This is a genomic window from Cohnella yongneupensis (assembly GCF_042655785.1).
GTDB lineage: Bacteria > Bacillota > Bacilli > Paenibacillales > Paenibacillaceae > Cohnella > Cohnella yongneupensis.
Window position 1 is genome coordinate 228,976 of sequence record NZ_JBHSNC010000056.1, and the last position, 107,709, is coordinate 336,684.

Consider the following 107,709-nt stretch of genomic DNA (forward strand, 5'->3'; position numbering starts at 1 on the left):
CGTTAACCGCGTCGCGCGAGCTTGAAATTACGCTCACGGGCCGAGGCGCCGGGCAAGAGGAACGGATTCCGATGTGCGGCGTTCCTTACCATGCGGCCGAAGGCTATATCGCCAAGCTGATCGACAAAGGCTATAAAGTCGCGATCGCCGAGCAAGTGGAAGATCCCGCCACGGCGAAAGGCGTCGTGCGCCGCGAAATCGTGCGCATCGTTACGCCGGGCACGGTGATGGATTCGCGTACGCTAGGCGACGGATCCAACAATTTTATAGTTGGCGCGGCGATAGCCGAAGGACGTTACGGCGTCGCGGCATGCGACTTGACGACCGGCGAGCTGTACGTCACTTCGTTCCCGGCAACGGGCGAAGCCGTCAAAAACGTGCTAAACGTCTATCGCCCCGCGGAAGCGGTCGGCGACGACCGGGCAATCACGCTTATTATCGATGCGTTAAAACCGATCAACCGCGCGATCGTAACGACGGTTCGCGAATCGTCCGATTCCGCGCCGCTCGCCGAGCAATTCCCGGACGAGCAATGGAGCCGCCACGAGACCGTAAGGCGGCAAGCCGTCGCCCATCTCATCGCTTATCTTAACGAGACGCAAAAACGTTCGTTAACGCATATTCGCGCCATCAAAGCTTACGATTCGGAAGCGTTCATGTCGCTCGACGCGTTCACTAGGCGCAACCTCGAGCTCACAGAGACGGTGCGGGACCGCACGCGCAAAGGCACGCTGATTTCGCTGCTCGATCGTACGCGCACGGCAATGGGCGCGCGTCTTCTTAAGCGCTGGATCGACCAACCTCTGCTCGATAAGCAGCAATTAGATCGCCGATTGGACGCCGTCGAGGCGCTCCACCAAGATTGGCTGCAACGCAAGGAGCTAAGGGACGAGCTAGGCGAAGTGTACGACCTGGAGCGGCTGACGGGCAGAATCGCCTACGGCACCGCGAACGGCCGTGATTTGAACGCGCTCAAGACGTCTCTTCAACGCGTGCCGTCCATCCAGTCTCTTTGCCATAATCTTAACGCGGGACCGCTTACGAATCTTGCCGACCAGATGGATGCTTGCCAAGACTTGGCGAACGCGATAGAGCTTGCGATCGCGGACGAACCGCCCGCGAACATTCGCGACGGCGGCCTCATTCGCCCCGGGTACGACGCGAAGCTTGACGCGCTGCGCGACGCGAGCCAGAACGGCAAGCAGTGGATCGCCGAGCTCGAGCGCCAAGAGCGCGAAGCGACCGGCATCAAATCGTTGAAGATCGGCTTCAACAAAGTGTTCGGCTACTATTTGGAAGTGACGCGATCGAATCTAGGTTCCCTACCGGAAGGTCGTTACGAGCGCAAGCAGACGCTGGCGAACGCCGAACGGTACGTCACGCCCGAGCTGAAGGAGAAAGAAGCGCTTATCCTCGAAGCGGAAGAGCGGATGGTCGACCTGGAATACGACATCTTCTTGAAGCTGCGCGAACAAATCGGCGGTCAGATGGCGCGTCTTCAGCGTCTAGCCGAAAGTCTCGCGGCGCTCGACGTGCTGCAATCGTTCGCCGAAGCGAGCGCGGAGCGTAGATACACGCGCCCTAGCTGGACAGATGGAGACAACTACGATTTAACGATAGAGGACGGGCGTCATCCCGTCGTGGAGTCGGTTAACGAGAACGGCGTATTCATCGCCAACGACTCGCAGCTTACCCGCGCGGAAGGCTCTATCCTGCTTATTACCGGTCCGAACATGGCCGGCAAAAGCACGTATATGCGCCAAGTCGCGATGATTTGCCTCATGGCGCAAATCGGCTGTTTCGTGCCGGCTCGCCGTGCGGTACTGCCGTTCATCGACCGCATTTTCACGCGGATCGGCGCGGCCGACGACCTCGTCGGAGGACAGAGCACGTTCATGGTCGAGATGAAAGACATACAAGTGATGACGGAGCAGGCGACCGAGCGAAGCCTTATTATTATCGACGAATTGGGACGCGGCACGTCTACGGACGAAGGCATGGCGATCGCCCAGTCGGTTATCGAATACGTGCACGATCACATCCGCTGCAAGGCGCTCGTATCGACCCATTTTCACGAGCTGGCCCACTTGGAAAACTCGCTTCCCGGCTTGCGCAACGGCTGCATGGCGGTCAAAGAAAGCGCGGAGGGCGTCACGTTTCTGCGCAAGCTCGTCCCAGGAGCGGCGGACTCCAGCTACGGCATCTATTGCGCGCAGCTTGCGGGCTTGCCGGAGACGATCGTATCGAGAGCTTACGGGTTGTTGCAGGAAAGCGGATCTTTGACCGCGCGCGAAGCCGCCGTGACGAGAGAGCAAGGAGCATCCTATGCTCCGACGCCATCCTCGGTACTTTCGCCAACATCAACGCCAGTGCTGCCACCTGCCATCGAACCGCCAGCATCTTCGCCTAACGGCGTTTTCCAGCTGTCGATGTTCGCGGAACCGGCAACGCCGGCTAAATCCGCCAAAGCAACCACTCCGGTGCAAGAGAAGCTGCTGGACAAGCTGCGCAAAATCGACGTCATGCGGATGACCCCGCTTCAGGCGCTGGAATGGCTGAACGACGCGCGCAACCAACTAACCGAGAGCGGTGAAGCTTAATAATGATTCGCATGCGTAAATGGAAATCGCCGTTGGCCGTCGTACTTAGCCTTGCACTAACGCTCGGATGGACTTCAGCCGCTTTAGCCGATACGCCCGAGCAAGTGAAGGAAGTACGGCAGCTGCTGCTCGACTACCATTACGGAAAACCGACGGAACAATCGCTGAGCAGCGACAACATCGACGAGATGATCGCAACGCTCAAAGACCCCTATACCCAATATTACGACAACAAAGAGTGGAAAGCTTTCAATTCCGTACTGGAAAAGACGTTCGTCGGCATCGGCATCGTCATGAGGGAAGAGAAAGGCGCCGTCTACGTCGATGAAGTGATCGCGGGCAGCCCGGCCGAATCCGTCGGCATCGTTGCGGGAGACAAGCTAACCTCTTCAGGGGGCAAGTCGCTAAGCGGCAAGACGACCGCGGAAATCCAGCAGCTGCTGCTCGGCGAGGAAGGAACGAAGCTTAGCCTTAGCGTTACGCGCGCAGGAATGAAGCTCGACTTCATTATCGTGCGGCAGCAATTGCATTTGCCGACCGTAACCTCCAACATGCTCGGCGACGGCGTAGGGTATTTGTCCTTATCCGGCTTTACTTCGGACGCAGCGGAGGAAGTGAAGAAACAGCTGTCCGCGCTCGAAGCGAAAGGGTTAAAATCGCTCGTGTTCGACTTGCGCGACAACGGCGGCGGTTACGTGGATACGGCGCAAAAAATCGCGGGATTGTTTTTGGAGAGCGGCGTGCTCGCCTATATGCGCGACCGCGACGATAACGACAGTCCGCTGGACGTGCGCGGATCGAGAAAGCGATATCCGATCGCCGTCCTCGTGAACGGCAATTCCGCGAGCGCATCGGAGCTTCTCGCCGGCGCTTTGCAAGACTATGGCGTCGCGAGCCTAGTCGGTACGCAGACTTATGGCAAAGGCGTCGTGCAATCGATCGTGTCGCTGAAGAGCGGCGGCGTGCTCAAGCTGACGATCCGGCAATATTTTACGCCTAGCGAGCATAAGGTCGACAAAGTCGGCTTGACGCCTGACGTGGTCGTCCAAGACCCGGCCAGCCAGCTGGTCGAAGCGTATCGGATGATGGGCGGACGCAAGGTCGTGCTCACGGCCAACAAAGACGTCGTCACGATGGACGGGATTCGCACGGCCGAGCCGTCCGCGGCGCTCAAGAACGGCAAAGGCGACTGGTACGTTAATATCCGAATGGGCGCTTCCGTCGCGGGAGCGAAGCTGAAATACGATGCGGACAAGCACGTATTCACGTTGACCAAAGGTAAAACCGTGCATACGATCCCAACGAACGACGCGCATCTCGTCGTCAAGAACGGCAGAACGTTAATCGATATCAAAATGCTGCAAAGATGGTACCCGGGCTTCAGCTATTCCGTCTCGGGCGAGACGCTTAAGCTGACCGCGGCGGGTTAACGGATAGATAAAGGAGTGAGTCGGCATGGGCATTATCCGCCCCCTCGATGAACATTTGGCGAATCAGATCGCGGCTGGCGAGGTCGTAGAGCGTCCGGCTTCCGTCTTAAAAGAATTAATAGAGAACGCGGTGGATGCCGGAGCTTCCCGCATCGACGTGTCGGCCGAAGAAGGCGGGCTCGCCTTGCTCCGCATCGCCGACGACGGCACGGGGATCGAAGCGGACGACATGCTCGTCGCGTTCCAAAGGCATGCGACGAGCAAAATCGCCACCGGCAAAGATTTGTTCCAGATCGCTACCCTCGGCTTCCGCGGAGAGGCACTGCCGAGTATCGCGGCCGTCGCCAAAATCAAATGCGTCAGCTCGACCGACAACAGCGGACTTGGCCGTTGCGTCGAAATCGAAGGCGGCGCGTTAGTCGCCAACAAAGAAATAAACGCGCCCAAAGGGACGGAGATGGTCGTTCGCGACTTGTTCTTCAACACCCCGGCGCGTCTTAAGTATATGAAAACGATACAGACCGAGTTAGGTCATCTGTCGGACGTCGTCTACCGGCAGGCGCTGGCAAGACCGGACATCGCGTTCACGTTCACCCATAACGGCAATTTGCTGCTCAGGACGCCCGGTAACGGCGATCTTCGGCAAGTCGTTGCCGCCATCTACGGTACGTCTTCCGCCAAGGCTACGATCGCGCTCCAAGCCGAGCATCCGGATTACTCGCTGACGGGCGTTACCGCGTTGCCGTCCGAGACGCGCGCCAACCGCGGCGCGGTGACGGTGCTCGTCAACGGTCGTTACGTGCGCAGCCAAGCGGTCATGCAACCGTTGCTGCAGGCGTATCATACGCTGTTGCCGCTTCACCGTTACCCGCTGGCCGTATTGCGGCTGACGATGCATCCGACGCTCGTCGATGTGAACGTTCATCCGGCGAAGCTCGAAGTGCGGTTCAGCAAAGAAAACGAGCTGCGTTCGTTCGTCGAGCAAGCGGTGAAGGAGGCGCTCGGCGGCCGGGCGCATATTCCTTCCGGCGCGGCTACTCGCGCCCCGAAGCAAAGCAGTTGGGTACAAGAGCAAATTCGGTTCCAAGTTCCTCCCTCCGAGACGAACGCGGCCGATCAACAGATCGCGGCGTCGCCGACCATCGAGCTGGAAACCGCCGCGACTGCCGAGACCGTCGCGCCGGTCAGCGAGCCTAACGTTTCCGAGTCGAAGCCCAGCTACGGCAATAGTTTTAATAGCGGTAATTTCGGCAACAGCGGGTCTGTGAGCCATTACAGCAACAGTCGCCCGGCAGGCCAATATAACGAAAGCAAATATTCCGGCAACAACAGCAATAACAGCAACAACAGCAACTACGCCAAGCCAACGACACCAAGCTCTTCGTACTCGCCGAAACCGATGCAGCAATCCCAACAACCGCCCGTGCAAATTCCGGAAAGCGTCTGGGAAGCCGCGTTCGCGGCGCCGGCAGCGAAACCGCAAGCTCCGTCTTTTCCCGAGCTCAGTTGGATCGGGCAGTTGCACGGCACCTATATCGTCGCCCAGAACGAGAACGGTTTGTATTTGATCGATCAACACGCCGCTCACGAACGCATTCATTACGAGTTTTATTTCGATAAGTTCGGACGTCCGGAAGAGGCAAGCCAAGAACTGCTGCTTCCGGTTACGCTGGAGTTTTCGCCGGACGAATGCATCCTGCTGCGCGGGCGGCTCGCCGCTTTCGAGAGCGCGGGCGTTTATTTGGAAGACTTCGGCGGCAATACGTTCATGATCCGCGCCGTACCGCATTGGTTCCCCGACGGGGACGAAGCGGCCGTCGTTCGCGAAATGGCGGAATGGGTCATGAAAGAGAAGAGCATAGATTTGAAGAAGCTAAGAGAGCAAGCGGCTATCATGTGCTCCTGCAAGGCGTCAATCAAAGCCAACCAAGCGCAGACGAGGGAAGCCGGAGAGAAGCTGCTCGAGCGACTCGCCGCATGCAGGCAGCCTTATACGTGTCCGCACGGCCGTCCGATCGTCGTCAGCTTCAGCACGTACGAGCTGGAGAAAATGTTCAAACGGGTGACGTCGTGATCGTTACGACTTCGGAGCGTCCGGACGAAAGCACGGTGGAACGCGCGAATTCGCTAGCGGAAGAGTGGCAAGCCGCCTACGTTCCGCGGCTGCAGCAATCGATCAGCAGAATGAGCCGGTCGAACGGGAACGTTGACGTAGCTATCGTCGGGCCTAAGGAAGTGAAGCTCGTTCCCGCGGACGGACCGCCGCTCTTCTTCCATCCGAGCATGGCGCTCGTTCGCTTGAAGCGGCTCATCGGTGGCGGTAGGGATACGCTGGTCAGCGTTAGCGATGCCGCTCCAGGCGATGTCGTGCTCGACTGCACGGCCGGCTTGTGCGCGGACGCGCTCGTCTATAGCTACGCGGTCGGACGCCAAGGCAAAGTCATTGCGCTAGAGGCTTCGCCCGTATTGCATGCGATCGTTCGCGAAGGTTTGAAGACGTACGAGTCCGGCATTCCCGAGGTGGATAACGCTATGCGGGCGATTACAGCCATCCAATCGGACTACGAAAGTTATTTAGCGCAGTTAAAAGATAAAAGCGTCGACATCGTCTACTTCGATCCGATGTTCGAGCGTCCGGTCAACTCGTCCAGCGCGCTCGCGCCGCTACGATCCCAAGCCCGCATGGAACCGCTACAGATCGGTTCGGTCCGTGAGGCGATACGGGTCGCTCGGAAGAAGATCGTGCTCAAAGACAACCGGGGTAGCGGACATTTCGCGGAGCTTGGCTTCAGCCTGGCTCGCAAGTCGGGTTCCTCGGTGGCATACGGAGTGATTAATAGTGAGGATTGAACCGGATCGTCGGCCGCCGCTGCTCGTGCTCGTCGGCCCTACGGCCATCGGCAAGACGGCGCTTAGCCTACAGCTGGCGAAGAAATACAACGCGGAGATCATTAGCGGCGATTCGATGCAAGTGTATCGACGGATGGATATCGGCACCGCCAAGCTGATGCCGGAACAACGCGAAGGCGTCCCGCACCATTTGATCGATATTTGCGAGCCCGAGCATCCGTTCTCCGTATCGGAGTTTCAACGCCGTTGCACGGATGCGATCGAAGAGATTACCGCGCGCGGCCGGTTGCCGATGATCGTCGGAGGCACCGGGCTATATGTGGAATCCGTCTGTTACGGCTTCGAGTTTCGGGAGCAGGGCGCAGACGAAGCCTACCGCGAGGAACAACGGGAATATGCGGCGACGCATGGCAACGAAGCGCTCCACGCGAAGCTGGCGGCCGTCGATCCGGCGAGCGCGGCGAAACTGCATGCCAACGACGTAGGACGCGTCGTGCGCGCGCTCGAAGTTCACCGTGTGACGGGCAAGCCGTTGTCCGAGCAACAATCCCAAGCGCGCGGAGACGATAAGCAATCGCCTTATCGATTATGCCTTATCGGACTGACGATGGATCGCGCGGTTCTCTATGAGCGGATCGAGCAGCGGATCGACGAGATGCTGTCCGCCGGCCTGGTCGAAGAAGTGAGGGGATTGCTCGAATCCGGCGTTCCGAGAGACGCCGTTTCGATGCGCGGATTAGGCTACAAGGAGATCGCCGCCTACTTGGCCGGCGAGATGCCGTACGAGACGGCAGTCGACGTGCTTAAGCGGGATACGAGACATTTTGCGAAGCGGCAACTGTCGTGGTTTCGACATATGAAGTCGCTGGAATGGGTCGATCTGGACGTCGCCGCAAAAAACAACGGACTTTTCGCGGCAACCTGTGATATAATAGCAGGAAAGTTTCCGATGGACATTGAATATATTTCTTCATAAATATTTGTGGCGATGGGGGTTTTCGGCTAATGAACAAGTCCATTAACATCCAGGATACGTTTCTCAATCAACTTCGCAAAGACAGCATTCCGGTAACGGTCTACTTGACGAACGGATTTCAAATTCGCGGCATCGTCCGCGCATTTGACAATTTCACCATCGTAATTGACAGCGAGGGTCGCCAGCAAATGGTTTATAAGCATGCGATCAGCACGTTTATGCCGCAGCGCAACGTGTCTCTCATGCAGCAAGACAACGCATCGGACTAAGCGATTCGCGCCCCCGGGATCGGTCATCAGTGAAACTTTTGCATGACGATCAGCGTCTAACTAAATAGACCGGCACACGAGCAACCCGCTAGCGGGTTGTTCTTTATTTAGGATCGAATCGCGAAGACCATACTTTAGAGAGAGATCAAGATACGGATAGAGGGGGAGAACATCATGAACCTACATGAAGCGAACGACAACGCCATAGAACCGAACAAAGCGAGAGGCAAAGGCAAAGGCAGCGGCAAAGGGAAAAGCAAAGGACCTCGCAAACGCAAAAAGAGAGGACTCATCTGGTTATTTTTCGTCCTATTGTTCGCGGTCGTGTGCGCCGTCGTCGGTTATTTGCTCGTTATTTTGAACGGCGAGCGATTGCTGACGGCCAACATCAACAAACTTAACCTCGATACGGCGTCCATCGTCGTGGACCGCAACGGGAACCAGGTCGCGAACCTGTACGTGTCCGAAGGCAACCGAGAGTTCGTGCCGTTCAACCAGATTCCGAAGCTGCTGTCGGACGCGTTCGTCGCGACGGAAGACAAGCGTTTTTACGAGCATAGCGGCATCGACCTGCTCGGCATCGGGCGCGCGCTCGTCAAAGACGTTATCGCGCGAAGCGCGGTCGAAGGGGCTAGCACGATTACGCAGCAACTCGCCAAAAACTTGTTCCTGAACGCCGACAAAACGATTTTCCGTAAGGGTACGGAAGCTTCGCTCGCGCTCGCGCTCGAGAATCATAAGAGCAAGGAAGAAATTTTGGAGCTGTACTTGAACCGCATTTACTTCGGCCGAGGCCAATACGGCATCAAGACGGCCGCTAAATATTATTTCAACGTTAGCAACCTGGAAGATTTGAAGATCTGGCAGATCGCGACGCTAGCCGGCATACCGAAAGCTCCTAACGTATACAACCCGCGCAGCAATCCGGAGAAGTCGATGGAACGCCGAGCGGTCGTGCTGAGCCTGATGGAGGATCAAGGGCTTATTACCGCGGCGGAGAAGGAAGCGGCGGCCAAAGTCGTCTACGATCCGGATTCCGTTCCGGAAAAGAAAGGCAAATATTTGACGTATCTCGACTACGTAGTCGAAGAAGCGAAAGACAAGACCGGTTTGACCGAGGAGGAGCTGCTTAGCTCGGGCTACACGATCAAGACGACGATCGACATGAAAGCCCAGTCCGCGATGGAGACGGCGTTCGCGAACGACGCCTTGTTCGAGGAAAACAACAAGGACGGCACGATGCCGCAAGCCGCCATGATCATCATGGACCAGCACGACGGCTCGCTCATCGCCATGGTCGGCGGACGGGATTATAGCAAGAAGGGCTACAACCGCGTGACGAAGCCTCGCCAGCCGGGTTCTTCGTTCAAGCCGATCGCGGTGTACGGCCCGGCGATAGAGACGGGGGACTTCTTCCCTTGGTCTACGGTGCAGGACGTTAAGCAGTGCTTCAACAACTACTGTCCGACGAACTCCAACTCGAAAAATAAATACCGCGGCGAAATTCCGATGAGCGAAGCGATCAAGGAATCGCGCAACGTGTCGGCGGTATGGTTGTTGAATCAGATCGGCGTAAAGACGGGCATGGATTTCGCGAAACGTCTGGGGATCACGCTTGATCCGCAAGATCGCAACCTGGCGATGGGGCTCGGAGGCTTGACCTATGGGGCGACGCCGCTGGAGATGGTAAATGCGTACGCCGCTTTCGCGAACGGCGGGACGCTCCAGGATCCGCATAGCATCCTGTCGATAACGGATCGCAACGGCGATTCGATCTATACGTACAAGGAGCCGAAGGCGAAACAAGTCATGTCCGAGACGACGGCGTATTACGTGACGCAGCTCATGCAAGGCGTCGTTCAGAAGGGCGGCACGGGCGTTAACGCGGCGATTAGCGGACGCACGGTCGCCGGGAAGACCGGTACGACGCAGAACGCGAACGGCGCGGGTAACCGCGACATTTGGTTCGTCGGCTATACGCCGGAATGGACGGCGGCCGTCTGGTACGGCTACGACAAGACGGACGAGACGCATCATCTGTCATCTAACAGCGGCGAAGCCGCGAAGATGTTCTCGTCGGTTATGTCCAAGGCGCTGTCCGGCAAGAAGAAGCAGTCGTTCCCGGTCCCGGAAGGCTTGAAGCCGCAGGAGAAGCTGCCGGGCATCGATGGACTAAGAGCTTCGTACGACAGTGCGGCCCACATCGTTCAGCTAGAATGGACGACGGTGGAAGGCGAAGGCATCACCTACAAAGTGTATCGCAAGGAAGCTTCCGAGGCCGATTTCAAACAGATGGCCGAAATCTCGGATTCGACTTTAGAGGATATGACGATCGAGGCCGGTAAGACGTATACGTACTACGTAACGTCGGTTCAGTCTTCGAAGAAGCTCGAGAGCGAACCTTCCGAACAGGCGACGCTTGAGATTCCGGCCGGCGAACCTGTCGTGACTCCATCGCCCGGCGAAGAAGGCGGAGAAGTCGTTCCGCCGTCGGAGGCGCCTAGCGAACAGCCTCCGGAAGGCGGAAACGGCGGCGAGGTAATCCCGCCGGTCGAATCGCCTTCGCCGAGTCCCGGAGAGGGCGAAAGCCCGACGCCGAGCGAGAGCATACCGGTCATTGAGCAGCCGAATCCTTAAACCGGAGCGACTGTTCCGAGCCTGACGAATATCGATAGCCAATGAAGTCCCGAACAGCCGAACAAGACCGGCGGTTCGGGGCTTTTTTTATTTTCGCAATGTTCGGCAGCTGCCGTTTTTGCTTGGTTCGAGGAGGTAAGTTGTGTTAGACTCGTTATATGTAGGATTGAAAAGGTAGGCTTTGCTTATGAAACGTAAATTTTCGGATCGGGCCAATTGGCGGCGAATATTGAAGAAGAGCTATGCTTGTATTCCGATGGATGAACCTCATTTCAAAGGATTCGTTACGCTGTATCGCATACACGATCTTAGGGATCCGTTGTGGAAGGAATACAATGGACGCAAAATGTGCCTCGCAGACCGCGGGTACTTATGGATGCAGCATTTTCCGCGCGGGGAGCATTTCGTCGTGACGACGATGTTCGATGACCGCGGTCAAGTGGTGCAATGGTACATCGACATTTGCAAGACGCAAGGACTAACCGATCAGCAGGTGCCGTGGTTCGACGATCTGTTCTTGGACATCGTCGTGCTGCCGAGCGGGGAGAAGCTGCTGTTGGACGAAGACGAGCTGGAAGAAGCGCTCGACGAAGGCCAAATTACGCCGCGCGATTCCGCGATGGCGCAAAAGACGGCCGCGCGGCTGCTCGAGCTGATCAATCAGAACAAATTCCCTTACTTCGACATGAGCCTGAATCACAGACGCGTTTATTTGGAGAAACTGGGCTGGGAGAAAGGAAACGGTTAAATGCGTAGGGAAACCGGGGAGAGGCCATTGGCCTCTCGTTCTGCGAAAACGAGAAAATTGCGTTCGGGATTCACCCGTCGGTTGTTGTGGGTTACTGCTGCGGGAACGTTAGCTGTAGCGGTCTGGTGTGGCGTATTGTACGCGAAAATCGTGACGTTCGGAGGCGTGCCTAGCGATGCCGAATCCGTTCGCGCGGACGTAGGTATCGTCCTAGGAGCGAGCTTGTGGGACGAAGTGCCAAGCCCGGCGCTCAAAGAACGGCTCGATTACGCGATCAAGCTGTACGATCAAGGGATGTTCTCGCATCTGATCGTTACCGGCGGCAAAGATAAGCCGACAGCCCGGTTGTCGGAAGCGGAAGGAAGCCGCGAATATTTGATCGCTCACGGAGTTCCGGACGAAGCGATCGCGATGGATAAGCTGTCCCGGGACACGTACGAGAATTTGTTGTACGCGAAGGACATTATGTCCGAGCAAGGCTGGCATTCGGCGGTCATCGTCACGCACAGTTATCATGGTTCCAGAGCCGCGGATATGGCGCGGACGCTCGACTATTCTCCCGTGCAGGTTCAAGTGACGGACTCCGAAGTGCTCAAGATCCATTATCACGAGGCTCGCGAAGTGCTTGCTTACACGAAGTGGCTCGTCCGCAAAATGTTCCTATGACTAGGGTTTGACCTGCGCGAATACATTGGTACTGCGGAATTTTCGTCCGACTAAGGCCAAGGTAGGGTGAGCGCGATGAACGCAAAAGTAGGCACATCGGGAACGATAGGATCCTCGTCATCGGCGAAGCGGCCTTCCCGGCAAATTAACGTCGTTCTGCGCAACGCGGAATCGTCGGGCGGTTACGGCGCTTTCGAAGCGCCTGCGGCGAACAAAGCGCCGCTTCCGCAGACGGGCCCGTGGATCGAGTGGCAGAAAGAGCTGGACCGCATGATCGGTCTGGATAACGTGAAGGAACTCGTTTACGAAATATACGCTTTGCTTCAGGTGTCGCAATATCGCTCCGAATCGGGGCTTCAGGCGCAACCGCAAGTGTATCATATGATTTTCAAAGGGAACCCGGGTACGGGCAAGACGACGGTTGCGCGGCTGCTCGCCAAGCTGTTCCAAGGGATGGGATTGCTCGCCAAAGGTCATCTCGTGGAAGTGGAGCGCGCGGACCTCGTAGGCGAATACATCGGACATACGGCGCTCAAGACGCGCGATCTCGTTAAGAAAGCGATCGGCGGCGTGCTGTTCATCGACGAGGCTTACAGCTTGGCGCGCGGCGGAGAGAAAGACTTCGGCAAAGAAGCGATCGATACGCTCGTCAAAGCGATGGAAGATTACAAAAATCAATTCGTTCTTATTCTTGCTGGCTACACGATGGAAATCGAAGCGTTCATGATGACGAATCCGGGTCTTCCTTCGCGATTTCCGATTCAAATCGAATTTCCGGATTACTCGATCGATCAGTTAACGCTGATCGCGGAGGGCATGATGAAGGAAAGAGAATACACGCTGCTGCCGCAGGCGTTGTTCAAGCTTCGTCAATTGCTCGCCTACGAAAAGAACGAATCGTTCTATCATTTCAGCAACGCCAGATACGTACGCAACGTGCTCGAGAGGGCGATCCGCAATCAGGCCGTGCGCCTGCTTACGACGTATCCGTCCAGCTCGCCGGGACGGCATGAGCTGATGGCGCTCAAACCCGAGGACTTGCGGGGCTTATGATCAAGCGTAATTAAGAAAGGTTGGCTCCGGATGAAAATGAGCACATACGATACGAGCGCGGAACAGCTGGAAAAAGCGATTCTCGTCAGCCTCGTCACCGACAAAGTGAAACGCTCCGGCTCGGACCCGGAGCATTCGCTCGCTGAGCTCGTATCGCTAGCCGAGACCGCAGGGGTCGAAGTGATCGGTACGCTGATGCAAAATAAAGACGTGCCGGACTCCAAGTGGTTCGTCGGAAAAGGCAAAGCGCAGGAAATCAAGGAAATGGCCGAGGAGACGGGCGCTACGACGGCGATCTTCGACCAAGAGCTGTCGGGGGCGCAAGTTCGTAACCTCGAAGTAGCGCTCGATTTGAAAATTATCGACCGCACGCAGCTTATTCTCGATATTTTCGCCGGACGGGCGAAGACGCGCGAAGGGATTTTGCAAGTCGAGCTTGCTCAATTAACGTACTTGTTGCCTCGTCTGTCCGGCCATGGCGTCAATTTGTCGCGCCTGGGCGGTGGCATCGGGACGAGAGGTCCCGGCGAGACGAAGCTCGAGATGGATCGACGCCATATTCGCGACCGGATCACCGAGCTGAAGCGTCAGCTCGAGACGGTCGTCCAACACCGCGTCCTGCATCGCGAGCGCCGGCGCAAGTCGGGCGTCGTGCAGGTCGCGTTAGTCGGCTATACGAACGCGGGCAAGTCGACGCTGCTCCGTCAGCTGACGGCTGCCGACGTCCTCGCCGAAGACAAGCTGTTCGCGACGTTGGATCCGACCTCGCGCAGCTTGACGCTGCCAAGCGGCAAAGAAGTGCTGCTCACCGACACGGTAGGCTTCATTCAAAATTTGCCGCATGATCTCGTGGCGGCTTTCCGGGCGACGCTCGAGGAAGCGAACGAAGCGGAGTTGCTGCTGCACGTCGTCGATAGCGCGTCGCAGATGCGCGAGCGTCAGCAACATGTCGTCGAAGAAGTGCTGCAAGAACTCGGAGCCGGCGGTAAAGCTACGCTTACCGTCTATAACAAAATCGATCAATGCGGTGAGGACGTGCTGGCTTTGTTGCCCGGCGGTCCGGACGTCATTCGGGTTAACGCGTTCTCGGAACAGGATTTGGCGCAATTGCGGGAAGCGATAGAAGATCGGATACTCGGCGACGTGGCGCAATTCCGCATTCCGGCTTCGCGCGGCGATTTGGCGGCGCTCGCGTATCGCGTCGGTGAAGTGACGGAGCAAGACACCGACGACGACGATCTGATCCTCACGATTCGCTTGAACCCTGCCGATATGGAAAAACGCGGCCGCGCGCTCGAAGAGTACCGGGTTTAAAACGACCTTGGCAAGCGCGTTGCTTGTGTATTTGGGCACGGTAACCGTCTTAAGGCGCGATTTTTGTTAATGACGCTACATTTTCGGGTTATCACTTGTAAACAAATGTAAGTTGATCTAACGTAAATATCGGAACCGTCTCTCGAATGGATATCGTACGGATTCGGAGACCGGTTTGTTCGTTGCGCTGCAACGGATACATAAGAAGGGAAGACAGGTTATGCAGGACGGCAACAAGCAACGATTTGACGAGGCGTGGGAGCAATGGGCCGATGCGGCGGAGGAACAAGTCGCCGGGCGGTTTCGGCAACTGGATCGCATTGTCGAGCGCAATCAGTGGAAAGTTATACGGGCGTTTCAGAATCATAAGGTGAGCGATTACCATTTTGCCGGTTCGACGGGTTACGGCTACAACGATCGCGGACGCGAAGTGCTTGATCTCGTGTACGCGGACGTGTTCGGCGCGGAATCCGCGATCGTCCGGCCGCATCTCGTGTCGGGAACGCACACGATATCGGCTGCGTTATTCGGTATATTGCGGCCGGGAGACGAGCTCGTATTCGTTACCGGCAAGCCTTACGACACGTTGCATAAAGTAATCGGCAAACCGGGCGACGGTACCGGATCGCTCGCCGACTGGGGCATTCGCTCGACGTTCGTGCCGCTGTTAAGCGACGGGGGAGTCGATTGGGAAGGCGTTGCCGCGGCGACAACGGAGCGCACGAAAGTGTTCGCCATCCAGCGCTCGAGAGGCTATGATTGGCGGCCTTCGTTCTCGGTCGGACAGATCGGGGACATGGTCAGCCGCTTGAAAGACTTGCGTCCGCAGGCTTCCGTGTTCGTCGATAACTGTTACGGCGAATTTACGGAAGAGCGCGAACCGACCGAAGTCGGCGTCGACCTCATTGCCGGCTCGCTGATCAAAAATCCCGGAGGCGGGCTTGCTTCGAGCGGAGGATACATCGCGGGTCGCGCCGATCTGGTCGAGCTTGCGGCATTCCGCTTGACCGCACCGGGCATCGGCGGCGAAGTCGGAGCGATGCTAGGCACGACGCGCGCGATCTACCAAGGCTTGTTCCTAGCGCCGCTGTTAGTCGGGCAAGCGGTAAAGGGCAGTATTTTCGCGGCGGCGGTATTCGGCAATCTCGGCTTCGAGACGCATCCGAAGTGGGACGATCCAAGGACCGATTTGATCCAAGCGATCCGCTTCGGCAAGCCAGATCCGCTTATTCACTTCGTGCAGGCGATCCAGCAAGCGGCAGCCGTCGACTCGCACGTCGTACCGGAACCATGGGACATGCCGGGCTATGAGCATCCCGTAATCATGGCGGCGGGAACGTTCATCCAAGGCGGCAGTCTGGAGCTGTCGGCGGATGCTCCGATCAGGGAACCCTACATTGCTTACATGCAAGGCGGACTTACTTATGCGCATGTGAAGTTAGCTGTACAGCGGGTTTTGTCGGTTTTCAGCGAACGCGGATATTTGAAAGATCTCGCCCAATAAAACCTTACATGCCTTGACATGTTTTTGCTACGAGGATACAATGTAAGTGATTTCAAAAACAACAGTCAACTGGAAGGTTGGTATGACATGGGCGACGAGATTCGCAGGAATATGGCGTTGTTTCCGATCGGCATCGTAATGAAGCTGACCGACCTGACCGCCCGCCAAATCCGATACTACGAACAACATGAGTTAATCCAGCCCGCTCGCACGGACGGCAATCAGCGGCTGTTTTCTTTCAATGACGTAGAACGTCTTATGGAGATTAAATCGCTGATCGAGAAGGGCGTCAATATCGCGGGAATCAAGCAAGTCATGAATCCTGTCGGGCAGGGCGAGAGCGATGCGACGATTATTAACGAGCAGTCGGAAGTTAAGCGTCGCGAGATGTCCGATTCTCAGCTGCATCGCATGCTGAAGCAACAGCTCATGCAAGGCAAACGTCCAGGTCAAGTTTCTTTGATCCAAGGCGAACTATCGCGCTTTTTCAAAAACAAATAAAACGGCTGATGCCCAATCTAGGAGGCTGTCATGAGCTACACTCGCGAAGATATTAAGCGGATCGCCAAGGAACAGAACGTACGGTTCATCAGACTTCAATTCACGGACCTTCTCGGCACGATCAAGAACGTCGAGATTCCGGTAAGCCAGCTGGACAAAGCGCTCGATAACAAAATGATGTTCGACGGCTCCTCGATCGAAGGATACGTTCGGATCGAAGAATCCGATATGTATTTGTACCCGGATTTGAGCACGTGGGTCGTATTCCCTTGGGTAACGCAAGATCGCGTCGCTCGCCTCATTTGCGACATCTATATGCCGGACGGCACTCCGTTCGCGGGCGACCCTCGCGGCATTCTGAAGCGTGCGCTGCAAGAAGCTGAAGATATGGGCTTCTCGACGATGAACGTAGGACCTGAACCTGAGTTTTTCTTGTTCCAGACGGACGAGAAGGGTAACCCGACTATGGAACTGAACGACCAAGGCGGATATTTCGACCTTGCGCCGACCGACCTAGGCGAGAACTGCCGACGCGATATCGTGCTCATGCTCGAGGAAATGGGCTTCGAGATCGAAGCATCCCACCATGAAGTTGCGCCAGGTCAGCATGAGATCGACTTTAAATACGCAGATGCGATCAAAGCGGCTGACCAAATTCAGACGTTCAAGCTCGTCGTTAAGACGATCGCGCGTCAACATGGCTTACACGCAACATTCATGCCGAAGCCGCTGTTCGGAGTGAACGGTTCCGGTATGCATTGTCACCAATCGCTGTTCCGTGGCAACGAGAACGCGTTCTACGACGCGGACGACAAGCTCGGATTGAGCGCGATTGCTAGACAATACATGGCGGGTATTTTGAGACATGCGCGCGGATTCGCGGCTATCACTAACCCTACGGTCAACTCGTACAAACGACTTGTTCCTGGTTATGAAGCGCCTTGCTATGTGGCATGGTCCGCAAGCAACCGTAGCCCGATGATTCGGATTCCGGCATCCCGCGGCCTTAGCACGCGCATCGAAGCGCGTAACCCGGATCCTGCGGCTAACCCTTACTTGGCGCTTGCCGTCATGCTGAAAGCCGGCTTGGACGGAATCGCGAACAAAATGACTTCCCCGCCGCCGGTCGATCGCAACATCTACGTGATGAGCGAAGAAGAGCGCATCGACGCCGGCATTCCTAGCTTGCCGATCAACTTGAAGGAAGCGCTCAACGAGATGCTTCGCGACGACGTCGTCTGCGAGACGCTCGGCGATCACGCGCTTAGCCACTTCTACGAGCTCAAGGAAATCGAGTGGGACATGTACCGCACGCAAGTCCACCAATGGGAACGCGATCAATATTTGACGATGTTCTAAATCTAGATCGTATTGCTGACCGGCACCGCGATGTCTTCGGACCTTCGCGGGCCGGTTTTTTAGTTGGTGTTCGGGAAACCAAAAACAGGATGGAACAGCGATCCGATCGCTGACCCATCCTGTTTGGTTTTCTTCACGGACATTAGCTATGCGCGGGACTAAGACCTGAGTGTCTTTAACGCGCCGCTCCAAGCGACCACCTGGTCAAGCATACCGTTCAAGTTAGTCAGGTGTAGCTCGGCTGGTTTGAACACGCTGCCGTTCTCGAAATCCGTGAACAACGATAACGCTACATGGACGCGCACGTCCGCTATCGATACTTCCCCTAATATGCCCCGAAGATGCTCGGCAGCGCGGGCGCCACCTACGGAGCCATAGCTGACGATTCCCGCGGCTTTGTTGTTCCACGCTTCGCGCGCGAAATCGATCGCGTTCTTCAACGCTCCCGTGATACTGTGGTTATATTCCGCGACGACGAATACGAAGCCGTCCAAGCTTGCCAGCTTCGTATTCCATGCGGTAGCTTGTTCCGTGGCATCCGCTTCGCCAAGCAGAGGAAGCTTGTATTCAGCGATATCTACGATCTCGTAATTGGCGTCGTTGCGTCCATCGGCAATTTTCTTTACCCACTCGCCGACCTGAGGGCTGACGCGGCCTTGCCGCGTGCTTCCAAGAATGATTCCGATTTTTAACGTTGGCATATAATTCTCCTGTCGAGTGTATTTGTCGTATGTTCAGACAACTCCTATAATGTCCATGAACCGACGTTTTATGCTCGAATGCCATTTTGTCGCACAAAAAAAGAGGTTCCCCAGCCCCGGTGTACGTGGGCAATGGAGAAACCTCTAATTAGTTAAAGCATGTTTACATAAAGGAGCGAATCAGGCCGATGACTTTACCTAGGATGCTGACGTTCGGGTAACGAAGAGGCGACATGCTGGCATTCTCGGGTTGGAGACGGATATGGTCGCGTTCCTTGTAAAACGTCTTGACCGTAGCTTCATTGTCTTCCGTCATCGCGACGACGATATCGCCGTTCGTTGCGTTCGGTTGCTGGCGGACGATAACGTAGTCGCCGTCGTGGATACCGGCTTCGATCATGCTATCGCCTTGTACGGAAAGCATGAATACCGGTTGATCGCCGACCATCGTCGTCGGCAGCGGGAAGTATTCTTCGATGTTCTCCGTAGCGGTAATCGGCACGCCGGCCGTTACTTTCCCGACTAGCGGGATTTGGCGAACGGATGAGGCTAGTCCGTACATGGATTCGTCATCGCCTAGAATCTCGATCGCGCGAGGCTTCGTCGGGTCGCGGCGGATTAAGCCTTTCTTTTCTAGGCGATCCAGGTGACCGTGGACCGTGGAGCTGGAAGCGAGGCCTACAGCTTCGCCGATTTCGCGAACGGACGGGGGATAACCCTTTTCCCTAACTTCAGTCTTAATGAATTCTAAAATGGCATTTTGGCGATTGGACATCTTGGACACGCCAAGCCCTCCCTATGTATCAGTTCATGATGACAAATTATAACACAGAACTCGAGTTCGCACAAACATTCGTTCCGCCGAACAAATGTTCCAAAATTTGTTGACACGATCATGTGTTCGTGTTAATCTGATACCAGAACAAATGTTTGGGGTGAGCGTAAATGGTACATACATGGGTATCCGGATCTTCTGCTCCTGCTTCTACTATTCATAAGATGGTGGCTCCTTTGAAGCCTAGATACGCTGTTAGAACGGCTTCAGCAACGACGCGTTCGCATCGCGGTCTAGGCGTTGCACGCTCCTTGTTTATCGTGATCGCCTTTGTTATCCTGTTCAGCGGCTTTGCGTTCGCACATACGTTCGCATCGAGCGAAGCGGGCACTCCGGCATCTGCGAACGAGATTGTTATCTCCGTTGATAGCGGCGACACCCTGTGGGAATTAGCGGGTACTTATAAGAAGGACAATATGGATACACGCGAAGCCGTTCACGTGCTTATGAAGCGTAATGGACTTGCGTCCTCTTCTTTGCACACCGGACAGACGCTCGTATTGCCGGCAAAGATGCTTCCTTAACAGCATGAGAACAAAATCCGAACACATATTTATAGTTAGTAACTAGATGAACTAAGTCACCTCACAAGTAGCTAGCTTGTATGACTTTACATAAGAACACGTCATGAGAACGCATGTTCTACAGACCGGGAAACCGGTCTGTTTTTGCGTCCGCCGTTTTCTTGACAAGGCAACTGCGTTAATGTCAAAGTAGAGTAGGTATATTGAAGGGAGTGACATCGACATGGAGAAGCATATCCAACGTATTAATGAATTAGCGCGCAAAAGCAAAGCCGAAGGCTTAACGGAAGCGGAAGTCGTCGAGCGCGATCGGCTGCGGAAGGAATACTTGATCAATTTCAAGAAAAACTTCAAGCAACAGCTGGATCAAATCGAAGTCACGGATGAGAAACCAACGATTATTCACTAAATAGATCGATGGCAAACCGCAGCAGTTATTGACGAGGAGGAGCTTTATGTCCCGTTCATGGGAACGCATGGTTCAGAAAAACGCAAAGCAAGTTAACAAACGCCGTAAAAAAAACGGCAAAAAATCGATCAGCGAATCATCGTCACCGCAAGTCGACAAGTTCAAAGGCCGCAATTACGTCGTGCCGATCCTGCTTGTCATGTTGATCGCGCTCTACGTTACGTTAGCTAAACCTTGGTCGGAAGATTTCTTGACCGATCCGACTTTGTTCTGGGTGACGATCGGGTGTTATATGCTGCTCGCGCTGTTCTATTTTATGCGCCGTCCTTATTTGTCCGTTACGCGCGACATGCTGGAGACGCGTAAGTTTACCGGTTACAAGCAATTACGTCCAACGGACGTCCGCAAAATATCGATTCAACCGGGCTATGTCGTCATCGAGACGATCAAAGGCGGTAACTGGGTATTTTCTAAGCTGATGAACCGTTTCCCGATCGAACGGATGACCGAGAGACTAAAAATATACGCAGACCTGCACCATGTGGAGTGGGAACAGAAGACGAAGTGAGGAGAACTTGGGGATGTCGATTAAGGCCGTATTATTCGATCTAGACGATACGTTATTGTGGGATGAGAGAAGCGTTACGGAAGCGTTTCGTAACACGTGCAAACTAGCCGCGGAGTCGACCGGGCTTGACGAGCATGCATTGGAAGCATCCGTGCGCAAAGAAGCGCGCGCCTTATACGAAACCTACGAGACGTTCACTTTTACGCAAATGATCGGAATCAACCCGTTCGAAGCGTTATGGGGCCATTTCAAAAAAGGCGAGCATGAGATGTTCCGAAAGCTGGAGCAGCTCGCGCCGACGTACCGGACGAACGCTTGGACAGCTGGACTGGCAGCGCTTGGCGTCGATAATCCTAGTCTGGGCCAGCAACTTGCCGAGCACTTTCCGGCGCAGCGTCGCAGTCTGCCGTACGTTTATGACGAGACGTTCGCCGTGCTGGACGAGCTTCGGAAAGACTACAAGCTATTGTTACTAACGAACGGCTCGCCTGATTTGCAACAAGAGAAGCTGGACGGAATGCCGACGCTTATTCCGTACTTCGACGCGATCGTCATTTCCGGCGATTTTGGCGAAGGCAAGCCGTCGCCGCGACTGTTCGCCCATGCGACGGAACGTATCGGCATTACGGCGGAAGAAGGCGTAATGGTCGGCGACAAGCTGACGACCGACATTCTCGGGGCGAACCGAGTCGGCATGACATCGATTTGGATCAACCGGCACGAGGCGACTCGCAACGACGAGATCGTACCGAAGCATGAGATCCGCAGCTTAAACGAGCTTCCGGCGCTCTTGAAGACGCTATAACCCGCACTGACAAGGATGAAATAGCAACTCACACTAAAAGACGTATGAACCGATATCGGCTCATACGTCTTTTTGTTATGGATTCAACTATTATTTCACGAACGTCGGATCGTCGTAGCTATGCGCGATCCAGCCTTCCGTCTCGATGAAGAGGCGAACGGCTACGATCTGACGATTGTCCATCAGGGTGAAGAAGTGGGCATAACCTTCAGGTACGGAGATTACGTCGCCGGCTTCGAGCTCGACGTCGAAATAACCGATTTCTTCGTTGCCTTTAATGATGAAGATACCGCGTCCCGCCGTAATCGCGCGAACTTCGTCTTCCGTATGCGTATGCACGTTCTCGAACTTTTTAAGCAGCTCGTCGAGGTTCGGCGTTGCGTCGGACAGAGAAATAATATCCCACGTTTTGTAACCGCGTCTGTCGGCAAGGTCGCGAATTTCCGTATCGAAGGTGGATAGAATTTCGCTCTTGTCCTCGTCGGTCAGCGCGAACTTCTCTTGCAGGTGCGCAGGCAGCTTGGAAGGGTCCCAGTGCTCGTAAAGCACGTCTTGTTTGCTCAGAAACTCGCGTACTTCTTGTTCGCCGCTAATACGCTCGTTCGTATTGCGGATCCGAATTTCAGCCATCGTTAATTCCTCTTTTCCCAATGTGAATTAGTGCCTTAATTATAAACGATATTCCGATGCATGTCGATTGTGCACCTTTTCGTCCCATCCTGATTCTGTTACTATAGAATTTAATGATTTGACAGACGGGAGAAGCGATTCTAATTATGACTTTAACGCATATCAAACCTTCTCTGCAAGAGGAGCTAACCAAACGCATCCTTATTCTTGACGGCGCTATGGGCACGATGATCCAGCAAGCGGATTTGACCGCGAACGACTTCGGAAGCGAGGATTTGGACGGCTGCAACGAGATTCTCGTATTGACTAGACCGGACGTCATCCAAAGCATTCACGAAGCGTATTTGGCCGCGGGTTCCGATATTATCGAGACGAATACGTTCGGCGCGACCAGCATCGTGCTGCAGGAATACGATATTCCTGAAAAAGCGAGAGAGATCAATCTTGCGGCTGCGAAGCTAGCACGCGCGGCTTGCGATAAATATTCGACGCCGGATAAGCCGCGGTTCGTGGCCGGCGCGCTCGGACCGACGACGAAGACGCTGTCCGTCACCGGCGGCGTCACGTTCGACGAGCTTGTCGTAAGTTATCGCGAGCAAGTCGTGGCGCTCATCGAGGGTGATGTAGACGTCATCTTGATCGAGACTTCCCAGGATACGTTAAACGTTAAGGCGGCGAGCATCGCCGTTCGCCAAGCGTACGAAGAGACGGGCGTGACGCTACCGATCATGATCAGCGGCACGATCGAGCCGATGGGCACGACGCTCGCGGGCCAGAACATCGAGTCTTTCTACGTGTCGCTCGAGCATCTGAAGCCGATCTCGATCGGTCTTAACTGCGCGACGGGACCGGAATTCATGCGCGATCATCTGCGGACGCTGTCCGGCATCGCAAGAGCAGCCGTCAGCTGCTATCCGAACGCGGGGTTGCCGGACGAGAACGGGCATTATCATGAATCGCCGGAATCGCTAGCGAAGAAGCTGCTGGCGTTCGCGGAGCAGGGCTGGATTAACATCGCCGGCGGTTGCTGCGGAACGACTCCCGCGCATATGGCCGCTTTGGCGAAAGTAATGGAAGGCGTCACTCCTCGTGCAATGGTCGGGCAACATCCGCCTGCCGTATCCGGCATCGAGACCGTCTATATCGAGGATGACAATCGACCGATCATGATCGGCGAGCGGACGAACATTTCCGGCTCGCGGAAGTTCAAGCGGCTCATCAAGGAAGAGAAATTCGACGAAGCTTCCGATATCGCGCGTGCCCAGGTGAAGGGCGGCGCGCAAATTATCGATATTAACTTGCAGGATACCGATATCGACGAGGAATACGCGGTCAATCAATTTTTGCCGATGGTCACGAAGAAGATCAAAGCGCCGCTTATGCTCGATTCGACCTACGATCATATTATCGAACTAGGTCTTAAATATTCGCAAGGCAAGGCAATCATCAACTCGATTAACTTGGAAGACGGCGAATCGAAGTTCGAGAAAATTTTGCCGCTCATCCATCAGTACGGAGCGGCTGTCGTCTGCATTCTGATCGACGAGCGGGGACAAGCGGTATCTCGCGAAGCGAAAATGGAAGTGGCTACGCGCTCTTATGAGCTCCTAACGGGTAAATATGGGATGCAGCCGGACGATATTATTTTCGACCCGAATATGTTCCCGATCGGCTCGGGTGACCCGCAATATATCGGATCCGCCGTCGAGACGATCGAAGGCATCCGGATGATCAAAGAGAAGTACCCGCGCGCGAAAACGATTCTCGGCCTAAGCAACATCTCGTTCGGTTTGCCGGACGCAGGCCGCGAAGTGCTGAACTCCGTCTATCTCTACCATTGCACGAAAGCCGGTCTCGACTACGCGATCGTGAATACCGAGAAACTCGAGCGTTACGCGTCCATTCCGGAACACGAGCGCAAGCTGGCGGAAGCGCTCATCTACGACACGAACGACGAGACGCTCGCCGCGTTCGTCGCGGCTTTCCGCGACAAGAAAGTCGAGAAGAAGGTCAAAGCATCAAACCTGACGCTAGAAGAACGGTTATCCGGTTATGTGGTCGAAGGAAGCAAGGACGGACTCCCGGCCGATATCGACGCGGCTCTGCAGAAGTATGCTCCGCTCGAAATCATCAACGGTCCGCTTATGGCGGGGATGGAAGAAGTCGGCCGTCTATTTAACAACAATGAGCTAATCGTAGCCGAAGTGCTGCAGAGCGCGGAAGTAATGAAAGCGTCCGTTGCGCAGCTCGAGCCGCACATGGAGAAAGACGAGTCGGCCGTCAAAGGCAAAATCCTGCTCGCGACCGTTAAAGGCGACGTGCACGATATTGGCAAAAACCTCGTCGAGATCATTTTGTCCAACAACGGCTACAAGATCGTGAACCTCGGCATCAAAGTGCCGCCGGAGCAAATTATCGAAGCGGCTCGCGCGGAGAAACCGGATGCGATCGGCCTCTCCGGCTTGCTCGTCAAGTCGGCTCAGCAGATGGTCATAACGGCGCAAGATTTGCGCACGGCGGGCATCGATGCTCCGATATTGGTAGGCGGGGCGGCGCTGACCCGCAAGTTCACCAAAAACCGTATCGCGCCAGAGTACGACGGAATCGTCATGTACGCGAAAGACGCGATGGACGGACTCGATATCGCGAATAAGCTGGGCGATCCCGCGCATCGGAAACGCATTACCGAAGAGCATTGGGCAGAGCAGAAAGCGCTGGCCGAGCAAGCGGAGCAACCGAAGGTGCTGCCGGAGCTCACGCGGGCCCGCCGTTCGGAAATTTCGCAGGACGCGCCGATCTTCAAGGCGCCGGACTTCGAGCGTCACGTAATCCGCGATTATCCGCTTAATCACGTTATACCGTACGTCAACTTGCAAATGCTGCTCGGTCATCACCTCGGCTTGAAAGGCAACGTCGAAGAATTGCTCGCCGCGGGCGACGAGCGGACGGTCAACTTGAAAGCGACGGTCGACGAGATCATGTCCCTGTCGCAACAACATGGTTGGCTGAAGCCGCAAGCGATGTACCGCTTCTTCCCGGCGCAGTCGGAAGGCAACGATATTCTCGTCTACGATCCGGAGGACACGACCCGCGTGCTGAAGCGGTTCTCGTTCCCGCGCCAGCAAGTCGCGCCGTTCTTGTGCTTGGCGGACTTCCTGAAATCCGTGGAAAGCGGCATTATGGATACGGTCGGCTTCCTCGTCGTTACGGCGGGCCAAGGCGCCCGCGAGCAGGGCGAGAAGTGGAAGGAGAGCGGCGATTACCTGCGCTCCCACGCGCTGCTGGCGACCGCGCTCGAAGTCGCGGAAGGCTTGGCGGAGCGCGTGCATCAGATCATGCGCGACAGCTGGGGTTTCCCGGATCCGGTAGAGATGACGATGAAGCAACGGTTCGGCGCAAGATACCAGGGCATTCGCGTATCGTTCGGTTACCCGGCGTGCCCGGATCTCGAGGATCAAGGTCCGCTGTTCGAACTGATGAAGCCCGAAGATATCGGCGTTCATCTGACGGAAGGCTTCATGATGGAGCCTGAAGCTTCCGTATCGGCGATGGTGTTCGCGCATCCCGAGGCGCAATATTTTAACGTGGAAAAGGTTTAAGAGATACGAAACCCCGAAGTCGACCCGCATGGACAAGGCGGACGGCTTCGGGGTTTTATCGCGTTTATTGGTTTTGTTCGTCTTGTATTTCGCTTTCCATGCCTTCAACCGCTTGGCGGCGTCTGGCGTTTTTGCTCGCTAGCTGCTCTTGTTCCTGGTCGCCGAGCTCCGCCGCGTGCTCATCCAAGTAGTGCTCCGTCTCGCTGATGTTGTCGAGCGTGTTTGCCTTTGCGTTTTGAAGCTTGCTTACGTTGTCGGACCGATCGTCCGGCTTAGCCATTTTCAACTCTCCTTTAGATCATATCGGGTTGTTGGCCCGTCGAATAGGATGCCGTGAATTCGTGCGGTCTATACGGCGCATTATGCCCGAAGAAAAATAATATGCCGTTAACGTCCCCGAGCAACGTTGCTGACAGTGATCGCTTACGCTGGAAGCGGGAGCAGGAAATGCTCTCGGGAAGGACGGATGAAGCATGGATACATGTTCTCATTTGTTGTTCGGGGCGACGCTGGCGGCCATGGCGCTCAAACGCAATATAGACGATGGCGATCGTTGCACGCGTTGCCGGGATTATGGTGGTTTCGCTGGCAAATCGTCGCGCAAACCGACGAAGGGTTCGAGTTCGGGTGGATCGTCGGAAATCGGCTCGTTCCGGCTCGGGCATTGCCTCCGTGTTCGCAGCACCCTTGCATAGAAGCTTCGCGCGACGTGCCGTCTGTTCGTACGCTTATCGATTTCGCGAAGCGCAAATACGTCGTTTGGACGGTCGGATCGGACGGAAAATATGCGGTCACGTGGACCGACTTGCGTTTTTGGCGGGAGCTGGAGTGGCCGTATCGCGCGGAAGTCGTGCTGGATCCGCAGTTCAACGTGCTTGAGCATCATATCGGTTGGCATAAACGGGCGTGGCAATATCCTTACGTTTAAGGGCGAGTGAATGAAGCGAATTTTCAAAAAAGTTTCCCGGGAAAGCGCAGGAGACGACAAGTTTGTCGAAAACGGGCCGCAAGGCTCGTTTTCCATTGCTGGGCGAACATATATTCTGTACAATAGAGGAAAACGATCCGGTAGGAGAAATGCCATGAATCCGTGGACGGAAAAAGCGGAATCGGTGGACGAATGGCTCGGTTTGCTTAAATCCAAGCCCGAGTTAATGGATAACGTAACGTACTGGCATACGCAGCCGGCGAGACCGGCGCGTTCGGTGCCGTTGCCTGCTTATATACATCCGAAGCTGTCCGAAGCGCTTAGGAGCAAAGGAATAACGGAGCTGTATACGCATCAATCGGCGTCCTTTCAAGCGGTGACCGAGGGCCGGCACGTCGTGACCGTCACGCCGACGGCGTCGGGGAAGACGCTCTGCTACAACTTGCCCGTTCTGCAGACGCTGCTCTCGGACGATAGCGCGCGGGCGCTCTATCTATTCCCCACGAAGGCGCTGGCGCAAGACCAGGTCGCCGAGCTTCAGCAGCTTGCCGATCTGATGGAAGTAGACATCAAGACGCATACGTACGACGGCGATACGCCGCCGACCGTGCGCACGGCGATCCGCAACGCGGGACATATCGTCGTTACGAATCCAGACATGCTGCATTCGGCGATTTTGCCGCATCATACGAAGTGGGTCAAGCTGTTCGAAAATATTAAATATATAATTATCGACGAGCTGCACTCTTACCGCGGCGTATTCGGCAGTCACGTCGCGAATGTCATTCGGCGGTTGAAGCGGATTTGCAAGTTTTACGGCAGCAACCCGCAATTTCTGTGCGCGTCGGCGACGATCCGTAATCCGCTCGAGCACGCGGAGCGCTTAATCGGTGAACCGGTCGCACTAGTCGACGACAACGGCGCCCCGACCGGGGAGAAGCACATGGTGTTCTACAACCCGCCCGTCGTCAACCAACAGCTTGGCATCCGTCGCAGCAGCGTGCTCGAATCGCAGAAGCTGGCGGCGCTGTTGCTCAAGAGCGGCATCCAGACGATCGTGTTCGCGCGCAGCCGAGTTAGGGTCGAGATTTTGCTCACTTACTTGCAGGAGCTCGTCAAGGGCGAGCTCGGCAAGAAATCGATACGCGGCTATCGCGGCGGATATTTGCCGAAGCTGCGCCGCGAGATCGAACGCGGATTGCGCAGCGGAGAGATTCGCGGCGTCGTCAGTACGAACGCGCTCGAGCTCGGCATCGATATCGGTCAGCTGCAAGCGTGCGTGCTCAACGGCTATCCGGGCTCGATCGCGAGCACGTGGCAGCAGTCCGGCCGCGCGGGTCGCCGTCAGAGCAGCTCGGTTACGTTCCTCGTGGCGAGCAGTAATCCGCTCGATCAATATTTGATTCAAAATCCGGATTACTTCCTCGGCCGTCCGCCGGAAGAGGCGCGCATTCATCCCGATAACCTGCTCATCCTTCTCGATCATATCAAGTGCGCGGCGTACGAGCTGCCATTTGAAGAAGGAGACGTCTTCGGGGGCGAGAAGCTCACGGATCTGCTCGAATTTCTCGTAGAGGAGAAAGTGCTCCACCACGTAGGCACGCGCTGGTATTGGATGGAGCAAGCGTTCCCGGCGCATAACATTTCTCTTCGTTCGGCGGCCCAGGAGAATATCGTCATCATCGATATGACCGAGGGTCATAAAGTCATCGGCGAAGTCGACCGGTTCAGCGCCCCGACGCTCGTCCACGAGGAAGCGATCTATTTGCACGAGGGCGTGCAATATCAAGTAGAGAAGCTCGATTATCCGGAGAAGAAGGCGTACGTCCGGCAAGTGAACGTCGACTACTTCACCGACGCGAGCTTGGCGGTGGAGCTGAAAGTATTGCACGTGGACCTGGAGGAGCGCACGGGCCCGCTGGACCGGCATTACGGCGAAGTGACCGTTATGGCGAAGCCGACGATATTCAAAAAAATCCGGCTGCGTACGCACGAGAATATCGGGTCGGGACCGATTCATTTGCCGGAAGAAATTTTGCATACGAGCGGCTACTGGTTCTCGTTCTCGGAGGAAGAGACGGCGAAGCGCAGCGCGAACGACATGCAGATGGCATTGCTCGGACTCGCGAACGTGCTTATCCATCTAGCGCCGCTGCATCTCATGTGCGATCCGTTCGACATTCGCGTCGTGCCGCAAGTGAAGGCGACGCATACGAAGCGGCCAACGATCTATTTCTACGATCGCTATCCGGGCGGCATCGGACTAAGCCAGCGCCTGTACGAGATGCACGGCGATCTGCTTGAAGAAGCGGAACGGCTCATTACCGGCTGCGGATGTCTAAGCGGTTGTCCCGCGTGCGTCGGTCCGATCGAGGAGGTCGGCCTGCTAGGGAAGACGCAGGCGTTATCGTTGCTTCGTTCGGCGAGGGCCGAATAATGAGCGGGCTGAAGGAAAGACTGGAGCGGCTTCGCGCCGCCGCGCAAGCATCGGAAGCCGCGGAGGCTGCGACGGAATCAGCTATGCCCGCTAGTGTAGCCGAGGAACCCGATTCCTCGCGGCTGCATCCGGCGTTTCGCGCGCTGGGCATAGAGGAGATCGAGAACGAAAGCGGCAGCTTCCTGCTGCGCCGGATCGCGTATCCGTTGCCGTACAATCACGGCCGGTACGGGCTGGAGGAGCTTCAACGCTCCGCGACATGGCTCGGCTGCGTCGCCGCAAGGCAAAATCAAGATCGTCCGGTTGCGGGCGTCGATGTAAGCAGGCTATTGTTCCTTGATACCGAGACGACGGGACTTGGCGTCGGAGCGGGCAACGTGCCGTTCATGGTCGGTTTCGGCTATTATGACGGGCAAACGTTCATCGTCGAACAGACGCTCATCCGCCACCCGGGCGAGGAGCGGGCGATGTTGCACTATTTGCTCTCGCATTTGAAGGACAAGGACCATCTGGTTACGTATAACGGAAGAACGTTCGACTGGCCGGTGCTCGTGAACCGTTACATTATGAACGGCTGGCGTAGCAACGGCGCCGAGCCGGGCCATCTCGACTTTCTTCATCCGTCGCGCGCGCTATGGCGCAAGACGCTCGCCTCCTGCAGGCTGGCCGTCGTCGAAGAAGCGCGATTAGGGTACATCCGGGGAGAAGACGTTCCCGGTTCGATGGCTCCCGCGCTTTATGTTCAGTATTTGAACGACGGCAATCCCGAGCATCTTCATGGCGTCTATGCACACAACGAGAAAGACGTGCTCACGCTTGCCGCGCTGGCCGTGCATTTCGCGCAGCTGCTCGAGGATCGCCCCGAGTCGGAGGCGCTGGACGACGAAGACGGGGAGGAGCTGTATTGCACCGCGAGTTGGCTGGAGAAGCACGGGCAATCGGCTCATGCGGAGCGACTGTTCGATCGGCTCGCCAATCGGCCGGATGCCGGAGACCGCGCATGGTGCTTGCCGCTGGCGGCAAGGTTCAAGAAGCTGTGCCAACACGAGCGCGCGGTATCGCTCTGGCAGGCAATCGTAGCAAGCACGGAGTATGCGTTGCTCCCAAGACCGGATGCGCTGATCGAATTGGCGATGCATTACGAGCACCGCGCGAAGGACTTGTTAACGGCGTTAAATTATGCGCAGCGAGCGCTCGGCATGCTGCAACGCCGCGCCCGCATGAACAGGGCGAGCGCGTCGCTAAGCGACGAGAGAGAGAAGCTGCAACGAAGGGTGGAGCGACTGCAGGCGAAGATCGCCCGCGAAGCCCAGCGTTAAGCAGCCGGAAGGGGAAGCATCAACTTGGATACTTGGATCAACGGATTAAAGGTTACGGCAACGCCTGAAGCGCTATTATTCGATCTGGACGGGACGCTCTACCGCGGAAGTGAGCGCATTCCCGGCGCCGATCGGTTAATTGCCAAGCTGTCGACAAGCGGGATGCCTTGTTGGTTCGTCACGAACAATTCGACTCGGACGCCCGCCGAAGTCGCGGAGCATTTGCGGCATCTAAATATCGCGACGGAGGAGCGCTTCGTCGTCACGTCCGCCATGGCCGCAGCCTATTATGTAAAGAATAATTATCCGGATGCCGATACTTTCGTCATCGGGGAACGAGGCTTGCATGAAGCGCTGCGAGAAGCGGGCATGCGAATCGTCGGCGAGCATGACGATAAAGCCGTCGCATCGATCGTCGTGCAAGGGTTGGACCGACAATTAACGTACGATACGCTTCGGGCCGGCATCAACCATTTGCTCGCCGGTGCGAAGTTCGTGCAGACGAATCCGGATCGCCTGCTACCGATGGAAGGAAGCTTCCTTCCAGGGGCGGGGACGATCGGCGCCGCTCTGGAAGCGGCGACAGGCATAAAGCCCGTCGTGATCGGGAAGCCTTCTTCCATCTTAATGGATTACGCGTTGCGATTGGCGGGCACCGCGCCCGAGCGCACTTGGGTCATAGGCGATAATCCGTACACGGATATCGCGGCGGGCAACAGCGCCGGATGTCCGTCGATTCTCGTGCTTACGGGATATTGCGATACGGACAGCTGGCAACGCGAATGCAAGGCTGCAGGCGTTATCCCGCAAGCCGTATGCCCTACGCTAGACGATTTAGAGAAGCTGATCGATGGAATCAGCGCAGGCTAGCTAAGGAGAAACTCCTTATGCGGCACTGACACAGGGGGGAAGAAGCATCATGCCGGAATGGCCGGAAATGGAGCATTACCGTTCGCAGCTATCAACGCTTCTGGGCGGGATTAAAATATCGACCGCGGTCGTCAATCGCGAAGGCTCGATCAACGAGCCTCCGGATACGTTCGCTAACGCGCTGGCGAACCGTACGATTTTGTTCGTGGAACGTAGAGGCAAGCATTTGCTCTTCCATCTGGACGACGGCAATCGCCTGTTGCTGCACCTGATGCTGGGCGGATGGATTTATTACGGGGAGCAAGCGCCCATGGAAGACAGCCATTATCAAGTGATCATCCGGCTTGCGGATGGGAACAGCTTGTACTTCGGGGGCTTGCGCCTTGGCTACTTGCACCGGATTACGGCCAAATTGGCGCACGATCAGATGAAGCAGCTCGGTCCCGAGCCGTTTGATTCGCGGTTGACGCTTGAAGCCTTCACTAAGCGGCTGAAGAGCAAAAGAGGCAAGCTGAAGACGACGCTGACGGACCAAAGATTCATCGCCGGCATCGGCAACTGCTACAGCGACGAAATTTGCTTCGAAGCGAAGCTGCACCCGGCGATCGCGGTGTCCGAGCTGGATGCGGAGGCTACCGAGCGCTTGTACGGCGCGATTAAGAAAGTGCTGCTCGATGCGAAGGAAGCCGGCGGGTACATGGAATATCCACTGACCGCCGCCGACCACTTAACGGGCGGCTACAATTCCCGTTGCCTAGTCTATGACCGGGAAGGCGAAACGTGCGGCGTCTGCGGGAATGCGATTAAACACGAGACGTTATCCGGACGCAAAATGTTCTATTGCCCGCATTGCCAAGGCTCGGAATAAGCGATGCATATCGGCAGTCACGTTAGTACGAGGGGCAGTTATCGTCAAGCGGCGGAGCATGCGGTCTCGATCGGCGCGAATGCTTTTCAATATTTTCCGAAAAACCCTCGCACCCTTGAACCCAAGACGTTCTCCGAGCAAGATGCGTCGCGTTGCCGAGCTTGGTGCCTAGATCGCGGAATCGCTTCGATTGCCCACGGACCCTACCTCGTCAATCCGGCGGCAACCGGGGAGGCGAGCGACCGGATGGCGGCCTGCACTCTTAACGATCTGGCCATCGCGGAAGCGTGCGGCTCGATCGGCGTCGTCGTACATTTTGGCGTTCACAAAGGGAAGGATCCGCTTGAGGGCTATCGAAATATAATACAGTGGATTAATAAAGTCGCTTCCGACTGGCATGGCGATGCGTTGATTTTATTGGAAAATCAAGCTGGGGATCACGGTCCCATGGGAACGGCGCCGGAGGAATGGGTTCAAATCCGGTCTTTGTGCGACGAACCTGACAAGATCGGGTTCTGTCTCGACACGTGCCACCTATTCGCCAGCGGCGTATGGGAGCCCGGCGGTTGGCAAGCGTTCGCGGAGCGGGCGCGGAAGCTTCGCATGTGGGACAGTCTGCGCGCCGTTCACTTGAACGACTCCTTGTTTCAGCAAGGCTCGCGCAAAGACCGGCATGCGCCGATCGGGGCGGGTTATATCGGAGAAGACGGGTTTCGCGAAGTGCTCGCCACTCCCGAAATCAGGAAAGTCCCTCTATTCTTGGAAACGCCTACAAGCGAAGGCAGATCGCATCGCGAGCAGATCGTGCTGGCTAGGCGACTGTCGGAGGAGGATTAGACGAATGATTAACGTGTATTTGGACGACGTAAGGCCCTGTCCGCGCGGGTTCGTCGTCGCCCGCTCTGCGGAGGAATGCTTATTGCTCCTTTCTTCAAGCGAAGTGGATTTGCTCTCGCTTGACTTCGAGCTTGGATACAACCAGCCGAACGGATTGTCGGTCGTTCACGGCATTATCGCCGGCGGGTTTTATCCCCGGGAAGTGTACGTTCATTCCTCCAGCTTGATGGGCAGGGCGCATATGGTGCGGGACTTGCGCGCGGCCAACCCTTCGGGCGTTACGATTCATGACGGACCGATGCCTCAAGCCGTGCTCGATCGGGTTGCCGTGTCAGGAGCGAAGCTGGATGCTTGAATGGGAAGGCAGTGACTGGGAGCGGGCTTGGGCGGACGAGCCGGGCCCGCTCGCGGTGTTCGTGCATACGCCGCTCTGCGGCACGTGCGGACTTGCTAAGCGGATGCTGGAAGTCGTAGAGAAGATAAGGCCGGATTTTCGGATTTATATGGCGAATTTGAATCTATTGCCGGGCATCGCGCAAGCGTTCCGAATCGAAAGCGTTCCTTGCTTGCTCATGAAGAACAGGAACGGGGAATGGACGAAGCAGTATCGATTTGCGTCCGTCACGGACATCGTGGAACGGATAGATCAAGGTTAAGCGGCCGATGCCGTTGCCCTTTGCAGGAGAGTGGAAAGCTGCATGATCGAATTGCACAATTTAACTTTACGCCGGGGAGAACGCGAGATTTTGCGGGGCGTGGACCTAAGCGTGAAACCAGGCGAACATTGGACTTTGCTAGGCCGCAACGGCTGCGGGAAGACGACCGTGCTGGAGATGATTACGGGCTATATGTTCCCGACGACCGGGACGGTAGACGTGCTCGGAAACCGTTACGGTCAAGTCGACGTGCGCGAGGTGCGCAAAAAGATCGGCTACATAGGCGCGTCGCTCATCGAGAAATTTACGCTGAGAGACCCGGTATGGGAAATCGTCGCGGGAGGCGCTTTTGCTTTTTTGCGGATGTACGAGGAAGTGCCGGTTGAAGTGCGAGAGAAAGCCTACGATGAGTTGGCTAAAGTCGGATTGAGAGCGTTCGCGGAGCAACCATTCGGAACGTTGTCTCAAGGCGAACGCAAAAAAGTGCTGTTGGCCCGCACGATCATGGCATCGCCGGAATTGCTCATTTTGGACGAGCCATGCGCGGGATTGGATTTGTACGAACGCGAACGGTTTTTGGATTCGCTCGCAGGGTTATCCGTTAACAATATGTCGATGCTGTATGTAACGCATCATATCGAAGAAATCATTCCGTTGTTTACTCACGTAGCGCTCATGTCGCAAGGGCGTATCGTCGCCTCGGGCATGAAACGGGAAGTACTTACGTCCGAGTGGCTCGAAGCCGCCTACGACGTGCCGATCACCGTCGAATGGCGCCGCGATCGGCCATGGATACAAGTCGGGAAGGAAGAGGAATAAACGTTGATTACATACATCGGAACGGCAAACCCAGGGTTTGCGCCTTACGCGATGGAGGAGCTTCGCCGCCGGGTGCGCGGAACGAAGGTGTCCGGCGTAGCGGCCGGCGAGACGTTCAGCTTTACGACGGGGGACGGAGAACCTGAACAAGTATTAAAGGACTTGCGGCGCAACGAGCCCGTGTTCCTACGTCATATATTCCCCGTTGAAGCGGAAATTCCTGTTTCGTCCGACGAGGCGCTTACGGCTTCGGCTTTGCGGGATTACGCCGCGCAATTGGCGGACCGGGTACATGGCAAGAAGGTCGCGATTCAAGTCCGGAAGGCTCAGGATAGTCCTTTTCCTTACGGGTCGGCGGAAGGCCGGGATATTATGGCGGAAGTCGTTCGCGAGCTCGGCGGGGAAGTCGTAGCCCGGGATTCCGATTGGATCGTCTCCGTCTACTCGTCGCGCAAACTGCTCTATATGGGGTGTTCGGCGCCGAAAGACAACTTGTCCGACTGGCCGGGCGGCGCGGTGCGGTTCCGCCGCGACGAAGCTTTGATTTCGCGCGCGGCGTTTAAGCTGCTTGAAGCGGAGAAGGCGTTCGGACTGCCGCTCGATAAGTTCACGAACGCGCTCGACTTGGGCGCCGCGCCGGGAGGCTGGACGTCGGTGCTGCTGGAGCGGGGGATGAAAGTAACCGCGGTCGATCCGGCCGAGATGGACGAATCGCTCGCATTGCACCCGAGGCTGAGACATTTGCGGAAAAACGCGGCGGAATTGTCGTTTGCCCCGGGTTCGTTCGACTTGCTCGTCTGCGACATGAGCTGGGACCCTTACCATACGTGCCGCATCGTCTCCGGTCTTTCTTCGGCATTGTCAGCCGGCGGTTCCGGGATCATTACGCTGAAGCTGATGTACCGCAAGCCGTTCCAGAGCATTCAAGATTTAACCGAGGCTTACTCGGAGCACTTCGATATTCGCAAAGTAAAACAGTTGTTCCACAATCGCGAAGAAGTTACAATGTGGGTAAGAAGGAAGCCGTAACCTAATAGACCGTACGGGAAAGCATCCCGCACAGAAGCGTTGCCTAGCCATAGGCTGACGCTTCGCGTGCGGGATTTTTTGTTGCTTGGATAAACCTTGATCACGAAATGGAGGCATTCGAATGGAAGAGATAGGGTTACTGAAGGCAGGAGATATATACGCCGGACGGTATCGCGTATTGATGCAGATCGGCAAAGGAGGCATGGGGCGCGTGTACCTTGCCGAAGATATGCGATTGAACGGGAAAACGGTGGCGTTGAAGCTAACGAAGCCGCTGCCGGAGGAACGGGATTCGTTTCTGTCGGAAGCGAAGCTAATGTGCGGCCTGGCGCATTCGAATTTGCCCGCGATCGTCGATTATTACCCGCCGGGCGCGAACGGACTCGCTTGTATCGTTATGGATTACATCGCCGGAGATACGCTGGCCGAGCGGTTCGAACGATTCGGCTTACGGCTCCCGTTCCGAATGCTGTTGCGCTACTTGCTGCAGCTATGCGAAGTGCTTGCTTACTTGCATCAACAATGTCCGCCGATCGTCTTTCGCGATCTGAAGCCTTCGAACGTGTTGATCGACCGACGCGACCAGGCGGTGCTCGTCGACTTCGGCATCGCGAGGCGTTATCGAGAAGGGGAGTCGTCCGATACGCTGCAGCTCGGCACGCCGGGATTCGCCGCTCCGGAGCAACTGCGCAACGAGCAATCCGACGCGCGCACCGATCTGTACGCGCTCGGCGCGTTAGCTTACTTTCTATTAACGGGTGGCCGATTCGCCATGCGGCATAAAGGCGCCTTAAAGTCTGCGCTTCAAGGCGACGTGCCTAGCGCGTTCGCGGCTTTGCTGGAACGAATGCTAGACGCGGATCCGGAAGCGCGTCCGCAATCGGCCGTGCAGCTGAGAGAAGAGCTGCTACGGACGATGGCGGATGAAGGGGTACGCGTTCAGCAATACACGTCGCTAGATAAGGGGATTAACGATTACAAAGACGAAGATGCCGGAGTTACCGTAGTCGCGATCGCATCAGCTTATCCCGGCGCAGGTGCTACGTTCGCCGCGCTTGCCGCCTCTGCCTCGCTTAATCGCGCCGGCATCGCGCATGCGCTCGTCGAATGTCCGAGCGCGGCCGATGCGGAGATGTACGCGTTACTGGACGGGAACAAAAACATGCCCAAAAAGGCGGTTTTCGCGGATGCGACGGGTTTACGTCCGACAACTCCGGCATGGCGAGAAGGTTCGGCGCACTATTACCCATGCGATCCCGATAGGCCTGCTAACCCAGAGCCGATAGGCGATGCGTTCGCTCTATGGCTTAGAAGATTGGGCGTTCCGATCGTGTTGCTCGACGTGTCCAGCCGTTGGACAGCCAATGACCAACAACAATGGTTAAACCATGCGGTCGATCGCATATGGATGGTAGTGGATTGTTTTCCGGGGAAGTGGTCGAAGAGCAAACAGGAAGCATGCGTGTCGCTTCAGTTGAATCGACGTCCGGACGGTATACGAGTCTCGTTGGACTGGGTCGCTAACCGCGATCAACCTTTTTCGGGCCGCAAAGCTTGGTTGGAGCTGTTTCCAACTCGCCCCTCGGCGTCGTTGCCGCAAGTAGCGAGTCAGGCGATGCTAGCATCGCTGTGGCAAGGAAGGGGGCTGCCGGACGACAAGCTAACGGCTCATTCCATCGATGCTGCGCTGGAGAACTTGCTTGTCTCGCTAATAGAGAATAAACCTTCGCGATAAAGCCGTGAAGCTGACAAGCGTAAATGCCTTCATGCATGTAACTGGACAGTATGACGGAATAATCGTCGTCCGCTTTGACGAACTGTCTAATGAACCGGCGGCGATGGGCGTGTAACATGTAAGGAAATCAGACACCCGGTAGGCATCGCAGCTTGTAGGAGGTCGATAACATGCGACAGCAATTGGAAGACGCTCGGACGGATGTACCGGAAATCGCGCTCGAAGACGTCGTCATGAAATACCGCACCGGATCGACCGAGGTACTCGCGATCTCGCGCGTATCGATGACGATCGCCAAAGGCGAGTTCGTCACCTTGCTCGAGCCTTCGGGCTGCGGGAAGACGACGTTGCTTCGGCTGATGGCCGATCTGCTGCAGCCGTCTGAGGGAGCGATCCGTGTTGCGGGCAAGACGGCGAACGAAGCGCGGCTAGCGCAAAAATACGGTATCGTGTTCCAAAATCCGGTGCTCTACGATTGGCGTAAAGTGAAAGCCAACATCGCTCTTCCGCTAGAAATGATGGGAATTAACAGAGCGGAACGCGATCGACGGACGGAGGAGCTATTATCGCTCGTAGGCCTCGAGAAATTCGCGGACAAATATCCGTGACAGCTAAGCGGAGGCATGCAGCAACGCGTCGCGATCGCAAGAGCGCTGTCGATGGAGCCGGAAATTTTGTTAATGGATGAACCGTTTTCCGCTTTGGACGAATTCAACCGCGAACGCTTAAACGAAGAATTGCTCTCGATTTGGTCGCACACGGGCAATACGGTCGTCTTCGTCACGCACAGCATCTCGGAGGCTATCTTCCTATCCGATCGCGTATTCGTCTTATCCCCGCACCCTGGCCGCCTATCGGCCGTCGTCGAAATTCCGCTCCCCCGCCCGCGTACGCAAGCTATCCGGAACAGTCCCGCGTTTTACGAGTTGATTACGGACATCCGCAATCGGTTCGAAGGGGTGTAGCGATGAACGGAACGCGCGCTACGCTGAAAGGTCGTCTATTGCCTGCAAGTATATGGACGATCTTGCTTATCGCGGCATGGGAGACCGTCTCGTGGGTTCTGCTTGACGTACGTCACGTGCCGTTAGCCCAATCTAAGCTCCCTTATTTACATAAAGTAGCCGAAACGTTCGGCCAATACGGTCATACGTTATTGCACGAAGGGCGGGTAACGCTCGGCAACGCGGCGCTCGGGTTCGCGATCGGAGCGGCAGCAGGCGTCTTGATCGCCGTGCTCATGAGCGGATCAAAGCTGCTCGAGCACTTGATCTTTCCGTACGCCGTCGCCTCGCAAATGATTCCGATCCTCGGACTCGCGCCGATTATATACGGCATCGTCCACGACGAGCAATCCGCGCGCATTATTATTTCCGGCTATATTACTTTTTTTCCCGTCGCTATCAATATGTTAAGAGGCTTACGCAGCGTCAGTCCGGACGCCTTGGACCTTATGCGCGCCTGCGCGGCGAACCCGTTGCAAGTGTACGGCAAGCTTAGGCTGCCCGCATCGCTTCCCGGACTGTTCGCGGGGCTCAAGATAGCCGCGCCGCTGGCCGTCACCGGAGCGATTCTCGTCGAGCTGATGGGCGCGCAGCGGGGCATCGGCGTTCTTATGCTGCGCAACTTGTATTATGGTCCGTCCCACGTCTATATGTTCTGGTCGACGGTGTTCGTCGGAGCCGCATTAGGCATGATCGGCTTCGTCGTCATGAGCGCGGCAGAGCGACTGATCGCTCCTTGGCAACCCGAGTATCGGGCTAAAGGAGGGAAGAGCTGATGGATGCGGAACCCGCGGCACCAATGCCGAACGAACTATCAACGACCATCTCCAGCAAGCCGGATAAGCGAAAATCGCGTGCGCGGGCAGTCTCCATCGTTCTCGCGTCGGACTTCCGTTGCTCGCAGGAGTCGCTTTTATACTACTATGGCAGCGCCAAGCGTTCCATCATCTGCTTCATCTGCGAACCTATCAGCTACCTTTGCCATCGGCAATTGTCGATGCGATTCGGGAAAACGCCGAGCTGCTCGCCTCTTATGCTCGATATACGTTAACCGAAGCCGTGTTCGGCATGCTGCTAGGGTCCGCCCTCGGATTCGCGCTCGCGCTGATCGCGACGGCTTGGCCGAAGTGGGGCTCGGGCGGCATTATACTCGTCGCGGCGTTTAACGCGGTGCCGATCGTCGCGCTGGCCCCGATCATGAACTTATGGTTCGGCGACGGCATGGGCTCGCGGATCGCTATCGTCGCGGCGACGACGATGGCGGCTATGGCGATTAACGCGCACAAAGGCATGACCTCGATCGATCCGCTGGCGCTTGACCTGATGCGAGCCTATGCGGCAAGCAAGCTGCAAGTTTTCCGCTACCTACGAATCGCGGGCAGTTTGCCTTACGTATTTACCGCGCTCAAGATCAACGCCACGGCGGGAATGATCGGCGCGATCGTAGGCGAATTTTTCTTCTCTTCGCGCGGTCTCGGCTATTTGATGTCCAACTCGATCAAGGTGGCGAAAATGCCGCTCGGCTGGGCATGCATCGTCGTAGCCGCCGTCCTCGGCGTCATCTTCTACCTCTTGATCGAGCTCCTCGAACGGCTGTTCATACGCTGGCACCCGTCCGGACGCGTCTAGCCGGAAAGCGTGCATGCTCCCCCTTCTCCGTAACACCCGGCGGATAGCGGCGACCTACAGACGCCGCGGCGCCGATCGCATACACTCGCAAGCTCTAACCATGCTGCGCACGGCCAATCGATTTCAAAGGGAGAGAAGAGAGCTATGAGAGTCAGAAGTAGAACCACCCGCAGTTTGCTGTTAACGCTCGTTCTGTTGCTAGTCGCCATCGTCGCCTCCGCGTGCGGAAACAACTATAACGTCAACGAACCCGCCGCTTCGAGCGACACCCCGAAAGCTTCCGAAAGCGCGAGTCCAAGCGAAAGTCCGAGCGCTAGTCCAAGCGAGACCCATCCGCGGAGCCCGTAAAGGTGAAGCTGCAGTTGAAATGGGTACCGCAAGCGCAATTCGCCGGCTACTTCGTTGCTTTGGAGAAGGGCTACTACACGGACGAAGGGCTGGACGTCGAAATCGTGCCCGGCGGCCCGGATATCGTGCCGGAGCAGCAGGTCGCGAACGTGCGGCCGACATCGGCATCGATTGGGTAGCGAGCTTGCTCGCGCATCAGGAGCAAGGATTGCCGCTCGTAGAAATATCGCAAATTTATCAGAAGAGCTGACTCGTTCTCGTCTCGAAGAAGACGGCGGGCATTAACGGCCCGGCGGATCTCAAAGACAAAAAAGTCGGCAACTGGATGGGCGGCAACGAATTCGAAATTTTGGCGTTGTTCGATAAATACAAGCTGGATCCGAATAAAGATTTGAATTTCGCCAAGCAAGGCTTTACGATGGATCAATTTCTCGGCGGAGAGCTGGACGCCGCTTCGGCGATGACGTACAACGAGTACCAAGTCGTGCTCGAATCGGGCATCCCGGCGACAGACTTGAATGTCATCGACATGAACGCCGAAGGCGTGGCGATGCTCGAAGACAATTTGTTCGCGAACAAAGACTGGCTGCAAGACAACAAGGAAACGGCGGCGAAATTCGTCAAAGCGTCACTCAAAGGCTGGAAGGACGCGATCGATAACAAAGAAGCTGCCGTCGATATCGTTATGAAGCAGACGGAGGAAGGCAGCACTTCGCGGGATCACCAGCTGAAAATGATGGGGGAAGTAGCGAAGCTCGTCTTCCCGGAAGAGTTTGACGCAGCCAAGCTCGGATATATCGACGATGCGCTGTTCAAGCAGACGGCCGATATCGCCCTTAAATTCGGCGTTATCAAGAAGGCAGCCGATCTAAAGGCCGCGTATACGAACGAGATCGTCGACATAGCGATGAAATAGGACGGATAGTAGGCGCAAGGAGTTGAAAGGATGGCATCCGTCGAGCGGAGCGCCATCCTTTCGATCCCAAGGGAGGCAGGCTATGGACAGCGTTACGATCGGACTTATCCAGGCAAGGCATGAAGTCGACGGAACGGCGCCCGTCGCGGAGCATAAGAAGGCGGCCATCGAGAAGCACGTCGGACTCGTGCGCGAGGCCAAACGGCGAGGCGCGCAAATCGTTTCGCTGCAAGAAATCTTTTACGGACCGTACTTTTGCGCCGAACAAACGCCCAAATGGTACGAGGCTGCCGAGGAGATACCGGGCGGCGCTACTACGCGCTTGTTCCGGGATTTGGCGAAGAAGCTTGGCATCGTCATCGTCTTGCCGGTATACGAGCGGGAAGGGATCGCCACGTATTGCAACGCGGCGGCGGTCATTGACGCGGACGGCACCTACTTGGGCAAATACCGCAAGCACCACATCCCTCACGTGCAAGCGGGCGGCGGCGGATGCGGCTACTGGGAAAAATATTATTTTAAGCCCGGCAATCTCGGCTACCCGGTGTTCGATACTGCTTACGCCAAAGTAGGCGTATACATTTGTTATGATCGTCATTTTCCGGAGGGGGCGCGGCTGCTCGGTTTGAACGGCGCGGAAATCGTATTCAATCCATCGGCGACCGTAGCGGGCACTTCGGAATATTTATGGAAGCTGGAGCAACCCGCGCATGCGGTAGCTAACGGTTACTACGTAGGGGCGATCAACCGCGTCGGCGTGGAGGCTCCTTGGAACATGGGGGAATTTTACGGACAGTCGTATTTGGTCGATCCGCGGGGCAGCATCGTTGCGATCGGGAGCCGTGATCAGGACGAGATCGTCATCGGCGTCATGAACAAGTCGCTCATTCGGGAAGTACGGGAAAGCTGGCAATTTTACCGCGATCGCAGACCGGAGACGTATCAGGAGCTGACAAAGCTGTAACGCAACGAGCCTGCGTAGCAAAAAGGAGGGGGCGGAAACTTAAATGGTCGTCAAACTGCGCAACTATATCGGCGGCAAATGGGAGGAGTCGACCGCGACGGCGTACGAAGCGGTTCCGAATCCGGCTACAGGGGAGACGATCGCTTACGTGCCGTTATCGGCGCAAGCGGACGTGGATCGCGCGGTAGCCGTCGCAAACGAAGCGTTCCGCGAGTGGCGCAACGTTCCCGTGCCGCGGCGGGCGCGCGTCCTGTTCCGGTATCAGCAGCTACTCTCGGAGCATCGCGACGAGCTTGCGGCGCTAATTACACGCGAAAACGGTAAAAACGCCGAGGAGGCGTCGGGCGAAGTGCAGCGCGGCATCGAATGCGTCGAATTCGCGGCCGGTACGCCGACGCTTATGATGGGAGCCCAGCTTCCCGACATCGCAACGGACATCGAGTCGGGCATGTACCGTTATCCGCTTGGCGTCGTCGGGGGTATAACGCCGTTCAACTTTCCGATGATGGTGCCCTGCTGGATGTTCCCGCTCGCTATCGCGTGCGGCAACACGTTCGTGCTGAAGCCGTCGGAGCGGACGCCGATGCTCGCGAACAAACTCGCGGAATTGACCGAGGAAGCGGGACTTCCGCCCGGCGTGCTTAATATCGTGCACGGAGCGCGGGACGTCGTGAACGGCTTGCTCGTCCATCCGGACGTTAAAGCGGTATCTTTCGTCGGTTCCCAGCCGGTCGCGGAATACGTCTACCGAACGGGAGCCGCGAACGGCAAACGCGTGCAGGCGCTCGCCGGCGCCAAAAACCATTCAATCGTTATGCCCGACGCCGATCTCGCGTATGCGGCGAAGAATATTACGGCGGCAGCGTTCGGATCTGCGGGAGAGCGGTGCATGGCTTGCGCGGTCGTCGTCGCGGTTGGCGATATTGCCGACGAGCTGGTCGAACGCCTATCGCAAGCCGCGGATGCGATACGTATTGGCAATGGCGCCGATGAAGGCGTGTTTCTAGGTCCGATTATCCGACCCGAGAACAAAGCGCGCGCGATCGGCTATATCGCGCAAGGAATCGCCGAACATGCGACGCTCGTACGCGATGGCAGGCAGGATCCGGCTGCCAGCGAATCCGGAGGGACGTTCCTCGGGCCTACGCTCTTCGATCATGTGTCGCCGGAGATGGCGATCTGGCGGGACGAGATTTTCGCGCCGGTGTTATCGATCGTCCGGGCGGCGGATTTGACGGAAGCGATTGCGATCGCCAACCGGTCCGAATTCGCGAACGGCGCATGCCTGTACACGGACAGCGCCAAAGCGATCCGGCAGTTCCGCGAGGAGATCGACGCGGGCATGCTCGGCATAAATCTCGGCGTTCCAGCGCCAATGGCTTTTTTCCCGTTCTCGGGATACAAGCGTTCGTTTTACGGCGATTTGCACGCCAACGGCAGAGACGGAGTCGCCTTTTATACCCGCATTAAAATGGTCACCGCACGTTACGGCTGATCGGGAAGGAGCATTCCGGATGCTGGATTTGGAAAGCGCGACGCGCGAATGGCTCGACAAAGACGACCGATATTTGTGGCACAGCATGGCTTCCTATGGAGCAGGGAAGGAGCCGCTCGTCATTACCGGCGCCGAAGGCTCTTGGGTAACCGACGCCAGAGGCAATCGCTACTTGGACGCGATGTCCGGGCTATGGTGCGTGAACGTCGGCTACGGGCGCGAGGAGCTGGCGAAAGCGGCTTACGAGCAGATGAAGTCGCTTGCCTATTACCCGCTGACGCAAAGTCACGTTCCCGCGATCAAGTTAGCCGAGAAGCTGTGCGAATGGTTGGAGGGGGATTACGTCATCTTCTTCTCCAATAGCGGTTCGGAAGCGAACGAAGCGGCGTTTAAGATCGCCAGACAATACCAGGAACAGATCGGGGAACGGAACCGTTACAAATTCGTCTCTCGTTACCGAGCGTACCACGGAAGCTCGATGGGCGCGCTCGCAGCGACCGGCCAGGCGCAGCGCAAATACAAATACGAGCCGCTTGCCTCCGGCTTCCTGCACGTTCGTCCGCCGGACGGTTATCGCAAACCTGACGGACAGTCGGAGGAAGATTTCAACTTGGCGTGCGCGCAAGCGATAGAGGACGTCATCGTATGGGAAGGCGTCGAGACGGTCGCGGGCGTCATCATGGAGCCGGCCATTACGGGCGGAGGAGTGATCGTCCCGCATCCAAGCTACATGAAGCGGGTCGAGGACATTTGCCGAAAGCATGGCGTTCTGCTCATTATCGACGAAGTCATTTGCGGCTTCGGCCGGTCGGGGCGCAAATTCGGGCATCACAACTTCGGCGTTAAGCCGGACATCGTTACGATGGCGAAAGGACTTACAAGCGGCTATTTGCCGTTATCCGCTACCGCGGTGCGCAAAGACATTTACGAGAAATTTCGTGACCAGCAGTCCTATAGCCACTTCCGTCACGTGAACACGTTCGGCGGCAATCCGGCGGCATGCGCGGTCGCTCTCGCGAATTTAGAAGTGATGGAGAAGGAACAACTCGTGGATCGAAGCCGGCTGCTCGGAGAGCGTCTCGCGGACGAGATGGCGGAATGGGTCTCGCATCCGTACATCGGGGACATTCGCAGCTTCGGATTTCTGATGGGCATCGAGCTAGTGTCCGATAAGGCGACGAAGGATCCGGCGCCGCTCGCGCTAGTGAACCGTATAATTTCATCGTGCAAGGCGCAAGGGCTCATAATCGGCAAAAACGGGGATACGGTAGCGGGCTTCAATAACGTGCTGACGTTAAGCCCGCCGTTAGCTTCGACGGACGAAGACGTCGCCTTCCTCGTCCGGACGCTTAAGTCCGTCCTGCAGGACGTCGTCGCCGATGCCAGATTGGGCGATTCCGCGAGTGTCTGAAGCCGCGAAGGCGTCGGGCTGCAGCAACTGGTGCGCGCGGAGCGCTACTTGGATGGCGATCCGGTTTTCCGGCAACATGAAGTGCTCGCCGAGCAGCTCGGAAATTTTCTCCAGCCGGTAGTAGAGAGATTGGCGCACGATGAACAGCCGCTGGGCGGCCAACTGCTTGGAGCCGTCGCAATCGAGAAACGTCCGTAAAGTCAGCAGCAGCTCGCTGCCTTTGTTGCGATCATGGTCGATCAGCGGTCCCAAATAGTTGCGCACGAAAGCTTGAAGCGTACGTCCGTCGTTCAGATTAAGCAGCAGCTGGAAGACGCCCAACTCCTCGTAAAACAATACGCATTTGCGAAACGTCGTTTGCAGCGAAAGCGCGTGTACGACTTCCTGGTAACTGCCGTACGCATGCTTCAATGGCACGCGGGAGTTGCCTACTCCGATGACCAAACGAATCGGCTGCAGTCGGTCGTCCGTCGGCAACTCGCGCAACGCGTCCAACGCAAGCCGAAGACGATTGCGCGCTTGGAACTTCGCTCTCAAATCTAGGGCGATGACCGCGAACCGGTTGTTTTTGATCGTAATGTACGGACGAAAGTCATGCTTCTCGAACGAGGAGCGGACGATCAGCGAGAGATGGTAACGAATCGATTCCCATTCGTTGTCCGAGCTGTCTTGACCGCTCGAGCCGGCGCCGTAGGCGTACAAATTTTCGATTTCGATCAAACAAACCCGGTAGCCGAGCTCGTTCAACGATTTGAAGTCCGTGCCGAGAAACGACTTGATCTGGTTATCGTCGTCGATGCGGCCGTTCAGCAGTTCGTCGACCCACAAATTTTCGGAGTGCAGCTTGCGTTCCTCTAGAAACCGGGTCCGAAGCAGCTCCTGCGCGATGGCGAGGGAAGCCGAGTCGAGCAATAAGTATTCGTATTCCCGCGGCTCCGACGAGCTTACCATAATGAGATAAGCCCACGTTTGATCCAACGCGCCGACCGGTTTGAGCACGAAGTGGCGATCGCCGAACCGCTTGACGACAGGCGCGGCGTTCGGACCGATGCCGTTCAGCTCGTCCAGCCAATCGTTTAACGTTAGTTGAATCGCATCTTGTTCTGGATAAGGAAGGACCGGCGCGAATATCGTTTTGCCGCGAACCGGTCTCAGGATCGTAAGAGCTTGCGCGCTCTTATGCAACAGCTTAAGGACGTTGTGCGTGCCCTGCGACGTGAGCGTCAGTCGGTAAAACTCGCGAGTCAAGCTTTCCAGCTCTTCAAGCATCCGGTGATGGCGATTAATGATGAGGGAATGCAAGTCTTGCGTAATGTCGACGAAACGAACGGCGCGAGGGAACACGATCAGCGGAAAATGGTGCCGCTCGGCTAACTAGAGCAACTCTGGCGTCGCGGTAGCCATTTCGAAATAGGGTCCGATCTCGATGCAAAGACAGGCCGCGTTGTGCCGAATGAGATTGTCCACGAAAGATAGGGAAGAAGCGGCATCCAGATTCAGGCTCATCCCGGTCGTCAAGATCATCTCTTGCCCGTGGATCAACGTCTCGAAATGCGGCGTCTCGAGGATGTGAACCCATCGGATCCGACGCTCAAGGCCGCGGGAGCCGGCTAAGAGGCGGGCGTCTTGGAATAAGGGCCGCGTTAACGCTTCTCCGACGGTCAACACCAGCTCGGCATTCATACGCAACCCTCCATTTTCGGCGCAATGCAGGTTATTAAGCTTGGCATCATTTTAGCGCACTGACGATGTCGCAATCTCGCGAAACGATTGATCTTTGTGAAATAGTCTGAATGTTTGGGCATAAAGTTAGCATAACTGACGTGATTGCAGGCATGGGAGGTGAAAGCATGAACCTAACGACGATTAACGCGAGCCGGGTTATGGCACGGATCGACCGGCTGGCGCAAATCGGTAAAATAAGCGATACGGGCGTATGCCGGTTGGCGTTAACCGTGGAAGACCGACTGGCCGTCGAGTTAGCGAAGGCATGGATGGAAGAAGCGGGCATGTCCGCGCGCATCGATGCGTTCGGCAATTTGATCGGACGTCTGGAAGGACGCGATCCATCGTTGCCCGTCCTTATGTTAGGCTCGCATATCGATACACAGCCTTATGCGGGAAGATTCGACGGGATCGTCGGCGTGATCGGCGCGCTCGAGACGGTTCAGACGATCGCGGATAACGGCTGGGTGCCGGAAGCTCCGATCGAAGTCGTATCGTTCTGCGACGAAGAAGGCTGCCGCTTCAACAAAGGCTTGTTTGGCGTGCGAGGCATGCTAGGCAAGCTTGAGGACGGAGAACTGGACCGGACGGATAAGAACGGAACGACCCGGCGAGAAGCGTTGCTCGCTTTCGGCGGCAATCCGGATAAGTTCGCGGAAGACGTGAGAAAGCCGGGGGGAATCGCCGCTTTCCTGGAGCTTCATATCGAACAAGGTCCCGTACTGGAATCGCTCGGAAAGCCGGTCGGTATCGTCACCGGCATATCGGGGCCGCTATGGTGGACGGTCGATTTGCGCGGTTTCGCGGGACATGCCGGATCGGTGCCGATGCCGATGCGGCGGGACGCGCTTGTCGGCGCGGCGAAAGTCGTCGTGGGCTTGCAGGCGCTAGCTTCCTCCGCTAAGGGAGCGCCGACGGTCGGGACGGTCGGATCGCTTAAGGTGTTTCCGGATTCGCGGAACATCATTCCGGAGCACGTGCAGTTTACGGTAGATTTGCGCGATATCGATATCGCCAGACGCGATCTGCTGGAAAAGCAGCTTCGCGGGTTGCTTGAGGCAGTATGTCGGGAGCATGGACTGACGTACGCCATTCGCGAGGATACGAACAGCGAGCCCCGCTATTGCGCGGATTGGATTATGCGGACGATTCGGGAAGCCGCAGGCGATCTCGGAGTGGAAAGCCCTCCCGAGCTCATGAGCGGACCTTTCCACGATTCGCTGTCGATGTCGTATGCCTGCGATTACGGAATGATCTTCGTGCGGTGCCGCGATGGCATAAGCCACAATCCGCAAGAATACGCGAGCGCGGAAGATATCGCGGCAGGCACGGAGTTGCTATACCGGACCGTGCTTCGCATGAGCGGACTAGCGGGACGAGGACGAGGGGGCGGATAACGATGGGCGAGCGCAATCGAATCGATGTCATTTCACAGGGGCAATTCGCGCGAAATTTCTCGGAGACGGTGCCCGGACTGACGCGCAAGGCGGCAGCCGAGGAAGCGAACCGCTGTTTGTACTGCTACGATGCGCCTTGCATCAAGGCATGTCCGACGAGCATCAATATTCCGTCGTTCATCAAGCGGATCGCGACCGGCAATTTGAAAGGCGCGGCTATGACCATTATGGATTCGAATCCCGTTGGCGCCAGTTGCGCACGGGTTTGCCCGACGGAAGAGCTATGCGAAGGCGCCTGCGTGCTAAACGATGCATCCGAGCCGATCCATATCGGACTGCTGCAGCGGTACGCAACGGATTGGGCGATGGAAAGCGACGTCGCGCTGTTCCGCGCGGGGCCGTCCAACGGCAAGAAAGTCGCCGTGATCGGCGGCGGTCCTGCGGGATTGTCCGCGGCGAGGGAGCTGGCCAGGGATGGCTTTTCGGTTGTCGTATACGAGGCGAAGGATACGGCCGGCGGTTTGGACACGTACGGCATCGTTTCGTTCCGATTGCCGCAAGCGGTATCGCTATGGGAAGTGGAACAGGTCGCGAAGCTCGGCGTCGAGATCCGAACCGGCGTCAAGGTCGGTGAAGACGTGCCGGTATCCGAACTGCTCGAGCAATACGACGCTATCGTGCTAGCGGCCGGGATGGGATACGTGCCGAAGCTCGGCATCGCTGGCGAGCAGTTGTCCGGCGTGCACGACGCGATCCAATTCGTCGAGCTCACGAAATCCGGCGGGAACGCGTTGCCGGCCATCGCCGGAGCCCATGTCGCGGTCATCGGCGCCGGCAATACGGCGATCGACGCGGCGACCTGCTCGGTAAGACTCGGTGCGGCCAACGTTAAGATGATCTATCGCCGCACGCAGGAAGAGATGACCGCGTACGCGTTCGAATACGAATTCGCGAAGCAAGACGGCGTAGCATTCGAATGGCTGACGGCGCCGAGCCGTATTATCGGCGACGCAGACGGCAAAGTGACGCATCTCGAATGCGTGAAGATGGAATTGTCCGATCGCTTGGGCAAAGACGGTCGCCGGCTTCCGGTGCCGATCGAAGGTTCGGAGTATATGCTTCCCGTCGATGCCGTGATACTGGCGATCGGACAGTCGCGGCATCAAGCGTTAATAGAGAAGCTGGGGATCGCGCACGACCGGGGCATCGTTTTGATCGACGAGCAGACGCGACGGACTTCGCACCCTAACATTTATGCGGCAGGCGATATTATATTCGGATCGGGTCGAGGGGAAGCGATGGTCGTCTCCGCCGCGGAGCAAGGGAAGCGGGCGGCGCGATCGATCGCGCTGGCGTTCGCGGAACACGATTCGATCGCGATGTAACGAAGGGGAGGAGAAGCTTATGGCGGATTTACGGATCGATTTCGCGGGAATTAAGTCGCCGAACCCGTTCTGGCTCGCATCGGCGCCGCCGACGAATTCGGGCTATCAAGTGCAGCGGGCGTTCGATGCGGGCTGGGGAGGCGCGGTATGGAAAACGCTCGGCGATCCGATCATCAACACGTCGTCGCGTTTCGCCGCCGTTAACTTCAACGGCCAGCGCGTCGCGGGTTTTAACAATATCGAGCTCATTACCGATCGGCCGATCGAAGTGAATTTGAAGGAAATCTACGAGACGAAGAAGCTGTTCCCGAACCATGCGATCGTTGTTTCCCTAATGGTGGAGCCGAAGCGCGAGAAGTGGCATGAAATCGTTAAACGCGTGGAGAGCGTAGGCGTCGACGGATTGGAGCTTAACTTCGGTTGTCCGCACGGCATGGCGGAGCGGGGAATGGGCTCTGCGTCCGGACAGCAGCCCGATCTCGTCGAGATGCAGACGTATTGGGCGAAGGAAGTCGCCCGCACGCCGGTCATCGTCAAGCTGACCCCGAACATAACGGATATTACGGTCGTCGCGCGCCATGCGGTACAAGGCGGGGCGGACGCGATCAGTTTAATTAACACTATTAACAGTCTAGCCGGCGTCGACTTGGACACGTGGAATACGATTCCGCATGTCGGCGGCAAAGGCGCGCACGGCGGCTATTGCGGTCCGGCCGTCAAGCCGATCGCCCTGAGCATGGTGGCGGAATGTGCCAAAGACCCGAGGGTAGGCGTTCCCATATCCGGCATCGGCGGCATCTCTACGTGGCAGGACGCCGCGGAATTCATGCTGATGGGCGCGACCGGCGTACAGGTGTGTACGGCCGCCATGCATCATGGCTTTCGGATCGTCGAAGAGATGATCGACGGCTTAAACAACTATTTGGACGACAAAGGCATCTCATCCGTCTCTGAGCTTACCGGCAAAGTCGTCCCGAAATACTCGACATGGGGAGATCTCGACCTTAACTATCAAGTCGTGGCTAGAATCAATAACGACACGTGCATCAGCTGCAACAAGTGCTACATCGCTTGCGAGGACACTTCGCACCAGTGCATCGATCGCATTACGGACGAGACGGGACGCGCGAAGCTTCGCGTTCGGGAGGAGGATTGCGTCGGCTGCAACTTATGCGCGATCGTCTGCCCGGTGGACGGCGCGATCGATATGATCGAAGTGGCCGCGGTATCTGCGCCGATGACTTGGAACGATCGGCAGAGGGCGCTAACCCGAATGAACGAATCCGAATCGAATAGGGAGGTAGTCTAATGACGCGCAAATGCATTAAGAACGGAACGATCGTAACCGCATCCGACACGTTCTTCGGCGACATTCTCGTCGATGACGGCATCATCGTCATGATCGGCGTGGATTTGGACGCGGAGGGCGCGGAAATCGTGGATGCTTCGGGTTGCTACGTTTTCCCCGGGGGAATCGACCCGCATACCCATCTCGACATGCCGTTCGGCGGAACGGTGACGATCGACGACTTCGAGAGCGGAACGATCGCGGCTGCCTATGGCGGTACGACGACGATCGTCGATTTCTGCTTGACGACGAAGGGAAAGCCGCTGGCTTCCGCCGTTAATGCGTGGCATGCCAAGTCCAAAGAGAAAGCCGTAATCGACTACGGCTTCCACCTGATGGTGTCCGAGGTGACGGACGACGTCTTATACGAGCTTCCGAAAATGATCGAGGAAGAAGGCATCACGTCGCTCAAAGTGTTCATGGCTTACAAAAACGTGCTTCAAGCGGATGACGGCACGTTGTACCGGACGCTGCTGCTCGCCAAAGAGCATGGCGCGCTCGTCATGGTGCATGCCGAGAACGGAGATGTCATCGATTATTTAGTGAAACAGGCGCTATCGCTCGGACAGACCGACCCGATCTACCATGCGCTGACGAGGCCGCCGGAGCTGGAAGGAGAAGCAACCGGACGCGCCGCCGGACTTACGGGCTTGGCCGACTCCCAGCTGTACGTCGTGCATGTCACGTGCGCACAAGCGGTTAACGCCATCGCCGAGGCGCGCATGAAAGGCTTGCGCGTATTTGGCGAGACGTGCCCGCAATATTTGACGCTCGACCGCACCTACCTCGAACGGCTGGATTTTGAAGGCGCCAAATACGTCTGGTCCCCGCCGCTTCGCGAACCGGAGCATCAGCAAGCGCTTTGGGACGCGTTATGGAACGGTCAATTGCAGACGGTCGGCTCCGACCAATGTTCCTTCAACTTCAAAGGACAAAAGGAGCTAGGGCGCGGCGATTTCTCCAAAATTCCTAACGGCGGACCGACGATAGAAGATCGGTTTAGCCTATTGTACTCGGAAGGCGTGCGCAAAGGGAGGTTGACGCTCCATAAGTTCGTCGATGTCGTCTCGACGACTAGCGCGAAGCTGTTCGGGTTATTCCCGCAAAAAGGAACGATCGCGATCGGCAGCGACGCGGACATCGTTATTTTCGACCCGATGATCGAACGGACGCTTTCCGCGGCAACTCACCACATGAAGGTAGACTATAACGCTTTCGAAGGGATGCAGGTCGTCGGCGAGCCGGTTTCGGTACTCGTGCGCGGCGAATTCGTCATCCGAAACAAGACGTTCGTAGGCAAACCGGGAAGCGGTCAGTATTTGCACCGCAAGCGGTTCGGCGAACAGCATAAGCTGCCGGCGGTTCCTTCTAACGGCTACGCGATCACCTAAATCGAATATTCCGGGGGGATTACATTGTCCGCATACGCCGAATATGTATCGGAGAGACGCCAAGTGGACGCCTTGATCGCCGACGGTTATGCCATTACCGGCGCGGGCGAGGATTTGGATGGCATGCATCTGTATTTTACGAAAGTAACGGAAGAAACGGTCGAAGAAAACGAGTTGCTTCAAGTTCCCGCCGAATCCCGAGCGACCGTCCATACCGCGAAGCTGCTACTTTTAAATCCCGACGCTCGCAAATACGTCTCCATGCTCGTGTTCGACGCTCAGCGCAAAGCAGAAGGATCGTAGACTTCCCGCTATCAAAGTAACGATCGACATCAAAATAGACTATCCCCGATCGATCATTACGATCGATCGTCGGGATAGTCTTTTTCGCGTCGTATATACGTGCAAGCTTCGACGGATTTTCCACGGCTTTGACAATCATGTTACAATATAGGAGCATAACCGCTAGTTGGACAAGGGAGAGTTAGAGATGGCCGGCAGCCTATACAGACCGCTGGAAGCAGGGTTAGTCGCGCTTAAGCTCGGGCTAACGTCGTTCGGCGGACCGATCGCGCACATCGGCTATTTCCGGCGCGAATACGTCGAGCGCAAAGGTTGGCTCACGGACGAGGCGTTCGGAGAGCTGACGGCGCTATGCCAGTTTTTACCCGGACCGGCGAGCAGCCAGCTCGGTATCGCGATCGGTATTCGACGCGCCGGCATGCTGGGCGGAATAGCCGCTTGGTTAGGCTTCACCCTACCTTCCGCGCTATTGCTCGTCTTCTTCGCAATCGCCATGAACGGCCACGATTATACCGACGCCGGATGGCTTCACGGGCTGAAACTCGCCGCGGTCGCCGTCGTCGCGCAGGCGGTGTGGAGCATGGGACGAACGCTCGCGCCCGACCGTCCTCGCATCGCGATGGCCGTCGCTACGGCTAGTATCGCCTTGTTATGGCCCGGAGCGCTAGGTCAAATCGTACCGCTTCTTCTATGCGGAATAGTCGGAGCCTATCTCCTCCAACCCGGAGCGGCTAGCAAGACCGAATCCTTCCATTCGGGAATGAAAAGTTGGACCGCAACTTTATGCCTCATCTTATTCGTACTTTTATTAATCGCGTTACCTTTGCTTGCCGCATGGCATGATAACGTTAGGCTTCAATTGGCAGACATCGGCTATCGCGCCGGATCTCTCGTATTCGGAGGCGGCCATGTTGTATTGCCGATGCTTCACGAGGAGACCACCGGACTCGGGCTCGTGTCCGATCAGCAATTTTTGGCCGGTTATGGCGCGACGCAAGCCGTACCGGGCCCGCTGTTCACGTTTTCCGCTTACATCGGCGCCGTATCCGCTTCCGGAACGGAAGGCCTATTGCGCGCCGCGATCATGCTTGTATCCATCTTTTTGCCGTCATACCTGATTGTTGCCGGCGTGTTGCCCTACTGGACGCGGCTAAGCGCCCATCGCCGTACGCGAGCGTTCGTCGGCGGCGTCAATGCTGCCGTCGTCGGCTTATTGCTGGCGGCGCTATATTCGCCCGTATTCTCGAGTACGGTCGCAACGGCAACGGATTTCGTCATCGTCCTAATTGGATTCGTCCTGCTTGCTAACTGGCGTTGTCCGCCCTGGCTAATCGTCCTACTCGCCGCCGTAATCGGCTGGATCGTATATTCGTGAGGTGAACCGATATGAACAACGAGAAAATATTAATCATTGAAGACGAGGATTCCATCGCGAGAATATTGCAATTGGAGCTCGAGCACGAGAGCTATGTCGTCGGCCGCGCGGCAGATGGCCGTACCGGTCTGGAGATGGCCGTGACCGGCGAATGGAATCTCATCTTGCTGGACGTCATGCTGCCCGAGCTAAACGGGATCGAGGTGCTACGCCGCCTGCGGCAAAACGACCGCGCCGTTCCCGTCATTTTGCTGACGGCCAGAGATACCGTGCCGGATAAAGTGAGCGGCTTCGAGCATGGCGCCAACGATTACATTACGAAGCCGTTCGCGATGGAGGAGCTGCTCGCGCGGGTTAGAAACCTGTTGCGTATTTTCCAAGCGTCGCGCGAAGGGGAGAACGAGGACGTGCTGCGCATCGGCGACTTGTCCATCGAGCTGCTGACCCGCAAAGTATACCGCAAAGACCATTCGATCGATTTGACGCCGCGCGAGTTCGAGTTGCTGCTTTACTTGGCGCGCCACAAAAACGCGGAGAAGACGAGGGACGAAATTTTGTCCGACGTCTGGGGCTACGAATATATCGGGGATACGAACGTCGTCGACGTGTACATTCGGTATTTGCGTCAAAAGATGGACAAGGGCTACCGCCATAAGCTTCTGCATACGGTTCGTGGCGTAGGTTACATGCTGAAGGAGCCGGATGCATGACCCTTCGTTCGCGGTTTACGTTATTTACCGTATTCTGGTTAATATTCATATTGATCTTGTATAACGTATTCGTCTATTTCTTCGTCATCCGCGTTACGACGCGGGGCGAACTGGCGATCATGACGAACAAGACGAATTTAGTGCTCGATACGCTCAAACAGCAGAGCATGCGGGGCTACGAGGATCCGAAGCTGCTGTACGACTTGTACAACCCCAACGAGATGATGCGTATCGTTACAGTCGATCAACGCGTCGTTAACCAAGTCGGCGACAAGGAGCTGCTCTCTTTGCCGCCGATTCCTAGAACGTCCACGCTGTCGGAGACGCGGCAAATTAACGGTCAGCGCTTCATTTACTTAGCCGTGCCGTTGTTCGACAAAGGCCAGTTTCTCGGAACGCTCGAAGCGGCTCGCCGGCTCACGGTACTCGACGGTTACTTGCAAATCTTAGTCGGCGCGCTAAGCGTCACGAGCATCGGCGCCATCGTATTCGCGATATTCGGTACGTTCTGGTTCACCTCGAGGCTTACTGGACCGATCGGCCAAATGGTTCAGACGATGCGCGAGATCGACCGAAGCGGCAAGCTGCAAGTCGTTAAGCTCGGCGGACGTGAGGAGTCAGTCGAACTCCAGCAGCTCGTCCGAGCGTTCAATCAGATGATCGAAAAGCTCGACCGCACGATCGAGCACCAGAAGCATTTCGTGGCGGACGCTTCTCACGAGTTGAAGACGCCGCTTACCGTTATTTCCAGCTATGCGGACATGTTGAAGCGGTGGGGAAGGGACAACGCGGAAGTCCGGGACGAAGCGATCGAAGCGATCTCCAAGGAGACGCAGCGGCTGCAAAATCTGATCCATTCGATGCTTACGCTCGCCGAAGCGGAACAAGACGCTTGGCTTAACGTGTCCAGATTCGACGTGTTCGGAGTCATTCGGGAGCTGTCGGAGACGCTCGGCATAACGTTCCAGCGGGAAATTCGGGTTCATTCCGACGGCAACGCGACCAAGGTGACGATGCGCGGGGATAAAGACAAGCTTCGGCAGTTGCTTATGATCTTGATCGACAACGCGATCAAGTACAGCAAGGAACCGATCGACGTGCGCGTTCGCGCCAACAAAAACATCATTAAGTTCGAAGTGACGGACTACGGGATCGGCGTGCCGGAGAACGAGATCCCGTATTTGTTCGAGCGGTTTTACCGCGTGGATGATGCCCGCAGGCGCACGACCGGCGGCAGCGGGCTAGGGCTATCGATCGCGAAGAAGATCATCGATTTGCACGAGGGTAAAGTCGAAGTGTACAGCAAGCCCGGCAACGGTACGACGATATCGATCCAATTGCCGCGAAACTTATAACGAACGCAAAAAACCGGCATCATCGGATTTCCCGATTTTTCCGGTTTTTGCATGCAACCTTATGGTAATGCTAATGTTAATTACAGTACACGACGAGCGGTAATGTAATGGGACTTCCAATAGCTGTTGTTCATGTTCGAGTAAGTTACGCCCGGTGCGCCGTAAGTGTGGAGCACTTTGCCGCTTCCGGCATACACGCCGACATGGCTGACTTTACCCGGCGTTCTGACGCTGAAGAAGACGAGATCGCCTTTTTTCAAGTTAGCTTTGGCTACTTTATAGCCTCTCTTAGCTTGGGAGCTGGATACGCGAGGCAGCTTGATGCCGTATTTGCCGTAAATATATTGCGTGAAGCTCGAGCAGTCGAAGGAAGAAGTCGAACCCGACGGAGCTCCGAAACGGTATTTCACGCCGAGATATCTTTTGCCGAGTTTGACGATGTTGTCTGCTTTAGTAGCCGCCGACGCGGGCTGAGCTTGTACAAGGGCGAGGCCTGTGAAACCGATGACTGCGCTAAGGCTGACCGTAAGCACTTTGCGGACGAGTGTATGTTTGAAGTTCATGTTGTTATTCCCCCGTTTTGTGTAGTGTTCGTGTCGCATGAACCGAGTATAGCAGAATGCCGATTACCTAACGTTTCCCAAAGAGAGAAAAAAGAGTGTTATCATTGCGTTTGGAGCGCTTTCTTAGAATCGAATGAGAAATCTCTCATTTCCGGTAACGGGATTGAAAAGCCGTGTTTCCGGCATTTTTGCGTTGTCGTGCGCCATACGCTTGCTCGCAAACGTCTATGTAGATAAGATAAAGAAGAGACAAGCAAGAGCGAAGGAGGGGCGCAAGTCCCATGAAAATGAGAGTGTCCGCCGTACAGTTTCAGTTGCAGGATTGCGAGAGCTTCTCGGAATTCGCGGATCAAGTTACGCATTACGTGCGCAACGCCTCGGAATACGGCGCTGAATTCGTGTTGTTCCCCGAGTTCGTTACTACGCCTTTGCTAGCGATCGGCGACGGTTCCGGTCACGGACAATCGATAGAGAAGCTGGCCGAATATACGGAGTCTTACCTAGCTTTATTTAGCGAATTAGCAACAGAATACGGCATGTACATTATCGGGGGCACCCACGTTACGAAACGGGGCGACCGGTTGCGCAACTCCGCTTTCCTGTTTAAGCCGGACGGGACATACGAGACGCAAGACAAGCTTCATATTACGCCGACGGAGAAAGAAGCATGGAACGTTGAACCCGGAGACGGGGTGCAAGTATTCGATACGCCGTTCGGGACGATCGGATTGCTGACCTGCTACGACATTGAGTTCCCCGAAATCGTACGTATGGTAAGAGCGAAAGGGGCGGACGTTATTTTCTGTCCTTCTTGCACGGACGATCGTCACGGTTTCTATAGAGTTCGTTATTGTTGTCATGCGCGCGCGGTTGAAAATCAAGTGTATATCGTCACGACCGGCACCGTCGGCTCGTTGCGCAAAGTCGATTTCATGAGAGCGAATTACGGCCAAGCCGCCGTCATAACACCCAACGACATTCCTTTCCCGCCTCGCGGCATCATGTGTGAAGGCGAGATTAACGCGGATATGCTCATTACCGCGGACTTGGATTTGACTTTGCTCGAGGACGTGCGCAAGGCCGGTTCCGTGACGACGTGGCGGGATCGCCGCACCGATCTGTATACCGATTGGACGTAGGATTTTGGGACGAGCATAATGGAAGGGTTGTGACGTTCACGTGTGGAAAACGTTCAGGGTGACGGACGGCGAGCGAACGCTCCCGGTCACGATTCGCAACTATACCGGCGAGGATTTCGCGAGCTTGATCGCCTTGCAGGCGGAATGTTTCCCTCCGCCGTTTCCCTCGGAGCTATGGTGGAACGAGGAGCAGTTGAACGAGCACGTGACGCGATTCCCCGAAGGCGCGTTGTGCGCGGAAATCGAAGGGCGAATCGTTGGTTCGATGACCGGATTACGAATACATAGCGAGCAGGTAGTCAAGCACGATTGGGCTTCGATAACCGACGACGGTTACATTCGAAATCATCAATCCGACGGCGAGACATTGTACGTGGTCGATATTTGCGTGGCGCCCGCGTATCGCCAATTCGGCTTGGGCAAATGGCTTATGCAATCGATGTACGAGACGGTCGTCCATCTCGGTTGCGACAGATTGCTCGGGGGCGGTCGCATGCCCGGTTACCGGGCCGTATCGGATCGATTATCGCCGGAACAATACGTGGCGCAAGTCGTCCAAGGCACTTTGCGGGACCCGGTGCTTACGTTTTTGCTCCGATGCGGCCGCATGCCGGTCGGCATTGTCGCGGATTATTTGGAGGACGAGCAGTCCGCCAATTACGCGGCGTTAATGGAATGGCGCAATCCCTTTAAGCACATTTGAACAAATCAGCATATAGAGGAGACCTGTTGAGATGGACTACATTCGCGTAACTTCGATCGAAGATCCGTATTTTACGGCCATGCATGCAATGATGAGGAAAATTTTCCCGCCGGAGGAAGTGCTGGCGTTCGAATTATGGAAGGAGCCGATCGCGGATCCGTCGATTCACGTGTACGTAGCCGTATTGGACGGGGAAGTCGTAGGAGCGACGGAATACCGGTATTACCCGGAGCTGCGCGTCGCCATGACCGATTTCACGATCATCAGCGCGCTAAGCAAAGGGATCGGCAGGTTTTTGTTCGTGGAAAGGCAAAAAGATATCGTGCGTTTGCAGACCGCATCGGGAACGGTCGCGATCGGTATGTTCGCGGAAATTTACAACCCTCACGCAACGTCGAGCTTCTCGTTCGGCGACGTTCTGGCGATGCATCCGGCGGTTCGCCGCGAGGTGCTCTCGCACTTGGGTTATCGTAAGCTCGATTTGGAGTACGTGCATCCTTCATGGGATCACGAAGGCAAAGCGGTTACCGAGCTGGACTTGAGCTTCCTCCCGGCGGACAACAAGCTAACGCATATTCCGGCCGCTCTCGTATCCGAGTTCCTTCGTCAATATTACGAAGCGCTTCCTAATAAGCCGAAGGAATGGCTTAAGATGATTGCGGAGCTCGACGCGCGGGAAACCATTGACCTGATGCCCCTGTAAGCTTGACCTTGCTGTATAATCGGAAATGACGCGAAGGAGAAAGCGATGCGCATCACGATAATAGGAAACGGCGATTCGATGGGAACGCCGAGAATATATTGCGAGTGCGAGGTATGCACGGAAGCGAGAACGTCGGGAATCAATCGGCGTTATCGCTCTTCCGCATGGCTCGAGATAGAGGGACAAGCCCCGTTGCTGCTTGATTGCGGTCCGGATTGGCGGGCGCAAATGGAAGGGCTTGGGGTGCGGCGCGTAGAGCAAGCGTTAATCACGCACGCGCATATCGATCATATCGCCGGTTTGACCGACTGGGCGGATAACTGCAGATGGCTGGGCGAGACGTCGCGGATGTACGCGCCGCAAGAGGTACTGGATCAGATCGGGGTCAGGTACCCGTGGGTAGGCCATCAATTAGAGATGATCGCGAACGACGAGGGTTTGGACTTTGGTCCATGGACGATTCGGGCCTGGAAAGTGAATCACGGCAAGAACGGTCATGCCTACGCTTACCGGTTCGACAACCGTTCGACCGGACAAGCATGGGCTTACTGTTCGGACGCGATTAACTTAACCCCGGAGCAGTTGGAGCCGTTGCATGGACTCGAGCTGCTTGTTCTGGGAACTAGCTTCGTGGAGGAGCCGTATCCGATGGAGACGCGTTCCGTATATGACATGCGAGAGGGAGTATCGTTGGCGGAGAAGGTGCGAGCCAAGTCGGTCGTATTCACGCACTTGTCTCATGACGTGGACGTGCGGAAGGCGTACGGACTGCCGGCTAACGTGAAGCTCGCAGCTGCAGGCATGACGATAGTGCTATAAGCCGAAGCCGCTCAGTCGCGGCTTCGGATGACGAGCAGCAAACCGCTGGCGATCGTAACCGTACCAGATGGCTGATCCAGCACGTTGCTAATGCCGATCGACTGGCCGATCCGGATCGTCGCGTCGTTAAGCGGATACAAGAAGCCTTGCAGCGTAATGCCGGTAACGGCTTCGGTCAATGGAAGCAACGATACATAAGGATACCGGGAATCGACGGTTAACCGTACGGTATGCTCGCAAAGACTAATTTCATTGTGGTCGTCGATCAAGCGCAGGCTGCAACCCAGCTCCTGCGCTTGTTTAAGTAGATGAACATTGGCTAAGCTATGGTCGAAGCGCGTGCCGAGCGCGCCGATCATATCGATGTCGCGCAAGCCGCGGTTTACGGCTTCGCGGAATGCAAGCTCCGTGTCGGACCAATCTTTGTCGATCGCATCGAAAGATATGACCTCGTCGGCCGCGTCGCGAATGGCTTGGAGCTGCCCGTCCGCAATAGAGTCGAAATCGCCGACGGCGACCCGCATGCGGTATCCGTGCCGCGCTATAAATTCGGCGCCGCGGTCAGCGCCTATCAAGGTTGTATAGTCGGACAAGCGATCGAGCGCCCAAGCGCCTAGGTTTCCGCCGGTTACGATCAAAGTACGAGAATGTGCGGGGACGGACACAAATTACACCCTTTTCTGCGGAATTTATCGTGAGCTTCGTTGATGCCTTCCCTTAATCACTTTAGTATAACGGGAAAAAGAGCGTTGCGGAACATCCGGACATGCCGCTACAATGAGAAAGGATTGGCATTATTCGACATCGATCGGGAAACTCGGGGGTTGTAGCGTTGGAATGGGACGTCTTTCATATTTTTAGCTTGATCGGAACGATCGCATTCGCCGTCAGCGGCGCGATCGTGGCTATGGAAGAGGAATATGATATTTTAGGCGTATTCGTGCTAGGTCTTGTCACCGCGTTCGGCGGAGGCGTCATACGGAATTTGCTCATCGGCGTTCCGGTCACGACGCTATGGAGCCAGGGGCTGTTTTTAAAGACGGCGGGTATATCCATTCTTATCGTGTTCTTGTTGCCGATTGATTGGATTCATCACTGGAAAAAGGGAGAGGCGTTCTTCGACGCGATCGGACTAGCCGCTTTCGCCATCCAAGGCGCGTTGTACGCGGTTCAGGTGCACTTGCCGATCAGTGCGGTCATGGTAGCGGCCATGCTGACCGGTATCGGCGGAGGGATGGTTCGAGACGTCATGGCGGGCCGCAAACCGCTCGTGCTCCGGGACGAGATTTATGCCGTATGGGCGATCATGGCTGGTTTGGCCATCGGGATAGGCACTTTGCAAAAGCCGTGGGAGCTATTCACTTTATTCATCCTCGTCGTACTATTCCGGATGTTGTCGGTTTATTATAAATGGAAGCTTCCGCGCAGGTCGTTGCATTCGGCCAAGCGAAACGAGGCAGGAGGGGAATCATGAGTTATTCCGTACTGTTTGTGTGCTTAGGCAACATATGCCGTTCTCCGATGGCGGAAGCGGTATTCCGCGACGTTGTCCGCCGCGAAGGACTCGAAGACCGGATTACGGTCGATTCGGCCGGCACCGGCGATTGGCATATCGGTCATCCGCCGCACGAAGGAACCCGTAAGCTGCTGGATCGTTTCGGCATCTCGTACACGGGCATGAAAGCCAGGCAGATCGCCAAGGCGGACGGCGAACGGTTCGATTTGATCGTGGCGATGGATACGCGCAACGAACGCGACATAAGGGAGATGCTGGGCGTCTCCGCGCAGTCGCAAGTTATCCGGTTTCTGTCGCTGATGCCGGAGCAAGGACTCGCGGACGTACCGGATCCGTACTACTCCGGTAACTTCGACGAAGTATACGAGCTCGTGAAGGCGGGCTGCGAGAAGCTGCTCGCTTATGTGAAGGAGCGGTTGGCGAATGGGTGACGCGCAGGCTAACGGTCAACCGAACGCGCCGTTGCCGTTAAGCTTCGCGCGCATGCAAATCGTTCCCGAGGCCGAGCTGACGCGCCGCGTCGAGACGGTGAAGGTGTTGAAGGAGCAAGACGGGGAGTTGTATCGTCTAGCGAAAGATTCGGAAACGGGAGAGCATTACTTGCACTACGCGGTATACCACTTGAACATAGCCGGCGGTGGTGCGGAGGAGCACTATCATCATCTTATGCCGCTTGCGCACGACGAGGTTATCGCTATGGCGCTTGGCGCCCCCTGGCCTTCGTACCCTTCCGAATGGCAGAATGCGTATTTGCGCAACGGGCCGCATGGCGGCTTCGTTTGGTACGACCCGGGCGGAGGCGCCTTGGACGAAGCGGTCTACGAAGATGCCGCTGCCATGCTTCGGGAGCAGCTGCTTGAATTCCGCCGGTCGGGGGAAGGCGGCGAGGAAGCTATTCGCCGCTTGTTCGATACGATCGATCGCAAGCTTCCGCCCGAACCGGAACGTTGATTCATAACCCTATTCGAATACCGGAGCATTCGGCCCGAGGAAGGCGCCGAGCGCATCCGGTATTTCTTTTTGCCAAAAACCCCACTTATGTTCCCCGTCTTTTTCCGAGTAGACCAGCTTCGCCCCTCTAGCCTGAAGCTCGCGGCGCGCCGTGCGGTTCAAGGAAACGAAGTCGAAGACGCCGCGGTCGGTTTCGTACGCGTCCTCCTGAAGACCAACCGTCATCCACACGCGTAGCTGCGAGAGCGAGGACGCCGATGTTAATTGCGCGATCGAACAATCGTAATAGGCGCCGGATAAGCTGATGATACGGTTGAACAGCGTCGGGTATTGCAGCGCGATCGAAAGCGATACGGTGCCGCCTAACGAATCCCCGGCAAGCACTCGCTCGTCCGGCTCGTTACGAACCGGATAATGCGACTCTACCCAAGGCACTAATTCTTCCGAGAAAAATTTCACGTAATTCGCATGGCGCTCTCCGTCGGGGGAGTACTCGGACGTGCGCAGTTTTTTGTCCACGTCTACGCCTACGATAATGAACGGCTCCCAGCCTTCTTCGATAATAAGGCGCTGCGCCTGCGTGGCGATTCGGCCGAAATTGAAAAAATCTTCGCCGTCTTGGCAATAGACGACGGGGTAGCTGATCCATTGCTGGAATCCCGGCGGCAAATAAACTCGCAACGACCGGGTTTGCTCCGGTAAATAATGGCTGGAAATGTCGTGTCTGACGATCGTTCTTTTGAATAATAAGTTGTCGCTCAATGGGCGAACCTCCTTCGAAGGTATGGGAAAACTCGGCTATGGGCAAACCAATTGGAGACTGAGGTGAACGAAGTGTATTACTTTGTTATATAAAATTAACAACCCTGTTATACAAACATTAAATCCGAAGAAGCTATATAAATAAAGGTTTTTTCGGACTTTTTCTTTGACCAAACCAGTTAAACAGGGATATAATAATTCTATAACAGAAAGCCCTCTTCCACAATTCAAGATGAGGTGAACCTTAATGAGCAAAGTATCATTGGAAGCACCGGTTAACCAAACCGCCGGTCGCGCAGCACACGAAGTATGGTCGGAGAATGTCGTTCCGCTACAAGTATTGTCTCCTGAAGGAGAAGTCGTCAACGCGGAGCGTATGCCGAAGCTAACCGACGATCAATTGAAAGAAATCATGTACCGCATGGTATTCACCCGCACTTGGGACGACCGTGCAGTTAACTTGGGCCGCCAAGGACGTCTCGGCTTCTACGCGCCGGTATCTGGACAAGAAGCGACCATGGTCGGAAGCGAGTACGCATTAACCAAAGAAGATTTCGTCTGCCCGGGCTACCGCGACATGCCGCAGCTCGTATGGCACGGATTGCCTTTGTACCAAGCGTTCTTGTATTCGCGCGGACACCAGCACGGCGGACAAATTCCGGAAGGCGTTAACGTTCTGATGCCGCAAATTATTATCGGCGCGCAAATCCTGCACGCTACCGGAGTCGCGATGGCGTTCAAGCTGAAAGGCGAGAAGCGCGTTGCGATCACGTACACGGGAGACGGCGGTTCCTCCGAGGGCGACTTCTACGAAGGTCTTAACTTCGCGGGCTCGTTCAAGCTTCCGGTCATCTATTTCGTGCAAAACAACGGATACGCCATCACGACGCCTTACGCGAAGCAGACGGGCGCGCAATCGATCGCCCACAAAGCGCTCGCAGCCGGCATTCGCGGTCTTCAAGTCGACGGAATGGACGTGCTTGCGGTAATTTCCGCGGTACAAGAAGCGGCGGAGATCGGTCGCAACGGCGGTGGCGCTACGCTGATCGAAGGCTTGACTTACCGGTTCCGTCCTCACTCAATGGCGGACGATACGACGAAATACCGCACGAAGGACGAAGAGGCGGAATGGAGCTTGAAAGATCCGCTCGTGCGCTTCGGCAAGTATTTGGAGAAAAAAGGACTATGGACGGAAGAAGATACGGCGCGCGTCAAAGAAGAAGCGAAGAACGCAGTGAACGAGCACATCAAAAAAGCCGAGCAAACGGAGAAAATGACCGTTAACGGCCTTATCGATTCGATGTTCGAACATACGCCTCCGCATCTCGAAGAGCAAAAAGCCGATTTCCAATAAACTGTTTGACGGGAGAGTAGACACAGCATGGCTCAGATGAATATGAAAGAAGCGATCCGCGACGCGATGCGCGTCGAGCTGAAGAACGACCCTAGCGTTATCGTGTTCGGCGAAGACGTCGGCAAAGTAGGCGGCGTATTCCGCGCGACGGAAGGCCTGCAAGGCGAATTCGGCGATACCCGCGTATTCGATACGCCGCTGGCCGAATCCGCTATCGGCGGTCTCGCCGTCGGACTAGGCATTCAAGGCTTCCGCCCCGTGGCGGAGATCCAATTCGTCGGCTTCATCTACGAAGCGATGGACCAAATGTTCATTCAAGCGGCGCGCATGAGATACCGTTCCGGCGGACGTTATAATTCGCCGATCGTATTCCGCACTCCGTTCGGCGGCGGCGTTAAAGCGGCCGAGCTGCATACCGATTCCTTGGAAGGCCTTGCGATCCAAACGCCGGGAATCAAAGTTATCGTTCCTTCCAACCCTTACGACGCGAAAGGCCTGCTCGTATCGGCCATCCGCGATAACGATCCGGTCTTCTTCATGGAGCACTTGAACTTGTACCATGCATTCCGCGACGAAGTTCCGGAAGAAGCGTACACGGTTCCGATCGGCAAAGCGAAAGTCGTCCGCGAAGGCAAAGACATTACGATCATCGCGTACGGATTGATGGTTCATACCGCAATGAAAGCAGCCGAAGAGCTCGAGAAAACCGGCGTATCCGCCGAAGTCATCGATCTTCGCACGCTGCTACCGCTCGATATCGACACGATCGTCGCGTCGATCCAAAAGACGAACCGCGCGATCGTCGTCCAAGAAGCGCAAAAAACGTCTGGCGCCGCCGCGGAAATTATCGCTCAAATTAACGAAAAAGCGATTTTACATCTGGAAGCACCGGTACTTCGCTGCGCCGGTCCGGATACGGTGTATCCGTTCGCGCAAGTGGAAGACGCATGGTTGCCGTCTACGGCACGCATCGTGAAAACGGCTAACCAGGTGCTGCAGTTCTAAATAGGTGAGAGTTTGACTTTGTCAAACTCCGATGTCAGGAGGATTCCAGGTGGCCAGATTCGAATATCGGTTCCCGGAGCTAGGCGAAGGGCTGCACGAAGGCGAAATCGTCAAAATGCACATCGCGCCCGGCCAAACGGTAACGGACGAAGATATTATTATGGAAGTTCAGAACGACAAAGCGATCGTAGAAGTCCCGTGTCCGGTTAACGGCAAAGTGACCGAAGTTCGCGCCAAAGACGGACAAGTCATGCACGTAGGCGACATCGTCGCAATCATTGAAGCGGAAGGCGAAGTTCCTGATCAAACGCCTTCGGAAGATTCCCATGCGCAAGCTTCCGGCGGCGCGTCCGGCAACAGCGCGGTGGGCGGAGCGGATACGACAGGCCAGCCTGCTCAAGAAGCGGCGGCTCCTTCGGTAGCGAGTTCTCCCGCAGCTACTCAACCGGCCGCCAGCAACGCCGTCGTGCTCGCAACGCCAAGCATTCGCAAGCTCGCTCGCGAAAAAGGCGTCAACATCGGCCAAGTATCCGGCAGCGGCAAGAACGGACGCATTACGCGCGAAGACGTGCTCGGCTTCACGGGCGGCGCAACTGCTGCGGCGTCGGCGGGAGCTGCTCCTGTAGCCGAAGCGACGGCATCTGCGCCTGCCGCATCGGCAGCGCCGAAAGCCGGCGGACCGGTCGGCCAAGGCGTCGAAGAGCGCGTGCCGTTCAAGGGCATTCGCAAAGCGATCGCTAACGCGATGGTCAAATCGGTTTACACCGCGCCTCACGTTACGCTTATGGACGAAGTGGACGTATCCGGTCTCGTCGCATTGCGCAACCGCGCGAAGCCGATCGCCGAGAAGAAGGGCGTCAAGCTGACTTACCTTCCGTTCATCGTTAAAGCGCTCGTAGCGGCATGCCGCGAATTCCCGGCTATGAACGCCATGATTGACGAAGCGGCTAACGAAATTGTCTACAAAAAGTACTACAACATCGGTATCGCTACCGATACGGACAACGGTCTGATCGTTCCGGTCATCTTCGATGCCGACCGCAAAAATATCTGGTCCGTTGCTAACGAGATCCGCGATCTCGCCGTCCGCGGTCGCGATGGCAAGCTATCCGGAGCAGAACTTAAAGGCAGTACGATCTCGATCACGAACATCGGCTCCGCCGGAGGCATGTTCTTCACGCCGGTCATCAACTTCCCTGAAGTCGCTATTCTTGGCACGGGCCGCATCACGGAGAAGGCGATCGTTAAGAACGGCGCGATCGTTGCCGCTCCTATGATGGCATTGTCGCTAAGCTTCGACCATCGCATTATCGATGGCGCGACGGCTCAGAACTTCTTGAACTACATCAAACAGCTACTCAGCGATCCTGAGCTGCTCGTAATGGAGGTTTAATTCATGGTTGTCGGAGATGCTTCTCTGGATATAGATTTGCTAGTCGTTGGCGCAGGCCCTGGCGGTTACGTAGCCGCTATCCGCGCTGCTCAGCTCGGACAAAAAGTCATGATCGCGGACAAAGGCAAATTCGGCGGCGTCTGCTTGAACGTAGGCTGTATTCCGTCGAAGGCGCTTATTAACGCCGCTCACCACTACGAAGCGATGCAACACGCGGACGACTTCGGCTTGTCGGCCGAAAGCGTCAAAGTCGACTTCACCAAAGTGCAATCTTACAAATCGTCCGTCGTTAACAAAATGACCGGCGGCGTGGAAATGTTGCTCAAAGCGAACAAGGTGCAAATGTTCAACGGCGAAGTCATGTTCATCAACGATACCGAAGCGCGTCTGTTCAACGATCAAGAAGCGCCTCGCTATCGGTTTAAAAACTGCATCATCGCGACCGGGTCCCGCCCGATCGAGCTGAAGCCTTTCCCGTTCGGCGGCCGCATTCTGTCTTCGACCGAAGCGCTGTCTTTGCCGGAATTGCCTAAGAGCCTTGTCGTTATCGGCGGCGGCTACATCGGCATCGAGCTCGGCCAAATGTACGCGAAGTTCGGCACGCAAGTTACGGTGCTCGAAGGCGCGGACACGATTTTGCCTGGCTTCGATAAAGATATGAGCCAGCTCGTCGTGAAGAAGCTGAAAAAGACGAACGTCGAGATCGTTAACGGCGCGCTTGCCAAAGGCGCAACGCAGACGGACAAAGACGTTACCGTTACGTACGAAGTCGGCGGAGAGCAGAAGACGGTTACGGCCGATTACTTGCTCGTTACCGTAGGCCGTCGTCCGAACACGGACGGCGAGCTCGGCCTTGATCTCATCGGCGTAAAAGTCGGCGAGCGCGGACTTATCGAAGTCGACGACCAATGCCGGACGAACATCCCGCACATCTACGCGATCGGCGATATCGTTCCAGGCGCGGCGTTGGCGCACAAAGCTTCTTACGAAGCGAAAGTCGCGGCGGAAGCGATCGCGGGTCTTCCTTCGAAAGTCGATTACAAATGCATTCCTGCCGTAGCCTTCTCCGATCCGGAGTGCGCAAGCGTCGGTTACACCGAGAAGGAAGCTAAGGAAAAAGGCCACAACGTGAAGTCCAGCAAGTTCCCGTTCGGCGGCAACGGCCGCGCGGTAACGCTGAACGGCGCGGATGGATTCCTTAAAATCATTCACGACGTCGATAACGGCCTCGTTCTCGGCGCACAAATCGCCGGCGTGGAAGCGTCGAACATGATCGCCGAGCTCGCTCTCGCGATCGAGATGGGCGCGACGATCGAGGATATCGCGCTTACGATTCACGCGCATCCTACGCTTGCGGAAATTACGATGGACGCGGCGGAGCTCGCTATGGGCCACCCGATCCACACGATCGCGCCTAAATCTTAATTTTTTTCTAACCTTGCACCTCTCTAGCGCTCGGCGACGTAGTCGTCCGAGTCTGGGAGGTGCATATTTTATAAAGAAGCCCCGAACAGGAGTGAAGTGCGATGAGAGAAGACGCGAACCCGATTCCGGTCAGTCAATCCCGGTCGATAATGACCGAGCTCGTGTTTCCTACGGATACGAACCATCACGGCACGATGTTCGGAGGCACGGTCATGAAATACATCGATAAAATATCGGCGATCGCGGCCATCCGGCATTGCCGCAAGCCTGTCGTTACCGCTTCGACGGACAGCATGGATTTCGTATCCCCGATCCGCATGGGAGAAGCGGTCGAGCTGGAGGCGTTCGTCACTTGGACGCACCGCAGCTCCATGGAAGTGTACGTCGTCGTTCGCGCCGAAAATTTGTTCACCGGCGAACGGCGGGTGACGGTCACGGCCTTTTCCACCTTCGTCGCTTTGAACGAGCAGGGCAAGCCTACGGCAGTGCCTCCGGTTATGCCGGGCAACGATCAAGAGCGCAAGCTGCACGACAGTGCGCCGGAGCGTCATGCGCTTCGGATGAAGCGACGACAAGAGCGGTTCTCGACGGCCGATTCGGAAACAACAGACGATGACCGCAAATTGTGATACAATATCCGATATTGAATATCGAATCGACGGGGTGTATTCCTTTTGCGCAATTATTTGGATTTGCTTCAAGACGTATTGGATAACGGCACGGAAAAGTCCGACCGCACGGGCACCGGCACGCTGTCGGTATTCGGCAGGCAGCTTCGTTTCGATCTGAGCAAAGGCTTTCCGCTCGTCACGACGAAGCGCGTGCATTTGAAATCGGTCGTCCACGAGCTGCTATGGTTCATTAGCGGCGACACGAACATTCGCTATTTGAAGGACAACAAAGTTTCCATTTGGGACGAGTGGGCGGACGAGAACGGCGATCTCGGACCGGTATACGGCTCGCAATGGCGCGCGTGGGAGACGCCGGACGGTCGTAAGATCGATCAGCTTGCCCAAGTCGTAGAGAGCATTAAACGCAATCCCGACTCCCGCAGACATATCGTCAGCGCTTGGAACGTATCCGTCATAGACGAGATGAAGCTTCCGCCTTGCCACTTCGTGTTCCAATTTTACGTCGCCAACGGCAAGCTGAGCTGCATGCTTACGATGCGTTCGATCGACACGTTCCTAGGTTTGCCGTTCAATATCGCTTCGTACGCGCTGCTTACGCATATGATCGCGCAGCAATGCGATCTAGAAGTAGGTGAATTCATCTGGTCCGGCGGCGATACTCACATCTACAGCAACCACATGGAGCAAGTGAAATTGCAGTTGACGAGAGAGCCGCTCCCGTTGCCGCAGCTTCGTATACTCCGCAAACCCGAGTCGATTTTCGATTACAAATTCGAAGACTTCGCGTTCGAAGGATATGAGCATCATCCAGCGATTAAAGCGCCGGTAGCGGTGTAAATTCGCTTCGATATCAAACCATTCGCAAGACTGCTTTCACAGCCCGACAACGGGTTGAACGAGCAGTCTTGTTTTTATTTCCGGAACCTTCAAACCGAATCGCCTAAGCTTCCGTTACCTTAGGTGATGGATATTATTCGGAAGGGGATCGGCTGAAGGATGAGGATAAGAGGTAGGCTGTTGACGACCGGAATGCTCGCTTTGAGTTTAATGACGGTGCCATGGGTAGCGCAGGCGGAGGAGGCTGCTCCCGCGAGTCCGAATGCGGCGATGACGACGAATGCGCCTACGATCGCTGCGGAGCTTGGCGTGCTTAAGGGCGACGGGCAAGGAGTAACCGCGGCTTATTTGTCGAAGTCGACGACAAGGATGCAAGCGGCGATACTCTATTTGCGGTTGCTGGGCAAAGAAAAGGATGCTTTAGCGGAGAAAGGTACCGATACGTTCTCGGATGCGGGGACGGCGGGCAAATCGAACGCGCCGATTTTGGCATTTTTGAAGAGTCATCCGGAATACGGCTGGAGCGGTACGGGCGGTAACAAATTCGAGCCTAACGGGTTGGTTACCTCCCAGCAGCTGTACAAAGTGATGCTAGAGGCGTTGGGCTACCGTTCCGGCACGGACTTCGACTATAAAGACACGCTGGTGTTCGCGGCATCCAAAGGCTTAAGTCGCGCCGCAACCGCTACGCCGTTCAAAAACAGCGATTTGGCTACTGCGTTAATCGAGACGCTTCAGACGATGACCAAGACCGGAGGAAAGACGCTCGTCGCCCAATTGGTCGAACTGAAAGTCGTTACGGCCGATCAAGCGGCGAAGCTTAACGTCGGACGCATCGATGTTCGCAAGGCGACTGACGGTTCGTCGTATTTGACGGACGGCAAGGGCATGGCGCTCTATCTGTTCACGAAAGATACGGCGGATGTTAATTCATGCGTCGGCCAATGCTTGGCGAACTGGCCGGTCTTTTACTCGGATGCGATCCTGTTGGCGAACGGGCTGAGCGGTTCCGATTTTGGGTCGTTCGTTCGTGCCGACGGAGCGAAGCAATTAACTTACAAAGGTTGGCCGCTTTATTATTTCGTTAAGGATACGAAAGCCGGCGACGTGAACGGCGAAGGCATAGGCAACGTTTGGTATTTGATCAAGCAGCCGTTCTATACCGTCGGTTTGGGCACGGATCCAAAGCTTGGAAATTATTTGGTCGACAGTAACGGGAAATCACTGTATTATTTTGACAAAGACCCAATCGGGGCAAGCGAATGCTCGGGTGACTGTCTCGCGAAGTGGCCGGCCTTCCACGCGGATGCTATCCAAGTCCCGAAAGGCTTGAACGCGAAAGATTTCAGCGAAATTACGCGCGAGGACGGCACGAAGCAGACGACTTTCAAGGGCTATCCGCTCTATTATTTCTTCCAGGATACGAAGCGCGGTGAAGTGAAAGGGCAGGGGTTAGGTACGGTCTGGTATGTCATCGATCCTGCGACCTTCGCGGGAACGAAGACCGGCTTGGCGCAGCCTGCCAAAGTTACGGTCGAGATGAAAGATTACGCCTTCCAGCAGGCCGACATTACGGTCAAAGCGGGTACGCCGATCGAGTTCATTAACCGGGACGAGGACATGAAGCATAACGCCGTCGCGGTTAACGGAGCATTCGGAACACCGCTCTTGGAACAAGGTCAGACGACGATCATCACGCTGACGAAGCCTGGAGTCTACGAATACTACTGCGAAGCCCATAAGTCGTTCATGAAAGGAAAGATAACCGTTCAATGACAAGAACGACATCCGGTAGATGGATCGCGATGATGACGATTGCGCTAATCCTGTTTGCCATGACCGCTTGCGGTAATAAAAATACGAATGATACTTCCGCCAGCCCTATCGCCACTCATTCCGCTTCGCCTGCTGGAGATGATGCTTCCGCTTCTCCGACATCATCGGCTTCCGAGTCGCCATCGCCGTCGGCATCGGAATCCCCATCCCCGTCGGCATCGGAATCCCCATCCCCATCGGCATCGGCTACTGCTTCTCACGAGGTGGAGCATGAACATGGCGATGACGATTCACCGAGCGCTTCGGCTTCCGCATCCGCGACTCCGTCCGAATCTCCGTCGCCGTCGCCATCGGCCTCGAACGATTCGGGAGACGATGATGCATCCAAGGAAGTGGTCGTGGAGATCAAAGGCTATGCCTTCTCGACGGCTGACCTGAAGATCAAGAAAGGCACGACGGTCACCTTCATTAATCGCGATAAAGTCAAGCATTCCGCGACCGCGGACGACGGTTCTTTCGATACCGGGTTGATCGCGCAGGACGAATCGGCGCAAGTTAAATTCGATACCGTCGGAACGTTTACGTATTTTTGCAAACCGCACAATTATATGACCGCGACGATCACGGTGACGAAAGATTGAATATCGGCGGACAGGGAACGATCCCTGTCCGTCTGTTCGATTTAAAGACAGATGAGAAGCAAGGAGAAGGTTAAGCATGCCGATTCCAACCGATACGGATTTGATGCGTCAGATTCGCGAGCAGCGAGCGGATGCGCTGGAACAGATGTACGATCGATATTCGCGCCTTGTGTATTCGTTCGCGCGCCGAGCTTGCGCCGAAGAGACGATGGCGCGCGAAGTCGTGCAGCTTGTTTTTACGCGCTTATGGACGACGCGGGCGGAATTCGATGCGGGTCGCGGCGCGTTCTCGAACTGGCTCGTGACGATGACGAGGAATATTGCCATAGACGTCATGCGGCGCGAACGAAGGCATCAAGGAGCGTTGCCCATCGATGCCGCGGTGGACCGCGCTTTAGACGATGAACCCGGCAACCCGGAAACGGCGGCGTTGCGAAGGTCCTCGCACTCGGAGCTCGTCAGAGCCTCGCGCGTTTTAAGCGAATCCCAGCAGCGCGTGATCGAGTTGTTATATTGGAAAGGCTATACGCTGCAGGAAATCGCGGAGATGGGCCACGAACCGATAGGCACGGTCAAAAATCGGCTTCATCAGGCGCTTAAGACGCTACGCAGACATCTCCAGAGCTTGAGGGAGGAACAGTAAGTGATGAATAGTCAGGGTACGCCCCCGTGTGAAGGATTAATCGATTACATCATAGGACTTAGCTCCGACGTAGAGCGCAAACGGTTCGAGCGACATATGGCAGCTTGCGCGACTTGCAGGGAAGAAGCGGCAAATTGGCGCGAAGTTTGGGTATACTTGTCCGACGATATGGAATTGGTCGATCCGCCTGCCGACTTAAAAGAAAAAGTTTTAACCTCTTTGATCGAAGCGCCGGTTCATTCCGAAAATCCGCCCGCTGCGCTTAAAAACCGAAATTTTACGAAGATAGGCATTGCCGCCGCTTGCGCGGTCGTCCTGTCGTTCGTATTTCTTGCCGGATGGTTATCGGCAGGGGTTAATTCCGGCGGTTCGAATAGCTTGGATCAAGCAGCCGCGGCGCAAGGCCAACCGACGTCCATCGAAACGCTGTACCACCTGGCCGCTGTAAAAGATTCCGGAAAATTCGAAGGCAGGGCTCGCGCATACGGCATCGCATGCTTCGTTCGTTCGGAGCAGGAAGAGAGACTCGTCGTTTATGTATTCGATTCGCCCGCGACCGTCGGTTCCGAGACATACCAGGTTTGGCTATGGCGTAATGGCCAAAGGAGAAGCGGAGGGACTTTCACCGTAGGCGATACAGGTATCGGCATGATGACGTTGCCGGTTACGGATAAGTCGACGACGGTAGACGCCATCGGCGTGACGCTTGAACCGGATAATTCGTCTACGACTCCGCGCGGTCCGAAAATGTTCGGTTCCGATCCGGACTACGATCCGAATAAAGTTTGATAAAGCTTGATATTGGAAGGAAAAACCTGTTCATTGTTCGGGTAGGCATGAACAATTCGGTATGATATGATAGGAAATAACCTTTTTTCTTGCTAGAATCCGAACTAGAAGGAGGTGCGAGATGACAGTTACGCTCATAGCAGCAGTCGCCTCCAATGGCATTATCGGCAAAGATAACGCGTTAATATGGCGTTTGCCCGCGGATATGGCTTTCTTCAAAAGCCAGACGATAGGCAAACCCGTACTTATGGGACGCAAGACGTTCGAATCGTTAAAGCAACCGCTGAAGGATCGCGCCAATATTATTTTGTCGCGAACGATGACGGAGACGCCGGAAGGCTGCGAACTCGTTCGATCGATTCCCGAAGCGCTTGAGAAGTATAGCGCAGACGATTTAATGGTTATCGGCGGCGCAGACATTTACTCGCAGACGATGGACGCGGCAGACCGCCTCATCCTAACGGAGATCGATCAACCGTTCGAGGGCGACGCATCTTTTCCCGAGTTCGACCGTTCGCAATGGAAGCTAGTATCGCGGACGCCGGGCATTCAAGACGAGCGTAATCTGCTGCCGTATTCTTTTTGCGTTTACGAACGCGTGTAGCGGAATCATGCAAATAAATCGACGTAAAGTGCATTCTGGGATTTTGTTCTATTTGGTAGGATGATCTATTATTGCTGTACAAATAACGATTTCGCGCGATGCTTGCAACGACTCCGGCAACCCGCTATAGTGGGATGAAGTAGATTTAAGGCGCAGCACGTGCGTTACACCGACAGATGGAGGAAATGAGATGTCGACACCTACGGGATTCATGGAATATCGACGGGAGCTTCCTAGCGACCGCGATCCCTTGGAGCGCATCAAGGATTGGAATGAATTCCACCGGATGTTCTCCGAAGAGCAACTGCGCACGCAAGGCGCCCGTTGCATGGATTGCGGAACCCCCTATTGCCATACCGGAATGGAACTGGCCGGCAACGCTTCCGGCTGTCCGATCAATAACTTGATTCCAGAGTGGAACAATCTCGTCTACCGTGGTCTCTGGAAAGAAGCTTACGAACGTTTGGCGAAGACGAACAATTTCCCCGAATTTACGGGAAGAGTATGCCCGGCTCCATGCGAAGGTTCTTGTACAGTCGGTCTGATCGGCGATGCGGTTACGATCAAGACGATCGAGCAAGCAATCATCGACCGCGCGTTCGAAGAAGGCTGGGTCGTGCCGGAAGCTCCGAAAAATCGTACAGGCAAAAAAGTAGCCGTAGTCGGTTCGGGTCCCGCGGGCCTCGCTACCGCTGCGCAATTGAATAAAGCAGGCCATACCGTCACCGTATACGAGAGAGCAGACCGCATCGGCGGCTTGCTAACGTACGGTATTCCTACGATGAAGCTTGAGAAGGATATCGTACAACGTCGCGTCGATTTGCTCGCGGCGGAAGGCGTGAAGTTCGTCACGAACACCGAAATCGGCAAAGACATTTCGTCCCGCGAGTTGCAAGAGCAATTCGATGCCGTCGTATTGTGCGGCGGAGCGACGAAAGCTCGCCCGATCGGCAACGTCGAAGGACATCAACTTAACGGCATTTATCCAGCCATGTATTTCTTGAACAGCACGATCAAGAGCTACTTGGATAACGGCCTTCAAGACGGCACGTACATTTCCGCGAAAGACAAGCACGTCATCGTTATCGGCGGCGGCGATACCGGAACGGACTGTGTAGCTACGGCGCTTCGTCACGGCTGCCGCAGCATCACGCAATTCGGCACGCACTCCAAAGCGCCGCAAGAGCGCGATCCGATCAACAATCCGTGGCCTGAATTCCCGAACGTCTACACGCTCGATTACGCTCACGAAGAAGCTAAAGCGATTTACGGCGAGGATCCGCGCGCGTTCTCCGTGTTGACGAAGAAATTCGTCGGAGACGAGCAAGGAAACTTGAAGGAGCTGCACACCGTGCAGATCCGCCGTTACGTGGATGAGCAGGGACGTAAAATTTACGAGGAAATCGCAGGCACGGAAAAAGTATGGCCTGCGGATATCGTCCTCGTAGCCGTCGGCTTCGAAGGACCCGAACGTACGATCATCGACGAGCTCGGCCTCGAGACGGATCGTCGTTCGAACGTGAAGGCACGCTACGGCAAATACAACACGAACGTAGATAAAGTATTTGCTGCGGGCGACATGAGACGCGGACAAAGCTTGATCGTATGGGCGATTAACGAAGGCCGCGAGGCTGCGCGCGAAGTAGACCGGTTCCTGATGGGAAGCACGATGCTTCCGTAAGGAATTTCATATCGTAAGAGAGGTTGTTCCTATGAAGCTGGGAACGGCCTCTCTTTGCTTTGGCCTGCACGACAACGAGAAAATAAAGGAGCATTCCGATGATCAAATACGGAGATGAAACGTGGACCGACCTAATATTCGAGAAGTTCGACTATACGGCCGAAAGACGCGATGCGCAATGGGTAGACGTCGAGCTGCGCGTCGAGACGGCCGAGCTTACGCCGCTGCCGACCGACGTCATCGATTACTCGATCTTGGCGATCTGCACGCATAGAGGCGATCCGATTCAGCTTGTCGTCATGGAAGAAGGCTGCGACAGCGAATACCAGCTGACGGCAGGGGAGAAGGAGCAGATCGAGGCATTCATTCGGCAAGCCGGAGTTCAAGCGAACATACGCGAGGCGGCCGTCGAAGGCTAGTATCCCAAATGTTACCTCTATGGTACACTGAGGGTAACGTAAGACATGCCTCCGGAGGGAGAGGGAGCCTTGACCAAAGCAGCATTGCTATCGCCGTCGGACGTAGGCGTCATTCGGCGATACGTACATACGAAGTATGCTCCTCTATCCGGAAGCAAACGGGCGGAAATCGTCGCGGATGCGATACGGCGTACGCTGCGGAAGCAGCTACCGCAATTACCGAACGAACTGAACGATCGAATGATCGACGAATTGATTTCCCGCTGTCTCGTGAGCGAGCAACGGGAAGTTCAAGCCGACGACGTATTGGACGTTTGCGCGGAACTGAAAGCGCATTCAGATGAGTCGGATAGTAGATGGCTCGAGCCGATCGTAAGCTGGGCGAACGAACGCGCGCCCGGCAGATGGAGCGCCGAACAGCTCGAGTCGCGACTGACGAGACGAAGAGGTATAGCTAACGCGGTCGCAGTCGCTACGCCTCATACGCAAAGCGAAGCCGCGCCTGTTAGTCCGCTCGTCGGACGGAACATCAAATGGTCTATCGTCGCGCTGCTTGCACTGGCTATAATCGGGGCGGTAACGACGGAGGTGTTCGATCGCGGAGAACAGAGCGGGCAGATGCCGAACGTGGCGATGAATGTACCTAATACACCTGCGGCAATCGAACCGGAACGCGATATCGGATTGCCCGCGGCTTTGCGTTATACCGATATAGATGCGAAAGCCGTCAAACAATATTTGAAGACGCGAGACGCGTTGCTTGCAGACGAGCCTTATTTCGGCGCGATCGTGGCTAGCGCCAAAGATAACGGCATACATCCGCTCTTGTTGCTGGCGATCACGGGTCAAGAACAAGGCTTCGTTCCGAAGTCGAACAAGAATGCGAAGCGAATCGCTAACAATCCGTTTAACGTGTTTCATAGCTGGCAGGAATACAACACGAACATCCGCGATTCCTCGGATATCGCGGCGGGTCTGCTAGCTAAGCTAGCGGATCGGCGGCCCGAAGGCGTCGATCCGTTCGAATGGTTTAACGAGACGTATGCCGAAGACGATCAGTGGGCGGAAGGGGTACGCAAGTTATTCGAGCAGTTGAGCGCGCTGGAGCGCTTATAAGCCCGGTATTCTCAAGTAGTCATGAATGGCCGGCGGCACTTGCTTCAGCTCGGTGAGCGTCAGGAAAGCCCGGCTCGGCGTAGCGTCGATCGGAACGACGTTGTATTTCCATTCGCCGTCTTGCTTCAAATACACGGCATTAATGCCGCAGTGCAGCGCCGGGAGGACGTCCGTCCGAACGGAATTGCCGATCATCCACGTCTGGCTGCGATCGAATCCGCCATCGGATAAGATCTGCTCTAAAGCAGACGTGTTTTTGTGCATTCTGACGTATATGCGATCTTGGAAGTAGCGTTCCAAATTTAAGCTGTCGATCTTCCTACGTTGGATGAGCGTATCTCCGCCCGTATACAGATGAAGCTCGTGTCCGCTTACGGACAGCTTGTCGAGCGTCTCCTCCATCATCGGATAAGGTTCCACCTGTAGCTCGTACACGCTATTGCCGAGCTTCCACAGCTTCTCTTCCTCGAGCACGGAGGGGGCCCGTCCGGTCAAATCCGAAAAATATCTGTACGTGTCTATGAATGATTGCGGAAAGTGTTCGCTATTAAATCCGAGCAGTTGCACGCCTGCGATGTCGATTTCCGTATGCTTGTCCATGATCGTCTCGCGGGAAAGCCCGGCGGAAGCGAACCAGGTCGTCATTTCGTCGGCGAATTGATCTAGAATGAAATGAAAGTATTTGTTGCAGTAGACGAGCGTATCGTCCAAATCGAACAGAATGCGTTGTTTCATGGCTTCGGGTCTCCTTACGTTGCTGCGATGTCCGACTACTTTTAGCATAACCCGCCTTAGGCAAGGAATGTCGGCATAAGTGTTTAGCTTGTATTAAATTTTATTATGGCTTGCGCTTTCGGGTTTGTAAATGAGAGGAAGAAGGAAAACTAGGAAGAAACCCTTCGTCGGACGAAGGGCTGGAGGTGAGTCCTATGCCTAAAAATAAAAGCAGCAAAATCGACGATCAGAGGAACAATGCGCATTTCAAAGATCGGGAACAAGCGCTTCGTCTGAACAAGATGGCACGTTATCCGGCTAGTATGAACGGGATCAATAAAAATTTACCTTGATCGAATCGCGGACAGAAGAGACTACGGGAATCCCGCGGCTCAAGCGTACTTAGCGATCTTCTCGGTCAATTGGCGCCTAATCCGATTAAGCCGTTGACGAACATAGAAGTCGTAACTGCCCCCGCTTAACTCGCGGGGGTTCATTGTATTACCGGTGTCATTATCGATGATGACAAGCTTGCCGTCGTCGAAAAATTTGAAGGTTAAGTCCCTGGACGGCCGCGTTCCAATAGAGGATTCCACGTAACGGAGATGTTCGCATTTCACCATCCGTCATCCCACCTTTGACAATAGTTATCGGAACATGTGTTCCTATTTCCATTATAGCAAACATTTGTTCGTATGGAAAGGTTTTCTGTAATGCAATACACTAGATTTATATTGGACATAAGGAGCAGGGCGTCAATGATCGTAATCTCAGGCTTAACGCGCAAAATTCCCGATGGCAAAACGATTTTGGATCACATTAACGTCCGATTGGAGCCAGGCGCGTTCATCGCTGTCGTCGGCGCCAGCGGAAGCGGCAAGTCTGCGTTGCTTAAGGCTTTGGCCTTGCAGGAAACTTGGACTTCCGGAGAATATAAAGTGGACGGCAGAGACTTGATGAAAGCGGGTTTTCTCGCTCGCATGCGATACCGCAGAAACGTCGCCTACATCGAACAGAAGCCGTTGCTCATAGAAAAGAAGAGCGCGCTTAAGAACGTATTGATCGGCGTCGCCGGTCAAACCCCGCTCTGGCGCCGGATAACCGGCTCCGTACGCAGCGACGACTACATGGGCGGCATGGACATGCTGGAAGCGGTAGGCTTGCTGGACCTCGCGAAACAGAAGGTTGAGAACATGAGCGGAGGGGAAAGACAGCGGATCGCGATAGCCAGATCACTCGTACACGGCGCGAATCTGGTGCTTACCGACGAACCGGTATCCGGACTCGATCCACATACTTCCGAAGAAATGATGCGAACGCTTAAGAAGCTGTGCGCGGACAAAGGTACGACGATCGTCGCCGCATTGCATAGACTCGAACTTGCGGAGAAATTCGCGGATGAAATATGGGGAATGGAAAACGGGAGAATCGTCTTCCAAGTGAAGGGAAGAAGGCTGACGGCCGCGGAAAGAATCAGAATCCAATAAGCGATCGAATGCCGACATCGCCTTGCAGCGCTCGAGAATAGCACCGCTGCAAGGACGAGTGTATCAATCGTTACTCGTTCGCCGGATCAGGCTTTCCTTCCGGGTCCGCGTCGTTCGCCAATCCGTGAAGCGAAGGGATTTTCCCGTGATGCTGATGCTGTTGTTTCCGGCTTTTCCAGGCGCTTTCCCGGCGCCGCTTCGATGGGGGCATCTATGCGCTCCTTTCTGAGGTGGAGATAAAGTTTCGCTCTTATCGTGGCGATAGTGATGGAGGTTTATTCGCTATTATGAACAGAATAACAGAATGGCCGTCTATTCCCGTTCTATCCATTAACTTAGGCTCGGTGCAACCCGGTCTATACAAAGGCAAAGAACAACGCTCCGGCATCGTTAAATCCGCGATAGAGGTAGACATGAGCGTGCGACTATCGGAGCTCGGTCTCGCCGGAGACGAGCAGGCGGATCTCGTGAATCACGGCGGTCCCGATAAGGCGGTATGCGTCTATTCGCAAAGCCATTATCCTTATTGGGAGCGAGTGCTAGATCGTGAGCTTCCGCACGGTTCGTTCGGAGAAAATTTCACCGTCTCGGGCGGCTTATTGGAAAGCGATGTATGCGTAGGAGATACGTTCGGAATCGGAAGCGCGGTCGTGCAAATTAGCCAGCCAAGGCAGCCCTGCTGGAAGCTTGCGATGAGGTGGGGGTTGGACGAATTGCCGTTGCTCGTAACCGAGAGCGGAGCGACGGGCTTCTACTTCCGTACGCTGAAGCCCGGCGACGTCCGGTTCGGCGATTCGCTGCAACAGCTTTCGCGCCATCCGGCGGCAATGACGGTTGCCGAAGCGAATCGGGTCATGCACCACGACAAAGACGATGCGGACGGCATTCGCGCGCTGCTGGCAGTCGACGCGTTGTCCGCGAGCTGGGTGAAGACGTTGACTGCGCGGTTGGCTAAGTTATCGGAATAGGAATAAAGGACCTTCCAACAATCGGTAAGTACCGATGTCGGAAGGTCCTTTTATTTATGCGCTTAGTCGATTTGTCCCGCAGCTGCTTCCGCATTAGCAGTAGCCTGACTCGCCGAGGTAATACCGCGTTTTCGGTGCATAAGGCTGAACATGACCGGCACGATAATGAGCGTCAGAAGCGTCGATGTCGCCAAGCCTCCGATCACGACTACGGCGAGCGAGCGGGAGACGAGTCCGACGTCGGTCGACAAGGCGAGCGGGAAGAGCGCGCCGATCGTCGCGATCGCCGTCATGAGAATCGGGCGCAGACGTGTTACGCCGGCTTCGATTAAGGCGGTATCGCGCGGCAAGCCTTGTTTTAAGTTGCTGCGTACCCGTTCGAGCAGCACGATGGCGTTCGTGACGACGATGCCGTTCAGCATGAGCAGGCCGATCAACGCAGGCATTCCCACCGGTTCGCTGACCGCCCATAATCCGCCGAGCGCCCCGATGAGAGAGAACGGGATAGAGAACAGGATGACGAACGGTGTGAGCCACTCGCCGAACGAGAACAGCATGACCAGGTAGACGAGGAAGATGCTGATACCGAGCGCGATACCCATACTGATGAATCCGTCGTTCATTTCCTTTGAAGCGCCTACGGCTTCCCAAGTGACGCCCGCCGGCAGTTTGAGCGAATTCAGCTTGCTTTCGACGGCTGCCGTCACTCCTCCGGTGTTCGCGTCCGTAATAATTCCGTTCAGCTGCAAATATTCTTTTTGATTCAATCGGGAGATCGAAGAAGGATTGAGCGTCTGCTCCCAATTTCCGACGTCACCGAGCCGGACGGGTTGGCCAGCGAAATTCGTGACCTCTATATCGTTCAATACGGACACCGGAGCCGGTTCCTTAGCTATAATTCCCGCGCGAAGCAAGACGTCCGTGCTTCTTCCGTCCAAGATGGCGGTAACGACCGTTTCCCCCTGAATGGCGCGGTTCATCGCTTGCGCGACTAAAGCGTTGTTCAGTCCAGTATCCGCGAGCTTTTTGTCGTCGGCGACGAATTGTACTTCCGGTTTCTCGCTTGCTCCGGAGTGGTGAACGTCCTCGAGCCCTTTGATGCCGGTAACCGCGGCGACCATTTGTTCGGCAGCCTGACGAATGGTTGCCCCGTCCGGACCGTTGATCGTAATCATGAGCCGGTTAGTGCCGCCGATCGAGCTTTCGCCGGATAGCGTAATCGTCTTGGCGCCTTGGACCTGTTTGAAGCCGTCGCGGAGCGTTTGCGCAAGGGCGTCGGAATCGCTCACGCTATCGTCGATCGTGAACTCGATATTGGCGCCCTGGCTCCAAACGTAGGACGCAATGTACTTGGTGGGGTGTTGCTTAATCTGACTTTCGATTTGAGCCGCGATCTTATCGGTCGTCTGAACGTTCGTGCCGTCGGCCATCGATAATTCGACGGTGAATTTACGGGAAGGCTCGGAAGGCAAGAAGTTGAATCCGAGCTGGCCGCTTACGAGAATCGTTAAGCTGCCTAGCAATAAGAAAAATGCAAGCAGCAGCGTAATTAATCGATGGGAGAGAGACCATCCTAGCATTTTGCGATAGACGCGTTGGAGGGCGCTTTCCGTATGTTCCTTATGCTTCACTTTCAGCAAGCTGATTCTAGAGAGCAGCGGCACGATCGTAATCGCGACGAGCAGCGAGAAGAGCAGCGAGACTACGATCGTCCAGGCGAGCGGGCGGAAGAAAGCGCCGACGATGCCCGGCACGAACGCCATCGGCAGGAACACGGCTACCGTCGTCAATGTCGAAGAAGTAATGGCGCGGGACACTTCGTTCGTCGCGTCCTCGACGAGCCGGTCGTTTCGCTCCTGCGTCTTGCGCACGCGGCGGAAAATATTCTCTATGACGACAATAGAATCGTCCACGACGCGTCCGATCGCGACGGCGATACCGGCTAGCGTCATGATGTTGAGCGTATACCCGAGCCGGTACAAGACGAGAAAAGAGGCGAACATCGAAAGCGGGATGGACACGATCGCGATCAACGTTGATCTCAAATTGCGCAGGAACAACAGCGTAACGAGCATCGCCATGCAAGACCCGAGAAGCACTTCCTGCAGCATGGAGTCGACCGATTGCTTGATTTCTTCCGTACGTTTGACCATCACTTGTTCGTTAACGCCGGCAGGCATCGACAGCTTCTGCTCGGCGGTCTCCAAATCGTCGACGAGCTGGACGGTATCGTAGCCGCCTTTGCCGATGATCGAAATAAATACGGCAGGTGCCCCGTTGAGACTAACCCGCTGATCCTCGCTATGCTCGTAGTTGACGTCCGCGACATCCGAGAGCGCTACGGCTCCTTGGGCGGATGGAATGAGCAAGCCTTTCAGCTGCGACAGCGATTCTATCGTTCCGCCTACGCGTACGGGTAACAACTGATCGTCCGTATGCCAGCTTCCGATAGGTAACGATAACTGAGCGGACGTTATCGCCGCCTTGACTTGATCAACGCCCAAGCCATGGGCCTTCATGTCCGCATCACGCAGAGCAACGACTGCCTGGTCGTCGAAGACGCCGGTCGAATCTACGCGATCGATGCCGTCGATGGCGCGGTAGGCGGGCAACAGCTGGTCTTGCGCGAAACGTTGGACCGTCGCCTGGTCTTTCCCGGATATCGCGACCGAGTAGACGTTGCCTTCTAGTTGATCTTTATAGTAGGAAATGTTTTTAACGGACGCCGGCATATTCACTTTGTCGACGGCGGCGCGCGCGCTCGCTTCGGCATCGTCCATGTCCACGCCCATTTTGAAGCCCATCGTGGCCGAGAAGTAGTTCGTTCCTGCCGTCACGTACAAATTGTCTAGACGCTCGAGCCGATTCAATTCGGCTTCCACGTCTTTGCCGAACGCGTCCATCACTTGGGTAGGGGAAGCGCCCGGGTAGACGATTTGAACCGTTAAATACGGAATATCGACCGCAGGGTATTTTTCCATTTTCATATTGGTCATCGCGTACAATCCGCCGCCGATTAGCAGCGCCACGATCAACAGCAGGGCGACCCCGTTGTTCATGCTGAATCGAATCCATGATTTCATTGCTCTCTTCTCCTTTGTTCTATCCTCTGCTGATCATTATAGTGAATAGGATACCCTTGGAAAAGAGGGTTGAGGAAGGGGTTTCCATTAGACTTAAGTCGAGGTGGACAATGGAAAATGCGATTGACCGGTACGACGACCGGCAATGCGAGCGCATTCTCGTCATACAATGTAACAAGGAGGCGAGCGGCGATGAATACGGCAGTTCAGATGGGGTACTCGAGCCAAGACCGTCTATTGATCGTAAACGCCGATGATTATGGCCTGTGCCGAAGCACGAACGAAGGGATCATTCAGTTATTAAGCGAAAATGCGGTCGGTTCGGCGACGATCATGATGACTTGTCCATGGTCTTCGGACGCCGCTGCTTCGATTCTCCAGCAGGCACCGACTGCAGATGTCGGCGTTCATTGGACGTTAACGAGCGAGTGGAAGGCGTATCGCTGGGGACCGCTTAGCCGTAAGCACCCGACCGACACGCTGACTGGCCAAGACGGTTGGTTCCCGGCCACGATCGCGGATATAGAGAAGGGCGCCGACCCCGAGCAAGTACGGGCGGAACTGATCGCTCAGACGGAAGCGGCATTAGCTGCGGGGCTCGTCTTAACTCACGCGGATAACCATATGGGAAGTCTATACGGATTTAATACGGGTCACGATTTTTTGCAGGTCGCGTTCGACGTGTGCGCGATGTACGGGTTGCCGTTCCGACTCCCTCGCTTGCTGTATTCGGCGGGCGGCCGGAAAATCCCATGGGAGCTGCAGCAGCGGGCTAAGCTGAGAACGAGGCAAGCGGAAGACAGAGGGATCGTGCTTCCGGATTACGTCACGGGTCCGGAGTTTCGGCTCGAGCCGGGGGAGACGTACGGGAAGATGAAGGCTAGCGGAATCGCAATGTTAAGAGGGTTGTTGCCAGGCGTGACGGAGTGGATCAGCCATCCGTCGACCGTAACGGAGGAGCTACGGTCGTTCCACGGCGCGCCGGACAAACGCGGCATGGAGCTTATGTTCTGGCGTGATCCGGAAGTCAGACAGGCGCTGGATGAGGAAAACATCGTGATGATTGGCTGGCGCGATCTGCAGCGTTTGCAAGCGAGCTTATCAATCTAAGTCGCTCGCACTGCGAAAATTCCGGTATTTGGTTGATTCAGCAGGAATTATCGAAATTATCGCGAATGTATTAATATTTGTAATCTACAAAATAGTCTGACTTTTTATGTGCCACTAACCGCGAAAGGGGATTTCATTGCGCCATGATCATGCTGCCTAAGGTAAATGAACTTGGATTTTTCGAAATTCGTCTGGAATCCATCGGTGGGCTTGGGGCAAACTTAGCCGGCAAAATGCTGGCGGAAGCGGGCGTTATGGGCGTCGGATTGAACGGCGTCAGCTTTAGCTCATACGGATCGGAGAAGAAAGGATCGCCGGTTAAGGCGCACATCCGCTTCTGCGACACGAACGCGCGAATACGTGATACGTCTCCGGTCGAGCGACCTAACGTCATCGGTATTTTTCACGAAAACTTGTCGAAGACGATCAACGTCATCTCCGGCATGTACGAGGACACGATCGTGCTCGTCAATTCCAAGAAATCGCCCGAGCAGCTCAAAGAGCAGCTCAAGCTGAAAGCAGGCATTATCGCCGTCGTCGATGCTACGGGTATCTCGATGGACGAGAACAATCGCGTCAACATGGCGATGCTCGGCGGACTGTTCCGATTGTGCGACTTCTTGGACGCCGAATTCATGAAAGGCGTCGTGCGCAAATCGCTAGAGAAGAAATATCCCGGCGCGGTTCAGCCCGCTTTGAATACGTTCCAGCGCGGTTACGACGAGGTGAAATTCCAGTCGTTCGCGCTGCCCGAAGGAGACGAGATGCCTAGCTTCGTTCGGATGGATACGCCGGTGCTAGGTTACGAGACGCAGCCGATCGGCGGGATGATTACGAACCCGGGCAACAGCATCCTGAAAGATTTAAGTATCTCGCGCGCGGGCATGATGCCCCACTTCGCGGACGATAAGTGCATCCACTGCGCCGCCTGCGACAACGTCTGCCCGGATTTCTGCTTCGTATGGGAAGAGCAGCCGGATAAGAAAGGGCGCCCGCAGATGTTCCTGCAAGGGATCGACTATCAATATTGCAAAGGCTGCTTGAAGTGCGTACAAGCTTGTCCGACGGAAGCGTTGTCCAGCGAGCTCGAAGCTGAAGGCTACGCCGACGACCATCGTGTTCCGCACAAGTTCCAGTTGGCTTAATAAGCTTAGACAGATAGAACAGCGTTTCGATAAAACGAGAAAATCGATAGGAAGGTGGAGTCTGCAATGGCGATTGACATGCGCAAGGAAACGGGCCAATCCGGCACCGTCGAACAACGTATCGTCTATGAATCAGGCAACGAGATGGCAGCATATGCCGCACACCAGATCAACTATCACATAATGGGATATTTCCCGATCTCGCCTTCGACGGAAGTAGCGCAATTTCTTGATCTCATGAAAGCGAACGGCCAGCACGATATCGTATTAATTCCCGCGGACGGCGAGCACGGCTCCGCCGGCGTATGTTACGGGGCGTCTACCGGCGGCGGGCGGGTTTTTAACGCGACAAGCGCCAATGGTTACTTATACATGCTGGAGCAAATGCCGGTGCAGTCGGGAACGCGGTTCCCGATGGTCATGAACCTGGTCTGCCGTTCGGTATCCGGTCCGCTCGATATTCACGGCGACCATTCGGATTTGTATTTCGCGCTGAACACGGGTTGGCCGATCATTATGTGCCGCGACCCGCAATCGGTGTACGATATGAACATTATCGCGCTCAAGCTAGCGGAAGATCCGGAAGTGCGGTTGCCGGTGCTCGTCGCCCAAGACGGCTACTTCACGAGCCATCAGAAGCGCCGCGTCATGACGTTCGCGAAGCGCGAGGACGTTCAGAAGTTCGTCGGCGAGAAGCCGCCGGAAGGGTTCAAGCACGTGTTCGATCGCAACAATCCGATTACCGTAGGCCCGTACATGAACGAGCCGGATTATATTAACAACTGTTATCAGCAGAGCTTGGCGATGTACCGCGCCGAATCCGTCTACGATCGTATTCGTCAAGAATACGCCGAGCTAACGGGCCGGGATTATCCGATCCTCGAATTGTATCGGATGGACGATGCCGAAGTCGCCGTATTCCTGCTGAACTCTTCGTCCGAGATCATCAAAGACGTCGTAGATCAGCTGCGCGCGCAAGGCATTAAAGCCGGCAGCATCTCGCCGAACATCATTCGTCCGTTCCCGGCGCAGGCGATCGCCGAAGCGCTGAAGAACGTCAAAGCGTTGACGGTCGGCGACCGCGCCGACGCATACGGCGGACATGGGGGCAACATGTCGCTCGAAATTCGCGCGGCGTTGCAGCAATACGGCAACCATACGACGATGGTCATTAGCCGGATCTACGGTCTCGGCGGTAAAGATTTCTATGCCGAAGACGGTATCCGGATGTTCGATTTCGCGATCGACGCGGTGGCAAAAGGCTTCGTCGAGAAGCCGTACGACTATCACGGCATTACGGCGGGCGATCCTAGCAAAGCGCCGAAGCGCGTCCTTGAACCGATGAAATACGAAGACGTGAAGACGGGACTCATTACGGTTACTCCGGATGAAGAGACCGGCAAGGTGAACGTTCGCATTCCGCCGCTGCGCGCATTGACCAAGAAGGCGAAGCGGATCGCACCGGGACACGGGGCTTGCCCGGGGTGCGGGATTTTCTCCGGCTTGGAGCTGTTCTTCAAGGGCATTGAAGGGGACATCGTCGCCTTGTTCCATACGGGTTGCGCGATGGTCGTAACGACCGGTTATCCGTACTCCGCGCACAAAGCGACGTATATTCATAACTTGTTCCAAAACGGCGCGGCAACGATGTCCGGCGTCGTGGAAATGTTCCACGAGCGCAAACGTCGCGGCGAGCTTTACCAATACGGTCTTCAAGACGATTTCACGTTCGTCATGATTACCGGCGACGGCGGCATGGACATCGGCATGGGACCGGCGATCGGCGCGGCGCTCCGCAATCACCGGATGATCATTCTCGAGTACGATAACGAAGGCTATATGAATACGGGAGCGCAGCTGTCGTATTCGACGCCGATGGGACACCGCACGTCGACGTCCAACGTCGGCAAGCATCAGGGCGGCAAAGTGTTCCACCATAAGGACACCGCGCAAATAATGGCTGCAACGAATATTCCTTACGTGTTTACCGGCAGCGAAGCGAGTCCGCAGGACCTCGTGCGCAAAGCCGCGAAGGCGCAATGGTACGCGCAAAACGTCGGCATGGTATACGGTAAAATTCTGATCACATGTCCGCTCAACTGGCTGTCCGAAGACAAAGACGGCTCCACGATCATCGACCAAGCGGTCAACACGTGCTTCTTCCCGCTCTATGAAGTGGAGAGAGGCGTCACGACTATTACGTACAATCCGGAAGAGAAGGGCAAGCGCGTTCCGGTCGGCGATTGGTTGAAGATGATGGGCAAGACGAAGCATTTGTCCAAGCCGGAATACGCCGAGACGCTGCGGGAGTTCGAGCACGAGATCGAGCGTCGCTGGAACATGCTGAAGGCTAAGCACGACAATCCTTATTTATAAGATCGGCGGGAGAGATTCGAGATGCCCTACGTCATGAAGCATGCGCCAAGCGGCACGATTCTTTCCTTCGCGCAACGCAACGGCTATTCGTTAGCCTATTACGGCATTCGACTATGGGAAGACTTGCCGGATCAAACGCAAATGGCCGAAGCGCTTGCGGAAGCCGGTATCGCGCCCGGGGACGCCGGCGGCGAGCTTGGCGAGTGGGAGCCGCTGTCTTTGACCGAGCACGAAGCGAAGATGGCGAACGTCAAGCTGCGCAACGATCCTAAGCGCGTAGTCGCATACAGGGATGGTGCGTTTATCGCGAAATAAGCTTTCTAGAATGGAGAAACCCCGTAGCTCAACTAGGAGCTGCGGGGTTTCTTTATCTTAGTTCATACATTCATCAATTCGCGAAATAATCGCATGGGCAGAAACGTGGATTTGTAAAGCGTGCTGGCGAACGTGACGACGAGTTCATGCTCCGGAACGACGAAGATATACTGTCCGCCGTACCCCATAGCGAACAATACGCGCGGCGTAACGGGGTTTCGTTCTTCGTCGGTCATAACCCACCAATGGGAGGCGTAAGAGCCGATATGGTCGTACGTATGATGCCGAGGCTTCGTCGATGAGGCGATCCAGGCGGGAGAGACGATCGGCACGCCGTTCCAGATGCCTTGCTGCAGGACGAGTTGGCCGAGCTTCGCGAGATCGGGTCCGATGACTTCTAGACCGAATCCGCCGATTACGATGCCTTTCGCATCCGCAAACCACCGGTACCGGTCGATACCGAGCGGTTTGAACAGGTGCTTTTCCGCGTAAGCGGACGTAGAGAGCCCGGAAACTTGCTGCAATATCGCGCTTAGCAGATGAGAGCTGCCGGAATCGTAGTACATGCGAGACCCCGGTTCGTGGATCATCGGCCTGTTGAGAATGAATCTGACCCAGTTCATGCTGTTGATCATCGGGAACGGCCGCCCGCCCCAATCGCCCATCTCCGGCCAATGCCATCCCGGTGCCATCGTAAGCAAATGCTCGATCGTTACGTCGGCTTTATCCGAATTACGCGCTTCCGGGAAGAAGTCTTCGATCGGTTGATGGATGCTCGCGAGTTCTCCTCGGTCGATGGCAATACCGATCAGAAGCGACAAAACGCTCTTGGTGATGGAATTGATCTTGTGCAGCTTGGTTGCCGATTGATTGTTTCGCGCATAAGCAAGCAGCGTATGTCCGTGCTGCAAAATATGACAATGGTCGATTTTATGCTGGGATAGTCGTTTTTCGAAATTAGTCAGCGTAATTTCGTCGAATAATTGTGCGGTCGTAATACCGTATCGCGCTCCGTTCTAATCAAAGATAACCGTTACGTGCTAGGGAAGAACGATTCTTCCATGCTGCCTTTCGCGGACAGACAGTGCGTAACCTTCTGCAGGCGAAGCAGCTCGTTAGGTTTAAGCTCTCGTTGAAAATAAGCGTATAAATACGAGCCCTCGAGAAAGCTAAGGCTCGGATAACAGACGACTTGCTGGGTAACGTACGGATTATCGATCAGCACTTGCCATTCGCCATCGCGTTCGGAAGGCGGAATGGCTGCTAACGCTTCGTTCTTGGAGGCGTAGATGCGATCGAACTCGTCCCACACTTCCCGGAAGGAGGGGCTGAATTTCGATGGATCCGGAAACAATTCGCGACCTAGCCGGATCAAACGGCCGTAGCTTTCCCGATCGGCCTCGTCATAATGCCGGAGACCCTCGCGGAATTGTTCCGCGAACGTGTAAAATGCGAAATATCCGGAGGCGTTCATCCCCTCTTGGAACAGACGTTCAGTCTCCGGGGACTCGATCTGCATATAATACCGGAAGGACAAATCGGACATAGGCGACACCCCTAATCGACGGGAGATATTGTGCGCAATCTTTGAATATTATACCCCAAAGGGTGGCAATACGTCCGTATTTTAACGATTCGGAATTGTTATTTTGCCTATGAACATTCCGAATCGTCTCCCCCATAAACGATAGGCCGCCGTGTTCAAGAACGGCGACAGCCGTTTATGCTTGTGATATAATGAAAACCAATGCACGGGCTTTGCAATGCTTTATGGGAGGGAATTGCTTAAGATGAGTCGGCGTTTTGTCATCGAGGCGGTCATGATCGCCATCTATGGGCAACTGCTTCTGCCGAAACGGCCAGTCGAATATAGGATACCTTATACGACGGTAATGGAGCTTTACGATATGAAAGATAGTCCGGATCCGGTCATGCCGGAACAGGACGACGATGCGCACGTAAAACTCAAAATCGGGGAAATGATCGCGTTTTTCGAAGATCCTTTCAACAAGAAGAAGCTTGAGCGCGCGCTTATCGCGCCATGGCGGGAGAGCCCGCCGCTGCCTATTAACGAGAACGTAACTTTCGTCGTCGTGAACACGTCGGAAAACATGCAGTTCGGCGAGGTGTTCGACCCGATCGAGACGGAAGTCATCCTGTTAGCCCAACGGATCGACAGCCCGGTGTTGACCGATCAGATCGAATTCCAGGATAAAGTCGTTCAGAACGGCATTTCGGTTCAACTTTTCGATATCGACGATTTCGAATTCGCGATCGAGGACGTGGCTGAGACAACAGAGGGATAGCAACAGACCAAGGCTGCCGAGTCGTTCGGCAGCTTTTGTTTCAACCTTTGAGCTTTTCATAAGCCATACGACGCCGAATAGGAGGGGATGCATATGTTCAGAAGATGGTCCCGTAAAATGGCGAAGAAGCTGCATCGGCAAGAGCGGCTAAAGCAAGCGCTCGTATGGTACGGAAGATGGGGAACGGCTTCCATGACGGAAGACGAATTGATCGATTATGCCGGTCTGTTGCACGATACCGGCCATTCCGATCAAGCGCTAACCGTGCTGAACGAATTGCTAGGCAATCGCGACAATCCTCATGCCTATGAACGCCGCGCGCATATTTACAACGAATTAGGCCAAGAGGAGTTGGCGATCGCGGATTTGGATGCTGCGATCCTCATCGACCCGAGTCCTTATTTGTATTGGTATACGCGGGCGATCTCGCATCATGACCTCGGTCAGTACGATGAAGCGGTACGGGATTTCGAAGAGGCGCTGATGCGCAGGGAAGATTCCAAGGCGTCTACCTTTTACGAGCTCGGCAACGTCTATATGAAGCTGGGGCAATTCGAAGACGCCGAGCGTAGCTACCGGATGGCATCCATCGATCCGAACCGGACGGTACCGCACTATCATTATCGGCAAAGTCAGGCGCTCGAGAAGCTCGGTCGCGGAGAAGAGGCGATTATCGCCCTGCATGCGGGTATCCGCTTGCTCGACGAATGGTCGAAGCTATCGGACCAAGGCGCGTCGATCATGAAGTCGCGCACGAACTATTCTCATGCGGCGGTCGCTAGCTTCATTCAAGGCGCGCAAGACGAGTTCGGATTTAGACTATATGACTCCAAGCTGCTCGAGGAGAACGGACACCCCGATCGCGCGCTGGCTTCGATCGAGTATGCGTTATCGCGTTACCCGAACGCCGTGGAACTTTTGCTGAGGAAAGCCGTTCTATTGCGTACGTTAAGTCGATTCGCCGAAACGGAGGAGTTGCTGATCAAGCTACGAGGAGATCATCCTCTTTGGCTGCCGGCAACGATGGAGCTAAGCACGACGTACAGAATGCAAGGCAAGCTGAGCGAAGCGATCCATACGCTGCAAGAAGCGAGGGAGCGCGCTCCCGACAATCGCGTCGTGCAATACTGGCTCGCGGACGCTTACCGGGAAGCGGACCGCGCGGAAGAAGCGCGGGTGCTCAGCCGCGAGCTTACCGAGCTTGAGCCGGAAGACCCGATCAACTGGAAGCAACGGGCCGAGCTGGCCATCGACGCGGATCTGTACGCGGAAGCGGACGATGCCTATACGAAGGCGCTCTCGTTAGAACAGTCCGCGGATTATTACATGCGCAGAAGCTTCGCGCGCTATATGCTCGATCGCTATGAAGAGGCGATGATGGATATTCAGTCGGCTATCGCGCTGGAAGAGCGTCTGCTTCAGGAGAGCAGAACGAGCTATGCGCTCGGCGAGCTGTACGTCGGGATGGAAAATTGGGAGTTGGCCGATGCCGCCTATACGCGCGCCCTCGCTTTGGAGCCGGACAATCCGCAAATTTACGACCGGCGCGCGCGCAGCCGCTTCTCGGCGGGTCAGCTCGCCGCAGCGCTGGAAGATTGCAACCGCGGTCTTCAGCTCGATTTGAACAACGCTCGGCTTACGTGGCTGCGCGGATTCATCCACTTCAGGCTGGACGAATACGATGCCGCGCTGGCCGATTCCCGCGTCTACGCGCAGTTGCTACCCGAAGACCCGCAAGGGCATTATAACCTCGGCGTCGTCTACAACCAGCTGGACCGCCACGACGAAGCGATCGCATCGTTCACGAAAGCGATCGAAATCAGCCCGTTCGAGCCGCAAGCTTACTTGGAACGCGCGTCGCTCTGGTACCATCATTCGTTCGACCGCGGACGCGCCGCTCACGATCTTGCGCAGTGGTTGTTATATGCCGGCGGAGAACGCGAAGAAAGCGATCGGTTCGCGCTGCTGAACGACCTTCGCGGCTTCGACGACGAAATGCGAGAGCGGGCCAAAGCATACTTCTTGGACTCGTACGGCAACAGCAGGTATTTATCTTAAGGAAAGAAGGTTTCTCTATGAAATATCGTACGCTGGGCAAATCCGGCTTGAAAGTTTCCGTCGTCGGCGTCGGAACGTGGCAATTCGGCGGAGAATGGGGCCGCAATTACGTGCAATCGGAAGTCGACGCGATTCTTGGACGCGCGCAAGAGCTGGGCATTAACCTGATCGATACGGCGGAATGTTATGGCGACCATCTGTCTGAATCGTTAATCGGCGAATCCATTCAAGGCAACAGAGACAAATGGATTCTCGCGACGAAATTCGGCCATCAATTCCATAATCCGTTCGAAAGAACGGACGCGTTCCGCGCGGAAGACATCGTTAAACAGCTCGATCTATCGTTACGCGCGCTTAAAACCGACTATATCGATCTGTATCAGTTCCACTCCGGTCCGGACGCGGCATTCGATCAAGACGCGCTATGGACAACGCTCGACAAACAGGTGCAAGCGGGTAAAGTGCTGCACTTGGGCATATCGATCGGCTCGAACGAGAATATCCATCAAACCTCGCGCGCGGCGAGCGTGAACGCAAGCGCTATTCAAGTCGTGTACAATCGCCTCGATCGTAAGCCGGAGCGCGAAGTGTTCCCTGCATGCGAAGCGGATAATCTCGGCGTATTGGCGCGCGTGCCGCTCGCGAGCGGTCTTCTTAGCGGCAAATACAAGCCAGGTGCATCGTTCGCGGCTAACGACGTGCGGTCGCGCAGAGATCGCGAGCAACTTGAAGCGCAAATGCTTGAAGTCGAAGCGATCCGGCGGGATGAAGTGCCCGCGGGTACCGATATGGCCGCGTGGGCGCTCGCGTGGTGCTTGAAGCATCCGGCGGTTACGTCGGTTATACCGGGATGCAAAGACGTCGCGCAAGTGGAAGCGAACGCGGCAGCGGTAGCATTAGTCGAAGAGGGTCATCCGCAAGACGCATAGAGGAAGCGACCAAGAGGAGCGGCACATGAACGAGAAGATCGTACCGGTACATATTTTGACCGGATTTTTAGGCAGCGGCAAGACGACGTTGCTCAATAAGCTAGTGGCGGACGCTAAGGAGCGCGGGTTAAAGCTAGCCGTTCTGCTGAACGAAATAGGCGAAGTAAACGTCGAGGCCGAGCTGCTCGGGGGAGATGTGCCGATGGCGGAAATGCTCGGCGGCTGCATCTGCTGCCAGTTGCGCGGAGACGTCGCGATGGAGCTAGTGCGCATCGTTCAAGAGCATCGTCCCGACGTCGTATGGATCGAGTCGACGGGCATTGCCCAACCGCTTGATATTATGGACGGCGTAGCCGAGGCATCGCTGTACGCACGGGTAGCGTTAAGCGGCGTCGTTACGGTCGTCGACGCCCGTCATTTGCTGGATCGCTGGCGCATAGGAGCCGGGCGAACGCTAAGGCTCATGATCGAGCAAATCCGCGCCGCGAGCGTAATCGTCTTGAATAAGACGGACTTGATCGGGACCGAGGAACGGAACGAACTGCTGGTCGCACTTGCAGACTGGAACGCGAACGCGCGGATCTATTCCGCGGTCAGGTCGGAGTTGGACGCCGGATTGCTGTACAATGCCGGCAATCCACTACCCCCTGCGGCGCGAGAGCCTCACGCGTGCGGCGAGCATTGCGATCACTCCCATGATCACACCGAGCACCGCCACGAGCACTTGCACGATCATGTTAACGCGTTGACGTATTATTGGACGCGGTCGGTGGACAGCGAAGCCTTCGAAGCTTTTCTCGCGCGACTGCCGGAAGGGGTATACCGGGCGAAAGGGATCGTTACGTTCTCGGATACGACGGGACAGTTCCTGTTCCAATACGCGTATCGGGAGAGCGATTTCATGCGTATAACGCCGCAGAATACCGTTCACGACGTGGCGGTCTTCATCGGAGAAGGCTTCTCGGAAGCCGATTTGAGAGCGGAGCTGGACAAGCTATCCGGACTTTAACGTCGTTTTAATCATAGGGGATCAGCTTTCGTTGCAGCTTATACATGCCGCTATCGGTTAAATGCACGTTAACGTGCATTTCGGGCATTTGCTCATGCATGTATGTGATTTGACCGTTGTTGGTGAGCTGCTTCCATTGTTTGAAATGCTTGCGGTACAATACGTGTTCGATATTGAACAGATCGGCGCCGTTGCTCAAGCTATACCGGAAAGAAGCTACTATATCGCCGCGAACTTTCTCGTTCGCGGCTTTTTCGAGTTCTTTTTCGTCGGCCGTCTGCCACAGCTCCAACATTTCGGCCCGCATATCGACCTTGAAAATGACCTTGGGTTCGCTGCCGTTGTTCGCAACGATTTTGATCGTCGGTTGAGGTTTAGTGATCCTTAAAGTCGCAAGCGGTTTACCGTTCTTTTGCAGAATGAGGCGAGACGTTCGATTCCGATGGTTCATCCATTTCAGCCCTTGAACTTGAGTTAAGGAGTACCAATTTTTATATACATCGTTATGCAGCGCGTAAATTCCGTTCATCTCGAGCTTCGGATCGGGTTTGCGGTTCACTTCCCACGTGTCGGCCGATATCCCGAGCGACGGGAGGAGCACGGTGCATCCCGGATCCCTTAGTTTTGGGGACTATACCAGTAAATTCCTTATGCCCGCGGTTGCGAGCCGTGACGGTCTTCGTTATGCTGATAGAATGCAATCGCGATTAGGCATCCATACATAATAAGGAAAGCGACGGTGAGCGTCATGAAAGCGATGAGAGTTACGACAGAGGAAATGCTTCAGCAAGCGTTGGCTATACGAGTGGCCGTATTCGTGGACGAGCAAGGCGTACCGATGGAATTGGAAAAGGATGAATACGACGCGTCTCCCGAAGCTAGCAGACATCATTTGCTCAGCGCGGAGGGAGAGAACGTTGCAACCGGCCGGTGGAAAACGTACGAGCCCGGCGTAGCCAAAATGCAGCGAATCGCCGTGTTGAAGCCGCATCGAGGCAAAGGCTTTGGCTCGAAGTTACTGGAAGCGATGGAGCAGGATGCGAAGGCATGCGGCTATCATTCGTCGCTGCTGGACGCGCAATGCTCCGCCGAAGATTTCTACCGCAAGCTAGGCTATGAGACGGTATCGACGGAGCCGTTCTTGGACGCGGGTATCTTGCACGTCCGCATGCTCAAAAAGCTGTAACGATTATAGCAACCTTCCGTCGTTACGAAACGTTATAAAACATGACTCGGCAAGCAACGGCCGAAGATTCGTATTGGATAAGGAGCAAGCATGAACATCAAGATTCGACAAACCGCACTGGCTTTTCTCTTGCTTTTCTCGTTACCGGCTCCTACATACGCGGCGCCGAACGCCGGCGGCGACGGACAAGAGATCATTATTTTGAATCAAGGCACGAACGAAATCATTCACAACGGAGTCAAAGTGCTCGCGGCCCAACCGCATGCGGTGAAGAAGGGCGTTACGTACGTGGCGGCCAAGTCCATCATCAAAGAATTGTACGGTACGATCGCCTATGACGCGGCCACGAAGTATTACGTAATGCGAAGCGGCGCCACGGCGATCGGATTCGCGGTGAACCAGACGAACTATCGTCTGAATGGCGTGACGAAAGCCGGCTTAGGGGCGGCTTATATCGATAAGGGGACGTTAATGGTTCCTCTGAAGACGGTAGCGACGACGCTCGGCATCGACGTGAAAAACGTCCCGGAAGCCAAACGCGTAGAGTTAGTTTGGAGCATGAAGCCGATCGCTAAATTCAGCGTCTCCGATACGACGCCTTACGCGATGCAGACGGAAGTCGCGTACAAGGACGAGGCTTATCATCCGCGCGGCTACGAAATCATTGACGAGAAGTGGGAAAATCGTTACGAGACGTTCGAGCATGAAGGAAGTTACGCGATTACGCATTGGGTTCAGGACGTAAACGGCGTTTGGAGCGATCCTTATACGGTCGTCGTGAACGTGAAGCCGTCGAATAAACCGCCGGTCGCTTCGTTTACTACGACGAAGGATACTTATAAAATGGGCGAATATATCGGTTACTTCGACAATAGCACCGACGACGAGAACGGGATCGTCAGCCGCGTTTGGACGAATAACTTGAACGGCTTTTTCGAACCGGGACAGCAGACGATAACGCTCCGCGTAACGGACGTGCACGGCGAAACGAGCGAATACGCCAAGACGATAACGATTTTGGACGACACGCTGTACGAGAGAGGCCAATTCGATCTGCTATATGCCCCGATCGGCAGCAAATTCGCGATTAACGGGGCAGATGTGCTGAAGTATCGTTCGTTGAGCGCGATGTTCGACGATTCCGAGCAAATGACGCTCATTCGCGAAAATAGCCCGGAGACGTTTTCGGACGAAGGCATCTTCTACGAAGCGGACGATTTGTCGGGCAATGTCAGGTTCATGCTGCATAACCACAGCAAGATGTCCAAGCCGGTGAAAGCTTACATCATCGCGACCAACACAAGCAACGCACCCGCGACAGCGACGATGGGACCGATCGGAATCGGCGGACCTCATTCCTTCGTCTATGTTGCAGGGAAAGCGGCCGCAGGCAACTATTTGGCTTCCCGGTTGTCGTACAAGTCGTCTCTGACGACGATTCCGGCAGGGGAGAGCCGCCTTATATTCCCGGAAGTGAGCGATAAGATCATTAAGCCGGGCGACGTATACTCCCTATACGCCGACGCGAATTTCGACCGGAGCGTAAAGGTGCAAGTCGTAATCCTGGACGCAAGCAAAAATGTATTCGAAGAGTTGCCTAATTTACGCGTACTGAAGTCCGACGGCCATGTTCGCGGCACTTATGAGCATGCGAACCGGTACATCGAAGTGAACGAGCCGCTAGGCCAGATGAAGACCAGAATGCTATTCGGAGATGGCTATGTCGACCCGAGACTGTACGGGTTGGATCAGACGATCGGGTTTCCTTCCTACAATGAAGGAAATTACGGAGTGGTCTATACGATCAAGCTGAACAACGTGCAGCCGAACACGATGATCGCGATCAATCCGCGCGGCGGGTTTTACGCGGGGGCGTTTACGGTTAACGGCAAAGTGGTCTACACGACGAGCAACACGGTATTGTCGAACTACAACGAAGCATCCGTCCTATATCGGACGGGATTCCGGGTGGAGTCGGTGACGATTACGTTTACGCCGGCGTCGGGCAGCAATTTGCCGATCAATTTATTGTTTATGCCGTTTAGATAAGACGGTCGTTCGAATAGAAAGCCGTGAGCGGCGCGTTAATGCGCGGACTCACGGCTTTTTTGCGTCGATATGGAATCGCGAAAGAAGACTCCGTATACGCGTGCACGGATCGCGGGCTCTACCGGCTGAGCAGCATCGGAGGCAGACTGTCGCTAATGGCGGTGAAGCTCGGCATGCAGGTGACGGATATCGATACGAGCGGTTCGCAGCTATACATGGCGACGCTGTTCGATGGCGTGCAGCGCATAGAGAAGCCTTAGGCCTGCATCGGCAGAAGAACGCGAAAGACGCTCCCTTCCCCTAGTCGGCTATCCACGAGAATAGACCCGCCGTGCAGCAACGCTATCGCAAGGCTGATCGATAATCCGAGTCCCGCGCCGCCGGACGAACGCGCGCGGGACGTGTCGATGCGGTAAAACCGTTCGAACAAATGGGGGATATGCGACTCCGGAATACCGACTCCGTTGTCGGCGACCGACAATTCCACGTGATCTTCCATGCGGGCAATCTTGATCCGGATTATGCCGTTCTTCGCGTCGGTATGCTGCACGGCGTTCTGGAACAAGTTCAGAACGACTTGTTTGATCTTATCCGCATCAAGCATGAGCGGCGTCGACGGCGGCAAGCCGAGCTCGACTTGGCGATCATCCGCCAGCAGGCGGAGCTGAGGCTCCATCTCGCGGACGATCTGCGACAAGTCCGAATGCGCCAGTCGGATTTGCGGCGCGCGGTCCAGTCGGGCAAGCAGCAATAAATCATGCACGAGCTTATTGATTCTTTTCGATTCCCCGTACATGCTCTTCAAAGCGATCTCAAGCTGCGCCGGATCGGACGCGGCACCCCGAAGCAATACTTCCACGAACCCATGAATGGACGTTAACGGTGTACGCAATTCGTGCGAGGCGTCGGCGACGAACCGGCGCATCTGTTCCTTTGCTTCCTGCTCGGCGAGGAAAGACGTCTCAAGCCGCTCCAGCATGCGATTGAATGAATGCGATAGGCGGTCGATCTCTCGTTGGCCGTGATTTTCCGCAAGCCTCTCGTTCAATTTCCCCGAATCGATCTGCTCGACCGTTTGAACCATGCGGGAAAGCGGGACTAACGTTCTGCGTATGGCGGGCAGAAAAGTAAGCATTCCCGCGAGTAGCGCGAGCGTGGATAGGCCGATAAATAGAAGCAGTTGCCTGTTCAGCTCGGTCTTCATCGTTTTCGTGCTCGTGCTCACTTGGACGACGCCGATGTCGCGCGTGAACGAGCGGACCGCCTGCAGCACGACGAGTTGTTCGCCTTTATCGGGATCTTTAACGACATAAAATACCGGCTTCGCGTTGCGCGTCTGGAGCTTCGCCTCCGCAAGCTTGTCAGGATCCGGCTCAGGCACCGTCTCCGTTGACGGGTTCACTCCGGACACGACGGTCGTCGAACCTTCGGCGTTAATAAACGCGACGGCGGAAGCGGGGAAGAAGAGGAACGCTTGTGCGGGACCTCTGCGAACGGTAACGTTCACTCGTTCCCAAACTTCGCCGGGAACGGACTGGATTTGCCTTTGGATAGAGGAAGCTTTGTTCTGAAACATGAACCGTTCCATGAACACGTACTGAAATAAGCCGATGACGATAAGCAGTCCAGCGACGATAAGCAGCATGCGAGAAAGCAGCTGCGCGCGGAGCGAGTTCGGCAATAATACTCTGCGTGCCCATTTCGTAGACGTATGTAAGGCGCTCATGCCAGGTCCACCCGGTATCCGGCGCCTCTGATCGTTCGTATGATGCGATGATCGCGATCTCTGAGTTTATCGCGCAGCGAACGAATGTACACCTCCACGATATTTTCTTCCCCGCCGAAATCGTATCCCCACACTTGGTTGAGAATCGCGCTTTTGCTCAGCACGAGTCCATGATGGACGACTAGATGTTTAAGCAGCTCAAACTCGGTCGGCGACAAATCCAGTTGTTTGTTCTGATAGCTCAATTCTCTGCGCATCGAATCGATATGGAACGGTCCTAATTCGACCAGTTCAAGTAAGTAAGGGAATTGATTGCGGACTCTTGCCTGAATTCTCGCCAGCAGCTCGCTGAAGCTGAACGGCTTGGGCATATAATCGTCGGCTCCGGTCTCTAATCCTCTGACGCGGTCTTCCACGTCTTCTTTCGCTGTCAGCATAATGATCGCGACGGGTTTCATCCGCTTCAGCCTTCTGCATACCTCGAATCCGTCCATGCCTGGCATCATGACGTCCAAGATGACAACATGCGGAGAGAACGTTTCGGCAGCCGCTATCGCTTCGTTTCCGTTCATGGCGGTCATGACCGCGTAACCTTCGTTTTTCAGACCCAGTTCAATAAACTGTGAGATATTGATTTCGTCGTCCACGACGAGAACGTTAATTCCGTTTCCTTGCGACAAGGCCGACAACTCCTTCCGATAGGTACATCCGTCTACATTATGAGGGAACATGCTTAAGCTTGGCTGAGCGTTAGCTGAAAGAATGCTGAAAGAAAGCTGAAACCGTCATTCAGGAAACATTCAGCCGGCTTTCATGTTGAGCTAAGGTTGCCATTGCATAATGTGCGCATAACGAAGCAACCGCGTATCGATTAGCATGCCGGGCTTCATGAACCATCGGGAAGGATGAGTCGAACGAATGTCGAGCAAAAAATGGTGGATAGTCGGACTCGTGGTCGTCGTTGCGGCGGGCTCCGGGGGAGGTTACTGGTGGCTGAATAAACCGGACAAGCAGCTAGGTCCGAGTTACCAGACTACGCAAGTACGCAGAGGGACAATCGAAGTCAAAGTAAGCGGAACGGGAAGCATTCAAGCCGCGGCCAAAGAGACGCTTAAAGCAACGGCAGCCGGCAAAGTAGAGAAAGTGAACGTGAAATCCGGCGATAAGGTTAAAAAGGGCGACGTACTGATCACCTACGAGCAGGAAGACACGAGCACTCAAATTCGGAGCAAACAGATCGACCTGCAAAAGAAAAAGCTCGAGCTCGACGATATGCAAACGAAATACAAGCAAGCGGACGACGATTCGCGCGACAGCATGGTGCTGAATATCCAAAAGCAGCAGCTGGACATCGAGATGGCCGAAGCCGACTTGGCGGATTTGCAAAACGGAGACGCGATCGATCCGATCGTGGCGCCGATCGACGGCACGCTGTCCGATTTCGACGTGGCGGCCGGGGATTCGATCAGTCCGAACGGAGAGCTCGGTACGATCGTGAACCTCGATCAAATGGAAATCGTAGTCGGCGTTGACGAACTAGACATTCCGAAGGTGAAAGTGGACCAGGAAGCGCAAATTCTAGTTGATGCGTTGCCGGATCAGACGTATACCGGCAAAGTCGTCTCGATCGCGGACGAAGGAACGGCAAGCAACGGGGTAGCGTCGTTCGACGTGACGGTGCTGCTGTCGGACATTACGAACTTGAAGGTAGGCATGTCGGCGGAAGCGGACATTATGACGGCTAGCAAATCGAACGTTCTTTACTTGCCGATCGATGCCGTGCAATCCGCGCGCGGCAGCTACTATGTCATGGTGCCCGGAGAAGGAAGCGCGTCGACGTCCGGCCAAGGGACGCCAAACGGGCAAACGACCCAGGGGACGCAAGGCAGCCAAACAACGCAAGGTACAGGAACGCAAGGAACTGGAACACAAGGCACGGGAACCAAAGGTACAGGAACTCAAGGTACAGGAACTCAAGGTACAGGAACGCAAGGCACACGAGGCAATGGTACGCAAGGCACGGGAGCTCAAGGTACGGGAACGCAAGGTACACGCGGTCAGGGCACGGGTCGCGGCAACTTCGGAGGCGGTGCTGGCGGAGCTGGCGGCGGTCAATTCCAGAATATGACCGATGAACAGCGTGCCGCATTGCGCGATCAATTCCAGAATATGACTGATGAGCAACGCGCGGCTATGCGCGAGCAATTCACGGGCGGCGGAGCGGCACCGAATGGAACGACGGGAGCTAACGCAGGCGGTACTACGGTAACGACGACAAGCCGCGTCAACGTCGAAGTCGGCATTAACAACGAAGATTATATCGAAATCGTATCGGGATTGACCGAAGGACAGACGGTCGTGTTGCCTACCCCAGTCAGTACGAGCGGATCGAACATTCAACAGCAGGGCTTCGGCGCTTTCGGCGCAGGCGGGGTAATACCGGGCGGCGGCTTCGGCGGAGGCGGATTCACCGGCGGAGGCGGTAACTTCGGCGGCGGAGCAAGATCCGGAGGTACCGGCACCACGAGAAGCGGAGGCGGCGCGACCACGGGCGGTGGACGCTAATGAATACGACTTCCGAATCGTTAATCCGTATTAACCGCCTTAGCAAGCAATATCGAATGGGCACCGAAATGCTGAACGCGCTGGATGAAGTAACGATGCAAGTGAACAGAGGAGATTTCGTCGCGATTGTCGGTCCATCGGGTTCAGGCAAATCGACGCTTATGAACGTGATCGGATGCTTGGATTCACCTACATCCGGCGACTATTGGCTGGATGGGGAAGAAGTAAGCCGGTTGAAAGAGAATAAGCTCGCGGAAATCCGCAATCAGAAGATCGGCTTTATTTTCCAAGGGTTCAACTTGTTATCCCGGCTTACCGCGATCGAGAACGTCGAATTGCCGCTCATTTACCGAGGGGTCGGCGCGAAGCAACGCAAGGAACAGGCGCTCGAAGCGTTGGCCAAAGTCGGACTAGAAGATCGCGTTCACCATCGCCCCGTCGAGCTATCCGGCGGTCAGCAGCAACGCGTTGCCATCGCGCGGGCTTTGGCGGGCAATCCGCCGATCCTGCTAGCCGACGAACCGACCGGCGCGCTGGATACGAAGACGGGCAAAGAAGTCATGGGTTTCATTAAGGAACTCAACGGTCTCGGGCATACGATCGTTCTTATCACGCATGACCCGGCGATCTCGGAGCAAGCATCGCGCGTCGTCCGTATTCAGGACGGCCGGTTAAGCGAAGAAGGAGGTGCGCCGTTTGAACTTCCTTCAGGGCTTTAAAATGGCGATTAAGAGCATTTGGTCCAATAAGCTTCGATCGCTGCTGACGATGCTCGGCATCATAATCGGGGTGACGGCCGTCATCGCGCTCGTCGCCCTAGGTCAAGGGGCTACGAAATCGGTAACGGACCAGGTGCAAAGCCTCGGCACGAATTTGCTGACCGTCAACATTATCGGACGAGGCACCTCCAGCACGCTTAATGAGTCTGATGCGATGGGGTTGTCCGACGGAGTAGACGGAATCAAGTATATCGCTCCGGCAAGCACGCAGAACGCTTCGGTCAAAGAAGGCACGAAGAGCGTGAGCGTCAACGTCGTGGGGACGAACGCGGATTACTTGAACGTACGCGATTACAGCGTCTCGTCCGGTCGTTTTTTATCGCAGATCGACCTCGACGTAAGACAAAAGGTAGCGATTCTCGGAGCGACGACGGCCACGGATCTGTTCGGCTTCTCGAATCCGGTCGGGGAGTACGTTCTGATTAACGGGACGCGCTACAAAGTCGTCGGCTTGCTAGCGGAGAAAGGGAGTACGACGAACGGATCCAACGACGAAGTCGTAATGATTCCGCTCACGTCCGCGGAACGTCTATTCAAGTCCAAAGGCGTGCGCACCATCTACGTGCAGGTCGATTCGGAAGATCAAATCGATGCCGTGCAAGCGGGCTTGGAAACTAATCTGAGCGAGAAATTCCGCGGCAATACGGACAGCTATCGCGTCTTTAACCAGACCGACGTGTTATCGACTTTGACGTCCGTCAACGACACTTTGACGCTGGCATTGGCAGGCATTGCAGGCATATCGCTGCTCGTCGGGGGCATCGGGATCATGAATATTATGCTGGTGTCCGTAACCGAGCGGACGCGCGAGATCGGCATACGCAAGGCGATCGGCGCCAAGCGAAGAGATATTCTCATCCAGTTTTTGATCGAAGCGATGGTGCTAAGCGGCATGGGCGGTTTGCTCGGGATCGGGCTTGGCGTCGGCGCCGCGAGAGGCGCATCGGCCGCATTCAGTATGGACATCGAGTTCTCTCCTAACCTCATTCTAATCGCGTTCTTGTTCTCCGTCGGCATCGGAATCGTCTTCGGCTTGTTCCCAGCGAATAAAGCCGCGAAGCTGAAACCGATCGAAGCTTTACGCTTCGAATAGGCGAGATCGACACCATTCAGTCAGAAAGGAAGGAGGAGGCACATGGATGTCATACCCGCTTACGAGGCGTTGGTAACGCCGCACCTCGAGGATTTGCGTAAATATTGTTTCTATTTGACGAAATCCAAATGGGATGGAGAAGATCTGTATCAAGAGACTTTGTTGCGATCGCTCATCTTTTTCTCCCATACGGAGCCGTATGTAGACGTGAAGCCGTTCCTCGTCCGCGTTGCCCGCAATTTATGGATCGATCAATGCCGTAAGCAGCAAAGACGAAGAATGCTGCTCGCGCAGCCTACGAAAGTGACGTATACCGATAACGACTACGTCGAAGTGCGCAGCATGATCGAATGGCTGGCCGAACGGTTTCCGAGACGCAATATCGATATGTGGCTGTTGTTCCAGCACTTCGGCTACTCGATGCAAGAGATCGCGGAAGACATGGCTTGTACGGTATCGGCCGTCAAATCGGTATTGTTCCGGACGAGAGAGCTGCTTCGCAATCGCCATCGGCTGACGGACGGACGGAACGTGATCCGTCTGGAAGTCGAAAGATGGTCCAGAGCGATTATGCTGGATCGTCCGCAAGCGATTATATCGGAAAGATGACTAGGAGCGCCCGGCCGTTTAGGTTCGGGCGCTCATCTGTGCTATAATCTTTGCAGAATTCATCAATCCACATTCGAATAGCAAGGAGCACTCGGCACATGGCTTTTCATCCGCGATTCATTCTTATTTTATCCGCTGTAATGACCGTATTCGCATCGCTTACTTTTTTCATTGGATGGAACGCAACGCAGTGGATGGATGCGGCGCACCTGTCGTATGACGCAGGCTGGTTCTGGACTGTACTTTACGTGGTTGCATTCAGCTATATCCTGGGCCGAGTTCCGTTGCCTAAGGCGTTTCGTCCGCTGGGACGATTAATCAAAGTAATCGGTTCGTATTATATCTTTTTGTTCGAAATCGGCTTCATCTTGTGTTTGATCGCGGATATCGGCGGCGCTGCTACAAAGCTCGCGGGCGGCAACTTGGACGCCTATGCGGAAATCGCTGGTTACGTCGTAATCGCGATCGTCATAGGGATGTTTGCATTAGGGACGCGCAACGGGTTATCGCCGATCGTTCGCCGTTACGAGTTGGACATCGACAAGGAAGGCGGCATCGCGAGCACCTGGACGATCGTGGTCGCGTCGGATATCCATCTTGGGAACGTCATCGGCAATCGCCATCTGCGCAAGCTCGTGAAGCGCGTCGAGGCGATAAAGCCGGATCTCGTATTGCTGCCGGGCGACGTCATCGACGATTCGATCGAGCCGTTCCTTCGCAACGAGATGAGCAAGACGCTTGGGCTGCTTAAGGCTAGATACGGCGTCTATGCCGTGCTTGGCAACCATGAATATTATGGCGGCCATATTCCGCAGTATATCGAGGAAATGCGCAAGGTCGGCATTCGCGTTATGCAAGACGAGACGGTCGAGATCGCGGGTTCGCTCTATATCGTAGGTCGTAAGGACAAAACGGCGGAAGCAAGCGCCCTCGGTGGACGGCTCCCCGTATCCGGGTTGGTCGAGGGTCTAGATCTCGCGAAACCGGTCATTATGATGGACCATCAGCCGACCAAGTTCCAACAAGCCGCCGACGCCGGAGTGGACTTGATGCTAAGCGGACATACGCACCGCGGTCAATTCGCGCCGAACCATTGGATCACGAAAAGAATTTTCGAGCTCGATTGGGGCTATATGAGGAAAAACGCGATGCACGTAATCGTCTCCTCGGGCTTCGGGTTATGGGGTCCGCCCATTCGGATCGCCAGCCGCAGCGAAATCATCCATGTCACATTGAAGTTTAAATAAAACGCCATCTTAACTTGAATAGCCATTATTGAACCCCTCGGCCAAGCCGTGGGGTTTTTATTTTCACCTCAATTAGACGCATTAATTAAAGGGATATGCGGACATATATTGTGTCATATATAAATATATGATATACAATAAGGATATAACGCTGTAGCCAAATGGAGGATTGTTATGGAGAGAGAGTTAGCATTGGAAATCGTGCGAGTCACGGAGCTCGCGGCATTGGCTTCGGCACCCTGGATGGGCAGGGGGGATAAGATCAATGCGGACGGAGCGGCGACGAACGCGATGCGCCGGATGTTCGACTCGGTGGAAATTCGCGGGGAAGTAGTCATTGGAGAAGGAGAGATGGACGAAGCGCCGATGCTCTATATCGGCGAACGGCTTGGTAACGGCAACGGACCGGACGTCGACGTGGCGGTCGATCCGCTCGAAGGCACGGAAATCGTGGCGAGAGGGCTTAACAATGCAATGTCTGTTATCGCGGTTGCCAATAAGGGCAATTTATTGCATGCGCCGGACATGTACATGGAGAAGTTGGCGGTTGGACCCGCGCTAGTTGGCAAGCTGAAGCTGACCGATCCGATGGAGCACACGCTATTGCGCGCGGCGGAAATTTTGAACAAGCAGCCTTCCGAGCTTACCGTCATGATCTTGGATCGCATTCGTCATGAGTCATTGGTCAAAATATTGCGTAAGGTCGGCGTACGCATCAAGTTTTTGTCCGATGGAGATGTCGCGGGGGCGATGGCCCCTGCGTTCGGCGAGACGGGCATCGATTTGTACGTCGGTTCGGGCGGCGCGCCGGAGGGCGTGCTCGCGGCCGCGGCACTTAAGTGCCTTGGCGGAGAAATTCAAGGGCGCCTCATGCCGTCGGACGCTGGAGAGTACGCGCGGTGCATCCGGATGGGCATCGAGGATCCGTACAAAGTGTTAACGATGACGGATATGGTCGGCGAGGAAGACGTGATTTTCGCGGCTACCGGCGTCACGCCCGGCGAGTTTCTCGGGGGCGTACGATACGTGCCGGGGGATCGGGCCGAGACGCACTCGATCGTCATGCGCGCGAAAACGAAGACGATCCGTCGCATCACGGCGCTGCACTACTTGCCTAATAAGACGATATTGCATCAGTCCTCATAAGGTAGTTAAGAAGAAGCTCCGCCGAGGCGGGGCTTTTTTCGTTTTGGCGTGCCCAGAGGCACGCATCTTCTAGCCGGTGAAAGTCCGGTCGCGGGAGGGGCCAAGC

The 107,709-nt window shown here is 55.6% G+C and carries 105 protein-coding genes and 1 pseudogene (1 of these 106 only partly in view); 88 read left to right on the top strand and 18 right to left on the bottom strand.

Features of this window, described 5'->3' with window-relative positions; genetic code table 11:
* The 14 genes from mutS to glnA all read left to right on the top strand — a co-directional run.
* Window positions 1-2,600, top strand: partial view of a DNA mismatch repair protein MutS gene (gene mutS, locus ACFPQ4_RS20835; RefSeq protein ID WP_378113827.1) — the 3' portion only. It extends 112 nt beyond the left edge of the window; 2,600 of the gene's 2,712 nt are visible here — the last part of the coding sequence; its start codon lies beyond the left edge, outside the window; its stop codon occupies window positions 2,598-2,600.
* Between the two features lie 2 nt (window positions 2,601-2,602).
* Complete coding sequence (locus ACFPQ4_RS20840) at window positions 2,603-4,030, top strand: S41 family peptidase (protein WP_378113828.1); 1,428 nt, start codon at window positions 2,603-2,605, stop codon at window positions 4,028-4,030.
* Window positions 4,031-4,055: 25 nt separating this feature from the next.
* A complete protein-coding gene (gene mutL / locus ACFPQ4_RS20845; protein WP_378113829.1) occupies window positions 4,056-6,104 on the top strand; it encodes a DNA mismatch repair endonuclease MutL in 2,049 nt (682 codons plus the stop codon).
* Window positions 6,101-6,880 carry a class I SAM-dependent methyltransferase gene (locus ACFPQ4_RS20850; RefSeq protein WP_378113830.1) on the top strand — a complete coding sequence of 260 codons (780 nt, stop codon included), beginning with the start codon at window positions 6,101-6,103 and terminating at the stop codon, window positions 6,878-6,880. Before mutL ends, ACFPQ4_RS20850 begins: the two co-directional genes overlap by 4 nt.
* Window positions 6,876-7,856, top strand: coding sequence for a tRNA (adenosine(37)-N6)-dimethylallyltransferase MiaA (gene miaA, locus ACFPQ4_RS20855; RefSeq protein ID WP_378113941.1), 981 nt, complete (start codon window positions 6,876-6,878; stop codon window positions 7,854-7,856). The genes ACFPQ4_RS20850 and miaA overlap by 5 nt, the downstream gene beginning before the upstream one ends.
* 29 nt (window positions 7,857-7,885) lie before the next feature.
* Window positions 7,886-8,125 carry an RNA chaperone Hfq gene (gene hfq, locus ACFPQ4_RS20860; RefSeq protein ID WP_378113831.1) on the top strand — a complete coding sequence of 80 codons (240 nt, stop codon included), beginning with the start codon at window positions 7,886-7,888 and terminating at the stop codon, window positions 8,123-8,125.
* Between the two features lie 174 nt (window positions 8,126-8,299).
* The gene (locus tag ACFPQ4_RS20865; RefSeq protein WP_378113832.1) at window positions 8,300-10,762 is read left to right on the top strand and encodes a transglycosylase domain-containing protein; all 2,463 of its coding nucleotides are present in this window, start codon (window positions 8,300-8,302) and stop codon (window positions 10,760-10,762) included.
* Between the two features lie 187 nt (window positions 10,763-10,949).
* On the top strand, window positions 10,950-11,510 hold the full coding sequence (locus tag ACFPQ4_RS20870; RefSeq protein WP_378113833.1) for a ribonuclease FAU-1 family protein: 561 nt from the start codon (window positions 10,950-10,952) through the stop codon (window positions 11,508-11,510).
* Window positions 11,511-11,591: 81 nt separating this feature from the next.
* Complete coding sequence (locus ACFPQ4_RS20875; RefSeq protein WP_378113834.1) at window positions 11,592-12,176, top strand: YdcF family protein; 585 nt, start codon at window positions 11,592-11,594, stop codon at window positions 12,174-12,176.
* A gap of 75 nt (window positions 12,177-12,251) precedes the next feature.
* Window positions 12,252-13,229, top strand: coding sequence for an AAA family ATPase (locus ACFPQ4_RS20880; protein ID WP_378113835.1), 978 nt, complete (start codon window positions 12,252-12,254; stop codon window positions 13,227-13,229).
* A gap of 30 nt (window positions 13,230-13,259) precedes the next feature.
* A complete protein-coding gene (gene hflX, locus ACFPQ4_RS20885) occupies window positions 13,260-14,543 on the top strand; it encodes a GTPase HflX (protein WP_378113836.1) in 1,284 nt (427 codons plus the stop codon).
* A gap of 220 nt (window positions 14,544-14,763) precedes the next feature.
* Window positions 14,764-16,047, top strand: coding sequence for a methionine gamma-lyase family protein (locus ACFPQ4_RS20890; protein WP_378113837.1), 1,284 nt, complete (start codon window positions 14,764-14,766; stop codon window positions 16,045-16,047).
* Window positions 16,048-16,134: 87 nt separating this feature from the next.
* On the top strand, window positions 16,135-16,548 hold the full coding sequence (locus tag ACFPQ4_RS20895) for a MerR family transcriptional regulator (protein ID WP_378113838.1): 414 nt from the start codon (window positions 16,135-16,137) through the stop codon (window positions 16,546-16,548).
* A gap of 30 nt (window positions 16,549-16,578) precedes the next feature.
* Window positions 16,579-17,907: a type I glutamate--ammonia ligase gene (gene glnA / locus ACFPQ4_RS20900; RefSeq protein ID WP_378113839.1), complete on the top strand. Its 1,329-nt coding sequence runs from the start codon at window positions 16,579-16,581 to the stop codon at window positions 17,905-17,907.
* 158 nt (window positions 17,908-18,065) lie between these two features.
* Here the strand turns inward: glnA and ACFPQ4_RS20905 are convergent, their stop codons facing one another.
* Both ACFPQ4_RS20905 and lexA read right to left on the bottom strand, forming a co-directional pair.
* Window positions 18,066-18,608 (bottom strand): NADPH-dependent FMN reductase, encoded by a 543-nt coding sequence (locus ACFPQ4_RS20905; RefSeq protein ID WP_378113840.1) that lies wholly within the window; start codon window positions 18,606-18,608, stop codon window positions 18,066-18,068.
* A 163-nt stretch (window positions 18,609-18,771) separates the two neighbouring features.
* On the bottom strand, window positions 18,772-19,392 hold the full coding sequence (gene lexA, locus ACFPQ4_RS20910) for a transcriptional repressor LexA (RefSeq protein WP_378113841.1): 621 nt from the start codon (window positions 19,390-19,392) through the stop codon (window positions 18,772-18,774).
* Between the two features lie 161 nt (window positions 19,393-19,553).
* Between lexA and yneA the strand changes: the two genes are divergently transcribed.
* From yneA to ACFPQ4_RS20930, 4 genes are all read left to right on the top strand, one after another.
* Window positions 19,554-19,967 carry a cell division suppressor protein YneA gene (gene yneA / locus ACFPQ4_RS20915; RefSeq protein ID WP_378113842.1) on the top strand — a complete coding sequence of 138 codons (414 nt, stop codon included), beginning with the start codon at window positions 19,554-19,556 and terminating at the stop codon, window positions 19,965-19,967.
* A 223-nt stretch (window positions 19,968-20,190) separates the two neighbouring features.
* Entirely contained in the window at window positions 20,191-20,376 is a 186-nt protein-coding gene (locus ACFPQ4_RS20920) for a DUF896 domain-containing protein (protein WP_378113843.1), read from the top strand.
* A gap of 46 nt (window positions 20,377-20,422) precedes the next feature.
* Window positions 20,423-20,944 carry a hypothetical protein gene (locus ACFPQ4_RS20925; protein WP_378113844.1) on the top strand — a complete coding sequence of 174 codons (522 nt, stop codon included), beginning with the start codon at window positions 20,423-20,425 and terminating at the stop codon, window positions 20,942-20,944.
* Window positions 20,945-20,957: 13 nt separating this feature from the next.
* The gene (locus tag ACFPQ4_RS20930) at window positions 20,958-21,749 is read left to right on the top strand and encodes an HAD family hydrolase (RefSeq protein WP_378113845.1); all 792 of its coding nucleotides are present in this window, start codon (window positions 20,958-20,960) and stop codon (window positions 21,747-21,749) included.
* Between the two features lie 90 nt (window positions 21,750-21,839).
* Here the strand turns inward: ACFPQ4_RS20930 and ACFPQ4_RS20935 are convergent, their stop codons facing one another.
* A complete protein-coding gene (locus tag ACFPQ4_RS20935) occupies window positions 21,840-22,379 on the bottom strand; it encodes a 1,2-dihydroxy-3-keto-5-methylthiopentene dioxygenase (protein ID WP_378113846.1) in 540 nt (179 codons plus the stop codon).
* Window positions 22,380-22,525: 146 nt separating this feature from the next.
* Between ACFPQ4_RS20935 and metH the strand changes: the two genes are divergently transcribed.
* Window positions 22,526-25,978, top strand: a complete 3,453-nt coding sequence (gene metH / locus ACFPQ4_RS20940; protein WP_378113847.1) for a methionine synthase — start codon at window positions 22,526-22,528, stop codon at window positions 25,976-25,978.
* 64 nt (window positions 25,979-26,042) lie between these two features.
* Here metH and tlp read toward each other — a convergent pair whose 3' ends face one another.
* Window positions 26,043-26,258 (bottom strand): small acid-soluble spore protein Tlp, encoded by a 216-nt coding sequence (gene tlp, locus ACFPQ4_RS20945; RefSeq protein ID WP_378113848.1) that lies wholly within the window; start codon window positions 26,256-26,258, stop codon window positions 26,043-26,045.
* 201 nt (window positions 26,259-26,459) lie between these two features.
* On the opposite strand from tlp, the gene ACFPQ4_RS20950 reads away from it, so the two are divergent.
* The 20 genes and pseudogenes from ACFPQ4_RS20950 (at window position 26,460) to ACFPQ4_RS21045 (ending at window position 45,243) form a co-directional block, all read left to right on the top strand.
* Window positions 26,460-26,906, top strand: coding sequence for a hypothetical protein (locus ACFPQ4_RS20950; protein WP_378113850.1), 447 nt, complete (start codon window positions 26,460-26,462; stop codon window positions 26,904-26,906).
* A gap of 154 nt (window positions 26,907-27,060) precedes the next feature.
* Window positions 27,061-29,343, top strand: a complete 2,283-nt coding sequence (locus ACFPQ4_RS20955) for a DEAD/DEAH box helicase (protein ID WP_378113851.1) — start codon at window positions 27,061-27,063, stop codon at window positions 29,341-29,343.
* Entirely contained in the window at window positions 29,343-30,662 is a 1,320-nt protein-coding gene (locus tag ACFPQ4_RS20960) for a ribonuclease H-like domain-containing protein (protein ID WP_378113852.1), read from the top strand. Before ACFPQ4_RS20955 ends, ACFPQ4_RS20960 begins: the two co-directional genes overlap by 1 nt.
* A 24-nt stretch (window positions 30,663-30,686) precedes the next feature.
* Entirely contained in the window at window positions 30,687-31,532 is an 846-nt protein-coding gene (locus tag ACFPQ4_RS20965) for an HAD-IIA family hydrolase (protein WP_378113853.1), read from the top strand.
* Between the two features lie 49 nt (window positions 31,533-31,581).
* A complete protein-coding gene (locus ACFPQ4_RS20970) occupies window positions 31,582-32,400 on the top strand; it encodes an Fpg/Nei family DNA glycosylase (RefSeq protein ID WP_378113854.1) in 819 nt (272 codons plus the stop codon).
* 3 nt (window positions 32,401-32,403) lie between these two features.
* On the top strand, window positions 32,404-33,237 hold the full coding sequence (locus ACFPQ4_RS20975) for a deoxyribonuclease IV (RefSeq protein ID WP_378113855.1): 834 nt from the start codon (window positions 32,404-32,406) through the stop codon (window positions 33,235-33,237).
* A gap of 4 nt (window positions 33,238-33,241) precedes the next feature.
* Complete coding sequence (locus ACFPQ4_RS20980) at window positions 33,242-33,592, top strand: cyclic-phosphate processing receiver domain-containing protein (RefSeq protein WP_378113856.1); 351 nt, start codon at window positions 33,242-33,244, stop codon at window positions 33,590-33,592.
* A complete protein-coding gene (locus ACFPQ4_RS20985) occupies window positions 33,585-33,893 on the top strand; it encodes a thioredoxin family protein (RefSeq protein ID WP_378113857.1) in 309 nt (102 codons plus the stop codon). Before ACFPQ4_RS20980 ends, ACFPQ4_RS20985 begins: the two co-directional genes overlap by 8 nt.
* Window positions 33,894-33,935: 42 nt before the next feature.
* The gene (locus ACFPQ4_RS20990; RefSeq protein WP_378113858.1) at window positions 33,936-34,712 is read left to right on the top strand and encodes an ABC transporter ATP-binding protein; all 777 of its coding nucleotides are present in this window, start codon (window positions 33,936-33,938) and stop codon (window positions 34,710-34,712) included.
* Between the two features lie 3 nt (window positions 34,713-34,715).
* A complete protein-coding gene (locus tag ACFPQ4_RS20995; protein ID WP_378113859.1) occupies window positions 34,716-35,741 on the top strand; it encodes an SAM-dependent methyltransferase in 1,026 nt (341 codons plus the stop codon).
* Between the two features lie 121 nt (window positions 35,742-35,862).
* Window positions 35,863-37,476 carry a serine/threonine-protein kinase gene (locus ACFPQ4_RS21000; protein ID WP_378113860.1) on the top strand — a complete coding sequence of 538 codons (1,614 nt, stop codon included), beginning with the start codon at window positions 35,863-35,865 and terminating at the stop codon, window positions 37,474-37,476.
* A 284-nt stretch (window positions 37,477-37,760) separates the two neighbouring features.
* Window positions 37,761-38,441 (top strand): annotated as a pseudogene (locus ACFPQ4_RS21005) (ABC transporter ATP-binding protein).
* Window positions 38,442-38,443: 2 nt separating this feature from the next.
* Window positions 38,444-39,256 carry an ABC transporter permease gene (locus tag ACFPQ4_RS21010; protein WP_378113861.1) on the top strand — a complete coding sequence of 271 codons (813 nt, stop codon included), beginning with the start codon at window positions 38,444-38,446 and terminating at the stop codon, window positions 39,254-39,256.
* A 118-nt stretch (window positions 39,257-39,374) separates the two neighbouring features.
* Window positions 39,375-40,109 carry an ABC transporter permease gene (locus tag ACFPQ4_RS21015; protein WP_378113862.1) on the top strand — a complete coding sequence of 245 codons (735 nt, stop codon included), beginning with the start codon at window positions 39,375-39,377 and terminating at the stop codon, window positions 40,107-40,109.
* Between the two features lie 144 nt (window positions 40,110-40,253).
* Window positions 40,254-40,457, top strand: a complete 204-nt coding sequence (locus ACFPQ4_RS21020; protein WP_378113863.1) for a hypothetical protein — start codon at window positions 40,254-40,256, stop codon at window positions 40,455-40,457.
* Between the two features lie 2 nt (window positions 40,458-40,459).
* Entirely contained in the window at window positions 40,460-40,636 is a 177-nt protein-coding gene (locus tag ACFPQ4_RS21025; protein WP_378113864.1) for an ABC transporter substrate-binding protein, read from the top strand.
* 101 nt (window positions 40,637-40,737) lie between these two features.
* Entirely contained in the window at window positions 40,738-41,373 is a 636-nt protein-coding gene (locus tag ACFPQ4_RS21030; protein ID WP_378113942.1) for an ABC transporter substrate-binding protein, read from the top strand.
* 82 nt (window positions 41,374-41,455) lie between these two features.
* Complete coding sequence (locus ACFPQ4_RS21035) at window positions 41,456-42,337, top strand: nitrilase-related carbon-nitrogen hydrolase (protein ID WP_378113865.1); 882 nt, start codon at window positions 41,456-41,458, stop codon at window positions 42,335-42,337.
* Window positions 42,338-42,380: 43 nt separating this feature from the next.
* A complete protein-coding gene (locus tag ACFPQ4_RS21040) occupies window positions 42,381-43,832 on the top strand; it encodes a CoA-acylating methylmalonate-semialdehyde dehydrogenase (RefSeq protein WP_378113866.1) in 1,452 nt (483 codons plus the stop codon).
* A gap of 19 nt (window positions 43,833-43,851) precedes the next feature.
* Window positions 43,852-45,243: an aspartate aminotransferase family protein gene (locus tag ACFPQ4_RS21045; RefSeq protein WP_378113867.1), complete on the top strand. Its 1,392-nt coding sequence runs from the start codon at window positions 43,852-43,854 to the stop codon at window positions 45,241-45,243.
* Here ACFPQ4_RS21045 and ACFPQ4_RS21050 read toward each other — a convergent pair.
* Window positions 45,139-46,587, bottom strand: a complete 1,449-nt coding sequence (locus ACFPQ4_RS21050) for a PucR family transcriptional regulator (RefSeq protein WP_378113868.1) — start codon at window positions 46,585-46,587, stop codon at window positions 45,139-45,141. The genes ACFPQ4_RS21045 and ACFPQ4_RS21050 overlap by 105 nt on opposite strands.
* Window positions 46,588-46,617: 30 nt before the next feature.
* Window positions 46,618-46,926, bottom strand: a complete 309-nt coding sequence (locus ACFPQ4_RS21055; protein WP_378113869.1) for a PucR family transcriptional regulator ligand-binding domain-containing protein — start codon at window positions 46,924-46,926, stop codon at window positions 46,618-46,620.
* 167 nt (window positions 46,927-47,093) lie between these two features.
* Here ACFPQ4_RS21055 and ACFPQ4_RS21060 point away from each other — a divergent pair, with 167 nt between their 5' ends.
* The 8 genes from ACFPQ4_RS21060 to ACFPQ4_RS21095 all read left to right on the top strand — a co-directional run bounded on the left by ACFPQ4_RS21060 (window position 47,094) and on the right by ACFPQ4_RS21095 (window position 56,232).
* The gene (locus tag ACFPQ4_RS21060; RefSeq protein WP_378113870.1) at window positions 47,094-48,365 is read left to right on the top strand and encodes a M20 family metallo-hydrolase; all 1,272 of its coding nucleotides are present in this window, start codon (window positions 47,094-47,096) and stop codon (window positions 48,363-48,365) included.
* A gap of 2 nt (window positions 48,366-48,367) precedes the next feature.
* On the top strand, window positions 48,368-49,750 hold the full coding sequence (locus tag ACFPQ4_RS21065; protein WP_378113871.1) for an NAD(P)-dependent oxidoreductase: 1,383 nt from the start codon (window positions 48,368-48,370) through the stop codon (window positions 49,748-49,750).
* A 19-nt stretch (window positions 49,751-49,769) separates the two neighbouring features.
* Window positions 49,770-51,059, top strand: a complete 1,290-nt coding sequence (preA, locus tag ACFPQ4_RS21070; RefSeq protein WP_378113872.1) for an NAD-dependent dihydropyrimidine dehydrogenase subunit PreA — start codon at window positions 49,770-49,772, stop codon at window positions 51,057-51,059.
* Window positions 51,059-52,489, top strand: coding sequence for a dihydropyrimidinase (gene hydA, locus ACFPQ4_RS21075; protein ID WP_378113873.1), 1,431 nt, complete (start codon window positions 51,059-51,061; stop codon window positions 52,487-52,489). The genes preA and hydA overlap by 1 nt, the downstream gene beginning before the upstream one ends.
* Window positions 52,490-52,513: 24 nt before the next feature.
* Window positions 52,514-52,792, top strand: a complete 279-nt coding sequence (locus ACFPQ4_RS21080; RefSeq protein WP_378113874.1) for a hypothetical protein — start codon at window positions 52,514-52,516, stop codon at window positions 52,790-52,792.
* A 187-nt stretch (window positions 52,793-52,979) separates the two neighbouring features.
* The gene (gene chrA / locus ACFPQ4_RS21085; protein ID WP_378113943.1) at window positions 52,980-54,167 is read left to right on the top strand and encodes a chromate efflux transporter; all 1,188 of its coding nucleotides are present in this window, start codon (window positions 52,980-52,982) and stop codon (window positions 54,165-54,167) included.
* An 11-nt stretch (window positions 54,168-54,178) separates the two neighbouring features.
* Window positions 54,179-54,877, top strand: coding sequence for a response regulator transcription factor (locus ACFPQ4_RS21090; protein WP_378113875.1), 699 nt, complete (start codon window positions 54,179-54,181; stop codon window positions 54,875-54,877).
* Window positions 54,874-56,232 carry a HAMP domain-containing sensor histidine kinase gene (locus ACFPQ4_RS21095; RefSeq protein ID WP_378113876.1) on the top strand — a complete coding sequence of 453 codons (1,359 nt, stop codon included), beginning with the start codon at window positions 54,874-54,876 and terminating at the stop codon, window positions 56,230-56,232. Before ACFPQ4_RS21090 ends, ACFPQ4_RS21095 begins: the two co-directional genes overlap by 4 nt.
* Window positions 56,233-56,312: 80 nt before the next feature.
* Here ACFPQ4_RS21095 and ACFPQ4_RS21100 read toward each other — a convergent pair whose 3' ends face one another.
* A complete protein-coding gene (locus tag ACFPQ4_RS21100; protein ID WP_378113877.1) occupies window positions 56,313-56,795 on the bottom strand; it encodes a C40 family peptidase in 483 nt (160 codons plus the stop codon).
* 281 nt (window positions 56,796-57,076) lie between these two features.
* Here ACFPQ4_RS21100 and ACFPQ4_RS21105 point away from each other — a divergent pair, with 281 nt between their 5' ends.
* The 4 genes from ACFPQ4_RS21105 to ACFPQ4_RS21120 are packed head-to-tail and all read left to right on the top strand — an operon-like array spanning window position 57,077 to window position 60,159.
* Window positions 57,077-57,934 (top strand): carbon-nitrogen hydrolase family protein, encoded by an 858-nt coding sequence (locus ACFPQ4_RS21105; RefSeq protein WP_378113878.1) that lies wholly within the window; start codon window positions 57,077-57,079, stop codon window positions 57,932-57,934.
* A gap of 40 nt (window positions 57,935-57,974) precedes the next feature.
* A complete protein-coding gene (locus ACFPQ4_RS21110; RefSeq protein ID WP_378113879.1) occupies window positions 57,975-58,637 on the top strand; it encodes a GNAT family N-acetyltransferase in 663 nt (220 codons plus the stop codon).
* Window positions 58,638-58,668: 31 nt separating this feature from the next.
* Window positions 58,669-59,340, top strand: a complete 672-nt coding sequence (locus tag ACFPQ4_RS21115; RefSeq protein ID WP_378113880.1) for a GNAT family N-acetyltransferase — start codon at window positions 58,669-58,671, stop codon at window positions 59,338-59,340.
* 45 nt (window positions 59,341-59,385) lie between these two features.
* Window positions 59,386-60,159: an MBL fold metallo-hydrolase gene (locus ACFPQ4_RS21120; RefSeq protein ID WP_378113881.1), complete on the top strand. Its 774-nt coding sequence runs from the start codon at window positions 59,386-59,388 to the stop codon at window positions 60,157-60,159.
* 11 nt (window positions 60,160-60,170) lie between these two features.
* Here the strand turns inward: ACFPQ4_RS21120 and ACFPQ4_RS21125 are convergent, their stop codons facing one another.
* On the bottom strand, window positions 60,171-60,824 hold the full coding sequence (locus tag ACFPQ4_RS21125) for a thiamine diphosphokinase (RefSeq protein WP_378113882.1): 654 nt from the start codon (window positions 60,822-60,824) through the stop codon (window positions 60,171-60,173).
* Between the two features lie 167 nt (window positions 60,825-60,991).
* Here ACFPQ4_RS21125 and ACFPQ4_RS21130 point away from each other — a divergent pair, with 167 nt between their 5' ends.
* The 3 genes from ACFPQ4_RS21130 to ACFPQ4_RS21140 are packed head-to-tail and all read left to right on the top strand — an operon-like array spanning window position 60,992 to window position 62,626.
* Window positions 60,992-61,633 (top strand): trimeric intracellular cation channel family protein, encoded by a 642-nt coding sequence (locus tag ACFPQ4_RS21130; RefSeq protein WP_378113883.1) that lies wholly within the window; start codon window positions 60,992-60,994, stop codon window positions 61,631-61,633.
* Window positions 61,630-62,106 carry a low molecular weight protein-tyrosine-phosphatase gene (locus tag ACFPQ4_RS21135; protein WP_378113884.1) on the top strand — a complete coding sequence of 159 codons (477 nt, stop codon included), beginning with the start codon at window positions 61,630-61,632 and terminating at the stop codon, window positions 62,104-62,106. Before ACFPQ4_RS21130 ends, ACFPQ4_RS21135 begins: the two co-directional genes overlap by 4 nt.
* Entirely contained in the window at window positions 62,099-62,626 is a 528-nt protein-coding gene (locus ACFPQ4_RS21140; protein ID WP_378113885.1) for a hypothetical protein, read from the top strand. Before ACFPQ4_RS21135 ends, ACFPQ4_RS21140 begins: the two co-directional genes overlap by 8 nt.
* 9 nt (window positions 62,627-62,635) lie before the next feature.
* Here the strand turns inward: ACFPQ4_RS21140 and ACFPQ4_RS21145 are convergent, their stop codons facing one another.
* Complete coding sequence (locus ACFPQ4_RS21145) at window positions 62,636-63,388, bottom strand: alpha/beta hydrolase (RefSeq protein WP_378113886.1); 753 nt, start codon at window positions 63,386-63,388, stop codon at window positions 62,636-62,638.
* 247 nt (window positions 63,389-63,635) lie between these two features.
* On the opposite strand from ACFPQ4_RS21145, the gene pdhA reads away from it, so the two are divergent.
* The 14 genes from pdhA to ACFPQ4_RS21215 all read left to right on the top strand — a co-directional run bounded on the left by pdhA (window position 63,636) and on the right by ACFPQ4_RS21215 (window position 77,703).
* Window positions 63,636-64,742 (top strand): pyruvate dehydrogenase (acetyl-transferring) E1 component subunit alpha, encoded by a 1,107-nt coding sequence (gene pdhA / locus ACFPQ4_RS21150; RefSeq protein WP_378113887.1) that lies wholly within the window; start codon window positions 63,636-63,638, stop codon window positions 64,740-64,742.
* A 27-nt stretch (window positions 64,743-64,769) separates the two neighbouring features.
* Window positions 64,770-65,747: an alpha-ketoacid dehydrogenase subunit beta gene (locus tag ACFPQ4_RS21155; protein WP_378113888.1), complete on the top strand. Its 978-nt coding sequence runs from the start codon at window positions 64,770-64,772 to the stop codon at window positions 65,745-65,747.
* Window positions 65,748-65,796: 49 nt separating this feature from the next.
* Window positions 65,797-67,140: a dihydrolipoamide acetyltransferase family protein gene (locus ACFPQ4_RS21160; protein WP_378113889.1), complete on the top strand. Its 1,344-nt coding sequence runs from the start codon at window positions 65,797-65,799 to the stop codon at window positions 67,138-67,140.
* Window positions 67,141-67,143: 3 nt separating this feature from the next.
* A complete protein-coding gene (lpdA, locus tag ACFPQ4_RS21165) occupies window positions 67,144-68,565 on the top strand; it encodes a dihydrolipoyl dehydrogenase (protein ID WP_378113890.1) in 1,422 nt (473 codons plus the stop codon).
* Between the two features lie 101 nt (window positions 68,566-68,666).
* Window positions 68,667-69,194 (top strand): acyl-CoA thioesterase, encoded by a 528-nt coding sequence (locus tag ACFPQ4_RS21170; RefSeq protein ID WP_378113891.1) that lies wholly within the window; start codon window positions 68,667-68,669, stop codon window positions 69,192-69,194.
* A gap of 45 nt (window positions 69,195-69,239) precedes the next feature.
* A complete protein-coding gene (gene thyA, locus ACFPQ4_RS21175; RefSeq protein ID WP_378113892.1) occupies window positions 69,240-70,034 on the top strand; it encodes a thymidylate synthase in 795 nt (264 codons plus the stop codon).
* Window positions 70,035-70,193: 159 nt separating this feature from the next.
* Complete coding sequence (locus ACFPQ4_RS21180) at window positions 70,194-71,810, top strand: plastocyanin/azurin family copper-binding protein (protein ID WP_378113893.1); 1,617 nt, start codon at window positions 70,194-70,196, stop codon at window positions 71,808-71,810.
* Window positions 71,807-72,451, top strand: coding sequence for a plastocyanin/azurin family copper-binding protein (locus ACFPQ4_RS21185; protein ID WP_378113895.1), 645 nt, complete (start codon window positions 71,807-71,809; stop codon window positions 72,449-72,451). The genes ACFPQ4_RS21180 and ACFPQ4_RS21185 overlap by 4 nt, the downstream gene beginning before the upstream one ends.
* Before the next feature lie 76 nt (window positions 72,452-72,527).
* Window positions 72,528-73,094, top strand: coding sequence for an RNA polymerase sigma factor (locus tag ACFPQ4_RS21190; RefSeq protein WP_378113896.1), 567 nt, complete (start codon window positions 72,528-72,530; stop codon window positions 73,092-73,094).
* A gap of 3 nt (window positions 73,095-73,097) precedes the next feature.
* On the top strand, window positions 73,098-73,883 hold the full coding sequence (locus tag ACFPQ4_RS21195; protein ID WP_378113944.1) for an anti-sigma factor: 786 nt from the start codon (window positions 73,098-73,100) through the stop codon (window positions 73,881-73,883).
* Window positions 73,884-74,004: 121 nt separating this feature from the next.
* A complete protein-coding gene (locus tag ACFPQ4_RS21200; RefSeq protein ID WP_378113897.1) occupies window positions 74,005-74,487 on the top strand; it encodes a dihydrofolate reductase in 483 nt (160 codons plus the stop codon).
* Window positions 74,488-74,677: 190 nt separating this feature from the next.
* Window positions 74,678-76,168: a glutamate synthase subunit beta gene (locus ACFPQ4_RS21205; protein ID WP_378113898.1), complete on the top strand. Its 1,491-nt coding sequence runs from the start codon at window positions 74,678-74,680 to the stop codon at window positions 76,166-76,168.
* Window positions 76,169-76,266: 98 nt separating this feature from the next.
* A complete protein-coding gene (locus ACFPQ4_RS21210; protein ID WP_378113899.1) occupies window positions 76,267-76,587 on the top strand; it encodes a hypothetical protein in 321 nt (106 codons plus the stop codon).
* A gap of 69 nt (window positions 76,588-76,656) precedes the next feature.
* Window positions 76,657-77,703 (top strand): hypothetical protein, encoded by a 1,047-nt coding sequence (locus tag ACFPQ4_RS21215; RefSeq protein WP_378113900.1) that lies wholly within the window; start codon window positions 76,657-76,659, stop codon window positions 77,701-77,703.
* Here the strand turns inward: ACFPQ4_RS21215 and ACFPQ4_RS21220 are convergent.
* The gene (locus ACFPQ4_RS21220) at window positions 77,698-78,438 is read right to left on the bottom strand and encodes an HAD family hydrolase (protein WP_378113901.1); all 741 of its coding nucleotides are present in this window, start codon (window positions 78,436-78,438) and stop codon (window positions 77,698-77,700) included. The genes ACFPQ4_RS21215 and ACFPQ4_RS21220 overlap by 6 nt on opposite strands.
* A 194-nt stretch (window positions 78,439-78,632) precedes the next feature.
* On the opposite strand from ACFPQ4_RS21220, the gene ACFPQ4_RS21225 reads away from it, so the two are divergent.
* Window positions 78,633-78,770: a hypothetical protein gene (locus ACFPQ4_RS21225; protein ID WP_378113902.1), complete on the top strand. Its 138-nt coding sequence runs from the start codon at window positions 78,633-78,635 to the stop codon at window positions 78,768-78,770.
* A gap of 39 nt (window positions 78,771-78,809) precedes the next feature.
* Here the strand turns inward: ACFPQ4_RS21225 and ACFPQ4_RS21230 are convergent, their stop codons facing one another.
* Window positions 78,810-79,040: a hypothetical protein gene (locus ACFPQ4_RS21230; RefSeq protein WP_378113903.1), complete on the bottom strand. Its 231-nt coding sequence runs from the start codon at window positions 79,038-79,040 to the stop codon at window positions 78,810-78,812.
* 135 nt (window positions 79,041-79,175) lie between these two features.
* Between ACFPQ4_RS21230 and ACFPQ4_RS21235 the strand changes: the two genes are divergently transcribed.
* On the top strand, window positions 79,176-79,904 hold the full coding sequence (locus ACFPQ4_RS21235; RefSeq protein ID WP_378113904.1) for a phosphonate ABC transporter ATP-binding protein: 729 nt from the start codon (window positions 79,176-79,178) through the stop codon (window positions 79,902-79,904).
* Window positions 79,905-79,974: 70 nt separating this feature from the next.
* On the opposite strand, the gene ACFPQ4_RS21240 is transcribed toward ACFPQ4_RS21235, so the two are convergent.
* Window positions 79,975-80,115, bottom strand: coding sequence for a DUF6254 family protein (locus ACFPQ4_RS21240; RefSeq protein ID WP_378113905.1), 141 nt, complete (start codon window positions 80,113-80,115; stop codon window positions 79,975-79,977).
* Between the two features lie 76 nt (window positions 80,116-80,191).
* Here ACFPQ4_RS21240 and ACFPQ4_RS21245 point away from each other — a divergent pair, with 76 nt between their 5' ends.
* The gene (locus ACFPQ4_RS21245) at window positions 80,192-80,872 is read left to right on the top strand and encodes an MOSC domain-containing protein (RefSeq protein ID WP_378113906.1); all 681 of its coding nucleotides are present in this window, start codon (window positions 80,192-80,194) and stop codon (window positions 80,870-80,872) included.
* Between the two features lie 62 nt (window positions 80,873-80,934).
* On the opposite strand, the gene ACFPQ4_RS21250 is transcribed toward ACFPQ4_RS21245, so the two are convergent.
* Window positions 80,935-83,955: an efflux RND transporter permease subunit gene (locus tag ACFPQ4_RS21250; RefSeq protein ID WP_378113907.1), complete on the bottom strand. Its 3,021-nt coding sequence runs from the start codon at window positions 83,953-83,955 to the stop codon at window positions 80,935-80,937.
* A gap of 192 nt (window positions 83,956-84,147) precedes the next feature.
* On the opposite strand from ACFPQ4_RS21250, the gene ACFPQ4_RS21255 reads away from it, so the two are divergent.
* From ACFPQ4_RS21255 to ACFPQ4_RS21270, 4 genes are all read left to right on the top strand, one after another.
* Entirely contained in the window at window positions 84,148-85,065 is a 918-nt protein-coding gene (locus ACFPQ4_RS21255; protein ID WP_378113908.1) for a polysaccharide deacetylase family protein, read from the top strand.
* Window positions 85,066-85,208: 143 nt separating this feature from the next.
* Window positions 85,209-86,210, top strand: a complete 1,002-nt coding sequence (locus ACFPQ4_RS21260) for a 2-oxoacid:acceptor oxidoreductase family protein (RefSeq protein ID WP_378113909.1) — start codon at window positions 85,209-85,211, stop codon at window positions 86,208-86,210.
* A 66-nt stretch (window positions 86,211-86,276) separates the two neighbouring features.
* The gene (locus tag ACFPQ4_RS21265) at window positions 86,277-88,586 is read left to right on the top strand and encodes a thiamine pyrophosphate-dependent enzyme (RefSeq protein WP_378113910.1); all 2,310 of its coding nucleotides are present in this window, start codon (window positions 86,277-86,279) and stop codon (window positions 88,584-88,586) included.
* A gap of 21 nt (window positions 88,587-88,607) precedes the next feature.
* Window positions 88,608-88,901 (top strand): hypothetical protein, encoded by a 294-nt coding sequence (locus ACFPQ4_RS21270; RefSeq protein WP_378113911.1) that lies wholly within the window; start codon window positions 88,608-88,610, stop codon window positions 88,899-88,901.
* A gap of 62 nt (window positions 88,902-88,963) precedes the next feature.
* Here the strand turns inward: ACFPQ4_RS21270 and ACFPQ4_RS21275 are convergent, their stop codons facing one another.
* Together ACFPQ4_RS21275 and ACFPQ4_RS21280 are read right to left on the bottom strand one after the other, a co-directional pair.
* Window positions 88,964-89,812, bottom strand: coding sequence for a serine hydrolase domain-containing protein (locus ACFPQ4_RS21275; RefSeq protein ID WP_378113912.1), 849 nt, complete (start codon window positions 89,810-89,812; stop codon window positions 88,964-88,966).
* Window positions 89,813-89,934: 122 nt separating this feature from the next.
* Entirely contained in the window at window positions 89,935-90,447 is a 513-nt protein-coding gene (locus ACFPQ4_RS21280; protein ID WP_378113913.1) for a hypothetical protein, read from the bottom strand.
* 244 nt (window positions 90,448-90,691) lie between these two features.
* Between ACFPQ4_RS21280 and ACFPQ4_RS21285 the strand changes: the two genes are divergently transcribed.
* The 4 genes from ACFPQ4_RS21285 to ACFPQ4_RS21300 all read left to right on the top strand — a co-directional run bounded on the left by ACFPQ4_RS21285 (window position 90,692) and on the right by ACFPQ4_RS21300 (window position 95,203).
* On the top strand, window positions 90,692-91,207 hold the full coding sequence (locus tag ACFPQ4_RS21285) for an ADP-heptose synthase (protein ID WP_378113914.1): 516 nt from the start codon (window positions 90,692-90,694) through the stop codon (window positions 91,205-91,207).
* 93 nt (window positions 91,208-91,300) lie between these two features.
* Entirely contained in the window at window positions 91,301-93,265 is a 1,965-nt protein-coding gene (locus tag ACFPQ4_RS21290; RefSeq protein ID WP_378113915.1) for a tetratricopeptide repeat protein, read from the top strand.
* A gap of 17 nt (window positions 93,266-93,282) precedes the next feature.
* A complete protein-coding gene (locus ACFPQ4_RS21295) occupies window positions 93,283-94,194 on the top strand; it encodes an aldo/keto reductase (protein WP_378113916.1) in 912 nt (303 codons plus the stop codon).
* Between the two features lie 25 nt (window positions 94,195-94,219).
* Entirely contained in the window at window positions 94,220-95,203 is a 984-nt protein-coding gene (locus ACFPQ4_RS21300; RefSeq protein ID WP_378113917.1) for a CobW family GTP-binding protein, read from the top strand.
* A gap of 7 nt (window positions 95,204-95,210) precedes the next feature.
* Here ACFPQ4_RS21300 and ACFPQ4_RS21305 read toward each other — a convergent pair whose 3' ends face one another.
* A complete protein-coding gene (locus tag ACFPQ4_RS21305; protein ID WP_378113918.1) occupies window positions 95,211-95,804 on the bottom strand; it encodes a Ger(x)C family spore germination C-terminal domain-containing protein in 594 nt (197 codons plus the stop codon).
* Window positions 95,805-95,951: 147 nt separating this feature from the next.
* On the opposite strand from ACFPQ4_RS21305, the gene ACFPQ4_RS21310 reads away from it, so the two are divergent.
* From ACFPQ4_RS21310 to ACFPQ4_RS21320, 3 genes are all read left to right on the top strand, one after another.
* On the top strand, window positions 95,952-96,389 hold the full coding sequence (locus ACFPQ4_RS21310; protein ID WP_378113945.1) for a GNAT family N-acetyltransferase: 438 nt from the start codon (window positions 95,952-95,954) through the stop codon (window positions 96,387-96,389).
* Window positions 96,390-96,479: 90 nt separating this feature from the next.
* Complete coding sequence (locus tag ACFPQ4_RS21315; RefSeq protein ID WP_378113919.1) at window positions 96,480-98,438, top strand: stalk domain-containing protein; 1,959 nt, start codon at window positions 96,480-96,482, stop codon at window positions 98,436-98,438.
* Between the two features lie 38 nt (window positions 98,439-98,476).
* Window positions 98,477-98,698: a hypothetical protein gene (locus ACFPQ4_RS21320; RefSeq protein ID WP_378113920.1), complete on the top strand. Its 222-nt coding sequence runs from the start codon at window positions 98,477-98,479 to the stop codon at window positions 98,696-98,698.
* Here the strand turns inward: ACFPQ4_RS21320 and ACFPQ4_RS21325 are convergent.
* Both ACFPQ4_RS21325 and ACFPQ4_RS21330 read right to left on the bottom strand, forming a co-directional pair.
* The gene (locus tag ACFPQ4_RS21325) at window positions 98,695-100,164 is read right to left on the bottom strand and encodes a sensor histidine kinase (protein ID WP_378113921.1); all 1,470 of its coding nucleotides are present in this window, start codon (window positions 100,162-100,164) and stop codon (window positions 98,695-98,697) included. The two genes, ACFPQ4_RS21320 and ACFPQ4_RS21325, sit on opposite strands and share 4 nt — an antisense overlap.
* On the bottom strand, window positions 100,161-100,844 hold the full coding sequence (locus tag ACFPQ4_RS21330) for a response regulator transcription factor (RefSeq protein WP_378113922.1): 684 nt from the start codon (window positions 100,842-100,844) through the stop codon (window positions 100,161-100,163). Before ACFPQ4_RS21330 ends, ACFPQ4_RS21325 begins: the two co-directional genes overlap by 4 nt.
* A gap of 238 nt (window positions 100,845-101,082) precedes the next feature.
* On the opposite strand from ACFPQ4_RS21330, the gene ACFPQ4_RS21335 reads away from it, so the two are divergent.
* The 6 genes from ACFPQ4_RS21335 (at window position 101,083) to glpX (ending at window position 107,603) form a co-directional block, all read left to right on the top strand.
* Window positions 101,083-102,729, top strand: coding sequence for an efflux RND transporter periplasmic adaptor subunit (locus ACFPQ4_RS21335; protein ID WP_378113923.1), 1,647 nt, complete (start codon window positions 101,083-101,085; stop codon window positions 102,727-102,729).
* Window positions 102,729-103,448, top strand: a complete 720-nt coding sequence (locus ACFPQ4_RS21340) for an ABC transporter ATP-binding protein (RefSeq protein WP_378113924.1) — start codon at window positions 102,729-102,731, stop codon at window positions 103,446-103,448. The genes ACFPQ4_RS21335 and ACFPQ4_RS21340 overlap by 1 nt, the downstream gene beginning before the upstream one ends.
* The gene (locus ACFPQ4_RS21345) at window positions 103,417-104,601 is read left to right on the top strand and encodes an ABC transporter permease (RefSeq protein WP_378113925.1); all 1,185 of its coding nucleotides are present in this window, start codon (window positions 103,417-103,419) and stop codon (window positions 104,599-104,601) included. Before ACFPQ4_RS21340 ends, ACFPQ4_RS21345 begins: the two co-directional genes overlap by 32 nt.
* 42 nt (window positions 104,602-104,643) lie before the next feature.
* Window positions 104,644-105,210: an RNA polymerase sigma factor gene (locus ACFPQ4_RS21350; RefSeq protein WP_378113926.1), complete on the top strand. Its 567-nt coding sequence runs from the start codon at window positions 104,644-104,646 to the stop codon at window positions 105,208-105,210.
* Between the two features lie 98 nt (window positions 105,211-105,308).
* Window positions 105,309-106,457: a metallophosphoesterase gene (locus tag ACFPQ4_RS21355; protein ID WP_378113927.1), complete on the top strand. Its 1,149-nt coding sequence runs from the start codon at window positions 105,309-105,311 to the stop codon at window positions 106,455-106,457.
* 174 nt (window positions 106,458-106,631) lie between these two features.
* Entirely contained in the window at window positions 106,632-107,603 is a 972-nt protein-coding gene (glpX, locus tag ACFPQ4_RS21360; protein ID WP_378113928.1) for a class II fructose-bisphosphatase, read from the top strand.
* Window positions 107,604-107,709 lie beyond the last annotated feature (106 nt).

What these genes read in the sequence shown, in the direction of transcription:
- ACFPQ4_RS20840 (WP_378113828.1), top strand. Translation starts at nt 2,603, where the DNA reads ATGATTCGCATGCGTAAATGGAAATCGCCGTTGGCCGTCGTACTTAGC.
- mutL (WP_378113829.1), top strand. Translation starts at nt 4,056, where the DNA reads ATGGGCATTATCCGCCCCCTCGATGAACATTTGGCGAATCAGATCGCG.
- hfq (WP_378113831.1), top strand. Translation starts at nt 7,886, where the DNA reads ATGAACAAGTCCATTAACATCCAGGATACGTTTCTCAATCAACTTCGC.
- ACFPQ4_RS20865 (WP_378113832.1), top strand. Translation starts at nt 8,300, where the DNA reads ATGAACCTACATGAAGCGAACGACAACGCCATAGAACCGAACAAAGCG.
- ACFPQ4_RS20870 (WP_378113833.1), top strand. Translation starts at nt 10,950, where the DNA reads ATGAAACGTAAATTTTCGGATCGGGCCAATTGGCGGCGAATATTGAAG.
- ACFPQ4_RS20880 (WP_378113835.1), top strand. Translation starts at nt 12,252, where the DNA reads ATGAACGCAAAAGTAGGCACATCGGGAACGATAGGATCCTCGTCATCG.
- hflX (WP_378113836.1), top strand. Translation starts at nt 13,260, where the DNA reads ATGAAAATGAGCACATACGATACGAGCGCGGAACAGCTGGAAAAAGCG.
- ACFPQ4_RS20890 (WP_378113837.1), top strand. Translation starts at nt 14,764, where the DNA reads ATGCAGGACGGCAACAAGCAACGATTTGACGAGGCGTGGGAGCAATGG.
- ACFPQ4_RS20895 (WP_378113838.1), top strand. Translation starts at nt 16,135, where the DNA reads ATGGGCGACGAGATTCGCAGGAATATGGCGTTGTTTCCGATCGGCATC.
- glnA (WP_378113839.1), top strand. Translation starts at nt 16,579, where the DNA reads ATGAGCTACACTCGCGAAGATATTAAGCGGATCGCCAAGGAACAGAAC.
- ACFPQ4_RS20905 (WP_378113840.1), bottom strand. Translation starts at nt 18,608, where the DNA reads ATGCCAACGTTAAAAATCGGAATCATTCTTGGAAGCACGCGGCAAGGC.
- yneA (WP_378113842.1), top strand. Translation starts at nt 19,554, where the DNA reads ATGGTACATACATGGGTATCCGGATCTTCTGCTCCTGCTTCTACTATT.
- ACFPQ4_RS20920 (WP_378113843.1), top strand. Translation starts at nt 20,191, where the DNA reads ATGGAGAAGCATATCCAACGTATTAATGAATTAGCGCGCAAAAGCAAA.
- ACFPQ4_RS20925 (WP_378113844.1), top strand. Translation starts at nt 20,423, where the DNA reads ATGTCCCGTTCATGGGAACGCATGGTTCAGAAAAACGCAAAGCAAGTT.
- ACFPQ4_RS20930 (WP_378113845.1), top strand. Translation starts at nt 20,958, where the DNA reads ATGTCGATTAAGGCCGTATTATTCGATCTAGACGATACGTTATTGTGG.
- ACFPQ4_RS20935 (WP_378113846.1), bottom strand. Translation starts at nt 22,379, where the DNA reads ATGGCTGAAATTCGGATCCGCAATACGAACGAGCGTATTAGCGGCGAA.
- metH (WP_378113847.1), top strand. Translation starts at nt 22,526, where the DNA reads ATGACTTTAACGCATATCAAACCTTCTCTGCAAGAGGAGCTAACCAAA.
- tlp (WP_378113848.1), bottom strand. Translation starts at nt 26,258, where the DNA reads ATGGCTAAGCCGGACGATCGGTCCGACAACGTAAGCAAGCTTCAAAAC.
- ACFPQ4_RS20950 (WP_378113850.1), top strand. Translation starts at nt 26,460, where the DNA reads ATGTTCTCATTTGTTGTTCGGGGCGACGCTGGCGGCCATGGCGCTCAA.
- ACFPQ4_RS20955 (WP_378113851.1), top strand. Translation starts at nt 27,061, where the DNA reads ATGAATCCGTGGACGGAAAAAGCGGAATCGGTGGACGAATGGCTCGGT.
- ACFPQ4_RS20960 (WP_378113852.1), top strand. Translation starts at nt 29,343, where the DNA reads ATGAGCGGGCTGAAGGAAAGACTGGAGCGGCTTCGCGCCGCCGCGCAA.
- ACFPQ4_RS20970 (WP_378113854.1), top strand. Translation starts at nt 31,582, where the DNA reads ATGCCGGAATGGCCGGAAATGGAGCATTACCGTTCGCAGCTATCAACG.
- ACFPQ4_RS20975 (WP_378113855.1), top strand. Translation starts at nt 32,404, where the DNA reads ATGCATATCGGCAGTCACGTTAGTACGAGGGGCAGTTATCGTCAAGCG.
- ACFPQ4_RS20980 (WP_378113856.1), top strand. Translation starts at nt 33,242, where the DNA reads ATGATTAACGTGTATTTGGACGACGTAAGGCCCTGTCCGCGCGGGTTC.
- ACFPQ4_RS20985 (WP_378113857.1), top strand. Translation starts at nt 33,585, where the DNA reads ATGCTTGAATGGGAAGGCAGTGACTGGGAGCGGGCTTGGGCGGACGAG.
- ACFPQ4_RS20990 (WP_378113858.1), top strand. Translation starts at nt 33,936, where the DNA reads ATGATCGAATTGCACAATTTAACTTTACGCCGGGGAGAACGCGAGATT.
- ACFPQ4_RS21000 (WP_378113860.1), top strand. Translation starts at nt 35,863, where the DNA reads ATGGAAGAGATAGGGTTACTGAAGGCAGGAGATATATACGCCGGACGG.
- ACFPQ4_RS21010 (WP_378113861.1), top strand. Translation starts at nt 38,444, where the DNA reads ATGAACGGAACGCGCGCTACGCTGAAAGGTCGTCTATTGCCTGCAAGT.
- ACFPQ4_RS21020 (WP_378113863.1), top strand. Translation starts at nt 40,254, where the DNA reads ATGAGAGTCAGAAGTAGAACCACCCGCAGTTTGCTGTTAACGCTCGTT.
- ACFPQ4_RS21035 (WP_378113865.1), top strand. Translation starts at nt 41,456, where the DNA reads ATGGACAGCGTTACGATCGGACTTATCCAGGCAAGGCATGAAGTCGAC.
- ACFPQ4_RS21040 (WP_378113866.1), top strand. Translation starts at nt 42,381, where the DNA reads ATGGTCGTCAAACTGCGCAACTATATCGGCGGCAAATGGGAGGAGTCG.
- ACFPQ4_RS21045 (WP_378113867.1), top strand. Translation starts at nt 43,852, where the DNA reads ATGCTGGATTTGGAAAGCGCGACGCGCGAATGGCTCGACAAAGACGAC.
- ACFPQ4_RS21055 (WP_378113869.1), bottom strand. Translation starts at nt 46,926, where the DNA reads ATGAATGCCGAGCTGGTGTTGACCGTCGGAGAAGCGTTAACGCGGCCC.
- ACFPQ4_RS21060 (WP_378113870.1), top strand. Translation starts at nt 47,094, where the DNA reads ATGAACCTAACGACGATTAACGCGAGCCGGGTTATGGCACGGATCGAC.
- ACFPQ4_RS21065 (WP_378113871.1), top strand. Translation starts at nt 48,368, where the DNA reads ATGGGCGAGCGCAATCGAATCGATGTCATTTCACAGGGGCAATTCGCG.
- preA (WP_378113872.1), top strand. Translation starts at nt 49,770, where the DNA reads ATGGCGGATTTACGGATCGATTTCGCGGGAATTAAGTCGCCGAACCCG.
- hydA (WP_378113873.1), top strand. Translation starts at nt 51,059, where the DNA reads ATGACGCGCAAATGCATTAAGAACGGAACGATCGTAACCGCATCCGAC.
- chrA (WP_378113943.1), top strand. Translation starts at nt 52,980, where the DNA reads ATGGCCGGCAGCCTATACAGACCGCTGGAAGCAGGGTTAGTCGCGCTT.
- ACFPQ4_RS21090 (WP_378113875.1), top strand. Translation starts at nt 54,179, where the DNA reads ATGAACAACGAGAAAATATTAATCATTGAAGACGAGGATTCCATCGCG.
- ACFPQ4_RS21095 (WP_378113876.1), top strand. Translation starts at nt 54,874, where the DNA reads ATGACCCTTCGTTCGCGGTTTACGTTATTTACCGTATTCTGGTTAATA.
- ACFPQ4_RS21100 (WP_378113877.1), bottom strand. Translation starts at nt 56,795, where the DNA reads ATGAACTTCAAACATACACTCGTCCGCAAAGTGCTTACGGTCAGCCTT.
- ACFPQ4_RS21105 (WP_378113878.1), top strand. Translation starts at nt 57,077, where the DNA reads ATGAAAATGAGAGTGTCCGCCGTACAGTTTCAGTTGCAGGATTGCGAG.
- ACFPQ4_RS21115 (WP_378113880.1), top strand. Translation starts at nt 58,669, where the DNA reads ATGGACTACATTCGCGTAACTTCGATCGAAGATCCGTATTTTACGGCC.
- ACFPQ4_RS21120 (WP_378113881.1), top strand. Translation starts at nt 59,386, where the DNA reads ATGCGCATCACGATAATAGGAAACGGCGATTCGATGGGAACGCCGAGA.
- ACFPQ4_RS21135 (WP_378113884.1), top strand. Translation starts at nt 61,630, where the DNA reads ATGAGTTATTCCGTACTGTTTGTGTGCTTAGGCAACATATGCCGTTCT.
- ACFPQ4_RS21140 (WP_378113885.1), top strand. Translation starts at nt 62,099, where the DNA reads ATGGGTGACGCGCAGGCTAACGGTCAACCGAACGCGCCGTTGCCGTTA.
- pdhA (WP_378113887.1), top strand. Translation starts at nt 63,636, where the DNA reads ATGAGCAAAGTATCATTGGAAGCACCGGTTAACCAAACCGCCGGTCGC.
- ACFPQ4_RS21155 (WP_378113888.1), top strand. Translation starts at nt 64,770, where the DNA reads ATGGCTCAGATGAATATGAAAGAAGCGATCCGCGACGCGATGCGCGTC.
- lpdA (WP_378113890.1), top strand. Translation starts at nt 67,144, where the DNA reads ATGGTTGTCGGAGATGCTTCTCTGGATATAGATTTGCTAGTCGTTGGC.
- ACFPQ4_RS21170 (WP_378113891.1), top strand. Translation starts at nt 68,667, where the DNA reads ATGAGAGAAGACGCGAACCCGATTCCGGTCAGTCAATCCCGGTCGATA.
- ACFPQ4_RS21180 (WP_378113893.1), top strand. Translation starts at nt 70,194, where the DNA reads ATGAGGATAAGAGGTAGGCTGTTGACGACCGGAATGCTCGCTTTGAGT.
- ACFPQ4_RS21185 (WP_378113895.1), top strand. Translation starts at nt 71,807, where the DNA reads ATGACAAGAACGACATCCGGTAGATGGATCGCGATGATGACGATTGCG.
- ACFPQ4_RS21190 (WP_378113896.1), top strand. Translation starts at nt 72,528, where the DNA reads ATGCCGATTCCAACCGATACGGATTTGATGCGTCAGATTCGCGAGCAG.
- ACFPQ4_RS21195 (WP_378113944.1), top strand. Translation starts at nt 73,098, where the DNA reads ATGAATAGTCAGGGTACGCCCCCGTGTGAAGGATTAATCGATTACATC.
- ACFPQ4_RS21200 (WP_378113897.1), top strand. Translation starts at nt 74,005, where the DNA reads ATGACAGTTACGCTCATAGCAGCAGTCGCCTCCAATGGCATTATCGGC.
- ACFPQ4_RS21205 (WP_378113898.1), top strand. Translation starts at nt 74,678, where the DNA reads ATGTCGACACCTACGGGATTCATGGAATATCGACGGGAGCTTCCTAGC.
- ACFPQ4_RS21210 (WP_378113899.1), top strand. Translation starts at nt 76,267, where the DNA reads ATGATCAAATACGGAGATGAAACGTGGACCGACCTAATATTCGAGAAG.
- ACFPQ4_RS21220 (WP_378113901.1), bottom strand. Translation starts at nt 78,438, where the DNA reads ATGAAACAACGCATTCTGTTCGATTTGGACGATACGCTCGTCTACTGC.
- ACFPQ4_RS21225 (WP_378113902.1), top strand. Translation starts at nt 78,633, where the DNA reads ATGCCTAAAAATAAAAGCAGCAAAATCGACGATCAGAGGAACAATGCG.
- ACFPQ4_RS21230 (WP_378113903.1), bottom strand. Translation starts at nt 79,040, where the DNA reads ATGGTGAAATGCGAACATCTCCGTTACGTGGAATCCTCTATTGGAACG.
- ACFPQ4_RS21235 (WP_378113904.1), top strand. Translation starts at nt 79,176, where the DNA reads ATGATCGTAATCTCAGGCTTAACGCGCAAAATTCCCGATGGCAAAACG.
- ACFPQ4_RS21240 (WP_378113905.1), bottom strand. Translation starts at nt 80,115, where the DNA reads ATGCCCCCATCGAAGCGGCGCCGGGAAAGCGCCTGGAAAAGCCGGAAA.
- ACFPQ4_RS21245 (WP_378113906.1), top strand. Translation starts at nt 80,192, where the DNA reads ATGAACAGAATAACAGAATGGCCGTCTATTCCCGTTCTATCCATTAAC.
- ACFPQ4_RS21250 (WP_378113907.1), bottom strand. Translation starts at nt 83,955, where the DNA reads ATGAAATCATGGATTCGATTCAGCATGAACAACGGGGTCGCCCTGCTG.
- ACFPQ4_RS21255 (WP_378113908.1), top strand. Translation starts at nt 84,148, where the DNA reads ATGAATACGGCAGTTCAGATGGGGTACTCGAGCCAAGACCGTCTATTG.
- ACFPQ4_RS21260 (WP_378113909.1), top strand. Translation starts at nt 85,209, where the DNA reads ATGATCATGCTGCCTAAGGTAAATGAACTTGGATTTTTCGAAATTCGT.
- ACFPQ4_RS21265 (WP_378113910.1), top strand. Translation starts at nt 86,277, where the DNA reads ATGGCGATTGACATGCGCAAGGAAACGGGCCAATCCGGCACCGTCGAA.
- ACFPQ4_RS21270 (WP_378113911.1), top strand. Translation starts at nt 88,608, where the DNA reads ATGCCCTACGTCATGAAGCATGCGCCAAGCGGCACGATTCTTTCCTTC.
- ACFPQ4_RS21280 (WP_378113913.1), bottom strand. Translation starts at nt 90,447, where the DNA reads ATGTCCGATTTGTCCTTCCGGTATTATATGCAGATCGAGTCCCCGGAG.
- ACFPQ4_RS21285 (WP_378113914.1), top strand. Translation starts at nt 90,692, where the DNA reads ATGAGTCGGCGTTTTGTCATCGAGGCGGTCATGATCGCCATCTATGGG.
- ACFPQ4_RS21290 (WP_378113915.1), top strand. Translation starts at nt 91,301, where the DNA reads ATGTTCAGAAGATGGTCCCGTAAAATGGCGAAGAAGCTGCATCGGCAA.
- ACFPQ4_RS21295 (WP_378113916.1), top strand. Translation starts at nt 93,283, where the DNA reads ATGAAATATCGTACGCTGGGCAAATCCGGCTTGAAAGTTTCCGTCGTC.
- ACFPQ4_RS21300 (WP_378113917.1), top strand. Translation starts at nt 94,220, where the DNA reads ATGAACGAGAAGATCGTACCGGTACATATTTTGACCGGATTTTTAGGC.
- ACFPQ4_RS21310 (WP_378113945.1), top strand. Translation starts at nt 95,952, where the DNA reads ATGAAAGCGATGAGAGTTACGACAGAGGAAATGCTTCAGCAAGCGTTG.
- ACFPQ4_RS21315 (WP_378113919.1), top strand. Translation starts at nt 96,480, where the DNA reads ATGAACATCAAGATTCGACAAACCGCACTGGCTTTTCTCTTGCTTTTC.
- ACFPQ4_RS21320 (WP_378113920.1), top strand. Translation starts at nt 98,477, where the DNA reads ATGCGCGGACTCACGGCTTTTTTGCGTCGATATGGAATCGCGAAAGAA.
- ACFPQ4_RS21325 (WP_378113921.1), bottom strand. Translation starts at nt 100,164, where the DNA reads ATGAGCGCCTTACATACGTCTACGAAATGGGCACGCAGAGTATTATTG.
- ACFPQ4_RS21335 (WP_378113923.1), top strand. Translation starts at nt 101,083, where the DNA reads ATGTCGAGCAAAAAATGGTGGATAGTCGGACTCGTGGTCGTCGTTGCG.
- ACFPQ4_RS21340 (WP_378113924.1), top strand. Translation starts at nt 102,729, where the DNA reads ATGAATACGACTTCCGAATCGTTAATCCGTATTAACCGCCTTAGCAAG.
- ACFPQ4_RS21350 (WP_378113926.1), top strand. Translation starts at nt 104,644, where the DNA reads ATGGATGTCATACCCGCTTACGAGGCGTTGGTAACGCCGCACCTCGAG.
- ACFPQ4_RS21355 (WP_378113927.1), top strand. Translation starts at nt 105,309, where the DNA reads ATGGCTTTTCATCCGCGATTCATTCTTATTTTATCCGCTGTAATGACC.
- glpX (WP_378113928.1), top strand. Translation starts at nt 106,632, where the DNA reads ATGGAGAGAGAGTTAGCATTGGAAATCGTGCGAGTCACGGAGCTCGCG.